93 protein-coding genes and 1 pseudogene (1 of these 94 running past the window's edge) are annotated in these 115,343 nt (G+C 42.4%); 60 read left to right on the forward strand and 34 right to left on the reverse strand.

Annotated features, from left to right (window positions below):
• Positions 1–686: 686 nt before the first annotated feature.
• Positions 687–962 carry an HU family DNA-binding protein gene (locus ACROAE_RS13655; protein ID WP_432402638.1) on the reverse strand — a complete coding sequence of 92 codons (276 nt, stop codon included), beginning with the start codon at positions 960–962 and terminating at the stop codon, positions 687–689.
• Between the two features lie 271 nt (positions 963–1,233).
• On the opposite strand from ACROAE_RS13655, the gene ACROAE_RS13660 reads away from it, so the two are divergent.
• The 3 genes from ACROAE_RS13660 (at position 1,234) to rplY (ending at position 3,898) form a co-directional block, all read left to right on the forward strand.
• On the forward strand, positions 1,234–2,655 hold the full coding sequence (locus ACROAE_RS13660; protein ID WP_432402640.1) for a L,D-transpeptidase family protein: 1,422 nt from the start codon (positions 1,234–1,236) through the stop codon (positions 2,653–2,655).
• A gap of 280 nt (positions 2,656–2,935) precedes the next feature.
• The gene (locus tag ACROAE_RS13665; protein ID WP_432402642.1) at positions 2,936–3,487 is read left to right on the forward strand and encodes a DUF882 domain-containing protein; all 552 of its coding nucleotides are present in this window, start codon (positions 2,936–2,938) and stop codon (positions 3,485–3,487) included.
• A 123-nt stretch (positions 3,488–3,610) separates the two neighbouring features.
• Positions 3,611–3,898 (forward strand): 50S ribosomal protein L25, encoded by a 288-nt coding sequence (gene rplY / locus ACROAE_RS13670; protein ID WP_432402644.1) that lies wholly within the window; start codon positions 3,611–3,613, stop codon positions 3,896–3,898.
• 152 nt (positions 3,899–4,050) lie between these two features.
• Here the strand turns inward: rplY and tamB are convergent, their stop codons facing one another.
• Both tamB and ACROAE_RS13680 read right to left on the reverse strand, forming a co-directional pair.
• Positions 4,051–7,917 carry an autotransporter assembly complex protein TamB gene (gene tamB / locus ACROAE_RS13675; protein WP_432402647.1) on the reverse strand — a complete coding sequence of 1,289 codons (3,867 nt, stop codon included), beginning with the start codon at positions 7,915–7,917 and terminating at the stop codon, positions 4,051–4,053.
• A complete protein-coding gene (locus tag ACROAE_RS13680; RefSeq protein WP_432402831.1) occupies positions 7,914–9,704 on the reverse strand; it encodes an autotransporter assembly complex protein TamA in 1,791 nt (596 codons plus the stop codon). Before ACROAE_RS13680 ends, tamB begins: the two co-directional genes overlap by 4 nt.
• 249 nt (positions 9,705–9,953) lie before the next feature.
• Between ACROAE_RS13680 and ACROAE_RS13685 the strand changes: the two genes are divergently transcribed.
• The 3 genes from ACROAE_RS13685 to hrpA all read left to right on the forward strand — a co-directional run bounded on the left by ACROAE_RS13685 (position 9,954) and on the right by hrpA (position 15,484).
• On the forward strand, positions 9,954–10,949 hold the full coding sequence (locus ACROAE_RS13685) for an isoaspartyl peptidase/L-asparaginase family protein (RefSeq protein WP_432402833.1): 996 nt from the start codon (positions 9,954–9,956) through the stop codon (positions 10,947–10,949).
• A gap of 164 nt (positions 10,950–11,113) precedes the next feature.
• Positions 11,114–11,530 carry a CBS domain-containing protein gene (locus ACROAE_RS13690; RefSeq protein WP_432402649.1) on the forward strand — a complete coding sequence of 139 codons (417 nt, stop codon included), beginning with the start codon at positions 11,114–11,116 and terminating at the stop codon, positions 11,528–11,530.
• 78 nt (positions 11,531–11,608) lie between these two features.
• Positions 11,609–15,484 (forward strand): ATP-dependent RNA helicase HrpA, encoded by a 3,876-nt coding sequence (gene hrpA / locus ACROAE_RS13695; protein WP_432402651.1) that lies wholly within the window; start codon positions 11,609–11,611, stop codon positions 15,482–15,484.
• 697 nt (positions 15,485–16,181) lie between these two features.
• On the opposite strand, the gene ACROAE_RS13700 is transcribed toward hrpA, so the two are convergent.
• From ACROAE_RS13700 to ackA, 3 genes are all read right to left on the reverse strand, one after another.
• Positions 16,182–16,628 (reverse strand): hypothetical protein, encoded by a 447-nt coding sequence (locus tag ACROAE_RS13700; protein ID WP_432402835.1) that lies wholly within the window; start codon positions 16,626–16,628, stop codon positions 16,182–16,184.
• Between the two features lie 805 nt (positions 16,629–17,433).
• Positions 17,434–19,581, reverse strand: coding sequence for a phosphate acetyltransferase (pta, locus tag ACROAE_RS13705; protein WP_432402653.1), 2,148 nt, complete (start codon positions 19,579–19,581; stop codon positions 17,434–17,436).
• A 43-nt stretch (positions 19,582–19,624) separates the two neighbouring features.
• Positions 19,625–20,827: an acetate kinase gene (ackA, locus tag ACROAE_RS13710; RefSeq protein ID WP_432402655.1), complete on the reverse strand. Its 1,203-nt coding sequence runs from the start codon at positions 20,825–20,827 to the stop codon at positions 19,625–19,627.
• A 212-nt stretch (positions 20,828–21,039) separates the two neighbouring features.
• On the opposite strand from ackA, the gene yfbV reads away from it, so the two are divergent.
• Positions 21,040–21,477: a terminus macrodomain insulation protein YfbV gene (yfbV, locus tag ACROAE_RS13715; RefSeq protein WP_432402657.1), complete on the forward strand. Its 438-nt coding sequence runs from the start codon at positions 21,040–21,042 to the stop codon at positions 21,475–21,477.
• 53 nt (positions 21,478–21,530) lie between these two features.
• Here yfbV and pflA read toward each other — a convergent pair whose 3' ends face one another.
• The 6 genes from pflA to cysK form a co-directional block, all read right to left on the reverse strand.
• A complete protein-coding gene (gene pflA, locus ACROAE_RS13720; protein ID WP_432402659.1) occupies positions 21,531–22,268 on the reverse strand; it encodes a pyruvate formate lyase 1-activating protein in 738 nt (245 codons plus the stop codon).
• Positions 22,269–22,346: 78 nt separating this feature from the next.
• Positions 22,347–24,629 (reverse strand): formate C-acetyltransferase, encoded by a 2,283-nt coding sequence (gene pflB / locus ACROAE_RS13725; RefSeq protein WP_432402661.1) that lies wholly within the window; start codon positions 24,627–24,629, stop codon positions 22,347–22,349.
• Between the two features lie 386 nt (positions 24,630–25,015).
• A complete protein-coding gene (locus ACROAE_RS13730; protein WP_432402663.1) occupies positions 25,016–26,548 on the reverse strand; it encodes a DUF3360 family protein in 1,533 nt (510 codons plus the stop codon).
• Between the two features lie 922 nt (positions 26,549–27,470).
• Positions 27,471–28,361 (reverse strand): LysR substrate-binding domain-containing protein, encoded by an 891-nt coding sequence (locus ACROAE_RS13735; RefSeq protein ID WP_432402665.1) that lies wholly within the window; start codon positions 28,359–28,361, stop codon positions 27,471–27,473.
• A 220-nt stretch (positions 28,362–28,581) separates the two neighbouring features.
• Positions 28,582–31,422 carry a TonB-dependent receptor domain-containing protein gene (locus ACROAE_RS13740; protein ID WP_432402667.1) on the reverse strand — a complete coding sequence of 947 codons (2,841 nt, stop codon included), beginning with the start codon at positions 31,420–31,422 and terminating at the stop codon, positions 28,582–28,584.
• A 727-nt stretch (positions 31,423–32,149) separates the two neighbouring features.
• Positions 32,150–33,115: a cysteine synthase A gene (gene cysK, locus ACROAE_RS13745; RefSeq protein WP_432402669.1), complete on the reverse strand. Its 966-nt coding sequence runs from the start codon at positions 33,113–33,115 to the stop codon at positions 32,150–32,152.
• 388 nt (positions 33,116–33,503) lie between these two features.
• Between cysK and ACROAE_RS13750 the strand changes: the two genes are divergently transcribed.
• Both ACROAE_RS13750 and ACROAE_RS13755 read left to right on the forward strand, forming a co-directional pair.
• The gene (locus ACROAE_RS13750; RefSeq protein WP_432402671.1) at positions 33,504–34,625 is read left to right on the forward strand and encodes a beta-ketoacyl-ACP synthase III; all 1,122 of its coding nucleotides are present in this window, start codon (positions 33,504–33,506) and stop codon (positions 34,623–34,625) included.
• Between the two features lie 39 nt (positions 34,626–34,664).
• Entirely contained in the window at positions 34,665–35,894 is a 1,230-nt protein-coding gene (locus ACROAE_RS13755; protein WP_432402673.1) for a response regulator, read from the forward strand.
• Between the two features lie 90 nt (positions 35,895–35,984).
• On the opposite strand, the gene ACROAE_RS13760 is transcribed toward ACROAE_RS13755, so the two are convergent.
• Both ACROAE_RS13760 and cysZ read right to left on the reverse strand, forming a co-directional pair.
• On the reverse strand, positions 35,985–38,291 hold the full coding sequence (locus ACROAE_RS13760; protein WP_432402837.1) for a DUF5916 domain-containing protein: 2,307 nt from the start codon (positions 38,289–38,291) through the stop codon (positions 35,985–35,987).
• Positions 38,292–38,532: 241 nt separating this feature from the next.
• Positions 38,533–39,306 (reverse strand): sulfate transporter CysZ, encoded by a 774-nt coding sequence (gene cysZ, locus ACROAE_RS13765; RefSeq protein ID WP_432402675.1) that lies wholly within the window; start codon positions 39,304–39,306, stop codon positions 38,533–38,535.
• Between the two features lie 160 nt (positions 39,307–39,466).
• Between cysZ and smc the strand changes: the two genes are divergently transcribed.
• The 8 genes from smc (at position 39,467) to ACROAE_RS13805 (ending at position 49,598) form a co-directional block, all read left to right on the forward strand.
• Entirely contained in the window at positions 39,467–42,889 is a 3,423-nt protein-coding gene (gene smc, locus ACROAE_RS13770; protein ID WP_432402678.1) for a chromosome segregation protein SMC, read from the forward strand.
• 21 nt (positions 42,890–42,910) lie between these two features.
• Positions 42,911–44,017 carry a cell division protein ZipA gene (zipA, locus tag ACROAE_RS13775; RefSeq protein ID WP_432402680.1) on the forward strand — a complete coding sequence of 369 codons (1,107 nt, stop codon included), beginning with the start codon at positions 42,911–42,913 and terminating at the stop codon, positions 44,015–44,017.
• Positions 44,018–44,157: 140 nt separating this feature from the next.
• On the forward strand, positions 44,158–46,170 hold the full coding sequence (gene ligA, locus ACROAE_RS13780; protein ID WP_432402682.1) for an NAD-dependent DNA ligase LigA: 2,013 nt from the start codon (positions 44,158–44,160) through the stop codon (positions 46,168–46,170).
• A gap of 54 nt (positions 46,171–46,224) precedes the next feature.
• On the forward strand, positions 46,225–46,743 hold the full coding sequence (locus tag ACROAE_RS13785) for a DUF2919 domain-containing protein (RefSeq protein ID WP_432402684.1): 519 nt from the start codon (positions 46,225–46,227) through the stop codon (positions 46,741–46,743).
• Positions 46,744–46,887: 144 nt separating this feature from the next.
• Positions 46,888–48,087, forward strand: coding sequence for an HD-GYP domain-containing protein (locus ACROAE_RS13790; RefSeq protein WP_432402686.1), 1,200 nt, complete (start codon positions 46,888–46,890; stop codon positions 48,085–48,087).
• Positions 48,088–48,103: 16 nt separating this feature from the next.
• Positions 48,104–48,910, forward strand: coding sequence for an NAD(P)H-binding protein (locus tag ACROAE_RS13795; RefSeq protein WP_432402688.1), 807 nt, complete (start codon positions 48,104–48,106; stop codon positions 48,908–48,910).
• 50 nt (positions 48,911–48,960) lie between these two features.
• Entirely contained in the window at positions 48,961–49,194 is a 234-nt protein-coding gene (locus tag ACROAE_RS13800; RefSeq protein ID WP_432402690.1) for an RNA-binding S4 domain-containing protein, read from the forward strand.
• Positions 49,195–49,205: 11 nt separating this feature from the next.
• Positions 49,206–49,598, forward strand: coding sequence for a ribonuclease E inhibitor RraB (locus ACROAE_RS13805; protein WP_432402692.1), 393 nt, complete (start codon positions 49,206–49,208; stop codon positions 49,596–49,598).
• Between the two features lie 147 nt (positions 49,599–49,745).
• Here ACROAE_RS13805 and ACROAE_RS13810 read toward each other — a convergent pair whose 3' ends face one another.
• A complete protein-coding gene (locus ACROAE_RS13810; RefSeq protein WP_432385170.1) occupies positions 49,746–49,946 on the reverse strand; it encodes a hypothetical protein in 201 nt (66 codons plus the stop codon).
• Positions 49,947–50,040: 94 nt separating this feature from the next.
• Here ACROAE_RS13810 and ACROAE_RS13815 point away from each other — a divergent pair, with 94 nt between their 5' ends.
• Positions 50,041–50,247 carry a hypothetical protein gene (locus ACROAE_RS13815; RefSeq protein ID WP_432402694.1) on the forward strand — a complete coding sequence of 69 codons (207 nt, stop codon included), beginning with the start codon at positions 50,041–50,043 and terminating at the stop codon, positions 50,245–50,247.
• A 58-nt stretch (positions 50,248–50,305) separates the two neighbouring features.
• On the opposite strand, the gene ACROAE_RS13820 is transcribed toward ACROAE_RS13815, so the two are convergent.
• Positions 50,306–50,983, reverse strand: a complete 678-nt coding sequence (locus ACROAE_RS13820) for an SDR family NAD(P)-dependent oxidoreductase (protein WP_432402696.1) — start codon at positions 50,981–50,983, stop codon at positions 50,306–50,308.
• Between the two features lie 193 nt (positions 50,984–51,176).
• On the opposite strand from ACROAE_RS13820, the gene ACROAE_RS13825 reads away from it, so the two are divergent.
• The 6 genes from ACROAE_RS13825 to ACROAE_RS13850 all read left to right on the forward strand — a co-directional run bounded on the left by ACROAE_RS13825 (position 51,177) and on the right by ACROAE_RS13850 (position 60,829).
• On the forward strand, positions 51,177–51,938 hold the full coding sequence (locus ACROAE_RS13825) for a TSUP family transporter (RefSeq protein ID WP_432402698.1): 762 nt from the start codon (positions 51,177–51,179) through the stop codon (positions 51,936–51,938).
• A 70-nt stretch (positions 51,939–52,008) separates the two neighbouring features.
• Positions 52,009–53,352 (forward strand): exonuclease subunit SbcD, encoded by a 1,344-nt coding sequence (sbcD, locus tag ACROAE_RS13830; protein ID WP_432402700.1) that lies wholly within the window; start codon positions 52,009–52,011, stop codon positions 53,350–53,352.
• A complete protein-coding gene (locus ACROAE_RS13835) occupies positions 53,349–57,041 on the forward strand; it encodes an AAA family ATPase (protein WP_432402702.1) in 3,693 nt (1,230 codons plus the stop codon). The genes sbcD and ACROAE_RS13835 overlap by 4 nt, the downstream gene beginning before the upstream one ends.
• A gap of 327 nt (positions 57,042–57,368) precedes the next feature.
• The gene (locus tag ACROAE_RS13840) at positions 57,369–58,643 is read left to right on the forward strand and encodes a peptidoglycan DD-metalloendopeptidase family protein (RefSeq protein ID WP_432402704.1); all 1,275 of its coding nucleotides are present in this window, start codon (positions 57,369–57,371) and stop codon (positions 58,641–58,643) included.
• 171 nt (positions 58,644–58,814) lie between these two features.
• A complete protein-coding gene (locus ACROAE_RS13845) occupies positions 58,815–60,140 on the forward strand; it encodes an IS4 family transposase (RefSeq protein ID WP_432402706.1) in 1,326 nt (441 codons plus the stop codon).
• Positions 60,141–60,412: 272 nt separating this feature from the next.
• Positions 60,413–60,829, forward strand: a complete 417-nt coding sequence (locus ACROAE_RS13850) for a VOC family protein (RefSeq protein WP_432402708.1) — start codon at positions 60,413–60,415, stop codon at positions 60,827–60,829.
• Positions 60,830–60,935: 106 nt separating this feature from the next.
• Here the strand turns inward: ACROAE_RS13850 and ACROAE_RS13855 are convergent, their stop codons facing one another.
• Positions 60,936–62,201, reverse strand: coding sequence for an MFS transporter (locus ACROAE_RS13855; protein ID WP_432402710.1), 1,266 nt, complete (start codon positions 62,199–62,201; stop codon positions 60,936–60,938).
• A 477-nt stretch (positions 62,202–62,678) separates the two neighbouring features.
• Between ACROAE_RS13855 and ACROAE_RS13860 the strand changes: the two genes are divergently transcribed.
• Both ACROAE_RS13860 and ACROAE_RS13865 read left to right on the forward strand, forming a co-directional pair.
• On the forward strand, positions 62,679–63,473 hold the full coding sequence (locus ACROAE_RS13860; protein WP_432402712.1) for a hypothetical protein: 795 nt from the start codon (positions 62,679–62,681) through the stop codon (positions 63,471–63,473).
• Between the two features lie 121 nt (positions 63,474–63,594).
• On the forward strand, positions 63,595–63,969 hold the full coding sequence (locus ACROAE_RS13865) for a VOC family protein (RefSeq protein WP_432402714.1): 375 nt from the start codon (positions 63,595–63,597) through the stop codon (positions 63,967–63,969).
• A 119-nt stretch (positions 63,970–64,088) separates the two neighbouring features.
• On the opposite strand, the gene ACROAE_RS13870 is transcribed toward ACROAE_RS13865, so the two are convergent.
• From ACROAE_RS13870 to ACROAE_RS13885, 4 genes are all read right to left on the reverse strand, one after another.
• Positions 64,089–64,748 carry a nitroreductase family protein gene (locus tag ACROAE_RS13870; protein ID WP_432402716.1) on the reverse strand — a complete coding sequence of 220 codons (660 nt, stop codon included), beginning with the start codon at positions 64,746–64,748 and terminating at the stop codon, positions 64,089–64,091.
• A 332-nt stretch (positions 64,749–65,080) separates the two neighbouring features.
• Positions 65,081–65,635: a YgjP-like metallopeptidase domain-containing protein gene (locus ACROAE_RS13875; RefSeq protein WP_432402839.1), complete on the reverse strand. Its 555-nt coding sequence runs from the start codon at positions 65,633–65,635 to the stop codon at positions 65,081–65,083.
• Positions 65,636–65,841: 206 nt separating this feature from the next.
• Positions 65,842–66,279, reverse strand: a complete 438-nt coding sequence (locus ACROAE_RS13880) for a DUF3010 family protein (RefSeq protein WP_432402718.1) — start codon at positions 66,277–66,279, stop codon at positions 65,842–65,844.
• A gap of 135 nt (positions 66,280–66,414) precedes the next feature.
• On the reverse strand, positions 66,415–67,770 hold the full coding sequence (locus tag ACROAE_RS13885) for a DEAD/DEAH box helicase (protein WP_432402720.1): 1,356 nt from the start codon (positions 67,768–67,770) through the stop codon (positions 66,415–66,417).
• Positions 67,771–67,959: 189 nt separating this feature from the next.
• On the opposite strand from ACROAE_RS13885, the gene rssA reads away from it, so the two are divergent.
• From rssA to nrdG, 3 genes are all read left to right on the forward strand, one after another.
• Positions 67,960–68,904: a patatin-like phospholipase RssA gene (gene rssA, locus ACROAE_RS13890; RefSeq protein WP_432402722.1), complete on the forward strand. Its 945-nt coding sequence runs from the start codon at positions 67,960–67,962 to the stop codon at positions 68,902–68,904.
• A 217-nt stretch (positions 68,905–69,121) separates the two neighbouring features.
• Positions 69,122–71,239, forward strand: coding sequence for an anaerobic ribonucleoside-triphosphate reductase (nrdD, locus tag ACROAE_RS13895; protein ID WP_432402724.1), 2,118 nt, complete (start codon positions 69,122–69,124; stop codon positions 71,237–71,239).
• Complete coding sequence (nrdG, locus tag ACROAE_RS13900; RefSeq protein WP_432402726.1) at positions 71,239–71,709, forward strand: anaerobic ribonucleoside-triphosphate reductase-activating protein; 471 nt, start codon at positions 71,239–71,241, stop codon at positions 71,707–71,709. Before nrdD ends, nrdG begins: the two co-directional genes overlap by 1 nt.
• Here the strand turns inward: nrdG and ACROAE_RS13905 are convergent.
• Both ACROAE_RS13905 and ACROAE_RS13910 read right to left on the reverse strand, forming a co-directional pair.
• Positions 71,696–72,934: an NADH:flavin oxidoreductase/NADH oxidase family protein gene (locus ACROAE_RS13905; protein WP_432402728.1), complete on the reverse strand. Its 1,239-nt coding sequence runs from the start codon at positions 72,932–72,934 to the stop codon at positions 71,696–71,698. The genes nrdG and ACROAE_RS13905 overlap by 14 nt on opposite strands.
• A gap of 166 nt (positions 72,935–73,100) precedes the next feature.
• Positions 73,101–75,551 (reverse strand): TonB-dependent receptor, encoded by a 2,451-nt coding sequence (locus tag ACROAE_RS13910; RefSeq protein WP_432402730.1) that lies wholly within the window; start codon positions 75,549–75,551, stop codon positions 73,101–73,103.
• Between the two features lie 365 nt (positions 75,552–75,916).
• Between ACROAE_RS13910 and ACROAE_RS13915 the strand changes: the two genes are divergently transcribed.
• Genes ACROAE_RS13915 through ACROAE_RS13925 form a run of 3 tightly spaced genes read left to right on the forward strand, consistent with a single transcriptional unit; the run spans position 75,917 to position 77,845 of the window.
• The gene (locus ACROAE_RS13915) at positions 75,917–76,273 is read left to right on the forward strand and encodes a YibL family ribosome-associated protein (protein ID WP_432402732.1); all 357 of its coding nucleotides are present in this window, start codon (positions 75,917–75,919) and stop codon (positions 76,271–76,273) included.
• A gap of 37 nt (positions 76,274–76,310) precedes the next feature.
• Positions 76,311–76,919, forward strand: a complete 609-nt coding sequence (ribA, locus tag ACROAE_RS13920; RefSeq protein ID WP_432402734.1) for a GTP cyclohydrolase II — start codon at positions 76,311–76,313, stop codon at positions 76,917–76,919.
• 53 nt (positions 76,920–76,972) lie between these two features.
• Positions 76,973–77,845: a hypothetical protein gene (locus ACROAE_RS13925; RefSeq protein WP_432402736.1), complete on the forward strand. Its 873-nt coding sequence runs from the start codon at positions 76,973–76,975 to the stop codon at positions 77,843–77,845.
• A gap of 153 nt (positions 77,846–77,998) precedes the next feature.
• Here ACROAE_RS13925 and ACROAE_RS13930 read toward each other — a convergent pair whose 3' ends face one another.
• The 9 genes and pseudogenes from ACROAE_RS13930 to suhB form a co-directional block, all read right to left on the reverse strand.
• Positions 77,999–78,364 (reverse strand): VF530 family DNA-binding protein, encoded by a 366-nt coding sequence (locus tag ACROAE_RS13930; RefSeq protein WP_432402738.1) that lies wholly within the window; start codon positions 78,362–78,364, stop codon positions 77,999–78,001.
• Positions 78,365–78,472: 108 nt separating this feature from the next.
• Positions 78,473–79,933 carry a carbon starvation CstA family protein gene (locus tag ACROAE_RS13935; RefSeq protein WP_432402740.1) on the reverse strand — a complete coding sequence of 487 codons (1,461 nt, stop codon included), beginning with the start codon at positions 79,931–79,933 and terminating at the stop codon, positions 78,473–78,475.
• 164 nt (positions 79,934–80,097) lie between these two features.
• A complete protein-coding gene (btsR, locus tag ACROAE_RS13940) occupies positions 80,098–80,805 on the reverse strand; it encodes a two-component system response regulator BtsR (protein WP_432402742.1) in 708 nt (235 codons plus the stop codon).
• Positions 80,802–82,429, reverse strand: a pseudogene (locus ACROAE_RS13945) (LytS/YhcK type 5TM receptor domain-containing protein). Before ACROAE_RS13945 ends, btsR begins: the two are co-directional and overlap by 4 nt.
• A gap of 151 nt (positions 82,430–82,580) precedes the next feature.
• Positions 82,581–82,925, reverse strand: coding sequence for a replication protein RepA (locus tag ACROAE_RS13950; RefSeq protein WP_432402744.1), 345 nt, complete (start codon positions 82,923–82,925; stop codon positions 82,581–82,583).
• Positions 82,912–83,580 carry an AAA family ATPase gene (locus tag ACROAE_RS13955; protein WP_432402746.1) on the reverse strand — a complete coding sequence of 223 codons (669 nt, stop codon included), beginning with the start codon at positions 83,578–83,580 and terminating at the stop codon, positions 82,912–82,914. Before ACROAE_RS13955 ends, ACROAE_RS13950 begins: the two co-directional genes overlap by 14 nt.
• A gap of 106 nt (positions 83,581–83,686) precedes the next feature.
• A complete protein-coding gene (locus ACROAE_RS13960) occupies positions 83,687–83,989 on the reverse strand; it encodes a PilZ domain-containing protein (RefSeq protein WP_432402748.1) in 303 nt (100 codons plus the stop codon).
• 142 nt (positions 83,990–84,131) lie between these two features.
• On the reverse strand, positions 84,132–84,542 hold the full coding sequence (locus ACROAE_RS13965) for a phosphate-starvation-inducible protein PsiE (protein ID WP_432402750.1): 411 nt from the start codon (positions 84,540–84,542) through the stop codon (positions 84,132–84,134).
• A gap of 158 nt (positions 84,543–84,700) precedes the next feature.
• Positions 84,701–85,504, reverse strand: coding sequence for an inositol-1-monophosphatase (suhB, locus tag ACROAE_RS13970; RefSeq protein WP_432402752.1), 804 nt, complete (start codon positions 85,502–85,504; stop codon positions 84,701–84,703).
• A gap of 150 nt (positions 85,505–85,654) precedes the next feature.
• Here suhB and trmJ point away from each other — a divergent pair, with 150 nt between their 5' ends.
• The 16 genes from trmJ (at position 85,655) to ACROAE_RS14050 (ending at position 101,459) form a co-directional block, all read left to right on the forward strand.
• Positions 85,655–86,377, forward strand: coding sequence for a tRNA (cytosine(32)/uridine(32)-2'-O)-methyltransferase TrmJ (gene trmJ, locus ACROAE_RS13975; protein WP_432402755.1), 723 nt, complete (start codon positions 85,655–85,657; stop codon positions 86,375–86,377).
• Positions 86,378–86,394: 17 nt separating this feature from the next.
• A complete protein-coding gene (gene cysE / locus ACROAE_RS13980) occupies positions 86,395–87,216 on the forward strand; it encodes a serine O-acetyltransferase (RefSeq protein WP_432402757.1) in 822 nt (273 codons plus the stop codon).
• A 231-nt stretch (positions 87,217–87,447) separates the two neighbouring features.
• Positions 87,448–87,909, forward strand: a complete 462-nt coding sequence (gene iscR / locus ACROAE_RS13985; protein ID WP_432402759.1) for a Fe-S cluster assembly transcriptional regulator IscR — start codon at positions 87,448–87,450, stop codon at positions 87,907–87,909.
• A gap of 81 nt (positions 87,910–87,990) precedes the next feature.
• Positions 87,991–89,205, forward strand: a complete 1,215-nt coding sequence (locus ACROAE_RS13990) for an IscS subfamily cysteine desulfurase (RefSeq protein ID WP_432402761.1) — start codon at positions 87,991–87,993, stop codon at positions 89,203–89,205.
• A gap of 32 nt (positions 89,206–89,237) precedes the next feature.
• Positions 89,238–89,621: a Fe-S cluster assembly scaffold IscU gene (gene iscU / locus ACROAE_RS13995; RefSeq protein ID WP_011637877.1), complete on the forward strand. Its 384-nt coding sequence runs from the start codon at positions 89,238–89,240 to the stop codon at positions 89,619–89,621.
• Positions 89,622–89,635: 14 nt separating this feature from the next.
• Positions 89,636–89,959, forward strand: a complete 324-nt coding sequence (gene iscA, locus ACROAE_RS14000) for an iron-sulfur cluster assembly protein IscA (RefSeq protein WP_432402763.1) — start codon at positions 89,636–89,638, stop codon at positions 89,957–89,959.
• A 49-nt stretch (positions 89,960–90,008) separates the two neighbouring features.
• A complete protein-coding gene (hscB, locus tag ACROAE_RS14005; protein ID WP_432402765.1) occupies positions 90,009–90,533 on the forward strand; it encodes a co-chaperone HscB in 525 nt (174 codons plus the stop codon).
• 65 nt (positions 90,534–90,598) lie between these two features.
• Entirely contained in the window at positions 90,599–92,458 is a 1,860-nt protein-coding gene (gene hscA / locus ACROAE_RS14010) for a Fe-S protein assembly chaperone HscA (protein ID WP_432402767.1), read from the forward strand.
• An 8-nt stretch (positions 92,459–92,466) separates the two neighbouring features.
• Positions 92,467–92,802, forward strand: a complete 336-nt coding sequence (fdx, locus tag ACROAE_RS14015) for an ISC system 2Fe-2S type ferredoxin (protein WP_432402769.1) — start codon at positions 92,467–92,469, stop codon at positions 92,800–92,802.
• Between the two features lie 143 nt (positions 92,803–92,945).
• Entirely contained in the window at positions 92,946–93,575 is a 630-nt protein-coding gene (locus ACROAE_RS14020; RefSeq protein WP_432402771.1) for a TetR/AcrR family transcriptional regulator, read from the forward strand.
• A gap of 216 nt (positions 93,576–93,791) precedes the next feature.
• Positions 93,792–94,217, forward strand: a complete 426-nt coding sequence (locus tag ACROAE_RS14025) for a Rid family hydrolase (protein ID WP_432402773.1) — start codon at positions 93,792–93,794, stop codon at positions 94,215–94,217.
• A 198-nt stretch (positions 94,218–94,415) separates the two neighbouring features.
• Positions 94,416–95,003 (forward strand): amidohydrolase family protein, encoded by a 588-nt coding sequence (locus tag ACROAE_RS14030; protein WP_432402775.1) that lies wholly within the window; start codon positions 94,416–94,418, stop codon positions 95,001–95,003.
• Positions 95,004–95,861: an amidohydrolase family protein gene (locus tag ACROAE_RS14035; protein WP_432402777.1), complete on the forward strand. Its 858-nt coding sequence runs from the start codon at positions 95,004–95,006 to the stop codon at positions 95,859–95,861.
• 266 nt (positions 95,862–96,127) lie between these two features.
• Entirely contained in the window at positions 96,128–97,039 is a 912-nt protein-coding gene (gene rimK, locus ACROAE_RS14040; protein ID WP_432402779.1) for a 30S ribosomal protein S6--L-glutamate ligase, read from the forward strand.
• 123 nt (positions 97,040–97,162) lie between these two features.
• Positions 97,163–97,594, forward strand: coding sequence for a nucleoside-diphosphate kinase (ndk, locus tag ACROAE_RS14045; protein ID WP_432402781.1), 432 nt, complete (start codon positions 97,163–97,165; stop codon positions 97,592–97,594).
• A gap of 1,327 nt (positions 97,595–98,921) precedes the next feature.
• On the forward strand, positions 98,922–101,459 hold the full coding sequence (locus ACROAE_RS14050) for a TonB-dependent receptor plug domain-containing protein (protein WP_432402783.1): 2,538 nt from the start codon (positions 98,922–98,924) through the stop codon (positions 101,457–101,459).
• Positions 101,460–101,569: 110 nt separating this feature from the next.
• On the opposite strand, the gene ACROAE_RS14055 is transcribed toward ACROAE_RS14050, so the two are convergent.
• On the reverse strand, positions 101,570–101,935 hold the full coding sequence (locus ACROAE_RS14055; RefSeq protein WP_432402785.1) for a TraR/DksA family transcriptional regulator: 366 nt from the start codon (positions 101,933–101,935) through the stop codon (positions 101,570–101,572).
• Positions 101,936–102,072: 137 nt separating this feature from the next.
• Complete coding sequence (dusC, locus tag ACROAE_RS14060) at positions 102,073–103,017, reverse strand: tRNA dihydrouridine(16) synthase DusC (protein WP_432402787.1); 945 nt, start codon at positions 103,015–103,017, stop codon at positions 102,073–102,075.
• A gap of 351 nt (positions 103,018–103,368) precedes the next feature.
• Here dusC and ACROAE_RS14065 point away from each other — a divergent pair, with 351 nt between their 5' ends.
• The 12 genes from ACROAE_RS14065 to ACROAE_RS14120 all read left to right on the forward strand — a co-directional run.
• On the forward strand, positions 103,369–103,869 hold the full coding sequence (locus ACROAE_RS14065; protein WP_432402789.1) for an HvfA family oxazolone/thioamide-modified RiPP metallophore: 501 nt from the start codon (positions 103,369–103,371) through the stop codon (positions 103,867–103,869).
• Positions 103,870–104,000: 131 nt separating this feature from the next.
• The gene (locus tag ACROAE_RS14070) at positions 104,001–104,837 is read left to right on the forward strand and encodes an HvfB family MNIO-type RiPP peptide maturase (RefSeq protein ID WP_432402791.1); all 837 of its coding nucleotides are present in this window, start codon (positions 104,001–104,003) and stop codon (positions 104,835–104,837) included.
• A 50-nt stretch (positions 104,838–104,887) separates the two neighbouring features.
• Complete coding sequence (locus ACROAE_RS14075) at positions 104,888–105,643, forward strand: HvfC family RiPP maturation protein (protein WP_432402793.1); 756 nt, start codon at positions 104,888–104,890, stop codon at positions 105,641–105,643.
• 380 nt (positions 105,644–106,023) lie between these two features.
• Positions 106,024–106,389, forward strand: a complete 366-nt coding sequence (locus tag ACROAE_RS14080; RefSeq protein WP_432402795.1) for a YbaN family protein — start codon at positions 106,024–106,026, stop codon at positions 106,387–106,389.
• A gap of 133 nt (positions 106,390–106,522) precedes the next feature.
• Positions 106,523–107,074, forward strand: coding sequence for an adenine phosphoribosyltransferase (gene apt, locus ACROAE_RS14085; RefSeq protein WP_432402841.1), 552 nt, complete (start codon positions 106,523–106,525; stop codon positions 107,072–107,074).
• Positions 107,075–107,223: 149 nt separating this feature from the next.
• The gene (gene dnaX, locus ACROAE_RS14090) at positions 107,224–110,247 is read left to right on the forward strand and encodes a DNA polymerase III subunit gamma/tau (protein ID WP_432402797.1); all 3,024 of its coding nucleotides are present in this window, start codon (positions 107,224–107,226) and stop codon (positions 110,245–110,247) included.
• A gap of 140 nt (positions 110,248–110,387) precedes the next feature.
• Complete coding sequence (locus tag ACROAE_RS14095; RefSeq protein WP_160054287.1) at positions 110,388–110,720, forward strand: YbaB/EbfC family nucleoid-associated protein; 333 nt, start codon at positions 110,388–110,390, stop codon at positions 110,718–110,720.
• 279 nt (positions 110,721–110,999) lie between these two features.
• Positions 111,000–111,497, forward strand: a complete 498-nt coding sequence (locus ACROAE_RS14100; protein ID WP_432402799.1) for a hypothetical protein — start codon at positions 111,000–111,002, stop codon at positions 111,495–111,497.
• Positions 111,490–111,723, forward strand: a complete 234-nt coding sequence (locus ACROAE_RS14105; protein ID WP_432402801.1) for a helix-turn-helix transcriptional regulator — start codon at positions 111,490–111,492, stop codon at positions 111,721–111,723. Before ACROAE_RS14100 ends, ACROAE_RS14105 begins: the two co-directional genes overlap by 8 nt.
• A gap of 151 nt (positions 111,724–111,874) precedes the next feature.
• On the forward strand, positions 111,875–112,474 hold the full coding sequence (gene recR, locus ACROAE_RS14110; RefSeq protein WP_432402803.1) for a recombination mediator RecR: 600 nt from the start codon (positions 111,875–111,877) through the stop codon (positions 112,472–112,474).
• 292 nt (positions 112,475–112,766) lie between these two features.
• Positions 112,767–114,680 (forward strand): molecular chaperone HtpG, encoded by a 1,914-nt coding sequence (htpG, locus tag ACROAE_RS14115; protein WP_432402805.1) that lies wholly within the window; start codon positions 112,767–112,769, stop codon positions 114,678–114,680.
• Between the two features lie 65 nt (positions 114,681–114,745).
• On the forward strand, positions 114,746–115,343 hold the 5' portion of the coding sequence (locus ACROAE_RS14120; protein ID WP_432402807.1) for a co-chaperone YbbN. The gene runs 266 nt beyond the window's last position; the window shows 598 of its 864 coding nt (coding positions 1–598); its start codon is at positions 114,746–114,748; its stop codon lies beyond the right edge, outside the window.

The raw sequence follows: 115,343 nt of genomic DNA on the forward strand, positions 1-115,343 counted from the left end.
AATCTAGCGCGGAACTCATCGTGGAGCGGGTGGTAAAGCACCTAATGAAGACTCCGAATACATTAGCGCAAACCAACCTCGTTATCGAAAATATCATTTGCAATAACGAGGCGGACCATACATTTTTATGTCTGAAATTTGGGTTTTATCGTTAAGATTTAAAGCCCAAAGCAGCTCTGCTTGAACATCAGGCGTGCAAGCGCAAGTCTGGCCTCGGGTACCATTATTGATATTCGAGCGGCTAGCAATAGAGAGTGGTGTAAAAAAGCCTCAACATTAGTTGGGGCTTTTTTATGTCTGAAATTTGGGTTTTATCGTTAAGGTTTAAAGCCCAAAGCAGCTCTGGTTGAATATCAGGCGTGCAAGCGCAATTCTGGCCTCGGGTACCATTATAATCTCTATTTATAGAGAATTGTTTTGCGCTAAAATACGTTGACGCTGTTAATCAAAGGCCAGTTGCTTATGCTGCTGGTCTTTTTTATGTCTGATATTTGGAGTTTTGAACGGTAACGAGCGATGAGAGATAATGAGTCCAGATGCTAGGATGGACGTTTTCCTGCGAGTTCGCTACACGGCTATAAGGGCGAGTTATTTCAGTTATTCGAAGTAAGGCAGGATAGCCGCAGTTATAGTCACTAGCAGCGAAGCGCTCTAGCCGCTAGTGTTTATTACATTTAGTGTCTCGGCTAATCGTTTATCAATGCTTTTAATGCTGGTGAAGCTTTAAAGCTTGGCTGATTAAATCCTGCTATTTCCATCGCTTCACCCGTTTGAGGGTTTCGGCCTGTTTTAGGTAAATAGAAGCGTAATTCAAATGTACCAAATTGTGGGATATAAATTTTCTCGCCTTCCGCTAAACCTTGATGAATAACACGTAATATCTGTTCGAGATGCTGTTTCGTCTCAACTTGAGAGGTGTCCATTTTTTTTGCCATGGATTGGATGAGTTGCTTTTTATTCATAGGGATCTCTACTGCTTGAATGCGTCAAGCGCTCCTTATAACAATTCGAGATCTGTGTTCCTAGTTGTCTGTAGATAATTTAATGTTAACTGGCTATTTTTTATATAAATGATTGAAAATTGAACGTTGAAGTAACGCTTTGGTATTAACTTTTGTTGTTAAAATGTTTCTGTCATCCAAAGTAGGCCATTATTTGCAATAATGATTATATTCGTTTCACTGCAAGGGTAAACGTGACAATATTGAGGTGTCGAAGGCTATGGGGAACAGCATGTTGAGTCAAGCTGCGCGATCTATTCATATCAGTATCATCGGTGTATTACTCTTGTGTATATCGCCATCTTCTTTGGCGAGTGAACCACATCATTACGACAATCTCATCCAGCATCTGCAATTACAATATTTGGCTGAACCTACAGCGCAGCGAGCACAATACTTAGCGATATTACAATCGGGATCAGATGCAGAACAGCTAGAATACATCGACAGTATTCAACAAAGCGTCGCCACATTTTGGCATCAAAAACAGGTTCCATTGGCCTATGATACTTTAGACGATAGCGCGTCTGTTATTGCTAAAAATATTGCCCTCGAACCTGCAGTTGAAGACTACCTTGGCGTGATTAATTATCTACGAAAATTAATGTGGCTAACCCAAACACAAGACTGGGACGCGATTGAGCCCGGAGGATTGTTGCGACCTGGAGATGGCCATCCGAGTATTAAGCAAATTAACCAGCGTTTATGGTTACTTGGTGATGGCAATGAATACCTTGCCGATGAAGTGTTGTATTTACCTGCGCTAGCGCAAAGCGTGAAGCGTTTTCAATCTAGGCATGGGTTAACCTCTGACGCCGTCATTGGGCCTAAAACCTTATTTTGGCTCAATCAAACCCCGCTACAAAGAGCAACATTACTCGCTAAAAGTTTTGTCGAAAAAACCACCTATTTAAGCCAATTACCGCAACCCTATTTATTGATTAATATTCCGGCGTTTCAAATGGTATTAGTCGAGAACAATCAAGTGGTGTTGGCGTCAAAAGTGATTGTCGGTAAATCTTATCGGCAAACGCCGGTTATGACAGGGCAAATCTCTAATATCATTATTAACCCAACATGGACTGTGCCGAGGCAACTGTTACGCCAGGATATTTTGCCGCAAATCCAATCAAATGGTCATTACTTTAATGACAGACATTTTGATGTGTTTGATTTTGAAGGTAATAGAGTCGATAAAACCCCACAACAATGGCAACAGGCGGCTGTAGGGCGTTTTCCTTACCGTGTGGTGCAACGCCCTGGTGGTGATAATGCGTTAGGCCGTTATAAATTCCATTTTAATAATGACCAAAGTATTTATTTACATGACACGCCAAGCAAATCATTGTTTTCAAGATCCGACAGAGATTTGTCGTCAGGTTGTGTACGGATTGAAAAAGTACAACAACTTGCCGATTGGTTTGCTAACCATTTAGTTATTGATAAGCGTACCTGGAGCCGATTGCAGAACAATTACACCAAAACACAATGGTTTGCTTTATCGGACACATTACCAGTGCACATGGTGTATTGGCGCGCTTGGGTGGATGATGAACATGTTGCACAATACCGCGATGATATTTACCAATTAGCTCCGGTTACTCCCGTGAATTTATTAAGTCAAAAAACGCAACCTCAAGCACGAGTTCAATAATGCATCATCATTGTGAAACCACATAAAACCCTAGCTGATGAAGTAAAGTTAATTATTGTCTATTTTACTCATAAGCACTTGAGGCACATCACACTCCTGTATTTTTACTGTGTGTTTATTGCACAGTAAAAAATATCCCCACTTGCATTTATAGTCATTAATGTTTAATTTACTGGTCAGTTGGATAAAAAACCAACAATGGTGCTTATGCCCATTGTGAAGATGAAATCGTGCTTTAAGCCGATAAATTATGTAAATCTATAAATTAAGTGGTGTAAAAATGACAATTGAGTGCCTAACTCGTCGACAAATTTTATTAGGCTTAAGCGGTGTCGCTGTAGCAACAATGCTACCTAACACCGCGCAAGCAAGCCGTTCTACTCATGGTGTTAAAGACCTTCATTTTTTTAATCGCCATACTGGTGAAAGAAGTCAAGGTAGCTTTTGGATTGATGGCCAATATCAAGCTGAAACGTTGACTGATTTTAATCAAGTATTACGCGACCATCGCCAAAATGTGGCGGCACCGATTGATAAACGATTATTTGAGTATTTGTATAAATTACAGCTTACCTTAGATAATCAAGACGAAATCCATGTAATCTCTGCTTATCGTTCACCTAAAACGAATCAAATGCTGGCATCGAAAAGTAACGGTGTCGCTAAAAAAAGTTATCACATGAAAGGCATGGCAATGGACATTGCTATTCCGGGTGTGAGCACTAAAAACCTTCGTGATGCAGCAGCTTCATTAAAATTAGGTGGAGTGGGTTTTTATCCTCGAGATGGTTTTATTCATGTTGATTGTGGTCCCGTAAGGCGTTGGGGTTAATAGTCTTTATATCTTCTTGTGAGATGTAGGTAGCTATGGTATTATTCGCGCGCTTTATTTGAGTCATCGTTGGTCGAAAATGATGACGCCTTTATACTTTATTATTTATTAAGTGAGTGACTAATGTCTTACACAATCAACGCACAAACCCGCACTGAAATCGGGAAAGGTTCGAGCCGCCGCCTACGTCATGCTGGTCAAGTGCCTGCTGTAATCTATGGCCCAAGCAATGAGCCTGTATCAATCAAGTTTGAACACAAAGACATCATTAACATCCAGTTAAACGATGACTTCTACACTACTGATTTAACTATCGCTGTAGAAGGTAAAGAAATCAAAGTACGTGTACAAGCTGTACAGCGTCACGCTTTCAAGCCAATGATTGAACACATTGACTTCAAATTTGCTTAATCGCTAATTTGAAAAAAAGCGCCTAAGGGCGCTTTTTTTGTGTCTTAATTTTATGCTGGCACCTGGCACCTGGCACCTGGCACCTGGCACCTAGCACTTAAAGCAACACCTGGATCCCCAATATAAGCATTTGGGGACGGAGCCTAGCACCTCTAGTCGATTTCGAAGCTGTAATAGATGTCTAACGACTGGCTTAAGGTGCTCGATACACTCTCTAAATACAGCTGCGATAACAAGTAGTAACGCACCGTCATTTCATAACCTGGGTTAAAGACGCCCACACCGTATTTGATCATGAGATCTTCGCCAATATAACCACTAACAGCCACTTTACCGTCATCGTTAGTATCGAGCTGTACATTAGAAAAACCAAACTTTTCAATCAACCCTGTCGCAGTGCTGCCTATGCTATTCATGGCGCCACCGTCAAATTGGGCTCCTAAGCTAAGTGCCGCTCCCATCATTAGTGAGTTACTTTGCTCGCTTGAGGTAGAGGTGAAACCTTTACCTGTGAGAATGTAAGATAACACCTCGGCTTGTTCTTTGGCGGGATTAGAGAACAGCGTGACGACAGGACGCATTGGGGTACCCGTTACCCTAACACCCGCGGTGATGTCTTCATCTTTAATGTCTCGAGTGGCTTCAATATTAAGATTAGGCACACTTGTTGGGCCAACAAACTGCACTTCACCGGTATCAATGGTGAGAGTTTGCCCCATAAATTTATAGGTCCCTTTAGTCACCTTAATATCACCAAATAACATAGGCGGTTTAAAAGCCTGCTGCTTTAGCGCTAAGTTACCTTGCAGCTTACCCTTTAAGCCCATGCCATCGATAGTGAGGTTTTTACCCACATTAACATTGATGTCTGCGGTAATAGCATAAGGACTTGTTTTAACGATTTGTTCAGAAATCGAATCATTAAAGACCACATCATTTGATACCGCAACGCCACCTTCTGCGAGTGGCACAATCTTGATTTGCCCAGAAGGCACATTGACTTGACCTTTAACGGCAAACAATTGTTGATCAAATGTCATATTAATGTCCGGAGAGACATTTAAAATGGCCATCGGTGGCTGAATAACCGCTAAATTACTGCCTTTAATGTTGATGTCGCCGCTAAAGTTTCCTTGCGGCCAGGCGAGGGTGCCTTGTGTTGCCACTTCGCCATCGCCCATATGCCATTGGCCATTTAGTTGGCCTTGCTGGCCCTCAAGGGCTAAAGATAAGTACAACTTATCGATGAGTGTGGGATTGCTCGACAATGCAAAAGCACCGTCACTTAATTTAATATTACCCGAAACACTTGGGTCCATTAACGAACCGGCAAGTGTTAGTCGGCTCGATAATAACCCCTCTAACGTAGCAAGCCGCGGGAAAAACTCACCAAAGGGGGCAAGATTTAACTCATTAATATTAATATCCCCTTGCAAGGTTCTGTCTGGTGTAATGTTCACACTCAGCTGGCTTTGCCAGTTTGCAATACCAGAGGAATCAAAGCTCAACGTACTCGTGACCTGTTTTTCATCCAGTGTGGCTCGCAGTAATAGTTGTTGATAATCGATACTCACGGGCTTGGTTTTTGCTCGAGTTAAGGTAATGTTGCCAGGCATTAAAGTAAATTGTAAATCGGCGGTTGGTTTTTTACCTTTAGCCCAATTGATTTGACTGGTTAACGCTGCTTGCCCATCCCAGGTGATTTTTTTAGACAGAACAGGTGCCAGTAATTGCCCAGGATTGCCACTGAAGTTAATGTTGGCTTGGCCTGTGCTGCCTAAGCTAATGTCGTTTACCAGACAGAGTTTATTGTGTGGGTGCACTAAACAAAAACGGCTAATATTACCGCGTTGTTTTACTTGGTCCCAATCAAAGGTAATCGGTGTGTCTTGTTGCCATGCTCCGAGCACATTTGACAGGTTGAGTTGGGTAAACTTACCATTAAATTGTTGCTTGTCGAGATTGCTGTTAGTCGCTAATTGCGTGTTGATTACCACGTCACCTTGGGTGGTTAAGGTGGTTTGTTGTTGCTGTTGGTCACCTTCGCTCACGAGGGTTAATTGACTCAACTTATTATTGTTCCAAAATAATAAGCTGTTTTTGAGTGCTACTCGATAGCGGTGCTGCTCAAATGGACGGTAGTTTGCTACTAGCGTGGTATTGTCTATTTTACTGCCGTTATAGCTGAATTTATTAACTTGAGCATCAACATCGACAATCGGATTGGCGCTATTGCCACTGACATCAACCTTAGCAAAAATATTACCTCGACCGCCCGGCAGCCATTGGCTTAAATCAGGCACACTCAGTTCAGCGTCAATATCCCAAAGGGTATCGGCAGTACCGTTAATCAGTAAGTTAGCACCAAGTGCGTTGGCTTGAAGATTGTCTGCATTAATGGCAAATGCCTGGTTAATGGCAATATTACCTTGTAAATTTAACGGGTAGCCATTGAGCCTGCCGGTTAAGTTTGCCTGTTCAATGGCGACTTTCCAGTCTTTAGCGCCAATATTGCCCTGGCTGGAAAAGGTACCACTGAATTGACTTTTGAGCGGGTTAAATTGAGTCAGATAGTCAATATGCTGCAATTGAATATTATCAGTGCGCACATTGGCTTGCCACACAACATTATCTTTATAAGAAAGTTGTCCATCTAAGTCGATATTGCCCGCAATAGATTGAATATTAAGCGTCTTAATTGTTAATTGTTGTTGGCGGTTATCAATGTCGGCACGAACAATAAGGTTAGGGTTAAAAGGTGTTGTCAGTTGGCCCTCAAGTTTAGCCACTTGATCGCTTAGGTTGCCGTTACTGGTAAATTGCTTGATTTGCGCAATGTATTCAGGTTTTTGTAAGGGCCATTGCAAATAAGCATCATTTAAGCTGACTTGATAAGCGAGTTGCTTAGACGTTAAGTCGATGGTTGACGCTAATGTAAAAGCGTTGCTGCCTTTTGCTATTGCATTGATATTGAGTTGGCTTAAGTCTTGAGTTAAATCGAGTCTTAATGTTTGCTTGGCCAGCCCAGGGACCTCGGTCACATGGTCAATATTGGCTTGCAGCTTTAACGTCAGCGGGTAATGGTCTAAAAAGGCAATATCGCCAATCACATTCACATCACCATAGTCATGTTGAATATCAAGTTGGGTGATACCTAATTGATATTGACGAAAACTTGCCGCTAACACTATGTGGCTAAAATTATCTTGACGCTCAGCAATATTCAGTTGCGTGTCAACGGCTTCAAATTGTTTCACTTTTATCGGAAAAGGCATAAAGATGGCCGGTAACTTTGCTAAAGGCCAATCATTATTTTTTTCAGCTGTATGTGTATCGGGACTGTCGTTCTTTGTGGAGGGAATATTAACCACCAACCCCTGGCTGGTTAAGGTTTCTATTTGCAAACCACTGTCATTCCAAATGGCTTCTGTGGCAAGTTGGTCTGCGTGATAACTCATGTGGTTAACGGTGACATCAACTCGGCTAAACTGGGCTTTATTAAGGCTAATACTTATCGGCAGCGTCAGTTCTTGCGGGGTATCATCCGCGATTTCTGGTGCGCTTGGCTCACTGGCTGGAATATTGTCCGTGACAATATCTACTTTGAGTTTGCTTGCCGATAGATTCGTCACACAAATTTGCTGGTTGATAAGGCAGGTGGGTACCCAATCAAGCTCAACATCCTTAGCTTCGACTTGAATGCCTTTCATTGCCCATGATAGGCGATGTAATTTGAGGTCATTGTTAAGGGTACCAGATTGATATTCTAAGCCGATATCGCTGACTAATTTATCGACCAACATCACCGTGATTTTACTGCCAAACGGTGTGCCTATCGACACTGCTACGAGCATTAAGATGATTAAAGGCACATAGATTAAAATACGGGTATAGAGCTTAAAATTGCGCCACAGTTTAGCTTGAATACTCAAGGGGGCAGGTGGTATTTTGGTCGAATTAGCTTGTGCTTTAGGCGTTTCGTCTGGGTTTTGTGCGTTTGGTGTATTGTTGTCTATCATAACTCTGTCCCCATGGTGAGATGGAAACGGAATGAGCGCGCTACGGTTTCGGTTTCTTTTAACCCAAAACCTAAATCAAGTTTAATTGGCCCGATTGGCGATATCCAATGGACACCACCGCCCACCGCAACCACTGGCTCGAGTTGTCCGGTGTCAAAGGCATTACCCGCATCAACAAAGCTGGCGACGCGCCACGTTGGGGTTAAGTAATACTGATATTCTAGGCTGCCAATAGCTAAATATCGTCCACCAACAACTTGGCGCGATATGCCACCATCGCTGTTTGTGTAGTCAATATAGGGGCCAAGTTCTTGGTAGCTGTAACCGCGAATACTTTGATCTCCACCGGCAAAGTAGCGCAGTGACGGCGGAATAAAACTAATGTCATCTCTACTGGCAATGTTTGCGCCTAAATCGAGGCGTGCGACAAAACGGTGTTTATCAAAAAAGGTTTCAATCCATTTAAACCGTGCTTGAAAACGTGCTAAGCGAATGGTTGAACCCAGTGATGGGTCTGCATATTCCATGCTGTATGTTTGTCGAAAACCCGATTTTGGATCCAAGGTGTTGTCACCGCGAACCGTTTTAGTGAGGTTATAGCCCATTAATAAAAATCGTGGATCGTACTCGGTATCAAGTTGCTCATAAAACTCCCGAATCGACTCAATTGAGTAACCGTATAACCAATTACTTTCAGAGCGTTGTTGACGAGAAAGCCCAATTAAATATTTTTTAGACTCTAATTCGCCCGTATTGTCGAACGAGCGGCTTTCTTCATCATAGTCTTGGGTCACGCCGTAAGTGTCACGTAATATGCCCAATTTAATTTTCAGTTGGTCATCTAATGGGTGACTCAGTGGAATGGTATAGGTTGTTAATATTTTAGGCCTATCTGGTGACCACTCAGCGCTGGTTTCTTGATAATGGCCATAACGGTTTATTTGTGGCGTGCGCCACGTGACTCGCACTCGAGGCTCAAAGGTGTCTTCGGTGCTATTGCCGATATCAGCACCTAAGCCGACCTCAATTAAGTGGCTTGGCCTTGGGCTTAGCTCCACTTTTATCGGCACCACGCCATCGCTGATTTTATCTATTTGAGGCAATACTTTTATGTTACTAAAGTAGCCTGTATCGAGCAGGTTACGGTTAAATTCGGTAAGTTGTTGTGTGGCATAAGGCGCGTCAGCATCAAACGGGATTAATGCTTCAATAACATCATCATTCAGCGTGCTGCCTGCAAAATCAACGTCACCAAATAAGTAACGCTTGCCTGAGTCAAATTGAATATTGATTTGCGCGGTATTAAAGTCGCGGTTAATGCTAATTTCAGATTTAGTGTAGCGACCATCAAAATAACCACGCGCTAACGCTAACGTGACTAATTGAGATTTTAAAGCATCGTAAACACCGTGATTTAGGATATCGCCGGGTTTAATTTTGAGACTGTTTAACCACAATGCAAACCTGTCATCTTGCAGCATATCGCCGCTAAAATTGATGTCGACCCACTGAATGATAACGGGATCCCCTGTGGTGATATTGAGGTTAAGCTTCCAAGGGCCTGATTCGGTTTCTTGTACGTCAATATCAATAATGCCATGGTAATAACCCATGGATTCTAAAGCGTCTTGAGTATTGTCATCAACGGTAAACAAAAAGGCTCTGCGCTGCACGCCAGATTCAGGCAGGGTACCTAAATGGGCGGTAATATTTTTTTCAAGCTTTTTACTGACACCATCAATACGAACGTTAAGCCAACTATTCTCGGCAAGCACAAAGCCTGACATCAATAGGGTCAACGAGAATAACAATAACTGGCTAAGTTTAAGTCGTTTAGAGGACAAATTAGGCAAATTTTCCAAAAATAGGGCTAATGATGCTTGTCACCATATCAATATGACTATTGTCGCTATAAAGATGAAAAGTCGCAACAATATGATTGTAATAACATGGATAAATGGTTACAAAGATATACGCCTTTCAAGGACTTGCCGATCATGAATAAATTATATTTAACAATAGCGCTGTGTTTAGGGATGACTTCAGCACAGGTCATAGCACAAGACAACAGCCCTTTTTCGATTGCGATACACGGTGGTGCGGGCACCATTAATGCTGCTGATTTAACGGCTGAACAAGAAAAAGCCATCAGAGATAAGTTAACTCAAGCCATTGATAGTGGCTATGATGTGCTGCAAAACGGTGGCGACAGTATCGAGGCCGTTAAAGCGGCGATTAACATTTTAGAAAACAGCCCGTTATTTAATGCTGGTGTTGGTGCGGTATATACCTTTGATGGCGGCCATGAACTTGATGCTTCTATCATGGACGGTAAAACATTAAATGCAGGTGCCGTTGCAGGGGTAAAACACATTAAAAACCCGATTGATTTGGCCATTACCGTCATGCAAAAGTCACCTCATGTCATGCTATACGGTGAGGGCGCGGAAGAGTTCGCCCTGACTCAGCAGTTCAATTTAGTGGCAAACAGTCATTTTGATACACCGCATCGTTATGCCCAACTACTTGATGCTAAAGCCAGTATTATTAATGCCGAGCAAACTAATGGCGGCGATTATCAAGCGTCAGTAAACCAATTACGCGACAATTATAAATACGGAACTGTAGGTGCTGTTGCTCTGGATAAACAAGGCAATTTAGCCGCAGGCACTTCAACCGGCGGCATGACCGCGAAGCGTTTTGGCCGTATTGGTGATTCACCGGTTATCGGCGCAGGAACCTATGCTGAAAATGGTGTTTGTGCAGTATCGGCGACAGGTCATGGTGAATATTTTATTCGTTACCATGTTGCCGGTGATATCTGTGCCAAAGTGAAATACCAGCAAAAAGGGATTATTCAAGCCGCTGACGAGGTGATTAATCAAACCTTGGTGAATGCAGGTGGTACCGGTGGTGTAATTGCTATCGACAAGCAAGGTAATATTGCTACACCATTTAACACCAGTGGTATGTACCGGGCCAGTCGAGTTCATGGTCAAGCCGCAAACGTGATGATTTGGCGAGATAAATAATAGTCAGCAATAACATGACAAATGTGAGCAACATAGCCGACTAACATAATCGTGTAATTTTACTGTCCAGTTAACCAATCTTGACTAAACTTAATGGGTATTGATAACAATCGTACAAATTAAGTTTATTTCGCACGTGAGTCATTTGTGCACTTGGGGGTAATATGGATTCGATAAAAATTAAAGACCACATGGATAGACGTCCAGTTTTATTAACCGCAAATATGTCATTAGCCATTGCTGTAGAGCAGTTACTGGCGAGCAATAAAAGTGGTGCTCCTGTTGTGGATGCAAAAGGGGAGTTAATGGGTTTTCTATCACAGCAAGATTGCTTAGCTGTGATGCTTAAAAGCAGTTACCACTGCGATATGACCAGTACCGTGGCCGATTGCATGAAAAGCCCTGCATTGACGGTTGCACCAGATGACAGCATTTTAGCGTTAGCTGAACAAATGCTTGGTGCTAAACCTAAAATTTATCCTGTAGTGAGCAGTGGTAAAGTGATTGGCACCATTAACCGTACCAATGTACTGAACGCAATGAATACCTATATGCAGCAATGCTACTTATCTCCGGCATAACAATCGTCAAAATCATTATCATTATGCTGTTTTCCTTGCTAGGATCGCTTTTTTTCGATGTAAGCAAGGGAATCAGATTTGAATTCGGACCTTCACCCGCTCTCTAAGGCGTATCTCAATCTTTGTTATCAAACCGATGCGGCTAAAATCCGTCGTCGCTTATTTCGTATTAATAAAGAGGCTGAGTCTGAAAAAAAATCTCAAACCTTAGCCCAGCTTACAGAGGCTGCAAAACAAGCTTACGCTAAAGCGCAGCAACGTTTGCAATCAAGACCTGTCATTAATTACCCAGACGAGCTGCCTGTTTCGCAAAAGCGAGAAGACATTGCCTCTGCTATTGCCAATAACCAGGTGGTGATTGTTGCAGGTGAAACAGGCTCGGGTAAAACCACTCAGTTACCTAAAATTTGCTTAGAATTAGGCTTAGGCACTCGCGGGCTTATAGGCCACACTCAACCGCGCCGTTTAGCGGCCCGAAGTGTTGCAAATCGCGTTGCTGATGAGCTCAACAGCCCACTTGGGGACGTCGTTGGTTTTAAAGTGCGCTTTGCCGATGCCATTAGTGATAACACTTATATCAAGTTAATGACTGATGGTATTTTATTAGCTGAACTCACCTCAGATCGATTTTTAAATCAGTACGATGCCATCATTATCGATGAAGCTCATGAGCGCAGTCTTAACATTGACTTTATCTTAGGCTACTTAAAACAAGTCCTCAAAAAACGCCCTGATTTAAAAGTCATTATCACCTCGGCGACCATCGATGTAGACCGTTTCTCAAAGCATTTTGACAATGCTCCCGTGATTGAAGTGTCAGGGCGTACCTATGAGGTTGAAACTCGATACCGACCGCTGGTGCGTGATAATGATGCCGATTTAGATATCAGTGACGGTATATTTTCCGCAGTTGATGAGCTGATTGCTGAAGGCCCCGGCGATATTTTGATTTTCATGAACGGTGAGCGCGAAATTCGTGACACTGCCGATTTACTGCGTAAACAACAATACCGCGACACAGAGATTTTACCGTTATATGCGCGTTTGTCTTACGGCGAGCAGTCAAAAGTGTTTAAAAGCCATATTGGCAGGCGGATTGTGTTAGCCACTAACGTGGCTGAAACGTCATTAACGGTACCCGGTATTCGCTATGTGATTGATCCTGGTACTGCACGAATTAGTCGTTATAGTTACCGCACTAAAGTGCAGCGTTTGCCGATTGAGCCGATTTCTCAAGCCAGTGCTAATCAGCGCCAAGGCCGTTGTGGCCGTGTAGGGCCTGGTATTTGTATTCGTCTTTATGATGAAATGGACTTTATTCAACGTCCTGAGTTTACCGATCCTGAAATTTTGCGCACTAACTTAGCTTCGGTTATTTTACAAATGCTGGCGATTGGATTGGGTGATATTGCCGGTTTTCCGTTTATTCAGCCGCCAGATCAAAAACACATTCGCGATGGTTTTTTACTGCTCGAAGAATTACAAGCCGTTACAAAGCAGCGCAACGATTTAGTGCTTACCCCACTGGGTAAAGATTTAGCCAAAATACCGCTTGATCCACGCTTAGCCAGAATGGTCATCGAAGCCAATAAATTAGGTTGTTTGCATGAGGCGTTAGTGATTACCTCGGGCTTATCCATTCAAGATCCGCGCGAGCGTCCCATCGATAAAAAGCAAGCTGCAGATGAGTGTCATCGTCGCTATGCCGATAAAGATTCAGACTTTGTCAGTTGGGTTAAACTGTGGGATCACGTTAAAGATCAAAAGCATGAGTTGTCGGCCAGTCAGTTTAGAAAACAATGTCGAGATGAATACTTAGCGTATTTACGCGTACGTGAATGGCAAGACTTATACACACAGGTGAAACAAGCTGTCCACGAACTTAAATGGCGTGTGAGTGACAATGTCGCCAGTTATGAGCAATTACATAAAGCCATATTGTCTGGCTTATTAAGCCAGATTGGCTTTAAAGGCGAAAACAACGAGTATTTAGGTGCCCGTAACCGTAAGTTCTTTGTGTTCCCTGGCTCACCTTTAGCTAAAAAGGGCCCTAAATGGATAATGGCTGCCGAGCTCACAGAAACATCACGTTTATTTGCCCGTTGCTGCGCTAAAATAGAACCTGAATGGGCAGAGTCTCTCGCCGCACATTTAGTGAAGAAGAACTACCTCGAACCTCATTTTGAAGCCAAAGCGGGCAGCGTTGTCGCACTTGAAAATCAAGTGCTATACGGCTTAATTATTGTGAATCGCCGCCGTGTGCAATATGGCCCAATTGATGGCGTTGAAGCTCGCGATATTTTTGTGCGCAGCGCTTTAGCAGAAGGACAGTTGCAAACCAAAGAAGCGTTTTTTGTTAATAACCAAAAACTGCTTAACGACATCGAATCACTCGAGCATAAATCGCGCCGCCGAGATATTTTGGTCGACGAGCAAGTGCTGGTGGATTTTTATGAACCCCTTATTCCAGCAGGTATTTATAACGCGCCATTGTTTTTTGCTTGGTGGAAAAAAGCCCGTCAACACACCCCAGATTTATTAGATTACAGCAAAGCATTATTAATGCAGCGCAGCGCCGATCATATTTCAGCGTTGGACTTTCCAGAAGTATGGCATAAAGCCAATTTAGCTTTAACAGTGAGTTATCACTTTGAACCTGGCAATGTCGACGACGGGGTGTCGGTGCATATTCCTGTTGCGTTGATCAATCAAATCGACGACAGCGATTTTGATTGGTTAGTCCCTGGGCTGCGTGAAGAAAAGCTGGTGGCATTGATTAAGTCTTTGCCCAAAAACTTACGCCGTAATTTTGTGCCAGCGCCTGATTATGCTCGCGCCTGTTATCAAGCAATGAAACCATTTGAACTGCCGATGCTCGACTCGATGTGCAAGCAATTGCTGCGCATGAGTGGTGTGCGGATTTCAGCTGACGATTTTGATTTAACCCAAATCACTGAACATCTTAAAATGAATTTTAAGATTGAAGATGATCAAGGTCGCTTAGTGGCTCAAGGGCGAGATTTAGAAACGTTGAAAGGGCAGTTGCAAGGCGTGGTTGCCAAAGCGATACGTAAAGTGGCTGATAAGGGCATTGAACAGCAAGCTATCACCAGTTGGACATTTGGTGATTTGCCAGTGCAATATCAGCAACGTAAAGGCAACTACGAGGTTAAAGCGTATCCGGCCCTTATCGACAATAAAACCGATGTGTCAATTAAGCTATTTGATGATGAGCATGAAGCGAAACGTCATCATCGAGTAGGGTTACGTCGGTTATTGCTAATCAATATTCCGTCGCCCGTTAAACACTTGCAACAAGCGTTACCCAATAAAGCTAAACTCGCAATGTACTTTAATCCATTTGGCCAAGTGCAAATATTGATTGAAGATATCATTAATGCGGCTGTGCAACAGTTACTCGATCAAAAGCAGTTAGATATTCGTAATGAGGCGCAATTTGAACAAGCCAAAGAGTGGGTGCGCCAAGAACTTAATCCAACGGCTGAACAAATAGCCTTAAACGTTGAACAGGTGTTAACCATTTACCAGCGGATTAAAAAACGCTTAAAGGGCAAAATTAGTTTAGATATTGCCTTTGCAATGAGTGACATTCAAACGCAACTAGATAGCTTAGTGTATAAAGGGTTTGTCGAAGATTGTGGTTGGCAACGCCTAGCTGATGTAGCCAGATACCTTAAAGCGATTGAAAACCGGCTTGAAAAGTTACCCGTAGATCCTACGCGAGACCGTTTGCATATGCATAGTATCAGTAAGGTACAAGAGACACTGACGGCACAACTCGCCAAAGTGCCACGTTCGCAACCAGTGCCTGAGTTGTTAATTGAAGCAAGGTGGATGATAGAAGAGTATCGAGTATCATGTTTTGCTCAAGTATTGGGCACTGCATATCCTATTTCAGAAAAACGTATTCTTAATCATATCAGTCAAGTTTAAACCGTTATTATGCTCAAAAAAAGCCGATGCACTGCATCGGCTTTTTTGTTTATCGATGAAAGACTTTCAGTTTTTCCTCTATAAAACACTGTTTTCTGTGTTTTTAAGCTGTTTTCTCATTCAAAACTGAAAGTTTTTCGTAATTTGTCGGTGGTTAAGGTTTGAAAGTCGCATGAGTATTGATATACTCTCCGGCAAGAAGAAAGTGATTGTGCTTTTCTCTCTGTTAGGTAAATGTCACCCCCCAGAGACAAAGTAATGTTATCGACACTATGCTACTAGCACGATGTCATTAAGATTAAATTGTTGAAAAATAAGACAGGTCTTCCCCCTACAAAACGACCTAAAGAAGATTGGAGTTATTATGGAAGTTCATGAATACGAAAATGCTTACTATCAAGTAAAAGATGACGTGTTAGAGTCTTTACCTTCTGACGAAGAATAAGACATTTGAACGAGCATATTAATGTACTGACCTGTGCGTCATCGCATTAAATACTCCGACACCGAATATAAAAATAGCAGCCTAGGCTGCTATTTTTATTGGCTATTAGCTATCAGCATAGCGATAAAATTTAAGCCGGACTTAGTTGTAAAAGACGACTCCACCAAGACCGGGTTAATTTGACTGTCGATGACAATGTCTATTGCAACATCAATTATAGTGTTGATTGTAAAGGAACTATCCGGCTCTGTATTAACGTTCGATTCTGCCTTTTTCCGGTAGAATTTCGACAATCACCCAAGTGCTGCCTTTTTTGTGCAAACGTATTGTGCGGTCATCTATCCATTGTCTACCGCCTTTTAATCCTTCCATCTTAACGACAACGGTAACGTCGTCAGTAAATTTTCGGAAAAAGTCGATATCAATTTCATCGATCGACATAGTGACATCTTTCATTGATAAACCCAGTACATGACGTTGCACTGCTGAAGCAATATGGTAATGCTCCATCACTTCTTTTATGTCGGGTGCGACAAACTGTTTGGCGCTTTCTACATCGTTATCAATATAAATCGCTTGAAAAAAGCCGAGTGACACTTGCTCTGGACTCATTTTGAGTTGCGGCGCATCTTCTGGTGATTGTTCACATGCACTGACAAAGAAGAGTAATAGTAGGGTAAGGAAAGAAATCGGTTTTATGTTTAACATCGGCGAATGACTACTCAATATTTAGATTTATTATATTAACTTAGTATCTCGGTTTATGGCTGGAGTGACAAGCTTAGTGGTTATTTAATTGTTTAAGTGTGTAAAAGCTAGGCACTGAGTTAATGGGTAAGTGCAGCTCATTGTGATATCTCCTCCTTATATAAATGCTGCCAATAGTGAGTGGCTGGGCAATCCGAGTTATTCACTTACTACCCCACTCGCATACCCATTCATAAGATGATGGTTTTACTCGCTGCACTTTAATCGATTTGCATTTATACCCATCCGCATCAATAGGTGACATGAGGTGAGTCGTGATTTTGGGTGCAAAAAAATATTAGTATCACTTAAATTAAACGCTGGGCAGTTATATTTTGCGCAGTTAGTCACTATTTCTGTGGCTTAGCGGTACATTTACTTGACGATTCAAACAGCGCGTGTCATATATGAATATATTAGTTAATTAGATCATATTTGATCGCTACGTTAATGCAGTAAACGTGGCCTATTGACCGTGATGCTTGTCGTTGTAGTTTTATAACGAATACAGGCGTCAAAAAAGTTAATGTTATCCACAGAATCTGTGGACAAGTTTGTTGATGACTGTGAGTTGTTATTTTAACTCACTGTAAAGTATATTGTTTTTTTTGCGGTTAAAAAGTGCCGCTTCTGTAGTTATGCGTCAATTTCAATCTTAGTTTTAGTTTACTGTCGCAAAGAAAATGACAATAAAAAATTGTAATAAAAAAGCACTGATAATGATCAGTGCTTTTTTTTGCTACATTTTCAGTTACCGCTACTTTTTGCTGTTTTGCGCAGCTTGAATAGCCGTTAATGCGATGGTGTAAACGATATCGTCAACTAATGCGCCACGAGACAAGTCATTTACAGGCTTGGCCATGCCTTGTAGCATTGGGCCAATACTGATCAAGTCAGCACTTCGCTGTACCGCTTTATACGTTGTATTACCGGTATTTAAGTCTGGGAATACAAACACGGTTGCTTTACCAGCCACAGGGCTGTTTGGCGCTTTAGACATTGCCACATTTGGCATTACCGCTGCGTCGTATTGTAATGGGCCGTCGATGATCAAGTCAGGGCGCTTTTCTTTCGCGATTCGAGTCGCTTCACGCACTTTATCCACATCTGAACCAGTACCTGAGGTACCTGTAGAGTAGCTAATCATCGCTACACGAGGCTCAATCCCAAATGCTTTTGCAGATTCTGCTGACTGAATAGCGATATCAGCAAGTTGTTCAGCATCTGGATCAGGGTTAATCGCACAGTCACCATAAACCAACACTTGATCTGGCATCAACATGAAGAAAATTGATGACACTAAGCTTGAGCCTGGAGCGGTTTTAATTAACTGCAATGGTGGGCGGATTGTGTGAGCCGTTGTATGTATAGCCCCAGACACAATACCGTCTACTTCATTTTCAGCTAACATCATGGTACCCAGTACCATGTTATCTTCTAGTTGCTCACGGGCTACCACTTCAGTTAACCCTTTACTGCGACGCAACTCAAGCATCGGTGCTACGTATTTTTCACGAATGCTTTCTGGTTCTATAATCTCAATGCCGTCACCTAAAACAACATCTTGTTGTGACGCTACACGTAAAATTTCTTCACGGTTACCGATTAATACACAACGAGCAATACCGCGTTCTGCACAAATAGAGGCAGCTTTAATGGTTCTCGGCTCTTCACCTTCAGGTAGCACAATGGTTTTACGTGCTGCACGCGCAAGCTCAGTAAGCTTATAACGGAAGGCAGGTGGCGACAAACGATGCTCACGTGGAGAGTCTTGAGTCACACTCTCAATCCAGGTTTGATCAATATGGCTAGCCACGTATTCTTGCACACGCTCAATACGCACAGCATCATCAACAGGCACTTCATGATCAAAGCGTTGAATATTAAGCGATGTTTGCCAGGTGTTAGACTCAATTAAAAATACAGGCAAGCCGGTTTCAAAGGCTTGTTCACAGAGCTTCATCACTTCTGGCTCTGGCTGGTATCCTCCGGTAAGTAAAAGGGCACCAATTTTTACGCCATTCATTGCAGCAAGACAGGCCGATACGATGACATCCGAACGGTCGCCAGAAGTCACCAGTAATGAGTTGGCTTTAAAATGCATCAACATGTTTGGAATGCTGCGGGCACAAAATGTCACGCGGCGCATACGGCGAGTGTGCATTTCACCTGCATTAATGATTTTAGCATTTAAGTGTTTAGCTAAATCAGAAGCGCGAGGCGCAATCAGTTCTAAATTGTATGGCACACTGCCTAAAATACGCAGCGGACTTTTACCCGGCAATTGGAACATGCCTGAGCTGTCAGTCGCATGAATTTGTTTATCATCAAATACTTCAGATAAATCTGGGCGTGTACGACCTTCATCATCTACTGGCGCACCAATTTTGTTGATGACGGCACCGATAAGACGTTTATTTTTTTGCCCACCCCAAGAGTTGTAAGCAATTTCTAGACGGTTCATTAAACCATTTGGGGTGTCAACACCTGGCGTGGCGATAAAAATCACGTCGGCATCAAGTGCTTTAGCGATTTCATAATTGATGTCGTCAGCAAAAGGGTGGCTACGTGTTGGCACTAAACCTTCAATGATGAGGGTTTCAGTATTGCTTGCACATTCCGCCGCGCGAGCAATAATTTGCTCCATTAATACATCTTGCTGCTCAGAGCGGATTAACGCTTCAGCATGTTCCATGCTGTACGGCTCTAAAGGATTTACTGAAGGCGATGTACTTAAAATAGTGGTTGAACGTTCAGGCCCTTTGTCACCAGAGCGAATTTGTGCAATAGGTTTAAAGAACTGCACTTTAACGCCTTTACGTTCTAAGGCGCGAACCATCCCTAAACTCAGCGAGGTTAAACCAACGCCAACACCAATGGGAATAAGCATAATATTACGAGACATGAAGACCTCTTAAATATGGGTTAATCAAAAAACAATATCTTGGTTATTTTACGGCTATTAACTTCATAGCATCTTCAGCGATAACCCATTCTTCATTCGTTGGGATCACCATTGCAATTGTACTACCTGCTTTAGTAATTACACCTTGCTGACCAAAACGGGCAGCTTTGTTGAGTGTGTCGTCAACGTTAAAGTTGAAGATCTCAAGTAAGTTAAGCACTTTTTCGCGAATAAGATTGGAGTTTTCACCGATGCCGCCTGTAAAGATAACGGCGTCTAGGCGGCCTAATGGCACTGTGTATGATGCAATGTACTTGGCTAAACGGTAACAGAAAATATCTAAGGCTAACGTAGCGCCTTTATGGCCGTCCTCATAACCTTCTTCGATGCCACGACAATCATTAGTTAGCTCTGAAATGCCCAATAAACCACTTTGTTTGTTAAGTAAGTTATTCACTTCATCCAGGGTGTAACCCAGTTGCTTCACTAAGTGGAAAATGATTGACGGGTCTAGATCACCACAACGAGTGCCCATGACTAAGCCTTCTAATGGGGTTAAGCCCATTGATGTGTCAACGCTTTTTCCGCCTTTAATCGCCGTCACTGAAGCACCATTGCCCAAATGAGCACAAATGACATTGGTGTCTTTAATGTCTTTACCTAATACTTTTGCAGCTTCGCGGCTCACAAATAAGTGGCTGGTACCATGCATGCCATAACGGCGGATACCGTGCTCGCGATAGAGCTTGTATGGAAGGGCATACACGTAGGCTTTTTCTGGCATTGATTGGTGGAATGCGGTATCGAACACTGCGACTTGCGGTAGCGCTGGGAACGAGGCAATAGCAGCACGAATACCAATTAAGTGAGCAGGGTTGTGCAAAGGAGCAAGTGAAGCACAATCTTCAATGCCTTGAATGACTTCTGGGGTAATGATGACAGAGCGAGTGAATTTTTCGCCGCCGTGAACGATGCGGTGACCAATGGCTTTAATTTGTGCGGCCAATTGTGGCTGTTCGGCTAAAATTTTATCAACGATAAATTCAACTGCTTCACGGTGAGCGGTAAATGCACCGAGTTTCGCTTCGTTTTTGCCGCCATTAAATTTCCATTTAATGCGTGAATCTTCTAAACCAAAACATTCCGCAAGACCAGAAATTTGTTCATCGCCTGATTGGGCATCAATGATGGCAAATTTTAATGAAGAGCTACCGCAGTTGAGCACGAGTACTAATTTGTCTGACATGTTAACGCCTTATAAGTCAATGAAACTAAATGAAATAATAAAATCCATTTTGGCTAAGGTTTATGATCATTCATAAACTTCACACTGAGTGTTCTTACCGAATTGATTGCTGCTGCAAAGCGCGACCAATCCAACAGTGTATTTTTGTCAATACACTGTATTATGTTACTGTTAATTCCATGTACTAGGCTGTTTAGGTACCCATATTGAACATGAATTTGATTACGTTATTTGCTGATGGTCGTCGTTATATGAAGACCTGGCCAATGGTGCGACAACTGGGGCTGTATTTCCCTGAATATCGAGTCGTCAAGGCTACCCAATTAGCCATGATATCGATGCCAGTGCTTGGCATTATTGCTGCTTCGAGCCAGCTGTATGTTTTAGGTTGGAGCTTTTTACCGCAAGCCATCACTGTATTACTTTTTTTTATTAGTTTGCCTATACAAGGTTTGCTGTGGCTTGGATGGCGAGCTCGCCACCCATTACCATTGTCTTTATTCGATTGGGGCAATCAACTCAGTTCAGCATTGACTGAGATGGGGGTTGCTTGCCAACCTCTTGGTGCCAAGGCCTGTTACCTAGACATGGCCACCATTTTAAAACTCGCTTTTGAACGTTTAGACCGACAATATTGGGATGAATTATAAGTCATCTTTTGCTTAAGCGGTCGCTAATTTAGTGCTGTTGACCACAATCTTGTTTAATATGTCGCTTTTATGCCACGGTCTAAAAACACTTGCTGTATTTGTTGCATTGTTTGTGCGCTTGGCGCACTCACATTGGCTAACGTGTAATCGTCACCATATGACTGCCACTTGTGTTCACCTAATGCGTGATAAGGCAGTAATTCTACTTTTTCAACGTTTTGCATTGGCTTAATAAATTCGGCTAATTCAATTGCAGACTCAACATCTTCAGTAAATCCAGCTACCACCACGTAACGTATCCAGGTTTTAATGTTGCGTTTGGCAAGGTATTGAGCAAATTGTAAGGTGCGATGATTACTGACTTTGGTTAAATCGATGTGCTTGGCATCATTCATTTGTTTAATATCGAGCAGGACTAAATCGGTATTGTCGAGCAGTTCGTCTATGACAGGTTCGTATTTACGCACAAACCCATTAGTGTCTAAACAAGTATGAATGCCCTGAGCTTTGCAGGCTTGGAACAGCTCGCTTACAAATTGCGCCTGGAGTATGGCTTCACCACCACTGGCTGTAATACCGCCGCCACTGGCGTCTAAGAAAGGTTGATAATCAACCAGCTGGCTCATTATGTCGTCAACTGAAATGAGTTTGCCGCCATCTAGATCCCATGTATCACGATTATGACAATACTGGCAGCGCATTAGGCAACCTTGCATAAAAGCGATATAGCGGATACCCGGTCCATCAACTGTACCGAAAGATTCCACTGAATGTATGCGACCTAACGTCATGGTTGTTCCTTAAATGTCGATAAAAAAAAGGCTGTATCGAGAGTGTTGATTCTTCGATACAGCCAATTTTAGCAGAGACTACAGACCTTTAGTGAAAGTACGCGTGATAACATCTTGCTGCTGTTCAGGCGTCAGTGCATTAAAGCGCACTGCGTAACCTGACACACGGATGGTCAATTGTGGGTATTTATCTGGGTTCACAATGGCATCTTCAAGCATTTCACGGTTCATCACGTTAACGTTTAAGTGTTGGCCACCTTCACGATTTGGTTTGCTAACAAAATAGCCATCCATTAATGATGCTAAGTTTGTACGGCGACCCATGTCATCTTTACCTAGTGCATTTGGCACGATAGAGAAGGTATAAGAGATACCGTCTTGAGCGTGGGCAAAAGGCAGTTTAGCAACCGATGTTAGTGAAGCAATTGCGCCATTTTCATCACGGCCATGCATTGGGTTAGCACCTGGAGCAAATGGTGCACCAGCGCGACGACCATCAGGGGTGTTACCGGTTTTCTTACCATAAACCACGTTAGAGGTGATGGTTAAGATTGACTGTGTTGGAATTGCATTGCGATACATTTTCTTATCGCGAATTTTAGCCATAAAGCGTTCAACTAAGTCACAGGCAATGTCATCAACTCGTGGGTCATTATTACCAAATTTTGGATAATCACCTTCGATATCAAAGTCAACTGCAATACCGTCTTCGTCACGAATTGGTTTAACTTTTGCGTATTTAATCGCAGACAATGAGTCAGCTGCAATCGATAAACCGGCAATACCACAGGCCATAGTACGGCGAACATCGCGGTCATGCAGGGCCATTAATGCAGATTCATAAGAGTATTTATCGTGCATAAAGTGAATGGCGTTTAGCGCTGTCACATAGTGAGTCGCTAACCAATCCATTAAGCCGTCTAAGCGAGACATGACATCATCAAACTCAAGTATTTCAGAGGTAATAGGTTCTGCTTTTGGTGCAATTTGTTTTTTCAGTTTTTCGTCAACGCCACCGTTGATGGCATAAAGCATCGTTTTAGCTAAGTTGGCACGAGCACCGAAGAACTGCATGTGTTTACCGACAATCATAGGGCTCACACAACAAGCGATAGCGTAATCGTCAGACTCAAAGTCAGGGCGCATTAGGTCATCGTTTTCATATTGAATAGAGCTGGTGTCAATAGACACTTTGGCACAGTAGCTTTTAAAACCTTGTGGTAATTTTGTTGACCATAATACGGTGATGTTTGGCTCTGGACTTGCCCCCATATTGTATAAGGTGTGCAAGAAACGGAAGCTAGACTTAGTCACTAATGTACGACCATCAATGCCCATACCAGCAATTGATTCTGTTGCCCAAATAGGGTCGCCTGAGAACAATTCATCGTATTCAGGAGTACGTAAGAAACGCACCATACGGAGTTTCATCACGAAATGGTCAACCATTTCTTGTGCTTGTTGTTCTGTTAATAAACCACTTTTGAGGTCACGTTCAATAAACACATCGAGGAAAGTCGATGTACGACCTAATGACATTGCCGCACCGTTTTGGCTTTTTACTGCAGCAAGGTAGCCAAAATAAGTCCATTGAATGGCTTCTTTGGCATTTTTAGCGGGTACAGAAATATCACAACCGTACTTAGCGGCCATGGTTTTCATTTGGCCTAGTGCACGATGTTGCTCTGAAATTTCTTCACGAAGCTGGATAACACTTTGTAAATCATCACCCGCTTCCATTTGAGCTTGTAATGACGCAAATTGGTTAAACTTATCTTGCATTAAATAGTCGATACCGTATAACGCGATACGACGGTAATCACCAATAATACGACCGCGGCCATATGCGTCAGGTAAACCGGTTAAGATACCTGATTTACGACATGCCATGATTTCAGGTGTGTATACATCAAACACACCCTGGTTGTGGGTTTTGCGTAATTCTGAATAAGTATATTGCACGTCAGCGTTGAGCTCGCGGCCATAAGCCTGGCAAGAACCTTCAACCATGCGAATACCGCCGTTAGGTAACATTGCGCGTTTTAACGGCGCTTCTGTTTGTAAACCGACGATAGTTTCAAGATCTTTGTTGATGTAACCAGCATCGTGCGACGTAATCGTCGACACCATGTCTGTATCGAAATCGACAGGGGCGTGAGTTTGGTTTTCTAATTTGATGCCTTCCATTACTTTATCCCATAGCGATAAAGTAGCATCAGTAGCACCTTCTAAGAATGACTCGTCACCCTCATAAGGAGTGTAGTTTTTCTGGATAAAGTCACGTACGTTAACTTCAGTTTTCCAATCGCCTGCTACGAAACCTTCCCACGCGTTGGCAAATAGTTCGGTTTTATCTGTCATTTACTTAACCCTCTGGTTGTTTAACTACGGATTCGATTGCAAGTGAAACTGGCGTTGTTATCCGTTGAGTATGTACATTCAATGTCTAGGAACATTCGCTAGACTGAGTCGTTTACCGCTTCTGCGACATTCTTGGCAACTTGTGTGCCTAACTCACTTAATGACGCTTCAGATGTAGTAACCGGCTAATGGTTTAAATTGGTAAGACCATTTATCCATGCATTAATAATAGCACAAGACTTCACTATTTTCGGCAGAATTCGTTAATGGATTGGTAAAAGTGTTAACTGGTTAACAATCCCGTTTATTATTTGGTGTCAGCCGGGCATAAAAAAGCGAAACCAGATCCGTTTCGCCTTTTTGATAGTGCTATGCGCTGGTTAAAATTACAACAACGCAGGGATGCCTTCAATCATACCCACAGCAAGCATGGCGGCTAAACAAATCACAAATGCAAGCCCAGGGATCACGATACGGTCAGCAAATGATAATGTTTTAGGACGCTCTTTATCACCAATTAAGCCATTGTTATCTAATAACATGGTTAATGCCCAGGCTAATACTGGATTGGCAACAAATGCGGCAAAAATACAAATACCTGCAGCTTGGCTGCTAGTGGTATCTTTTACCATTTGTAATCCGGCTTCAAGTAACGGTAAAAATACCCCTACCAGTAACGCAATTGACATCACAGGACGCCACACGGTGATATCCATCGGATAACCCACAATCGCCACAATAATACATAAACTGCCAAGTAAAATTGCACCCGCTGGAATTGGACGTTTAGCGATAGCGGCTGGGATCATGTATGTCCCCCAAGATGAGGTGATATTACCCCCACCCACAGCGGTCCCGACCATCTGCCTGATTGAACATGTGGTCATAGTGTCATCCACATCCATCAAGACTTTTTCAGCGCCTTTAGGGTAGTTCAGTTCTTGGAAAATACGGTGACCGAGAAAGTCTGGTGACCACATGGCAACCGCTAAAATAGCAAACGGTAACGAGGCAATAAAGTGCGCCATATTCGGTAAGCCTAACATCCAACCGTGTTCGGTAGAGCCCCACCAATACACAGGGTTTAGATTAGGAATACCAGGGGCGGTGGTAAATTGCAGGTCAAGCCCGGCGCCAAGACCAAATGCTAATGCAATGGCGGCAATTGAACATAATGGAATGGCTAACCAACGCTTGCCAAATTTGGCTAACGAGGCGTAGATAATCACGTTGATGACCAAAATAATAAAGGCAACATAACCCAATGAATAATCTAAACTGTGTTTAGCTTGCAAGCCGCCAGCCCAGTCGAACAAGGAGCCAATTTGGCTTTTTGCCCCCATAAAACCGAGGAAGACTAACAACCCTCCAGCAACCCCGCTACTGGTAAGATTGACCAGTTTTGAGCCGCCTTTAAAGTAACTGAGTATTAATCCAAATATACCGATTAATATGGCAAGTGCTAGAGGATGCGCACCGGCAAGGGCGATAGTACCAATGAGGGGGATCATGGGGCCGTGGTTACCACCCAGATTGGCGCGTGGATTAATTAATCCCGAACTAATAATGCAAAAGAGTAAGGCAGGAATGAGCATTTCTACGCGCACAATTTGAATAGCAAATTCGGCACCTAGACTCACATGATCCCACTTTTCACTTAAGCCAGAAGCCCATGCTGCCATTACTGCCGAGTACATAACAGTAATGCCAATGGTACCCGCGATGGCAGGGACTAAATCTTCCCATTCAAAGCGAAAATCACGTCCAGGAAGGTTAAGTCCCCAACGCCTTGGTTTCATTATTTTTAATTCGTTTTCTAAGTAGGCATCACGAGTAGCAAATTCACTGGCTGGGCGGTGAAGTTCGCTGTAACTCGCTTCTGTATCGGGTGTGGCTGAATGACTGGCTTTATCTGACATAATTTCTCATTCTCCGAAAAGAACAGGTTATTTCATCAATTGATGAAGTTGAGTGTGTTCCATTGAAGTGATGGCGGGTGTCCATTAGGTCAGCTTGCCAGTGAGCTTAATCAGCTCTAATCACTTTACTCGACTGTGATGCATTGTAATTAAATTGCATCACAGTGATGTCCATATTTACGGCTTAGTTAATGCTTATTTTGTGCTTTCACTTTCTTGGTAAGACCAATTTACCTGTTGATTTTAGCATAGGCTTGCGTAGTCATCACTTGCTATCAATAAAGTTGATGTTTTGTTTACGCTAAGTGGGAGCTGGTTAACAAGTTGATGGCAAAATTAGATCAATAAATACAGCTTAAATCGAGTCAAAAAGTCAAAAAATGTACAGCTTGATACTCAGTATCAATTTTACTGATCGAGTGTGACACTTTTATTTAGCGTAGTTGGGGCCCAAATTTAGATGTTCACGCAGCTTATATTTCGTTTGCAGAGCCAGTAAAGCATCATTAAATAATGCAACATGCTTTTGACTTAGAAACTCAGCGTAGAGGGCTCGCTTGGTCAGATAACGATACGTTTAACTTTGATTGGGTTTATTCATTTGATTGGGTTTATCGCAATCCGCATTAATAAGCGAAGGTTTTACCTAATAAAGGGCGCAAAAGGGGGAGAGTGGTGTTGCTGATTTTTTACGGACAAAGCCATTAATATTAAGTAATGACTTCACGATATTGCAATGTGATTAACCGAGTCGGCTCAAGTGCAACGTGATTCATACAAGGGCTGGATAGCGTAGGTTGCGACAGCAATTTAATCGCCGCAATCTACTTGATTCAACATGCTGAAACTATTGGGTTTAACAGGGGTAATACTTAAGTCTGCAATCAGTATGTCAGAGGAGGGCAGATTAACCCGTGGCGCATTATTCTCGAGTTAATCTTTTCGCTTCAGCAATGAGGCAATTGCGTAATGGGTTATCACCCGTGTCTTGACGCCAAATAAACGATAAATGGCGCTTTAAGTTTAGTTCCGGCGTGGTTAATACCACTAATTCCCCTTTGGCGACGTCTTTTTCAACATCTAAATAGGGCAGGCAACTTAAATATACGCCATTTTTGACTAATGCTTTTAATAAGCCGACATGTTCGTATTCTTTCCAAACATTTAATTGAACGATTAATCCGTGAATAGCGGCATCAAAAATGCGTCTTGTGCCAGCTCCAGGCTCTCTTAATACCCATTTTGCTTGTTCTAATTGCGACACACTGGTTTGTTTGTGTTTGGCAAATGGATGATGCGGTGAGGCTACGACCACAAGGTGATCGTCAATCCAGGGCTCTTGGTGTAATCGGCTGTCATCGATACGACCTTCAATAATCCCTAAATCAAATTGGTAATCAAGTACTTCTTTGGCGACGTGGTCACTATTTTCAACGGCTATTTCAATCCTCAGCTCAGGAAAATCATTATCAATTTTACTGATAAGCTTAGGCAATAAATGTTCTGCTGCTGTCTGGCTTGAACACAGTTTAACCGTGCCGCTAATAATATGTTGGTCATGCAGGCCTAAGGCAATTTGTTGCGCATCTTGCAATAACTTTTGTGCTCTTGGGCGCAGCCATTGCCCCCAGTGGCTCATTATTAGCCGATTTCCCTGGCGAATAAATAGCGGCCGTCCTAATAAATGCTCTAGTTGGCTTAACGACATGCTGACCGCAGATTGACTCATCGATAATTTTTTGGCCGCAGCACTAACACTTTCGAAACTGGCGACAGCATCAAAAACAGCGATTTGTTTCAGTGTATAGTGCATAAGTTACCTATTGATTATTCGAGCTTTAAATTTTTATGTTGGTTAATCGTCGTTTATTTTTGTGGTTTGGTACAGTGCTTAATGTTGGTTTTGTGGCGAGGTTAGCAGTAATTTACGTTCACTCAGGATAAGGACTGGCGTAAATAGATTATAAATAAAGAAACGGCATCCTAAGATGCCGTTCGAATATCGATCAATGATACGGATTAGCTATCCATATTTAGAACTTGTATGTAGCTGTTGTGTGGAAGTAACGGCCTACGTTGTCATAAGCAGAACTTTCTGCACTAGTCCCTGTTGTGCCGTAAGGTAAGTCACGATTAAATAGATTATCAATACCAAATTTTAATGAAATACCAGAATCGAAGCTGTAAGACACAGAGGCATCGCTGATGTAGTAATCACCATATGCCATCGCGCTGCTAGGATTCGCGTTGTTGTCCAGGGTGTAGTTAGTGTATAAATCTACCGCCTGAATGTAACGGGTTCTCCACGAGTAGTCCCAATTATCGATAGCATAGTTAATGCTCCAGTTAGCTTGCCATTTAGCATAACCTGCAGTACCGGCAAATTCTTCGAAGGCATCTGGCTCATCTTGGAACAAGAAGTCTTTACGTTTTAATAGACGAGTTGCAACAATATTTGTGCGAACATCACCATTAAATGCTTCAAAGGTATAACTGATATCAAAGTCGATACCCGCGGCTTCAAGTGCAGAGATGTTTAATGATTGCTGTCTAATTTCGGTAATTTCACTGGTGCTTGAATCGCGAGTAATTAACTTACAATACTCATTATCAATACCATTTTTTGAGTCGACGCAGCGGTTAAGAATATTTTGTGAATCTACAACACTAATGGCATTTTCTATTTCAATGTTCCAATAGTCAGTTGTAATCGATAAACCATCGATAAAGCCTGGCTGATAAACCACGCCTAAGGTGTAACTCTTAGACTCTTCTGCTTCTAATTCTTCATTGCCACTGCTGACACCGTCAAGGGTTTCATCGTCATAATCAGAATCAAAACCCGTTGCCACACCTAAAGCTGTGCAGTTTGCTTGGCGGATTGTTGAATCATTTTGCTCGCCTAAACTGGTTGCACGACAAGGATCTTCTACACTGAAGAAGGTTTGGCTTTCTGCGCCGTAAAGCTCACTGATGTTAGGTGCACGAATGGCTTCAGAGTAAGTGGTACGGACACGAATTTCGTCGTCTACTTCCCAGCTTAAGCCTGTTTTCCACGTTGTTGCATTGCCAATGGTGCTGTAATCAGCAAAACGGATAGCAAGGTCGAGATCTAACTGACGAACCATGGGTAAATCAGCAAGTAACGGTAAGGTCATTTCAGCAAATATTTCGCGAACGTTAAACTCACCTTTATCTTCGCCTAGTACGTTAAAGAATGTACCTTCAGCATTATTAGGTTCAAATACTTCACTTTCTTCTTTGCGGTATTCAACACCCGTAGAGAAACCAACATAACCGGCTGGCAATTCAAACAAACCAGAGTTTGTCATGCTGCCGCCTAACACCGTTTGCTTAATAACAGATGTGCCTGTAGACGTGGTATTAATATAATCGATGGCTTCCTGGCTTGGTGCGCCATAACCAAAAATATCAACCGCAACACAACCTGCCGCTCTTGCCGTTTCGTCACGACACACAGCTTCACCATCCACTAAAATCGAATCAAGTGCGTTGCTATAGTTACTATATACAAGGTTGTTTTTATTAATACGTTCAAGATCAGTCTGACCATAAACGGCATAAAGATCGTAGTCCCAATCTTCAAAAACAATACCGTCTAAGCCTAAAACATAACGTTGAGTTTCACGGGTATCATCTTCAATGCGCGCACCTAAGTCAGTCATAAAGCGACGAACATTGATGGTGTCTGTATTATTGTCTCGCATTAGGCTTGCCAGTTCAGGGCTGACAAAGGCGTTATCAATGCTAACGTTGTTCACTGGGTTGCTAAAGAAGAATGCAGGCTGACTTTCACCGGTTGACTGACTATTAGCGTATTTAGCTTCAAAATACACATTATGGTCATCGTTCAGTTGATAGTTGGTTTTAAAGTTAACGTTGTAACGCTCAAATTCTGGTTGCAATGTAACAAACTGATTTAAGTTAGTGAAATCACACTCAGCACAACGGATACCATCAACATTTTTACCTAAATACACATCTTTCATTGAACCGTCGGCATTAAAGGTTTTCCAACCATCTAAATAAATCGTACCGGCGTTACTAATGCTGTAATGGCCAGCATTAGGTGTCAGGATTTTGTCTGGGTTAGCCGGGTCGTTATTGTCTTCTGTGCGACTTGTATTGGCTAAACTGGCAAAAGCAGTTGAGGTTTGATCACGGTCAAATGCACGTAATTGCTCCTGAGAGCTATATTCCACCGCAAAAGCAACGTTACCATCACCTTGTGCAAAGTCTTTACCGTAAGATAACGAAAAGCGATCTTTTTTAAAGTCGCTATCATCGGCCCAGCCTTTGGTGGCTGATACATCTAAACCGTTAACATTTTTCTTTAAAATAAAGTTAACAACACCGGTTACCGCATCTGCACCATAAATTGCCGATGCGCCACCTGTGATCACTTCTACTTTATCAATCCACACACTTGGGATGGTGTTAACGTCTACAGACGATGAACCCGCAGAGCTTGATACATGGCGTTTACCATTAACAAGCACCAATGTTCTGGCGGTACCCATGCTTCTTAAATCAAGTATGTTAAGCCCTGATGTGCCAATTGAATTACCTGAATTCGCTAATGAGAAAGTATTACCAAGTGCAGGTAATTGGTTTAGCGCTTCACCAATATTGGTTACACCTGTTGATAATAATTCATCACCGGTAATCACTGTCACAGGCGTTGGCGCAATTGCACCTTCACGAATAATACGTGAACCAGTGACTGAAATACGTTCTACATTTGACGCCGCGGTGTCTTCAGCGATGGCATTGATTGATGTGGTGGCAGACAACACGACACCACTCATTAACGCAATGCGAACCGCATTGGCTAATTTTGAATTAACTTGCATTTTATCACTCCCAGAAATGTTTTTTATTATGATGTAATTAATTGCAGCACTTCGCAGAGTAGGCTGACATAACATTACACGAGCATGGGTATAACGATAAATTCAATAAAAAACAACACTATAAAGATTAGGTATTTAAAAATAAGCGTTAACTCATGTCGTCATTTTAATAAACAAATAATCAACAAGTGAGTGACTAAAATACAAATTTGTCAGGACGATAATTTACAAAAGCTGAATTTGTTACGGAATTGTATCGATTGAGGCGTTTTTGATGGGTTATAGGTGAATGACCAATCTAATCTTGTTGATTATATGTAAAGTGAATTATTTCACAATTTAGATGAATTTATTTAACGATGTGATCTTTTAATATAAAAATGACGTTAAACAGTCAGATTGAATATTGGATTCAATATATTTTCACTTCGATTAATTTGCTCAAATCAGTGAGTCATAATCACTAATAGATTCATTTATGCGGTATTTATGCAGAAAATATCACTATTTATTGCTTATCTAGTGAGTTTTGCGTGTAGACAAGAATATCACATTAAGTTGAATCTTGGACATGCAATAAACTTTGTATTTTATTGTTTTGCTCTTGTTGATTTAAAAAGTAGAAACAATAGAAGGTTAGTCAAAATAGAAGCAATAAAAAATGCCAACAAGTTCATTGTTGGCATTTTAGGATTGCTTTAGCCTTATTTCAGGCCCAAGTTTTGTATTACTGTACGTTCTCGCTGTCGCTAAATTCGCCAGCAAATAATACTGATGATAAATAACGCTCTGCTGCAGAAGGTAAAATAACCACAATAGTCTTATCTGCAAATTCAGGTAATGCGGCGATACGGTTGGCAGCCACTACAGCTGCACCAGAAGAAATACCCACTAGGATACCTTCTTCTTTCATTAAACGGCGCGCCATTTCAATTGAATCTTCATTACTTACAGCTTCAACACGGTCAATAATCGACAAATCTAAGTTACCAGGAATAAAGCCAGCACCGATACCTTGAATTTTGTGTGGACCTGGTTGAATCGGTTGTCCTGCTAACGCTTGGGCAATAACCGGTGAATCAACGGGCTCTACGGCAACAGAAGTAATGGTTTTACCTTGCGCTTTCAAGTAGCGGCTCACACCTGTTAACGTACCGCCAGTACCTACACCGGCAACAAACACATCAACTTCACCATCGGTATCGTTCCAGATTTCTGGGCCGGTGGTTTTTTCATGAATTTCTGGGTTAGCAGGGTTACTAAATTGACCCAGCACTAAATATTTTTCTGGCGCTGATTGGCGAATTTCTTCAGCCTTATCGATGGCACCTTTCATGCCTTTGGCGCCTTCTGTTAACACTAGGTTTGCACCTAATGCTTTAAGCAGTTTGCGACGCTCAAGGCTCATGGTGTTTGGCATGGTTAGGGTTAACTTGTAACCACGTGCAGCAGCAACATAAGCAAGTGCAATACCTGTGTTACCCGAAGTCGGTTCAATTAACTCGATATCTTTGGTTAGCAGACCTTTCTTTTCAGCATCCCAAATCATGTTCGCGCCAATACGACACTTAACACTGAAGCTTGGGTTACGGGCTTCTACTTTTGCTAACACTTTGCCATTGCTGACACGGTTTAAACGAACTAACGGGGTATTACCTAAAGTGTATGAATTATCTTCGAAAATTTTGCTCATGGATTATTTGCTCCTATGGTTGCATTGCTCAATCATAATCTGCTTGGCAGGATTTAGAAGTGAAAGTTTGTTCTTCTTTATTCCTTTTAGTTATTAGCGTTAATGCTGTTATACTAAAACGACAGTTTTTGGCGGGTTTTCGGGCTTTTCGGCCAAATAAACACCATTCGATGGTCCGACCATCATGCAAATTTAATTTAGTATGACGAAAACAAAATATAAAATACTAGAATAGCTGCAATAAGTTAATTCAGCTCGGTTGAAATGTAACGAGGCAGATGACGAGCGTGATTATTGCGATAGCATTATCATACTTCACTCGCATCATGGGAATGTCTGGTTGCTGATGAGCATTAACTCACTTACTCACTAATAATGGTAGAGCAAAATGAATAAAGTTGTGATTTCTGGCAGTGGTTTATATACCCCTCCTTATAGCGTGTCTAACGATGAATTGGTGACCTGTTACAACAGTTATGTTGATCAATTTAACCAACAGCATGCTGCAGACATTGAAGCAGGCACTACTGCTGCATTGGCTTACTCTTCGAGTGAGTTTATTGAAAAAGCATCAGGTATTAAAAGTCGTTATGTGATGGTAAAAGACGGTATTTTAGATACAGACATCATGATGCCCTTGATTGCCGACAAACCTTCTGATGCTTTATCAATGCAAGCTGAAATGGGGATTGCAGCGGCAACGCAAGCCTTAGCGCAAGCCAATTTAACCGCAGACGATATTGATTTAGTCATTGTCGCCTGTGCTTATACCCAGCGAGCGTACCCGGCCATTGCGATTGAAATACAACAAGCTATGGGCACTAAAGGCTTTGCGTATGACATGTTAGTGGCGTGTTCGTCTGCGACGTTTGCTATTGTGAATGCGGTTAATGCCATCCGCGGTGGTACGGCTAATCGTGTGTTAGTGATTAATCCTGAGCTGACTTCACCACAAATTAACTTCCGCGATCGCGATAGCCACTTTATCTTTGGTGATGTGGCGACGGCCGTGGTGGTTGAGCGTGCTGAGCTTTCAACCTCAGAGCATGCCTTTAGTGTGTTATCGACGCGATGTGTCACTGACTACTCAAGTAATATTCGCAGCAACTTCGGTTTTGTTAACCGCTGCGATCCTGCGCAGGCCAACAGCGCAGATAAACTATTTCACCAACAAGGGCGCAAAGTGTTTAAAGAGTTGCTGCCGATGATTTATCAGCACCTTGACGCACAATTTTCTGATGAACAAATAAAGCCTGAAGAATTTAAGCGTTTATGGCTCCATCAAGCCAACATAAACATGAATTTATTTGTAGTGAAGAAGCTTCTTGGTGATAATGTTGAGCCATCACAAGCACCTATCGTACTTGATGAATATGCTAATACAGCATCGGCAGGGTCAGTGATTGCATTTCATAAATTCAATCAAGATTTTAAAACGGGCGATTTAGGTTTATTGTGCTCATTTGGCGCTGGCTATTCGATAGGTAGTATAGTGCTCGAAAAGTGCTAACTCATTAGTGCACCGATAATAATTAACAAGGTGAAAGTATTGCGAGTATTGATTGTTGAAGACAGCACTACCATATCTAAAATCTTGAAGCATTTAATTGTACAAGATCTTGGTTATCATGTGGACGTTGCGCCAGATATGTCTAGTGCATTGGCGTTATTAGAGCAACATCAATACTTTGTCGTCGTCGCAGACTTAAACCTGCCAGACGCCTCCAATGGTGACATTGTGCGTCTGGTATTAACGTCTTATAAAACGCCTTGTATTGTGCTCACCAGTAATTTAGATGCTCACCAGCGTCGGGAAATTCTCAAGCTTGGTATTGTTGATTATATTCCTAAAGATAATCGATACAGCTATCAATACGTGGTTAAACTTATCGACAGGTTGTATCGCAATCAACAGGTTAAAGTGTTGGTGGTCGATGACTCAGTGGTTAGCCGTAAATTTGTGCGTATGTTGCTTGAACATCATTTGTTTCAAGTGATTGAAGCAAAGGACGGTGAAGAAGCATTAACGGTACTTGAGCAAGAGCCTGATATTCAGTTGTTGATTACTGACTACAACATGCCAAAAATTGATGGTGTAGAATTAATATTGCGGGTACGCGAGAAATATAATCGCGAAGATATCGCGATTATTGGCTTATCGAATGACAACGACGAAAGCTTATCGGCCAAGTTTATTAAAAACGGTGCCGATGATTTCTTGCAAAAACCGTTTGTCCATGAAGAGTTTCATTGCCGGGTACTTAATACTTTAGATGCGCTCGATATGATGCGCAATTTATGGGCTAAGGCTAATCGTGATTATTTAACTCAATCTTACACTCGTCGGTATTTTTTCAGTCAGCATAATAGCAAAGACTCTGATAACGGATTATTGTCGGTGGCATTGTTAGATTTAGATTTTTTCAAAAAAATTAACGATACCCATGGTCATGATGTTGGCGATCAAGTGTTAATTGAATTTGCTCAGCGATTAGAAAATGCTTTTGCAGCAAACTTTACTGTTGCACGTTTTGGTGGTGAAGAGTTTGTGATTGCCTTTAAAGGCTTGGACAGCACTAAAGCCAGTACGTTAGTGAATAAGTTTAGAGAGCAATGTACCATAAGCCCTATATCTACCACGGCGGGGGATTTACAGGTGTCATTCAGTTGCGGCGTATCGACCCGAGATAACGAAACGCTCGATCATGCATTACAGCGCGCCGATGAGTTACTCTATCAAGCCAAAGCGGCAGGGCGTAACCAGGTGATGAGTCAGTAATACTTATTGTTTAACCCTAAGATACACACACAAACGCCGTTGATCATATTTATCAACGGCGTTTTTGTGTGGCTAATTTATTGGCATGCTTTATAACAACCAGGCATAACTCAGCTTCATGAAGTAGGTTTTCTCATGTTGCGTTAACGAATCTATATCATCGTTTGCCACAAATGCGTCAGAATACCCCACATAAAATACACTTTGCGGATTTAACTTATAGCCGTATAGCAATTCGTTGCCTAAGTCTTGATAGAGCTTATCTGGATTTTGGTACAGATATAAATTAGGGTCGCGTTCAATGCGGGTATATACACTGCTTAAGCGGATAAAGCTATTGAGGGTTAATTGCCAATTTAAGCGTACATCACTGAGGTTGGCGGTAAATAAACGGCCATCGGCAACATCTAAGGTTTGGTAACGGTGTGAAAAATCGAGCACTAACGACTCTGTTATCTTCCATTCAATACCCGGATTATACATGTGTACTGTAGCAGGGCGGTTGTTGGCAAAATCGATATCATCACCCAAGTACATATCCAATTCGAGCTTGAGTGAGCCTACTGGGGTAAAATTGGTATATAACCAGCCTAAGGTTTCTTCAAACAGGGTGGTGTTATCGTTAATATCAATGATGCTCGGGTTATGACGTCTGCCCACTCGTTCGCGCTGAATAATTCCTGTCGCAATATAACTTTGTAAGCCACCTTCAAACTCAATAAACATTTCGGTTTCTTGTTCGAGGCGTTCATTATTTTGGCTATGGGTAATATCCCAGTCTCCGCCCAATTCTATGCGGTTAAAAAAGCTGTTGTCCGGATACCAAATATAACCGCCACCAAACACAAATTTAGCTAAATCAACTTTATCGATAAAGCCTAAATCGGCTCTAAAATCGCTGCCTATTGATTCATAATTAGTAGAGACATACCAGCTCCGACGCTCGTGTTGATAGGCAATGTTGTACATTCTATCATCAAATTTATCGTCTTTATTGGTGCGCAATACTCGTTCGTTAATGGCACAATCACCTATTTCACAGCCATCTAAAGCATCACTACAATCGTCACTACCGCAAAATTGATTGAAAAATTCATCTGGGTATTGTGTTTGCGAGTGGGCATATTGCGCGGTAAACGTGTCTTGCTTCGTGGGTTGATATTTAACGTCAACGCTTGCTAAATAGTTATGGTAATCATCCGCTTGCTTTAAGGTGACTAAACCACCAATCGAAAATTGCTTACTCGGGTCAAATCGGTATCGCGTTGCAACGTTATGGCTTTGCTCATTAATGACAGCAATATCGGAGCTTAGGTTACCAGGCACTAAAAATTGGCTTTGAATGTCATTAGCCGCCAACATTGCAAAGGTATGATCGTCAGTTTTGCTGGTGAGCTTTAAACCATAGTCTGGCGAGCCAATATTACGGGTATGCAGTAAATCTAATTGAGTATCAAAATAGTCTTTATTGTCTAAAAAGAACGCGCGTTTCTCTGGGAAAAATAGCGCAAAGGTATTGTTAACATCTAATTGCCCTGCGTCGGCTTCAACTTGTGAGAAATCGGGGTTAATGGTGGCATTAAGTAACGTCGTTGGGGTGATCCCCCAACGTAGGTCAACACCCGCTTCCACGTTGGTATTATCTTGCCACGGGCCTGTTGATGCAATGTCTCGCTGATGATTTTGGTCAGCCACAAAAGATGGCGTTATTTGGAGGTCTTTACCTTGTGTCGCTCCAGCAAGGCCAGAGGCTGTACCTAATTGGCAAAGCTGGCATGCTACATTACGATCAATTTGATGAGTCGATAATCGATGGGTTTCATTACGAGGATAAAAACGGACTAATTCTATCCCCCACGTTTGCAAAGGGTGGCTGTCATCAAAGTTAAACAAGCGCAGTGGCAGTTGTATTTCAACTTGATAGCCTTGCTCGGTCAATTTACCTTTACTGTACCAAATACCGTCCCAGGCATCACTTTCCTGGCCAGTGAGTTCGTTTTCAATTGAATCACTTTGTACCCCATAAGCATTGATAAAAAATTGGTAGGCTAGACGGGCATTGTTAAACGTGTCGAGCTTAATACCGACCATATCGTCGCCCCAGGATTTATCTCGGTCTCTCAGGTTTACCCTGATATTCTCTGGCGATGGATCGTGAGCGATAAAGGCAAAATACAAGCTAGTTTCAGAGGCAAATACTTTGGCATAGGTATTGACTGGGGCGGCAATATTTTCCCCTGGAGAGGTTTCGTATTTTAACATTACCTGTGCTGCTTGCTGCCAAACAGGCTCATTGAAGTCACCATCGATTTCAACTTCTTGATTGATAGTTGGAATATCTAAATGAAATTGTTGGCTAGAACCGGCAAAGCAGTCTTGCGATATAGCACCGGACATAACCCCAGACACAATACTTGCAATGAATACACCACGAAAAAAGTTAATCACAACCACAGTTTCTCTTTATTGTTATTTTGGCCATTGTCGCAAAAAAGTGGGTTCAGGGTAGGTCTGACATGTAATAAAAATATCAATGAATTGTTACAGAATGTTGGGCAGGCATAAAAAAGCCCGTTCAACAGAACGGGCTCATTGTGGAACATTGCATCATACCGGCTAAAACGCAGCGATTAACACACTAGTCAGGTGCAATCATTGGGTTTTTATAGGCTTCGCGATATTTGTCGACCCACATTGAGGTTGCACCACAAATTGCCACAGGCATCACAATAAAGTTCACAATCGGGATCATTGAAAACAAAGTGACCGATGCGCCAAAACTGTAGCTCGAACCTTTGGTGTTTTTAAGGGCAAACTTCATGTCATCAAAGCTGACTTTATGGTTATCAAATGGGTAATCACAATATTGAATCGCCATCATCCAGGCGGTAAATAAAAACCATAAAATCGGCGCTGCAGTTTGGCCGATGACGGGAACCCAAAATAACACCAAAAATAGCAATGCTCTGGGTAGATAGTACTTAAGCTTTGTCCATTCCCGTCCGAGCACACGCGGTAAATCTTTAACCATGTCGATAGACGTGCCAGTGTTTAAGTTTTTGCCGGTAAGATGTTGTTCCACTTTTTCAGCGAGTAAGCCATTAAAAGGGGCGGCTAACCAGTTCATTACCGAACTGAATATAAACGACATCACCACTAACATAGTCAGCACTGCCAAGGGCCATAAAAAGAAATGCAACCAACTCAGGTAATCGGGTAATTGGCCATCCATCCAGTCAAAAAGTTGTGTCAGTTGGCCAACAGCAAGATACATCGCTCCAGCAAAAAGCACTAAATTGATCATCAGCGGGATAAACACAAATGAGCGTAACCCTGGCTGTTTAATTAATTGAAAGCCTTGCATAAAATAATTTACACCGCTCTTTTTAACGGTCTGAGTGTTGTTTACCATGTAACTCGCCTATTTTGTGACTCATGACATTGATTTTGACTAGGCAAAGACAATAAAACAAGCGATAAACTGTTTCAAAAGGATAAAAATCGTTACAAAATGCGGCTCAATTGCTAAAGTGAGCTGCTTTTTCCTTTTAATGCGTACCTGAACTGGCAACATGAGATTAAAACAAATAAAACTTGCTGGATTTAAGTCGTTTGTAGACCCAACTAAAATCCCTTTTGATAACGCGTTATCAGCAATTATTGGCCCAAATGGCTGCGGCAAATCCAACGTGATTGATGCTGTGCGTTGGGTGCTGGGAGAAAGTAGCGCTAAAAATCTTCGTGGCGATTCGATGACCGATGTTATTTTTAACGGCTCATCTTCACGCAAGCCTATTTCTGTAGCCGGAGTTGAATTAGTTTTTGAAAACACTCAAGGGCGTTTAGCTGGGCAATATGCGAGTTATCAAGAAATATCAATTAAACGTCAAGTCAATCGCGACAGCGAATCAACTTACTTTTTAAACGGTCAAAAGTGCCGCCGTAAAGACATTACTGATTTATTTATGGGCACCGGGCTTGGGCCGCGAAGCTATGCGATTATTGAACAGGGAACGATTTCCCGTTTAATTGAATCTAAACCGCAAGAGCTGCGGGTGTTTATCGAAGAAGCAGCCGGTATCTCACGTTATAAAGAACGCCGCCGAGAAACCGAAAATCGCATTCGTCATACGCGTGAAAACTTAGCGCGTTTAAATGACATTAGGGTTGAATTAGGCGCACAACTCGACAAGTTATCACAACAAGCCAAAGCCGCATTACAATACCGCGAACTTAAAAATAGCGAACGTCAACTGCACAGCCAATTACTGGTTATTCGTTATCAAGAGCAACTTGCTCAAACCGATAAACTTGAAGCGGAATTAAGCGGGTTAGAGAGTCAATCTGAACAGCAGCAAAGCACCGCCCAACAGAGTGACACCAGTGTTACGCAGCTTAAACAGCAATTGGCTGAGTTAAGCGATGCTGAGCATAAATTAGTTGAGCAATACTATTTAACCGGCAATAACATTACTAAGCTCGAGCAACAGCTTAAGCATCAGCAACAGCAAGACTCGCAGCTGCAACAGCAAATCACGGCTTTGCAACAACAATTAGCCGCAGGTGAGTTGGCTATTGCGAGTTTGAACGACAACTACCAACAGTTAGTTGCACAAGCAGATGCCTTAACTCCGCATTGCGAGCAAGCTCAAGTTGCGCTTGAATTAATTGATGAACAATTATCTGTGGTAGAAGAGGCTTGTGATGATCAGCAATTACAGCTCACACAATATGCTGAAACTCTTGCGGCTAATAAAATGCAACTGGCCTTATCGCAATCAAGCTTAGCACACCAGCAACAAAGCTTGCAGCAAGACGAAAGCCAAAAGGTGCAACTAACTCAAGAGTTAGCTGCGCTAGAGCAACAAGAAAGTCACTCGCAATTAAGTGATACCCAAACACAACTAAGTCTTGTTGATACGCAGTTAGCTGAAACATTTGCCCAGCAACAACAAGGTGAGCAGCAACTTAGCACCGCGCAACATGCACTAGAGCTACAAAGAGATACTTACCAAACGCTTAAGCAAACCATGGCTCATCGCCAAGCTCGTTTACAGCTTATTGATGAATTGCTTGCCGGACACACACAATCGTCAGGCCAACAATTGTGGCAAGTAATACAAGTAAAACCAGGCTGGGAAAAAGCCGTTGATATGGTATTGCACGGATTAAGCCAATTACCGGTTTTATCCGCAGATGAAGCGCCTAGCCAAGCATTGATTGGCTTTGCTCAACAAACCAACCTGAACAATGATGCCTTTACGACAAAGGCTAATTTAGCGCCGTGGTTGTCGTCGGTCATTTGGGCACAAAATCTTGATGAAGCAACACAACTACTGCCACAAATTAATGATAATCAGTACATTGCCACTCAAGAAGGTTACCTCGTGGGCCACGGTTTTGTATTAAATCACACCCAAGCAGGGCAATCTGCCATCGTACTTAGCCAAGAGCGTGCAGTGTTAAGCGAACAATTGTTAACGTTAGACTCACAGTTGGCATCAGCGCAGCAAGCGTTAAGTGAACAGACCCAACAAGCCGCTGAGCAGCAAATACAATTAAGCCAGATACAACAACACTGTCATCAATTGCAAATTAGCCAAACAAAGCTGCAATCGACAGTGGCCAGTGTTCAACAGCAACTCAGCGATAAACAACAAAAACAACAAAAGTGCCAGGATACGCTTACCAAGCTTGAACAAGTCTATCGTGATAAACAAATGCAAATAGAAGCTTACGAAGCGCAAGTTTTCACTCAAGAAGATGCGTTGTCGACTGCCATTAATCAACATGAAGTCGCGCAATATGCATGGCAAAACAGCCAGGCAAAGCTGAGAGAAACCAAAAGTAAGCGTGCAGAAGCCCTAAGTCAATTAACACAGCAACAAGCTCAGCGACAACAACATGCCACTCAACAAGCGCTTAGCTTGCAACAATTACAACAACAAACTGAAAAACAGACTGAATTATCAAATCAGTACGCTCAGTTACAACAAATGTTGCAAGACAATCAACATCAGCGTGGTGAGCATCAATTAGCACAATTATCCGCTCAACTGACTGACGCACTTGAGCAACAGCAAGCCCTGCAGCGACAATTGCAACAAAATCGTGCTCAGCAATCCGAGTTGCAAACCAGTGTAGATAGCTCAGTATTGATGCAAAAACAACAGCTTGTAGTGTTACAGGACTTGACTCAAAAGATAAGCGCGTTAAAGTTACGTCGTGAGGGTTTAAAAGGGCAGGCCAATGCACAGCTACAATTGCTGCAAGAGCAACAAATTCAGTTGCAGCAGGTGGTTGCCGATATGCCAGAACATGCGAGTGCAAACGTGTGGGCAGAACAGCTAGAAAAGGTTAAACAAAAAGTTGTTCGCTTAGGCGCTATTAACCTTGCAGCAATTGAAGAATTTGAAACCCAGCGTGAACGTAAAGACTATTTAGACAGTCAAGATGATGATTTAAATAAAGGATTGTCTACGCTGGAAGATGCAATCAGAAAAATCGACAAAGAAACGAAAACCCGCTTTAAAGCAACATTTGAAGCGGTAAATCACGATTTAGGGCAATTATTTCCTAAAGTGTTTGGTGGGGGGAAAGCGTATTTGGCGCTCACCGATGATGACTTACTCGAAACGGGGGTCACTATCATGGCCCAACCACCGGGTAAAAAGAATAGCACCATACATTTACTTAGTGGTGGAGAAAAAGCGTTAACCGCTTTATCATTAGTCTTTGCTATTTTTAGACTAAATCCAGCACCTTTTTGTATGTTAGATGAAGTTGATGCACCTTTGGATGACGCTAACGTCGAACGTTTTTGTCGTTTATTGCAAGAAATGTCACAAAGCGTGCAATTTATTTATATCAGTCACAATAAAATAACGATGGAAATGGCTGATCAACTCATTGGCGTTACTATGCATGAACCGGGCGTTTCAAGGATAGTCGCAGTGGACATTGAAGCCGCAGTTGCCTTAGCCGATGCGGTATAAATTAGAAAGACAGGGATACTAATGAAAGATCTACAACTGGTGTTGTTTGTATTAGGCGCGATCGCAATTATTGCGGTGTTAGTGCATGGTTTTTGGTCAATTAGAAAACAACAACCTAAATCAATGAAGCAAAGTCCGATGGCCGGATTTTATAAAAACCAAGCTCAACGTCGTGACACTGAAGGTTTCGATGCGGATGGTATTGGCAAAGTTCGCGTACGCAATGCTGACGAAGTTGAAGCAACGGTGAATAAGCCTATTCTGAAAACTAATTTAAGCCAAAAACCGCTTAACTCACCCCAGATGACTCAAAGTAACACACCGTTACAGGATTCTTTACGCCAACCAGAACCCGTCACAGTGACACAACCTGTTCAGCCAACGCTAAATGTTGAAAATGATGCACCAACACCTACACCGCCTAGCGTGGCCCAAAGCGTGAGCTCAGCCATGAGTTTACCGAAAAAGATTTTTAATACCTCAACCAGCACGGCAAAATTAGAAAGTTATACCGGTAAACCCTTGCCAGCAAAAACAGAACCAGTGAAATCTGCACCTGTTCACGCAGAGCCTGCTAAGCCACGAGTACAAACGCCAAGCCAACCAGCCGTTAACGCAACAGCTGAACCCGTAACGCAGTCACCTCGCGTTGAGGCTAAGCCTACTGAAGCTGTACAGGTAAACGCTGAGCCCAAAGCCACGGTAACCGATGAGCCTATTGAACCTACCGATGTATTAGTGCTGCACATTGTGGCAAAGCCGGGTGAGCAAATTCATGGCGCAGAATTATTACCTAGTTTGTTGTCACTTAACTTTAAGTTTGGCGATATGGATATCTTCCATCGTCATATTGATAATGCAGGGACTGGCAAGGTGTTATTTTCATTAGCCAACATGTTAAAACCTGGCATATTTGACCCAGACAACATGGAGCAATTTGTCACCCAGGGGGTGGTATTATTTATGACATTACCCGCTTTTGGCGACCCAATGATGAACTTTACCATTATGCTTAACTCGGCCTATCAAATTGCTGATGACCTAGGCGCTGAGTTACTCGATGGCCAACGTCAACCCTGGTCAGATGCCATTAAAAAAGACTATATAAGACGTGTTAACGCCGCGTAAATAAGGCGGAATTTGTTGTGTTAACACCGCTTTAAGGCCGCAGCAGCGGCCTTAATTGTTTTACCCCTTTATTGGCATAACATCTCACGCTATGTGATAAAACGACTTTACGTTCAACTTGTATGACGACGGATACCCAAATGCACGCAATTCAAACCGAAATGGATCAACTGACTCAGACCATCAATCAGCACAATATTCGCTATTATGTTGATGATGCCCCCTCGATCCCTGACGCTGAATACGACAGATTAATGCAACGTTTGATCGCGCTTGAACGTGAATATCCGCAATTGACTTTGCCAGACTCGCCTAGCCAACGAGTGGGCGGTGTAGCATTGCAAAAATTTGCTCAAATCACCCATTTAAAGCCCATGCTGAGTTTAGATAATGCCTTTGAGCAAAGCGATTTTGACGCTTTCAATAAACGCATTACCGATAAAGTCGACCAGGTTGACTATGTTTGCGAACCTAAACTAGATGGCTTAGCGGTATCGATTACCTACCGAAACGGCATGCTTGAACGGGCCGCGACACGTGGCGATGGTTCAGTTGGCGAAGATATTACCGAAAACTTGCGTACTATTCGTTCTATCCCATTAAAACTACGCGGCGAAGGTTTTCCTGAATTAGTCGAGGTGCGCGGCGAAGTGTTTATGCCTAAAGCCGCATTTGAGGCACTCAACCAACGCCAAATGAGCAAAGGTGATAAAGTCTTTGTTAATCCGCGTAATGCCGCAGCAGGCAGTTTGCGCCAATTAGACAGCAAAATCACCGCGTCACGCGCCTTGGGGTTTTACGCCTATGCGCTTGGGGTTGTTGAAGGTGAATCGCAACCAATGCAAATGACCCATTTTGGCCAGTTAACCCAACTCAAGCAGTGGGGGTTACCGATGAGCTCAGAAGTGAAAGTTTGTGACAGTGTTGAAAAAGTCTTTGCTTATTATCAAGATATTATGACTCGTCGCAGTCAGCTTGATTATGAAATCGACGGCGTCGTCATCAAAGTTAATGACATTACTAAGCAGTTGTCTTTAGGTTTTGTTGCTAAAGCACCGCGTTGGGCCATTGCCTATAAATTCCCTGCACAAGAAGAAATGACCTTACTTGAATCCGTTGATTTTCAAGTTGGCAGAACGGGCGCAGTGACACCGGTTGCACGGTTAAAACCGGTGTTTGTTGGTGGCGTAACCGTGTCAAACGCAACATTACATAACGCAGATGAAATTGCCCGTCTTGGGGTCAAAATTGGCGACACAGTCATCATTCGCCGTGCAGGCGACGTTATCCCACAAATTGTCGCGATTGTGTTAGAACAACGTCCTGAAGATGCCAAAGAGATTGTATTTCCGCTGCATTGCCCGGTGTGCCAAAGTATTGTTGAACGATTAGAAGGTGAAGCGGTTGCGCGTTGCAGTGGCGGCTTATTCTGTGAAGCGCAGCGCAAAGAAGCGATTAAACATTTTGCTTCGCGTAAAGCGCTTAATATTGATGGTATGGGCGATAAGATTGTTGAACAACTGATTGATAAAGAGCTCGTTAAAACCCCCGCGGACTTATTTTCACTCACTGCATCGGCTATCACTATGCTTGACCGCATGGCCATGAAGTCGGCCACTAACATAGTTGCCGCCATTAAAGAAGCCAAAGCCACTACGCTGGCGAGATTTTTATACAGTTTGGGCATTCGTGAGGTTGGTGAAGCCACCGCTGCGAACTTAGCTCAACATTTTGCCGATTTTGAACGTATCCGCAGCGCCAATGTTGAACAGCTACTGGAAGTGAGCGATGTCGGTGATATTGTGGCAAAACACATTAGCCAGTTTTTTGCACAACCACACAATATTGAAGTCATTGAACAATTACTTGCCGCGGGCATTACCTGGCCAGCGATAGAGAAAGCAGATGAATCACAATTAAGCCTTAAAGGCCAAACGTGGGTGTTAACGGGCACTTTGACGCAACTTAACCGCAATGATGCTAAAGCACAGCTACAAGCTTTGGGAGCCAAAGTGGCTGGCAGTGTGTCTAAAAATACCGATTGCGTAGTTGCAGGTGAAGCCGCGGGGTCAAAATTGGCTAAAGCGCAAGAGTTAGGTGTTAAAGTGATCGATGAGCAAGGGTTATTAGACTTACTCAATGCAAGCAATTAATTTACTCAAGATGATCACTGTATTGATGTCTTTGGCTGCCGATAAGAGCTTATTGTGAATTTTAGTCATATTACCTGGCTCGATGAGCGCGGCCACATTAAACCGCCATTATTTTTATATTTGATTTTGGTCTTTTTAGCGCGTGGTTGGTGTATCTTTATTGCTTCACTGACTCAATTTAATGACCGTTCAGGTTTAGTGCGTTTGTTTTACCCAGAAAAAAGCGATTTTATTCTGGCATTAATTGCTGGAGTGGGTGCAGTATTACTCTATGGATTAGTGATAGCAGAGCGAAAACGCAGCTGGGTAATGTTAAGGCCCTTATTTAGCCGAAGTATTTGGTTGTTATGGGCTTTACTCATTTTAGATGCGGTGTTTTTAATGCAACGGATAGTACATGACGATTACTTATTTAAAGTGGGTTACTCGCTTGATGCACTTTTTTTATTTTGGTCTGTGATTTATGTACTAAAATCAAAGCGGTTGCATTATTACTTTGCAGATTGGAGCTTAGAAGATAGCGATGTGGCTCATGCATCGAAAACCGACACTGATACAAACACGTCGTTGTAAGCGATTTAGCAGTGAAATGACGGAGTTATATGCAATGTCAGCACCCAAATTATGAGATATAAACGACATAGATAACGACAATGTTAGTGTAATAATGACATTATCACTCAGGCCCGACTTGGCGAATGTGAAAGGAACACGACTTTGGCTAAAGCAGAATTAACACAAATACCTGTTTCTCAAATGGTTATTGGTTTAACCGTGAAGCTGCCTTTGTCGTGGACCAGCCATCCATTTTTCCGCAGTAAAGTGAAATTAGAACAACAAGTACAAATTGAGATGATTAAAGGTCTCGATGTTGATTTTGTTTATGTGATTGCTGGCCATGATTTATTGCCTGTCATTGAAACCCCTATCGAAATAGAACAACCGCAAGAAGAACCCGTTCAAGAAGTGGATTACCGCCCGCTGGTTAAAAAAAGTATGCGAATTAGCCAACAACGTTTTGTTAAATCGGTCAATGACAGTCGTACCGTGTTTGGAAAAGTGGTGAGCGATCCTGAAGGCACTTATCGTGAAGCGGCAACCTTAGTTGAAGACTTAGTTGAACATTTATACGAGAGTGAAACCCCGCACTTAACTCTTGTAGGCAGTGGCGAAGCCGATAAGAGTGTCACACATCATGGCATTTCAGTGGCAGTATTGGCCATGATGATTGCCCATGCTCTGGAGCTGTCAAAAGCCGAAGTGCGCGACATTGCATTAGGCAGTTTATTTCACGACATCGGTAAGCTTAAAGTGCCAGAAGACATTAGGCGTAAGCGCGGTGAATTAACGGATGTTGAAGCTAACTTTCTCAAAAAACACCCGAACTTTGGTTTTGAAATGTTAAAACGAAGCGGGTTGTTTCCAGATGCGATGCTCGATATTGTTTTGCATCATCATGAGTTTATTGATGGCAGCGGCTATCCCGATGGTTTAAATGAAGTCAAATTGTTAATCACTACCCAAGTCGTGTCATTGGCCAACGATTACGAAACGTTATTGTCCAAATACCACACGCCACAAATAGCACTGGGGATTTTATTTAAAAATCACAGTAGTAAGCACAGTGATAAACTCATTTCGGTATTGGTCAAAATATTAGGTATTTATCCGCCAGGTACCATAGTGCGCTTAACCGATGACAGCATCGCTAAAGTCATGATGACCACCGCTGACGTTAAACAACCGCATGTATGGTCTTGTGATATCACTGGCGGCGAGGCCAGTTTTCGGTTTTTAATTAACGAAGATGTGCAGGTTAAAGAAGTCATTAAGTTAGAAGAGTTATCGGAAGGTGCAATTAAAACACTCCAGGCCAATAATTCAATTAGCTTTTATTTTAATCATTTTAATCACTAAAACGGCTCGAGGCTCAATGAATACAATAACCCTTATTGGATGTGGATGGTTTGGGCTTCCTTTGGCAAAGCACCTCATAAACCAAGGTTTTCAGGTTAAAGCCTCAAAACGTCATGTTGATGATTTAGTTTCATTACCGCAAATGGGTATTGAAGGTTATCAGCTAGATTTAGCCAATGTCACCCTTGATGCTAAAGCTTCATCATTGTTTGATGCCGACGCCATTGTGATAAATATTCCTCCTGGGTTACGCCGTGGAGAATCTGACTACATTGCTTATTTAACCGAGCTTAAATCGCTAATGGGTACGAGGCAGTATCAAAAGGTGATATTTATTAGCACTACGGGTGTCTATCCCTCGCTTGACCAAACAGCGAACGAAGATGATGCCAGTGCATTTAATGGCATGAGTGAGACGTTATTACAAGCCGAGTCGATGTTTGCTTCAATGGCTAACAGTTGTATTGTTCGATTCTCTGGCTTGATTGGTCCTAAGCGTCACCCAGGACGTTTCTTTGCTGGTAAATCTGATGTCAGTGGTGCGAATGTCGCGGTTAATTTAGTGCATCTTGAGGATTGTATCGCTGCCGTTAGTTTAATTTTATCAACACAGGATACATTACCCATTTATAATCTAGCGGCGCCAATTCATCCTACTCGTGGTGAGTTTTATGTTGCAGCGGCAAAGCATCTTGGGTTAACTGCGCCAGAATTTAATCAACAATCACAACCGAGTAAAGTGATTGATGGCCAGTTAATTTGTCGTGATTTAGGTTATGTGTATCGTCAACCCAATCCACTCAAAATGCTTGATGCTTGCTAAACAAGCATAGGCTATAATAGCCGGCATATTTTGAATAAAAGGCAATTATTGTGACGACTCAAACTCAAGCGTTTGCATTACTTCCAGGTGATGAATTCGTAGAACTGTACAAAGTATTAAAAGTACAAGGCCTAGTCAATGGCGGCGGCGATGCCAAGCACGTCATTACTGAAGGACAAGTGACCGTTAACGGTGACGTTGATACGCGTAAACGTAAAAAATGCGTTGTTGGCGATATTATTTCGTTTAACGGTGCAAACATTGAAATTGTTGCTGCTCAATAAAGGACAAATACATGCAATTCCCAGATGATGACAACGGCCAAATGCTGGCGGCTATGGCTGAAGCCGGTATTGATTTAACTCAATCACTCGAAGTTGATTTCTTTTTGGTATTTGACGATCAACGTGATGCTGAATCCGCTATCGAAGCGTTAAGTAAAACCGACATGAACGGTGAGCTAGAGCTTAATTTCGACGAAGAAAGTACCAAGTGGGAAGTGATTGTATGCCTTCACATGGTGCCAGAATATAAAGCACTTGTTGCCAAAGAAACCGAATTGAATACGTTTGCACAAGAGTTTGATGGTGTTTCAGACGGTTGGGGTGTTATGCAGCATCAACATGGCGACGACGAGTTTGCTGATGATGAAGATGATCACGAATGCAGTGAGCATTGCCACCACTAGTACAGCCGCGTTTTACCTATTCATTGAGTCATCCCTCATTGAATAAAAAAGCCGTTAATGCCCAGCATTAACGGCTTTTTTATTTTTAACTTGTCAGCTCATCAATCGACTAACCAACTGATGGATTAATGGAAATAGTATAACAAGCTATTCTTTGATTTCTTCAACGACTTCTTTGGTTTCTCGGCCAATGGCTTTCACTGTGTCGCGTGTGCCGTGCCCAATGGCGGTGGTGACTTTTTTTGTCGTGTGACCTATTTCTTTGCCCGTTTGTTTTAATTCTGCGCATGCTGATAAGCACAGCATAATACTCAATGGGACTAATATTAAGATGACTTTTTTATACATTGTAGTAGCCTGTTATAAATGAGTGCTAAACGTATCATTTGCTTACTTTAACGATAATAATCTTGATGATACAGGGAAAAATTAAGGGAATACCATGGATGTTAATGCCACAAAAATTGGCCAAATTATATTTGTTATCACCGTTATCATGGTATTTTTTACCTTGAGATTTGCCAAGGGCAAAACGACAAACTTACCGTTAATTGGCTTTTATGCCATTTTGCTCAATGTTATTTTTGCGCCAGCTGGTTGGATATATTGCTGGTATTGGTCAACAAAGCCAATGTTGCCTAAAGAATAAACCTCGCGCACTCGTGAGTGGCAAATCCGTAAGGATGTTGCGCTAATATTGACGCAAGTTAACCACGGTTAATGGTTAAATCAGATACATAGCCGTGCTGAGTTGCGACTAAAGCATTTTTTAGCATTTGTGCTGCTTCATCGGCCGTCATAAAACTTGATGTGTCGATGTCCTTACCGCTTGTTGACCAAAAGTCGGTTGCCATTCCGCCAGGATAAACCGCAATCAACTTCATTGGGCTTGATTTTAACTCTAATCTCAATGATTCAACTAAACCTTTTACTGCCCATTTTACAGCGCAGTACGTTGACTCATTGGCTTTGCCCGCTTGTGCTGCCGTTGACATTACCACTACCACATTAACCTTATGTTCACGATAACGACTGACGAGCTCGCGTAATACCAAAATGCTTGATGTCAGGTTGTTGTTAATGAGTTGATTAATCGCTTGCGGGCTTTGTTGTTCAATAGGGCCAAAGTAACCACTACCCGCGCAATGAATTACCGTTGTTGGTGGTGCTGACAATTTCGAAAATAAATGATGCACATCTTCTGCTATGCATAAGTCTGCGACTTGGGTTACCACATTAGCTTGCTGAGTAGGGGTAAGCTTAGCGGTTACCGCTGCCAGTTTTTGTTCGCTGCGACCGCTAATGAGCAGTGAGCATTCATCTGCTGCATATTGTTGAGTCAGGGCTGCACCTAGGCCACTGCTGGCGCCAGTAATAACAATCATAATAAACCTTATGGCAAATATTCACTAAGCTGGTCACTATACCAATGCAGTGCTAAACCGCAATCATGGCGTGAGTTAAGCCAACGAGAATAAATTACCGGAACGCTTTGTATTTTGACGTTAAAGATTGTCTAATACTGCCTTGCTTATTGTCATACAGACAGTACATTTGTCGCTAATAACGAGAATTTCCATGTTTGAACTCACGCTCCAACTTGCGCTTATTTTATTTGCTGTTGCTTTAATTGCGGGTTTTATTGATTCAATAGCTGGTGGCGGTGGGTTACTCACTATACCTGCCTTAATGTGGGCCGGGTTACCTCCTGCCGCTGCGTTAGGCACCAATAAACTCCAAGCCTGTGGTGGCAGCTTTTTTGCCAGCTTGTATTTTGTCCGCAAAGGCATGGTTGATTTAAGCAGCATTAAGTTATCGTTAGTATGTGCTTTTGTTGGTGCGGCCATTGGTACTATCTTTGTGCAAATGATTGATGCAAAGCTTCTTGAGTTAGTGCTGCCATTTTTAATTTTAGCGATTGGCTGTTACTTTTTGTTTTCTAAAAAGATCAGTGAAGATGATCGCCAGCAAGTGTTTACGCCTACTATGTTTGCTTTTACTGCTGCGCTAGGTGTTGGCCTTTATGATGGTTTTTTTGGCCCAGGTACCGGTAGCTTTTTTGCCTTAGCCTTTGTATCACTTGCCGGTTTTGGACTTGCTAAAGCAACGGCTCACGCCAAATTACTAAACTTTGCTACCAACATTGCTTCATTAATTTTTTTTTTAATTGGTGGTCAAGTCGTTATCGTTTTAGGGCTAATTATGCTGGTAGGGCAATCTATTGGCGCAACACTGGGCTCACGTTTAGTGGTCACCAAAGGTGTTAAAATTATTAAGCCGCTGGTGGTGATTATGTCATTGGGCATGAGCATCAAATTGTTGTGGTCACAATATATGTAAATGCACTGTTGTAAGCGGTAAAACGTCAATCTATTTAGCATTAAGCAATACTTCAAATTAAAGGGATGTTATGCGCATTATTCACACATCAGATTGGCACCTAGGCCAATATTTTTACGGCAAAAGCCGCGCTGCAGAGCATCAAGCATTTATGCATTGGCTACTGAGCCAAATTGAGCAGCATCAAGTCGATGCGCTGATTATTGCAGGTGATATTTTCGATACTGGCACACCGCCTAGCTATGCCCGTGCGCTCTACAATCAATTTATTGTGCAAATTCAACAAACCGGTTGCCAACTGATTATTTTGGGCGGAAATCATGATTCAGTGTCGACCCTCAATGAGTCAAGACACCTGTTAGCCTGCCTTAACACCACCGTTATCCCCGGGGCATTTGACAGTATAAGTGAGCATGTTATTCCGCTTAAAAACCGTCAAGGTGAAGTGGGTGCTATCTTGTGTGGACTGCCGTTTTTGCGACCGCGCGACATGGTGCTCAGTGAGTCAGGAGAATCGTCTTTAGACAAGCAGCGCAAACTGGGTGACGCCATTAGTGATTTATATCAGCAGTGTTTTGAGCAAGCCTGTGCATTAAATGCAACGTTAGCAACACCGGTGGCAATAGTGGCAACTGGCCACTTAACCACAGTCGGTGCCAGCACATCTGAGTCGGTACGTGATATCTATATCGGCAGTTTAGATGCTTTTAACGCCTCGCATTTTCCGCCAGCTGATTATATTGCCCTGGGCCATATTCATCGCCCTCAAGTGGTGGCTAAGTCTGAACATATTCGTTATAGCGGTTCACCTATTCCATTAAGTTTTGATGAATTATCGAGTCAACATCAAGGCAATAAATCTGTTTTTCTCGTTGAGTTTACTGATGCAAAACTCAGCACCGTTACGCCATTAATGGTGCCAATGTTTCAAGCTATGCAAGTGCTAAAAGGTGATTTGGCCAGTATTGAACAGCAGTTATCTGCGTTTGATGACAAGCTTACAGGCGAGCAAACGATATGGTTAAGTATTGAGATATCGCAGCAAGACTACTTATCTGATCTGCAATCGCGCATTGCCGAACTCACTCAAGATAAAGCCGTTGAGGTATTGCAGTTAAAACGTGCCCGCAGTCAACGTCAGCAGCATATTAAACAACTTGATAATGAAACCTTATCAGAGCTTAGTGTCAGCCAGGTGTTTGCTCGCAGATTAGCTCAAGAGCAATTTGATAGTGAAGCTCAACAAGTGCAGCTTAGCCGGATTCACAATTGCTTTAATCAAGTGGTCGCCGAGATTGAGTCAGAGCGTAATCGTCCTGAAACCTCAGCAAGCCATGTAATGCAAGAATCTACTCACAAACTACACATGACCGCGAACACAATAGATGATGCGCAAGAAGGTGAGCAAGCATGAAGATTTTAAGCCTTCGCTTTAAAAACATTAATTCACTGAAAAATGAGTGGAAAATTGATTTTACTCAATCACCTTTTGCCGAAAATGGCTTGTTTGCGATTACTGGCCCAACTGGCTCGGGTAAAACCACCATTTTAGATGCCATTTGTTTAGCGCTTTATCATCGTACACCAAGATTAAATAATATCTCTAAAACCACTAATGAGTTGATGACACGCGGCACAGCAGAATGTTTAGCTGAAGTCGAGTTTGAAGTCAAAGGCGTGGCATATCGCGCTTTTTGGAGCCAACGTCGCTCGCGTGATAAAGCCGACGGTAATTTGCAAGATGCACAAGTTGAGTTGGCATTATTAAGCGATGGTAAAATCCTCGCCAGCCAAATTAAACGTAAAACCGAATTAGTCGAAGAAATCACTGGCCTTGATTTTGCGCGTTTTACTAAATCGATGATGTTGTCTCAAGGGCAATTTGCGGCGTTTTTAAATGCCGATGCCAATGATCGAGCCGAACTATTAGAAGAGCTGACTGGCACCGAAATTTATGGCTTAATTTCGGCGCGAGTGCACCAACACTTTAGTGAGGCTAAAACCAACTTAAAAGTGTTAGAGGCCAAATTAGGCAGCGTTGAGCTATTAGATGACTCTCAGCGCGCCACTCAGGAACTGCAAATACAACAACTTAACCAGGCATTAGACGCGCAGCAACAGCAGCTAGCGCAATTAAGTGCATTTTTAAGCTGGGCTGATAACAGTGCGCAAGCAAAAAACGCGTTCACACAGGCGAGTGAGCAACATCAGCAAGCACTGTTGCTACAACAACGTCATCTTGCTGAGCTTATTCAATTAGAGCACAGCGAACCTGCCCAGCAGATATCACCTTTGTTTGAACAACAACAAACGGCCCAAGCCAAAGTGGTGAGTTTAACCGCGCAAATGACTTCGCTGACACAACAAACGCAACAAGCTGAGACGGTGTTAACCCGCCACAAACAACAGCAAAGTGCGAGTCAGCAACAGCTTGACGAGGTGACTCAGGCGCACCAAGCCTTACTCACGTTAATTGATCAACAAGTGCAGCCGTTAGACCAACAAATCGCACAGTTGAGTTATCAATTGTCGCAGGTGGTTTCTACCCATCAACATACTGAGCAACAGCAACAAAACGCGGTTCAACAGCAGCAACAATTACAGGTGCAGCAAGAGTCTCTGACCTTAACTAAACAACAGATTCAACAACAGCTCGATAGCCTGCCACAAGGTGGGGAAGTGGCTAAAAAGTTCGCTGCTTGGCAGAGTCAATATGAGCAGGTACTGCAATTAAACCAGCAACGTGAACACATTAATCAACATGTTGCCAAACAACGGCTCACGATAAACCAAACAGACGCAACCTTAGGCGAGCTTACTCCGCAAATAAGTCAGGCTCAGGCATCGCTAACCCAAGCAACTGCGCAACAAGCAACCAGTCAAGATGCGTTAACCACCTTGCTAGCGGGTCAAGATGAGGCGCAGATTAATGCTGAGTATCAGCTATTACTGGAGCAGCAAACTGGCCGCTATCAATTAAGTCAGTTGTTTAACCAGTTTGAGCAGCAACAACAGCAATGCCTAGCGCTAACCCAACAATCCACGCAATGTGAGACAGAATTACAGGCATTAGCACAAGCGCTAACAAGGGTAAGGGCGCAGTGGAGTGAGAAAAGTCAGCAGGTCAAAGACGTGCAAATGCTGTTGCAGCAAGAACAACAAATTGCCAATTTGACCTTGGAGCGAGCCAAGTTAATCGCCGGCGAGCCTTGTGCTTTGTGTGGCTCAACGGAGCATCCGTTAGTTGAGCGTTATGAAACGCTTAATGTATCAGCAACCGAGCAGCGAGCGCTGCAATTGCAAACGGAATTAGAGGCAATTAAACAGCAGGGTGAGCAGCTTAAAAACCAGCAAACGGCTTTACACGTTAGACTTGAGCATGCGCAGCAACAACTAAGCCAGACTCAAACCCAATTACAAGCAACCCATGAGCAATGGCTGCAACAAACACAAGTGTTATCCATCTCGCTGCAATTAGATTTACAATACAAAGACGCATTAACCACTTATATCGCTGAGATTGAACATAAGCAACAGCAACTCGCGTTAACCTTGAGTCAGCTAAATCAAAGCCAAAAAACCTTACATCAACATCAACAAGTTTGTGTGCAAGCAGAGCAAGCGTTAAGCAAATGGGTTAACCAACAAGGTTTGTTGCAGCAACAACGCAATAATGTGCAGCAAACATTGCAAGAGCAGGAGCTACAACTTGATACGCTTAACCAGCAACAAGCAGACACGCTTGAATCCGTTGCCTTGCAAATTAACGCCAGCGGGCTGACAGCGCCGGATATTACGGATGCCACTAAGTGGTTAACGCAATTACAACAACAACTTGATGCATGGACACAAGCGCAACAGCAAGCGGTTGATAATCAACAGCAGTTAACCATCACCGGTGAAAAACTCACCGCAAGCCAACAGCATATGACAGAAGTTACAACGCAGTTGGCGTCGATAACAGAGCAGGTGTCTCACGCGCAAACTCAGCTGGATAATGTTAAAACACAGCGCCAATCCGTTTTTGCTGACAAAGTGATAGAAGATGAAAAGTCACGCAGCCAGCATCAGTTAGCACAGCGCCAACAGGCTTTATTGGCGGTGGAACAGCAATTACAACTTGCCGATAAACAACTTGCCAGTTTACAAGCACAGCAGCAAAGCATTACGGCGCAGGCCAATGAAGCCACTGCAGATTACCAACACCTGCTGCAACAGTGGCAGTCAGCACTGCAAGACAGTCCTTTTGCCGATGAAGCGGCGTTTAAACAAGCACGACTCACTCCACAAGAGCGCCAAAGGTTACAACAACTTAAGCAACAACTCGACAATGACATTGTTAAAGCAAGCACAATTGTTGAGCAAGCCAGTCTGCGTCAAACCGAGCTCATGGAACTTGGTGAGCAGCAACAATATAATGCCCAACGTTATAGTGACACAGAGCAACAACATCAAACATTAACCGCACAGCAGCAACAAGATAAACAAACGCTGTGGCGCTTAACTCACGAGCTCGAACAAGATGCAAGTAAACGAGCAGGGCAGCAGCAACTGCTGATTGAACAAGCTCAAATGCAACAAGATTACGATGACTTAGCCTACTTACATTCGTTAATTGGATCACAAAAAGGCGATAAGTTCCGCAAATTTGCTCAAGGCCTCACTTTGGATCATTTGGTTGCTTTAGCCAATCGTCAACTAGATAGGCTGCAAGGTCGATATTTATTAGAGCGTAAAGAATCCGATGCATTGGAGCTACAAGTGCTCGACACCTGGCAGGGCGACGCTGTGCGTGACACCAGAACCTTGTCTGGCGGCGAAAGCTTTTTAGTCAGCTTAGCCCTTGCGTTAGCACTTTCTGACCTTGTTAGTCATAAAACGAGCATTGACTCACTGTTTTTAGATGAAGGCTTTGGTACGTTGGACAGCCAAACCTTAGATACCGCATTAGATGCACTCGATAACTTAAATGCATCAGGCAAAATGATTGGTGTAATTAGCCATATCGAAGCGATGAAAGAGCGGATCAGCGTACAGATAAAAGTGAATAAAATGAACGGGCTTGGAATTAGCAAATTACCGAATGAATATGCCGTTAATTGAGTTTGATCTGCTTCAAGCTCCCGTGATAACTGCAATCGAGTTCAAACAAATTATTAAATAAATATCATTTTATATTTGTAATATGATTTTTTTTTGATATAAAAGAGCGTTGATATGCAATTTGAGTGCAAAAGTCCGTGTTTTAAACAGTTTTACCGGACGCCGTAGTATCAAATATTGGGTCATATTGATAACAAAAACGACGTGTAGGCACAGTATTAATCCGTTTAATCTCTGCCTCGCAATAACAATTTGCAGTAAAAGAAAAACAAAAAATATAAAGCGTCATCTTTTAGGGTGGATTAGACATTGCTAACGAGTAAAATTATGGGCTTTCAAAGGCCCGACGTAAGTTCGTTGAACTTACCTAACTTGCACAAGAAGCTATTGCTTGCAAGTGTGTTTGTTGTTGGAGCCGCATTGTTATGGCCCACCCAACAAGAGTTTTCATCACAACGTATTCCAGTGGCAATTGATATCGATTCGTTATTGCCACACATCGCTCTACAGGATCAATCCCCAGTTGCTGTTCATCAAGTTACCCCTATTCTAGACCGTGTTATCGAAACGGGTGACACCTTAAGTCATTTGTTTCAGCTTGCCGGTATCGACCAGCGCACCATGTATAAAGTGCTAGAAGCCGACTTAGAAGTGTTAGCGTTAGATACATTATTGCCAGGTAACCGCATCCAGTTTTGGGATAACGCTAACGGCGAGTTAGAAAAATTAGAATTATATTTTAATCCAGCACATCAAGTGGTGTTCACCCGTTTTGAAGACGGTAGCTTTGAAGTAAAAGACATCAACATTGATGGTATTTGGCAAAATCGTATTGTCGGTGGTGAAATCAACGGCTCTTTTTATGTTTCTGCAAAAAATGCAGGCTTAAGTGCCGGCGAAATTCAAAAAGTTGAATCACTCTTAAAAGCCAAGTTAAACTTTTCTCGTGAGCTTCGTGCTGGCGATACGTTTTCTGTATTGGTTAATGATCAATTTGTAGAAGGCGAGCCAACAGGCATGACCTCTATTGAAGGCATTCGCATCAATACGGGCCGTCGAGACATTACTGCGTTTCAAAATGTTGATGGTAATTTTTACGATATTAATGGTCAAAGCTTAGCCCCTGCATTCCAACGTATTCCTTTAGATCGCAAAGTACGCTTAAGTTCGCGCTTTAATCCAACACGTAAGCATCCCATTACCGGTCGTATTCGTCCTCATAATGGTACTGACTTCGCGACACCTATCGGAACTAAAGTTGTGGCTCCTGGTGAGGGAGTTGTCACTATGGTCACCAAACATGCGTTCGCCGGTAACTACATTGTGATTGAGCATGACAACAAGGTGCGTACTCGCTACCTGCATTTGTCGAAGTTTTTAGTCAAAAAAGGTCAACGAGTCACTCGCGGACAGGTTATTGCATTATCGGGTAATACCGGCGCATCTACTGGCCCACATTTACATTATGAGTTCATTGTAAATGGTCGCCCAGTTGATGCTATGAAAGCCAATATTGCAGAAGCAAAAGTGTTGCCGAAAAAGCAATTACAAGAGTTTCAGGCGCTAGTGCGTAGCCGCACTATGATGATGGACCTGGGTTAATGAATCCTCAATAACTCTGCTGTTTATTATCATGATGAAAACAATATAAAAATGCAGCCTAAGTGCTTAATGCCGATCAGTTAAGAACTGAAGTTATAAAAAATATACCGATCTATTGACCGATCTTTTTAGTCTGCCAAAATCCGATAATCTTCATTATCGGATTTTTTTATGGAACTTTCAGAAGCATTAGCCCGCACTTCAATTAACCGCCTAACAGAGTTCTCATGCCTTGCTGATGTCCTTGAGCCCGATATTATTCAATCTTGCCTAGACTCTAACGGTGTTGCCACATTAAGACGACGAAAACTCCCTATGGACGCTATGGTTTGGGCTGTTATTGGTATGTCTTTATTTCGCAATGAATCCGTTCGTCAATTGATTAATAAGCTTGATATTGTCCTGCCACAAGAGGTTGATTATGTCGCAAGAAGTGCAGTCACACAGGCCAGAAAAAAACTGGGAAGTGATGTCGTTCGCGATATATTCCATCGTTCTGCCGCCACTTGGCATCAACGTGCTGAACATCCTCATTGGTGTGGTTTGAACCTATATGGCGTTGACGGTGTAGTCTGGAGGACTCCTGAAACGAAAGAGAATAGTGCGGCTTTTGCACGTACGGCAAACAAAGCGAGTGAATCAGGTTACCCTCAAGTTCGCATGGTTTGTATGATGGAACTGAGTAGTCACTTGCTTGTTGATAGTGTATTTGACAGTGTGGCTGAAAATGAAATGAATTTAGCCGCTAAGCTTATCAAAAGCGTGCCCGACAACAGCTTAACCTTGTTTGATAAAGGCTTTTACTCGCTGGGTTTATTACACGATTGGCGCGCTAAAGGCGTCAACTGCCATTGGTTATTACCGTTAAAAAAAGGCACTCAATACGAAGAAATCCGCAGTCTAGGTAAACACGATAAGCTTGTCAGGCTAAGTACAACACCCCAATCGAGAAAGAAGCGTCCTGATTTACCATTCACAATCGAAGCCAGATTAACGACTCGTCAGATAAAAGGTAAACAGGTCAGTATCCTGAGTTCAATGCTTGACCCGATGGCTTATCCTAGTGCTGAAATTGTTGATTTATATGCTCACCGCTGGGAAATAGAGCTAGGATATCGAGAGATGAAGCAGTATATGCTTGAAAGTCGATTTACGCTGAGAAGCAACCTTCCAGAGCTGATACACCAGGAGTTATGGGGGTTATTATTAGCTTATAATTTAATACGTTATAAAATGATTTTAATGGCCAAGTCGCTTAAAAGCGTATTTCCAAATCAACTGAGCTTTCGAGATGCCTCATCTCATATTATCAATCAGCTCACCAATATGCCGTTATATGCCCCAGGAAATGTCCCGAGATTTATTTTAGACATAGAGAGAAATGCTAAACAGTTTAAGCTAGAAGGTAGACGAGAAAGAAGTTATCCGAGGTGCCTAAAAGTCAGTAAAAATGGCTACCCGGTGGCAAAAAGAAAAAATGCCGCTCACCTTAAGTGAACGGCATTAGCCTAAGTGCTGCATTTTTTATGTCGGTTTTTCACACTGCCGCCATCGGCTCGGTATTAGTATCGACAAAAGCCAGAGTGCGATTTATGTTAGTGCACAAAGAACAAAGAACAAAGAACAAAGAACAAAGAACAAAGAACAAAGAACAAAGCAGACCCCAAATATAGCGGTAACTCTTGTGGGCTAACATTGTCGCAATAGCAGAACGGTTCTAGTGTGAATATTTCAATACTCGTCCCTAAAGGGCAACGTTAGGTAACACAATGAAACAGAATATTGTTCATATTGCCCTCGTGGTAAAAGATTACGATGACGCAATCGATTTTTATGTAAACAAATTAAACTTTGAGCTTATCGAAGATACTTATCAGCCGGAACAAGATAAACGCTGGGTTGTTGTCGCGCCGCCAAACTCACATGGCACTGCGATATTATTGGCTAAGGCTTCAAAGCCTGAACAACAGGATTTTATTGGTAATCAAACTGGCGGCCGTGTGTTCATCTTTTTGAATACCGATGACTTTTGGCGCGATTACAAGCGGATGAAATCGATTGGTATTCACTTTGTGCGTGAGCCGCAAGAACAAGACTACGGTACCGTTGCGGTGTTTGAAGATTTATACGGCAATTTATGGGATTTACTTCAGCTAAATCCTGATCATCCAATGGCAAAAAGGTAGGTATCAACTGATTGCTGCCTGTAACCTGTAATGCTATTTATCCATTGTTCTTGCTACAATATTATTCATACATTGTCATTTCAGATTACGGGTTTATCCGCTGCATTTATGGCCTAACATTCTCTGCATCTGCTTCTGTTCTTGGATCCATTTCATAAGCCGTTGGGCTGGCCATATCTGTCACAGCGCGAAAGCTTTCTTTGGTTTCGAGCGTTGAAGAGAGTGTGTGGCTACGGCGTCTCAATAACACGATGATAAAAAAGGTGGCGAGGCATATGCTGGTAAAGGCGTATAACCCTTGAGCACCTATTAGCCCCATAGCAAGTGATGCGATTGGTGCCCCGATGGCAGACGATAAGCCAAGTGTGATGAGCATGGCACTGCTTATTTCAACAAAGTCTTCTGAGGTCGCGTTGTCGTTAGCGTGAGCTAAGCATATCGCGTACAACGTCATACAGGTTCCTCCCCAAAAAAAGGCCGAAATAGCTGCCGGCCAGCCGCCAAAGGTACTGACAACATAGGGAAGACCGATAAATAATAATGACACAAAAGCACCGGCTAGCGCGGTAAACATCAATACACTTCGTCGATCAAAACGGTCAGATAATTTACCTAATGGCACTTGAAAGCAGGCCCCACCAAGCACGGTAGCGGATAAAAATGCGCCTAATTGAATACTGTCAAAACCATTATCTTTAGCGTAAATAGGGGCCAAAGCCCAAAATGCACCAGTAACAAACCCCGCTACTACGGCGCCAATCAGCGCGACATGAGAGTGTTTCCACACTTTGGCCATATTTAAGGTCACTTGTTTTACGACCGCGGGCGCAGATGAACGAGTCAATGATACTGGGATTATCGCAATGGATATGAATATAGCCGCTAAACCGAACAGCATGGATTCCCTTGCACTGCCCAAGTTAAACAACTGCTGACCACACATCACCATGACTAAATTTAATGTGGTGTAAATAGACAGTATTGAACCTCGATTACTTGCTGTAGATGTACCGTTTAACCAACTTTCGATAATCATATACAAGCCAGAAATCACCACTCCAATCAGGAATCGTAACAACATCCAACTATAAAACTCTGGTAATAAAGGGAATACTAATATGACCACGGAGTAGCATGTTGCGAGCACTGCAAAGCTACGTATATGGCCCACTCGCTTCAGCATGTACGGTGTTGCTAAGCAACCTGAGACAAAACCTAGAAAGTAAGCAGAACCGGTTAATGCCACTTGCGTATCGCTGAATCCTAATTCACTCGCTGCAATGGGCAGTAAAGTAAGTAATAAACCATGGCCCAGTAATAGGAAGGCATTCGATATCAGTAACGCTGAAATTGGGATTAACGCGTTTAACATGTTACTCCAAAGGCTGCTATGGCATATACACTGGTATACGGTGAGCCAATATTTGTAGTATTAAATTCAGGTTTTTCTAAGCGGATTTTAATCCTGTGTGTTGCTATGTTGATGCTATTGTTGTGCAACTCGACTATGACTAGCGAGCTAATAAGCGACTGCTACTGTTAGATGAGCTTATCAGCTTCATTAAGGTTGGAAGATTTATGCCAACTATTGGGATTGCTTTTTATTTAATATTATCAGACGATTAGTTTTTGACTATCACGATGAGATTAACTTCATAGCACCAACTCGGTAGGGATTTTATTTATATTGCACTTATATTGAGCAATATAGTCACACGCATAATGAATCATTTAAGCCAGGGAATATGAACATTGGTTATTGAAATTGAAGCTTATAGCGGCGATATTAACCAGTAGGATGGTTTATCAAAAACCTTTTATGAGTCGTTTTATGTACAGGGAAGTGAAAGTGAGAAAATCATTAATTTTATGGGTATTTTGGATATTGACTGGACCGGCTTTAGCGGGAGATAACTATAAACCACAATCAAATATTTCGTTGTTAAGGTCATTAGATGCTGGGTATATGATTATTGGTACAACGCATACAAACAATATCAATGATCTTCAATTAGTTGATATCGAAAACTTATTTTATGAACTTAATCCTTCGTTAATCCTTTTAGAGGGCGGATTTTGGCCAGATAAAGCGAGCCAGTCAGCCGCAGTTGAGTGCTGTGGTGAAATGGGTTTTATACAGTTTTTAGCGAAAAATAATAATGTCAAAGTATCAACTTGGGAAGGTGATAGTCTAAGTGAAGCTCGGTTTATCTTGGATAAATTTGATAGTGAAAGCGTGAAGATTTTTTATCTGTTAAGACAGGCTCCTCAATTATTTAACCATGCTAACCTTGCTGAGGCGACTGAGAAAATGACGTCATTATTGGGAGAGTCTGGTTTTCCTGCTCAAGAGTATCAAATCCTTTCGAAGCCACATTCAATTGAACAGCTAAACAGTATGTTATCGTCAATGGTTGGTAAAACGATTTCATGGAATGAGTTTACTACGGCTGATATTTTCGATGCTCAACTTAACACTATTGAGTTCTCGAAGTTCCAAGCAATTAAAGACCGTATAAATGAGTTTAGAGATCTTAACGCTGTGACAAAGCTTAAAACGGCACTTGCGAATAAAGAGAGAGTGATTTTCATTGGTGGACAACTGCATTTTGTTCCGGTTATGAATGCGATTATCAAACCATAATGGCATTTAGAACTACTGCTTATTAAGGTGCGATAGTCATGAAGTAACCATTATGAAGTTGTTGGTTTACAGATGTCTACCTAACCTTCATCTTACAAAAAACAATTAATTTGAGGAAGCTATGAATCTCAATCAAGTGACATTACCTGTGTCAAATATGGATAAGGCGGTGGCGTTTTATCAATTATTGGGGTTTACCTTAATCGTTGATACGCCACATTATGCGCGCTTTGAATGCCCGATGGGGCAGAGTTCGTTTTCGTTATCATTAGCGCCTGAATCGACGATGAATGGCGCGGTGATTTACTTCGAACATGCTGAGTTAGATAGCTGGGTAGATGACTTGCTAGCAAAAGGCATTGAGTTTGCTCAGTTACCCAAAGATGAAGCCTATTTATGGCGTGAGGCGATATTGTTTGACCCGAGTGGCAATAAGCTAAAGCTTTATTGGGCGGGTGAAAATCGTTTAAATCCGCCTTGGCGAGTTAATTCATAAACCGGAGCGAGCCACTACCAGAGTTTACTATAATGCGTTGTGGTTAGGTGTAATGACGTTATCGTGATGTTAATAAGGGGCTAAGCGATGTGTTGTCGCATTAACCCCATCATAATCAGTTATAACTCGATGAAGATATCTTCAAGTGCTAAACGTGCTTTAGGTAGACCGTGATTATAGTCTTCGCCATCCATGTGGTAACCCATTGCTAAGGCCACGTCACATACATAACCCTCTAATTCCTGTTCAAACTCTTTACCAATTAAGGTGGCATCGACACCTTCCATCGGGGTTGAATCAATCCCTAAACGTGCCAGTACATGCAAAGTATTACCTAAGGCTATGTAGGTTTGTGCTTTAGTCCAGTAGCCGTTATAACCACTTTCATCAGTATTTACCTCTGCAAAGGTAAACCCACCATTGAGCATATTATCAAACATCTCTGCCGGTAAATGGCCTGAGCTGACTTCGATATCCACTACTTTTTTGTACTGTTCTTTAGTAAAACGAGGATTGTAAGCAAATAAAATAATATGTGATGCCGCTTTTGCATGGTGTTGGTTAAATTGATACATGTTGGCATATGTGTCATGAAAACGCTGTTTGGCTTCATCACTTTCAATAATGATAAATTTCCATGGTTGTGCATTAATTGAAGAGGCAGATAAACGCATTGCTTCTTTTAGCACGTCCATATCTTCAACAGATATACGTTTGCTTGGGTCATATTTTTTTGCAGTATAGCGGTTGTTAAGATCTTGAATGATTTGATGAGACATGTTTTTCTCCACATTAATATTTAAGCACACACTTTGATGTTTTATAAACGAATAGTGATAGCGAACTAAAGCCTGTTGCTTTCTAAGTTGTGTGGATAATAAAGGTCATCACGCCGAATAGACATATTCATATCGTCCAATCATTATGGATAAATAGCTCCACAATAAGCTGTCTAACGACACAGCAACAAGGGTATTTATAACCAAATGTTAAGCGAAGATGTCACTCATTAGAGTTAAGTGTGCAAATAAGAGATAGGTGTTAGTGAGAGGATTATTGTTAGCAGGCAGTTGGCCTTACAAGGTGTGAAGGGGTGCTTAATACGCGAGGCTTACGCGTAAGGAGATTGCCCCGCTTCTTCGGCGACCAGCCATACCCGCATATCAAACTCATACTGGTGATAGTCTGGCAGCATAAAAGTACATAATTGATAGAAGGCCTTATTGTGGTCTTTTTCACGCAGGTGAGCGAGTTCATGCACCACCACCATTTGCAGCAGTTCAAAAGGGATGTGCTTTAAACGTGAAGATATGCGGATTTCATTTTTAGCTTTAACTTTGTTGCCCTGGCGGCGATTGACATAAGAATGCAACCCAAGTGCGTGATGGCTGACATTAATTTTTTCATCAAAAATTACTTTTGCTAATGGATCTGATTGACGCATATAAGTGTTTTTCAACTCGATGGTCATATCATACAAGGCTTTGTCAGTACGGATATCGTGCACGCGCGGGTAGCGACTTAAAAAGTGTGCGCCTAATGCATTGGTATCAACCAATTGTCGTATTTGCTCGACGATGTCAGCGCGATAACCACTCAAAAAGCGTAATGCACTAAGTTCACTTTGACGCTGTTTAATGTCGGCGCTGGTGATGAGCTTGCTCATATCTGTTTTGGGCTTTAATGCTTGACTAGCAGCGTTAAGTGGCATTTTTGGCGGAGCTTGGCGGCTTTTGGGTTTGCTGTCTGACATGAGGGCAACTTGGGTGCTAATTAAATGGTGCGAGTCATTAAATGAAATGAGCAGCGAATGATAAAGGCATGATAGTGGCGTTACTGATCAATTTGCAGTAACGCCATAATGTGACAGGCTTACGCTTTACCAAAAATAATGCGGTTATGTTGTACATAAGCCACATCGAATGCGTTTTGTTGTACACGCTTTAAGTCTAACGATTCAAAATCAACCTGCGGTGGATTACGCTTTAACTGTTCTTTAATGGCAACAGGTGAAATAAGGTGTACTGGAAGGTCAGTGATTTGAATTGACGCTTCAAGTTTAAAGCTGGTCGCACTGCCAGCAAACTTTCCTTTTTGTTCACGCTCAATAATCACAATTTGATCGACTCGGTAATCTTCCATCAACTTATGAAAAGCAAAGTGAAATTCACGGATAGATTCTGTTTCGCTAGAGTTTGATACGCTAAATGAGATTTTACGGCATGCTGGCACGTTATAGGTTTCACCTTCATAGGTCAGCATACTGATAATGGCTTCGCCGCCTTTTAATTCTACACCACAAATTTTCATGTTAATCCTTACTGTTTTGTACTGCACGTAGGCGTATAGCGAACGTGTCGTTATGCATTGAGTTGCACAAATGGTGATGCGCAACCCTTAATGTTGTTTACTTAAAAGACGTTTATTATCCCAAGTTTAAGATAGTTAGTCTTCTGAGCTGTTGTCTTCTTCAATAATTTGAATGGGTTTGGCTTTACGGCGCATTGGCGCATCACCTACGTCAACACCGGTAATAAAGCGTTTATCACGCTTAGGTGCTGCTTTGGCCTTTTTCGCCACTTTTGCTTTACCGCTCACCGCATCACGAGGTTGTACGCTGTCCGCTTTGCCTGTGGTAGGTTTGTCTTTTAGGCCACTGAACTTAGCTTTCATGCCTTCAATGACAGTCAGATCAAAGTTTTTACGTAAAAATAGCTGCACTTTTTTAAAGCTGTCCCAATCTTTAGGGCCAACAAATGATATCGCATCACCTTTAGCACCAGCACGGCCAGTACGACCGATACGGTGTACGTATTCTTCAGCAAATTTTGGCATGTCAAAGTTAATCACTAATGACACGTTGACTAAATCAAGACCGCGAGACGCGACGTCAGTAGTAACCAATATTTGTGACTGTCCCCGAGCAAACTTGTCCATAATCTGATTACGTGCAGATTGCTTTAAGTCACCGCTCAATGCAGAGGTGGCAAAACCTTCTGCAGCTAATAATGTTGCTAAACGGTCGGTATCAGAGCGTGTTGCAGTAAACACAATCACTTGCTTGTGTTGTTCTTGCTTCAGAATATGCTGCAGCAATGCTTGTTTATGGTCTAAATGGTCTACCAAAATAATGCGCTGTTCAATGTCTTTATGCTCAGAATAAGACTCACCAATGGCCACATGGCTCGGTGATTTAAGCAACGTAGCAGCAATTTCGTTAATGCTGTCGTGATCTAGCGTGGCAGAGAACATCAACGTTTGTCGACGCTTATGATCGGCAGCATCGTTAATGGCTTTTAACTGCGGCGCAAAACCTAAGTCGAGCATACGGTCTGCTTCATCAAGTACCAGCAGCTCAAGCCCATTTAAAAAGAGGTGACGTTGCTGTAAGTGATCGGCAATACGACCTGGCGTAGCGACAATAAAATGCGGATCGCGAGCCAATGCTTTAGCCTGGTCGTTAAAGTTTTCGCCGCCTAATACACTGATTGCTTTGTATTGGGTGTTGGCCACCAATAAACGCAGTTGACCATATACTTGTTGAGCTAATTCGCGAGTGGGTAACAATACCAATACGCGTGGGTCTTTTTTAGACAAGGCGCGAGTCGAGATAACGCGTTGCATAGCGGGTAATAAAAACGCTAAGGTTTTACCTGAACCCGTTTTAGACGAGGCCATTAAATCTTTACCAGATAAGGCAATGGGCAGTGCTTGCGCTTGAACATCGGTAGGCGTGGTAATGCCAAGGTGCTTTAAACTGTCAAGCAGACGCTTGTCCAATTGAAAATCGGTAAATTGCAAAGGTAAATCCCCTAAAAAATGATAGCCACGGATTATAGCGGTTTCACTGTGCTATAGCCAACAAGAGTCGCTTTGGTTATGCTATTTTTTGACATCACTCATTTAGGTTGAAATTTTGATTTTGAACATCAACAAGTGATTCAATGAGTAATGACGTGTGAATAAATTCCTCGCTTGAAAGGATTAACGATGACAAAGCTGACTGTAGGATTAGCATTAGGCAGCGGCGCCGCAAAAGGGTGGGCGCATATTGGGGTCTTAAAAGGCTTAGCCGCATTAGATATTTATCCAGATAAAATAGCCGGTTGCTCTGTGGGCGCATTAGTGGGCGCGGCATACGCAAATGATCATTTAGCCGAACTTGAAACCTGGGTGAGCGGTTTCTCTAGTTGGGATGTGCTCGGATTAATGGATTTAGGTTGGCGTAAAGGCGGCTTAATCAGTGGTGAAAAAGTGTTTGATGTTTTAGCGGGCCGTATTGGCGATCTTAACATTGAACAGCTCAAGCGGCCCTTTGCCGCAGTGGCGACTGATTTATATTCTGGTCAGGAAATTTGGTTTAGAGAAGGAGATTTACGCCATGCCGTGCGAGCATCGTGCTCGATGCCGGGTTTTTTACCACCAGTACAACAAGACCACCGCTGGTTAGTCGACGGTGCGGTGGTTAATCCTGTGCCGGTGTCTTTGTGCCGTGCCATGGGCGTCGATATTGTTATTGCAGTTGACTTAAATGGTCATCGCCGCGGCCATATGCACATGTTGCCTGAACAAGTCAAAAGCCGCGTGCCTAAACCTTCTGAACCGATAGAAGAGAAAAAGCAGTTAGAATCAGGCTTTATGGATTTGTGGGGCAAAGGCAAAGATTATATGAGCGGCTTGACCGATAAATTTTCGCTCGGAGGAGGCAAGTCTCATCCAGGAATGATCGCGGTGATGTCACAGTCGATGGACATTTTAGAGCAGCGCCATAAACGGTCTCGTTTAATGGGTGAGCCACCAGATATTTGCATCGTGCCTGAAGTGTTTGATATTGGCACAATGGAGTTTCATCGTGCTAAAGAAGCCATTAAAGCGGGTGAGGCCGCGGTACACGATATTGCCCATTTACTTAAAGCAACGTTAGCAGGACATTAATTTCTTACAGCAGGCCACAGGTAGTGAGGTGGCCTGCCTCTCGCCAATTTAGTGTTTGACTACCTCGCTTAATGTTATACCCATCAGTCTGCTTTCTTATGATCTGGATCAAAGAAGCTTCGCCCAATATAGCGCCTAATACACAGCATATAGTGTTTATTGATACTGCTGCGCCGATATATGGTGTTTGTTGCGGCATTCTGAAAAGGTGGATTGTATGCTTGTTGTGGTGAAAAGGGACGGATGCCGTACTGCGTTTGACGCAAGTCGTATTAAAGATGCGGTAGTGGCTGCAATGGATTCTGCGGGGCAAGCAGATCACAAATATGCACTTGAATTGGCTGAAACGGTACAAGCGCAAATGGCTGATAAAGCCCAGGTAGATATTCATGACTTACAAGATGCCGTTGAAGTCTTGTTAATGTCGGGTCCATTCAAATCTGTTGCGCGCCATTACATTGAATATCGCCATGATCGCGATAAACACCGTGAAGCACAAAGTAAATTAAATTGCGCTATTCGTGGCTTAGTTGAACAGTCTGACAGTGCCATTTTAAACGAAAATGCCAATAAAGACGCCAAGGTGATTCCCACTCAACGTGACTTGTTAGCCGGAATTGTGGCTAAGCATTACGCCAAAACGCATTTGCTCCCAAAAGATGTGGTCGCCGCCCATGAAAAAGGCGAAATCCATTATCACGATTTAGACTACGCGCCATTTTTCCCGATGTTTAACTGTATGTTGATTGATTTAGCAGGCATGTTAACTCATGGCTTTAAAATGGGTAATGCTGAAATTGACACGCCTAAATCCATTTCGACTGCGACAGCGGTCACGGCGCAAATTATTGCCCAGGTGGCGAGCCATATTTATGGTGGCACAACCATTAATCGCATCGATGAAGTGTTAGCTGAGTTTGTGCAAAAAAGTTATCAAAAACACCTTGCAGTGGCGAAAAAGTGGCAAGTAGCCGATGAAGAAGGTTTTGCGATGACGCAAACCGAGAAAGAATGTCACGATGCCTTCCAGTCTTTAGAGTATGAGGTCAACACCTTACATACCGCTAACGGACAAACACCCTTTGTGACCTTTGGCTTTGGATTAGGGACCTCATGGGAATCGCGGTTAATCCAACAATCGATGCTCACAGTGCGCATGGCTGGCCTTGGAAAAAACCGCAAAACAGCAGTGTTCCCTAAATTGGTATTTGCGATTAAAGATGGCGTTAACCATAAAGCAACTGACATTAATTACGGCATTAAAAAAATGGCGCTCACATGTTCAAGTATGCGCATGTACCCCGATATTTTAAATTATGAGCAAGTGGTCAAAGTCACCGGTTCGTTTAAAACTCCAATGGGTTGTCGCTCCTTTTTAGGCGCCTATGAAGAAAACGGGCAACTGGTGCATGAAGGGCGTAACAACCTCGGCGTGGTGAGCTTAAACTTACCGCGTATTGCCTTAGAGGCAGATAACGATGAGCAACGTTTTTATCAGTTACTTGAAAAACGTTTATTAATCGCTCGTAAAGCGCTCGATACCCGTATTGCCCGTTTAGAAGGCGTTAAAGCCCGTGTTGCACCGATTTTATATATGGAAGGTGCGTGTGGCGTTCGCTTAAAAGCGGATGATGATGTCAGTGAAATTTTTAAAAATGGCCGCGCGTCTATTTCATTAGGCTTTATTGGTTTGCACGAAACCATCAATGCCATTTATGGTGCTGATAAACATGTGTTTGATGATGCTGCACTTCGCGATAAAGCGGTGGCGATTATCAGTAAGCTCAAGCAAGCTACCGAATCCTGGAAACAAGAAACCGGTTATGGTTTTAGCCTATACAGCACCCCAAGCGAAAATCTATGCAGCCGTTTTTGTCAGCTTGATACCGCACAATTTGGCGTCGTTGCGGGCGTGACCGATAAAGGCTATTACACTAATAGCTTCCATTTAGATGTTGAGAAAAAAGTTAACCCGTTCGATAAAATTGATTTTGAACAGCCTTATCCGGCAATCGCTAATGGTGGGTTTATTTGCTACGGCGAATACCCCAATATGCAACATAACATTGAAGCATTAGAAAACGTGTGGGATTACAGTTACAACCGAGTGCCTTATTACGGCACCAATACTCCCATTGATGAATGTTATGATTGCGGCTTTATTGGTGAGTTTAATTGTACCAGCAAAGGTTTTGTTTGCCCCAAGTGTGGCAACCATGAGCCGAGCCGTGTGTCGGTGACTCGCCGGGTATGTGGCTATTTAGGCAGCCCAGATGCAAGACCATTTAATTTTGGTAAACAAGAAGAAGTTAAACGCAGAGTGAAACATTTGTAATGCATTACAGTGCTTATCACAGTGTTGATGTAGTCAATGGCGAGGGCACCCGCTGTACGTTATTTGTCAGTGGGTGTGAACATGCGTGTAAAGGGTGTTATAACCAAAACACCTGGCGACCTGATGCTGGCCACCTATATATTCAAGCGCTTGAAGATCAAATTATTGCAGATTTAAATGATAACCGCATAAAGCGTCGAGGCTTAACGTTGAGCGGTGGCGATCCACTGCATCCTGTTAATGTTGAAACCATACTCCAATTAGTTAAACGGGTTAGGCAAGAATGTCCAGACAAAGACATTTGGCTGTGGAGCGGTTATCAGCTTGATGAGTTAAGCGAGGCGCAACAAGCTGTGGTTGCACTTGTTGATGTATTGATTGACGGTAAGTTTGAGCAAGAAAATGCTGATCCCGCGCTATTGTGGCGCGGAAGCAGTAATCAGATTGTGCATCGATTTACCCGTGAGTGATCCCGAGCATCTTGCGATAACGTTTTGTCCGTTGTTTGGTTTTAAATTGATCGACCAATAAACTCCACACTGGTGAATCATCGGTTTGTGGTGTGTGTCCCTGGCTCATACGTCTTAATTGACGTTTAATGATGGCCATCGTCGCTAATCCCGCCAACGGCTTACTTTGCCAGTCGACTCTCGGTAACTCTGGCGTAAAGTCGGGCTGAGTTTGCCAGGTGTTTACTAAGCTAGGGTAAAATGCCAGTGCACTGGCAATGCCACATAATGCAAAGCCTGCATCGAGCACTTGTTCGGCAACGGCTTTACGCCGAATGCCTCCGGTTAACATTAATGGAATGGGCGAACTTGCCACTAATTGGCTGGTTAAACTGAGAAAATAAGCTTCGCGGGCGAGGGTTCGTTCGTCTGCACTTCTGCCTTGCATGGCCGGTGCTTCATAACTGCCGCCAGATAATTCCACCATATCAACCTGATATTGCGCCAGCATAGCAATGACTTTTTCGGCATCGTCAATATCAAAACCGCCTCGTTGAAAGTCAGCTGAATTAAGCTTAACTGCGATATCAAATTTATCTCCGCAGCGCAGCCTGACTTGCTTAACCACTTCAAGCAGTAACTTTGATCTATTTTCAAGACTGCCGCCCCATTCATCGCTGCGCTTGTTAGTGAGCGGTGACAAAAATTGTGCGAGTAAATAACCGTGGGCAGCATGGATTTGCACACCATCAAAGCCTGCTTGTTGGGCCAAACTCGCTGTGGTCACAAAGCGGTTAATCACATCATAAATATCATCATGAGTCATGGCTTTAGGCTGTGAAAACATCGATGAATGCTTGCCTAAATCTAATGCGATAGCCGACGGCGCTAGGTTTTTACCGCCCATGGCTTTAAACACTTGTCTGCCAGGGTGGTTTATTTGCATCCACACTCGGGCCTGTTTTTGCTTAGCAATGCTGGCCCACTGTGTAAATGGCGCTATATCACTATCGGCCTCTAACGCGACGCCACCAGGACCTGTCATGGCATAACGGTCAACCATGACATTACCGGTAATCATTAAACCCACGCCACCTTTTGCCCACGCATCGTAAAGTGCAAGCAGCGCGCTATCAGGTTGTTGTTTTGCATTGGCAAGATTTTCTTCCATGGCGGCTTTGGCAACACGGTTAGGGATGATGCCACCGTTAGGCAAGGTATATGAGTTAACTAAACTGTCGGCCATTAAATATTGTCCTTAATGAAGGGGAGTAGATTATCCCTCTTTATTGATTAACCTGAGTTCAGGTTGATTAATGCCCGTCATCATAAAGTAATACCCCCATAAACAAAAACACTGCCAAGCACGGTCACGTGCTGGCAGTGTGTTGTGTTGTGTTGAGTGGTGTTGATTAGATACGGTAGGTTACCGTTAACTTAGCGTTACGTTCTTCGCCAGGTAAACCGCCTAGGAACATGGCTTTGTCGTAATATGACTTGTTAAGTAAGTTATTAATATTGAGCTGAATTTTATACCGTTCAACATCATAGCTGATGGCCGTGTCAAATACGGTGTAACTTGGCACATAACCGTCTGGAATACCAAATGAGCTTGAGTTGGTGCTGCGTTCACCGACATATTCAGCCCCTAAGCTTACCGATACTGGCGCGGGTAAACTCAGTTCTGCTGCATAAGTCACCCAGGCACTTGCTGTAAGGTATGGCACGCCTTTCTGGTGTTGACCATAATCACTGCTATTAGGATCTTGATTGTCGCGAGCATCTTGGTAAACGCCATTAACGTTCACTTTCCACTGTTCATTTAAATTGGCATTTAAATCGAGCTCGACGCCTTTAGTATCTTCACTGCCGTCGTAAAAATAAGGGTCTATTGTAGAGGTTACCGCACTGCTGTCGTAGTCAGGGTTACTGTAGGCAATATTAGTCCGTGATGATTTAAAAAAGACTAATGAGGCTAATAGTTGATCATCAAACGCTTTGAAACGCACGCCTAAGTCATTACTGACCGATTCTGAGTCTTCGCGGTCGGCTTCATTGCCGGTAACATCGCCCAACACACTGTAGGCTGTACGACCTTTAGAGTGATTAACGAAAATTGAAACATCATCCGTTGGCATATACGTTAAGCCAAGATTGAAGGTAATTCCGTTATCTGTTGTGTCCGCTTCTGGTTGTGGCTCAGCTAAGCTTGAGCTGTAACGGGAATCAACACCGAGATGTTCATAGGTTTGCTTAATTTCATTAAATGCCACCCCAATACGGCTGGTAAAGCCAGCACCAAGGTATCCGACATGTTGTACGCCTAACCCCCATGCGGTGACGGTTTTATTGTAATTACTGGTCAGTAATGGATCGTAATCTTCAAATTCGCCTTCGGCCCAGTTGGGGTTACGAATATCGTAAATGTATGGCAGGGTACCTTGGTAAGATACATCGCCATTGCTGTCTTTTAATACGTAATCGGCATCCCAAATTGAGTATTGTTTGAAGCGAATTGTGCGGTCTTCAAAGTTAGCATTAATCAGTAGTTCGTTTTCGATATTGCCAATGTCAAAGTCGTAACGTAAGTCAGCAAAGTATTGCCAAGATTGTTCATCGGCAGAAACTTTACGATACTCCTGACGGCGAGCGGCGTAAGGATATAACACTTCATCTTCAACTAACGGCGCGCGTGGGTCTTGGTTAATGATGCCATTTCGTTCCCAATACACGTAGTTATACGCGCCAGTTTGGCGAGCAAAACTGGTTTCATAATTTCGGTATTGCAATTGTTGGTTTAAAAACAGGTTATCGGTTAAGTAAATGTTGTGAGTCAGTTTGAAACGTAACTCTTCACCTTCGTTATCTTTTGCCATTGGTGAAATTAAGCCATTGTGACCAAAATCGTAAGGTGTTTCACCATCTGATGCACTCAGTGAATTAGCCAGTTGTTGACGCTGCTCATCGGTAAGCTGCACGCCACTGCTGGTAGGGTCATTAACCAAATCTTGCCAACTTACCTTGTCTGCCGTTTTACCATCAACAGAAGCCGCATTATAAATCCGGATTGGGTGGCCAATGGAATCTACGGGAATAGAATCGTTTATGTAAGCGGTAGACAGCATGAGGTTTTGATTGTCGTTCAACACAAACTTTAGCGAGCCGTAGACTTCGTCGCGGTCGGTTCCTAAATCGCGGTATCCGTCACTGCGAGCACTTTTGGCTACCACACGATAGGCGACATCGTCAGTGACAGCACCTGTGCTATCAGCCATAAATGAATATGTGTCCCATTGACCCACTTCAGCTTCCATAACATGCTTACTGACAAACTCTGGCTTCTTTTCTATTAAATTCATTACGCCGCCAGCGCTTCCCATTCCGTACAATCCGGTTGCAGGGCCTTTTAACACTTCAACTGAACTGACATTAGTGAGCGAACGGGTAGGGTTAAAGGTGTTGCCAAGTCCTGCGCCACCATACATGCCGTCATAGGTGTAGTTTGCTCCTAGGCCTCGAATGACGAGGTTGTCACCAATACCGTAGTTATTACCCGCTTGGGTCACACCACTGATATTACGAATTAAATCTTGCATGTTACTGACGCCTTGGGCATCGATTAATGCTTCGTCAACAATCACTACCGCAGCGGGGGTTTCCATCAGCGACATATCTGATTTCGTTGCAAGGCCAGAATTCATTACCACTTGGTTTTGGCGACCATATACGGTAATGCGTTCATAATCCTCAGATGATGCTTGAGTTGGAGTATTTGATTCTGTTGGCGTTGAGTCTTGAGCATAAACAGGAAATAAAACACTTTGGCAGGCAATAGCCAGTAGCGAGAGTCTTAGCGATGTCATAACGGATACCTTTGATGGAATTGCTGCGAATGATAATGATTATCATAAAGATTGCAATGAGGTTTACACATAAATGTGATAAAAACGTTTGCGAGAACGCGAGACTGCACAATGTTTATCCGGTTTGGTTGTAGAATAAGCACTGGATAAATAAAAAGGGTGTTTTAGGGCGTTGCCTTTTTTTTAAAATCATTGTTTAACATGACACTTGAGAGGCATAAAGTTGTTGGCTGATTCATATATGCAGTGTTTGGTTGTCGCATATTAGGTGGGTTTGGGTATATAATCTGCATCCGAAAAGGTGTTGTGAGGTATACAACTAAGTAGCCTATTCAATAACACACCAAAGTATTTAAGGTAACCAAATGAATTTAAAGCAAGAACTGCAAACATTAAATGATAAGTTAGACAAGTTTCGTCGTAAATTAGCAGCGGCTGAACAACGTGGTGATGCCACGGTTATCATGCAGTTTAAGAAAGAGATCGCCACTGTAACTAAGCGTATTGCCAGCACTAAAGGCCAGCAAACTCGTGAGTTAAGTAAAGAAGGCACAGCGTTAAAAACACTTGGCTTCAAGCGTTCATTAACGAAAGCTGAACAAGCTGATATGGGCAAATTGAATAAGTCTGTAAAAGGTCTGATTGTGGTGCATCCAATGACGGCATTAGGCCGCGAAATGGGCATTAAAGAAGTGACTGGTTTTGCCCCTGCTAAGTTTTAATATTTTCTTTTACAGTTAGTTGTCGTAAGGTTAATTCATGTCGATAAAATATATCGCAACATCTAAATTACCCACTCCTTGGGGTGTTTTTGACATGCACGGTTTTGAAGAAACCGCGACAGGTAAAGAACACGTTGCATTGACATTTGGTCAACTTGATCCCACTCAAGCTATGTTAGGTCGTATTCATTCTGAGTGCTTAACAGGGGATGCATTATTCAGCTTGCGCTGTGATTGTGGTTTTCAATTACAGGCTGCGATGCAGAACATTGCAGAAAAAGGTCAAGGCTTTTTGCTGTACCTTCGCCAAGAAGGTCGTGGTATTGGTTTGTTGAATAAAATCCGTGCTTACGAATTACAAGATGCCGGTGCCAATACCGTTGAAGCCAATGAGCGTTTAGGCTTTGAAGCCGATATGCGTAAGTACGACATGATTTTACCTATGCTAAAAAAAATTGGCGTAGAAAAAGTCAGCCTAATGACCAATAATCCGCGTAAAGTCATGGCGATGCAAAATGCAGGTATTGAAGTCTCTGAACGTATTCCACTGCAAGTGGGTAAAAATCGGTACAACGAGTCATATTTGAAGACCAAATCAACTGAACTTGGTCATATGATGTCTGAATACCATTTCAACGACGAATAAGCAGATCGAACAATAACGATATGGTGATAAATCAAAGGCGACATCATAGTCTTGTGGGTTTATCATCGTGTCGTTTTTTACGTTCAGCTTGGCTTGTTTCTGCACTCGTTTTACCTTCCATCTTGACGACTCATCATGCTGCTGCCGCAGAAGAGATAACCTCCGAACCCGATGCTTCACACTACGCTTTCGCCAATTATTTAGGCAGCGGTATTTATCGCACCTCTGGGCAAAGTGCGGCTGTGGTGAATATTCCTTTAGGCTTTGATCTTGAAGAGTCTGACGATCATCTGTTGAAATTACGCTTAACGGCATCATTTGGTTTTTTTGATTATTCTTTTAATGACTTGCCTGGTGGTAGTTTTCCTAAAAGCGTCGGTACGCTAACTCTGACTCCTGGTATTGAATATCATTGGCTGGTGGACGACCAATTGACGTTAGAGTCTTACGTGGATTTGGGATACGGTCATAACTTTTCGACCCATAGTCATGTGGGTATTTACTCTACTGGCTTGTCGAGCCTGTATCGTTTCGGCTCCGCTGAATACAGCCCTGTGTGGGTTAATCGTCTTTACTATGCAGGTTATAAGAGCAATCAAAACGACAGCACTGAAGGTTATTCGGTGCTAAAAACAGGTATTGATTTTGCCTTGAATTACGATTGGCAATGGGATGATATTCGGGTTGAACCGAGAGTGTTTGTTGCAGGGCACTGGTACTTTAACCAACTTAAGTTTGTCACGCCAGTCGGTGAAAATGTCCTAACGTCATACACTTATGAAATCGGCTCGACTTTGGCTTTCTCTAAACCGATTAATTTTTCGGCTATTGGCTTAGACAGTGTTGAAATTGATCATATCGGGTTAAGTTATCAAGTCGGCGGCGGTTTAAAAGTATGGCGCTTGATTTTTGAATTCCCGTTATAGACTATTTAAACGGGTGATGGGCGTTACATTATTTAAAGTGTAATTAATTACACTTTAAATATTTACACTGTAAGAGTGTGCATTTAAAAGACATCAATAGCCGAAACGTAAACAAAAAAAGTGCTGAATATTCAGCACTTTTTTGTTTATCTATTATCCGTTGCCCCAAATGTTGGCATTGACAGGCTTACCCGGTGTATCGGTTGATTTGCTGGTTGGCGATTTAACCGTTTGAGGCTTTTTAGCCGCAGCATGTTGAGGCTTAGACGCGGACCTGCGAGAGTCATCTTTAGGTGGCGGTAAAGGTAACTTGTTTACTCTAAGGTACAAGTATTCAACTTTGTCACGTGCCCACTGTGTTTTGCGTAAAAACTTTAAACTCGATTTTACACTCGGATTGTCTTTAAAACACTGGATGTTGATCCTCGAGCCGAGTTCTTCCCAACCGTATTTTTCAACCAGTTCGGTAACAATAGTTTCCAGCTTTATGCCGTGAAGTGGGTTGTTTGCTTGTGTCATGGGCCGTGAGAGCTAATTAAATTTGCCAATATTATACCCACATTGCTGCCAAAGTGATATCAATGCAAAACGGCAGTCGAGGCTGCCGTTTTGCTGATGATGTAAGTATTACTGTTCGTTGGCTAAATTGATGCTGTCTTCATCGTCTGAATCAATATCACCTTTACCTTTGGTTTTAATAATAATCAGTGCCGCAATAATCGCTGTGGTTACCATGCCAGCAACCGTTGATACTGTCATGGGTAAGCCTGCTCCTAACGTTGATGAGTTAAGCATAAAACTTATTACCACACAGGTCATAAACATTGCCGGAACCGTACATATCCAGTGGAATTTATTATGGCGCAGCAAGTATGCTGCAGCGGTCCACAGCATTAACACTGCCGTGGTTTGGTTAGCGACACCAAAGTAGCGCCAGATAATACCGAAGTCGACTTGGGTTAATATTGCACCGATGGCAAACAATGGTAGCGCTAGCACTAGGCGTTTAGGCAGTGCAACTTGTTTGATGTTAAAGAACTCAGCCAAGATTAAGCGAGCAGAGCGGAACGCGGTATCACCAGAAGTGATAGGCAGTACAATGACACCGAGGATAGCTAAGAAACCACCAAATGCGCCAAGTAACCCATTTGATGCTTCGTATACTACGTTTGCAGGGTTGCCTGCCATACCCGCATTAAGGCCTTCAACACCACCAAAGAATGACAATGCAATAGCACACCAAATCAGTGCGATAACACCCTCACCAATCATGGCACCAAAAAACACAAAGCGACCGTTTGATTCGTTTTCAACACAACGCGCCATTAATGGAGATTGCGTAGCATGGAATCCTGATACTGCACCACACGCGATGGTGATGAACAGCGCAGGCCATAATGGCATATCGTTAGGATTAAGGTTAGTGAAGAAGTCACCCATTTCAAAACCAGGTAGCATGGTGTGTTCAGTTGACAGCATTAATGCGATGGTTAAGCCAAGAGACATAAACACTAACAGTGCGCCAAAGAAAGGGTAAAAACGGCCAATGATTTTGTCGATGGGTACGATGGTAGCAATAAGGTAGTAGCAGAAAATAATGCCGACAAATATGGTTACATCAAACCCGGTTAATTTACTGAGTAAGCCTGCTGGCGCAGAGATAAATACCACACCGACGAGTAATAATAAGATAATCGCAAACAGGTTCATAAAGTGTTTTGCGTTTTTACCTAAATATTTACCGGCTAGGTTAGGCACTGATTGGCCGTTATTACGAACCGACAACATACCTGAAAAGTAATCGTGTACAGCACCTGCAAATATACAACCCAACACAATCCATAACATGGCGGCTGGACCATATAACGCCCCTAAAATGGGGCCAAAAATAGGGCCCACGCCAGCAATGTTCAATAATTGAATTAAATAGACTTTACCTTTAGACATAGGCACAAAATCGACACCATCAGTCTGAGTAAAAGCAGGTGTTTGTCGTTGAGTGTTAATGCCGAATACTTTTTCGACAAAAGCCCCGTAAATAAAATACCCACCAATGAGTAAACCAACACAGAGTAGAAACCAAGTCATTTTATATCTCCCCATAAATATAGTAAGACAAGGTTAATGCATCTTAGTGTCTAATAGGGGTCAAACTCGGTAACAGGTTTAATTGACGGGTTAAGCGGTAAATAATGCGCTTCAAGCGTTTTACCCTTGGGAAAGCGTGTTACCTGTCTCGCATCAACATACTATTAAAAGCCTAATAATTGCTTTAATTCTTTAAGATAGCGGCGTGAAACAGGCACTTTAGCGCCACTGTGAGTGGTGACATCTGCTCCTGTGTCGGTTATTTCAATTTCAGAGATAGCATCAGGTGAGAGTAGGTATTGTTTATGGCAGCGAAATAACGCGGTTTTTTCTTCGAGCACTTTAAGTGTTAATTGCGTATGACTAAAACCGTGACGACAATGTACGTGAATACCGCCTACATCACTGACGATAAACTCCACATCAGCTGTGGTAACCACTTTAAGTTTACTGCCGCTGTAACAGGGTAAATGCACTAATCGCTTAGGTAAGATGGGATCTAAGAGTTGAGGTGCCATATTGGCTCTGACTTTCTCTAATGTTTGATTGAAGCGCTTTTCATCTATGGGTTTTAATAAATAATCAAAAGCATTGTTATCAAATGCCTTTATTGCGTATTCGTCAAAGGCGGTGATAAATACCGCCCGAGGCATTTGCTCAGGATTGAGCATGGCAATTAATTCCATTCCATTTATCCGTGGCATTTGGATATCAACAAAAATCAGGTCGGGTTTTAATCGATTAATGTGCTGTAACGCTTCTATCGCATTACCACATTGCGCTAGGACTTCAATATCAGAGTGTTTCTCCAGAAGATCGGCTACTTCTTGGCGGGCAAAGGGCTCATCGTCAATAATTAAACAGCGGATCATAATGTGGCCTCTTCAAGGGGAATACGCACTTGCACACAAGTGAATTCATCTGTTTTGCAGTGAACCTCGATACCGTATTGTTCACCAAAAAGATTTTGTAATCGTTTATGGACTAAGTTCATGCCTAGTCCCTCAGTATTGGTTGAAGGTTGGTATAACCCGGCATTGTCAGTAACACTGAGGAGTAGGTCATTGCCGTCGGTGCTGGCTTCAACATTTATCACGCCTTCGTCTAACAACAATGATGTGCCATGTTTTACTGCATTTTCAATTAATGGTTGTAAGGTAAATGCAGGCATTTTGTGATGATGATAAATGGCGGGAATGTTGATGCTGACATTAAGCTTGTCGATAAACCGCGCATGCTCAATGGCGAGATAAGCATCGATATGTTCTAGCTCATCAGCTAGGGTGACCAAACCTGTGGTGCGAGTGAGGTTGATGCGCAAAAATTGCGATAATTGTTTAATCAGCTTTTTGGCCATGGGTGGGTCACGACTAATAATCGCGCCAATGGTATTTAAGGCATTAAATAAAAAATGTGGATTAACCTGGGCGTGGAGTAATTTAATTTCGGCTTGCATGAGTAAGTTTTTTTGTTGTTCAAAGCGGCCATATAGAATTTGGTTAGACAGCAGACGTGCAATTCCTTCACCTAGGGTGCGATTGATATTTAAAAACAACTTATTTTTAGGCTCATACAATTTAATGGTACCGACGACTTCGTCGTTGCTACGCAGTGGGATCACTAAACTTGAGCCAAGATTACAATGATTCGAGATTGAGCAAGTATAGGTAGTGTCTACGCCGTCAGCAAACATGACTTCATTTTGAGCTATGGCATCTAAGGTTATTTGAGACGAAATCGGCGTATTAGGTAAATGATGGTCGGCGCCAATACCGATAAAGGCCAATAATTTATGACGGTCAGTAATGGCAACCGCACCAACACGGGTTTCTTCAATGATGATTTGCGCGACTTTTTGGCTAGACTCTTCGTTAAACCCTTTCGATAAAATACCGACACTGCGTTCGGCGATTTTCAGCGCATTAGTTGAAAAGCTCGATGACAATTTATCGAACATGGCTTTTTGATCGCGAACGATACTCATAAACATGGCTGCACCAAGCGAGTTAATGAGTAACATTGGCGGTGCAATAACATAAACCAAAGCCCAGGCTTGATCGAAAGGTTTAGCAATTAATAAAATTAGGCTCATTTGCATCAGTTCAGCACAAAATGTCACCATAAAGACTTTAGACGGTGAATACACCGACTCTGATTTGCCTGCTTTGTTTAAGTAGTAGCTGACTAACCCCGCTGATAGACCTTCAAGGGTTGTGGATATTGCGCAGGCTATATCGGTAAATCCGCCCATAGAATAGCGGTGTAATCCACCGGTGAGACCCACGAAAAAACCGGTCACTGGTCCACCTAATAATCCGCCGAGCACAGCGCCCATGGTTCGAGTATTGGCAATTGCACCGGTAGTTTGCTCACCAAAATAGGTCGCCATAATACAAAAAGTGAAAACACCACATAAATAAAAACTTTGTGCGATAGGCGCTTTGAACCCTCAGCAAAAAATTTAAATAGCGGTGTTTTACTGACTAAGTAGACGATAACGAGTTACACGCACATTTGTTGCGTGAGTAATAAAATCAACGACATGGTTTCTCACAAAATAATGGTATTAGAGGGCAGTTGCATACCCGACTAAGGTCGCGGAGCTAAATTAGAATGCGTGAATAATATTACGGAAAATCAAGTGCGGTTAACGAGACGACTTACTTAATATGGTTAATTGGTCGTTGTCATGTTGCTGATAAAATTCATCTATCAGGACTCTGAGAATTTTAGATTTAGCCACTTTGGTGGTTTTGGCAATTTCATCAAGTTGTGAAATGCTTTTTTCGGTGAGAGTAAATGTCGCATGGCGATAGATTTTAGTGCTCTTTTTATCGAGACCTTTAAGAAACTGTGCCGTAGTTTGACTCGGTGCTATTTGCCCCGCTGTTTTACCTAATGCATAGTTATTTGCATCTTCAATAAAGTCATCCACAGACACCTTTTGGAGGGTGTCTTTGGGCTTTTTACGCTTGAGATCAGTTAAACTCATAACGATTTTCTGGCGGTATGGCAAAAAGCTCATCGGCAATGGCGCGAATTTCGTCGGCCGCTTTACCTTCGGGTTCGATTTCGAGGACCGACGAGCCGCTTTCTTCGCTGTCATCGTAGATATTACGACTAAAGGTGACCGAGTCTAGCGCACGTAATCCAAATGATTGCACAACCTCTTTGGCTTCTAAAATACGCTTACCTTGTGACGGTAGTGCAGGGCATTGAGTAATCACAATCGACGCCACCATTTTAGGGTTAACCATTTTACAGGTGCTAAGCATGTCTTCCATGTGCGGCAATGTTTTTAGGTCGCGGCGCTTTGGTCTTAATGGAATTACCACATAAGTTGCCACTGACATCGCTGCACGCATCGCGAGGTTATCTTGGCCGCCACAATCGACAATAACATAGTCAAATCGCTCATCGAGGCTCAACAGATCATTACGAATTTTGCCATAGAGTTGAATACAATTAATGGCTTTTAAGCTGGGGTCATTGTTTCGGGCTTGGATCCAATCTGATGTGGTACGCTGAGGATCGCAATCTACCATCAACACATTGGCATCGAATTTTTGGGTTATGTATACCGCAAGGTTTTGCGCTAAACAGCTTTTTCCGCTGCCACCTTTTTCTCCACCAACGAGCAATATCATGTTTCGGTCCTCTATGCTTAACGTCGTATAACGTCGCAAATGGGTGATGCTGGTTATCTATTGAGTATAGAGCAGCCCACTCAGACTGCATGGAATATTCAATGCGTTAAATTAATTGCAGCGCAATATGGTAGCTTTGTGGAGTGCATTCGATACAGCGACACACTTGGCCTTTAATGGTATTTTGCTTAGGCGTGTTTTCGTTGAAGGTAATTGCGATGAGATCACCAAGTTTAAAAGCCGCTTTAAAGTCTAGCAATACGCCTTTTCGGGCTAAATCAATGCAAACCCCATAGTCCAGGCAAGACTCACCTTGGGCGTTTATCCAATCTAAACGTACCCGTTCTGCTTCCATATCAACTCTAAGTGAACCGCGTTTTTCGTCAAATCCTGTTGGCTCTTGGCCCATACTGTCGCTCCTTGAAAATCAAAACACTGAATTAATGGGTGTTGTCTTGCTACGATTAATCTTATTGTTAGCATAATTACTTTGTTAAGCAAGCGCTAAGGCAGAGTTAATGTTCAATAACCTTGGTTTTAATGACGCTATTCTAATTGTCGTAATCTTGGTTTTTAGGGTAAGGCATTTTTAACTGACCCCAACGGATCACAATGACAGTACACGCCAATACGATGGTCGATAGCGATATCGCTAAAATGCGCCAGTCTTCCATGGCCTTCATGTCTAAAATGAGATAACGCGCTAACGCGACGATGGCAATGTATAACGGCATGCGAATTGGGAGCTTACCCGACTCGATGTAGTTAACCACCATGGCAAGTACTTCAAGGTAAATGAACAGCAAGAGTAAGTCGGCTAATTCAACGGTGCGAATAGCGATCATGTGGAGAATTTCTTCACCGATAGCAAATAAGGTGGCTAGGGCAATAATGAACAGGACTAGATGTTCAAAGCTCTTTAAGGATTTGATGCTTAAATCTTTCGCTTTATGTAATGGCATAATGGTTATTCTGGACGCAAATGAATATCCATTATCGGTGAGTTTCGATAATTTGCCCAGTGATCTGGCTCAACTTTAGCAAATTCAAAGACAAAAAAACCGCTAATAGCCATAAATGCTACTAGCGGTGTTTAATCATGTCTTGTCGAGGGGAAAGCTTAGCGCTTTAATCCTTCGTTTAGTAACGGACGTATGGTTTTAACCAATTGCGTGGTTACTTTTGGACTACCAGCCACAATATTGCCAGATGTCATGTAGTTGTGAGCACCCATAAAGTCAGTGACGGTGCCGCCAGCTTCACGACAAATTAAGTCGCCAGCTGCGATGTCCCATGGCTTTAGACCAATTTCGAAGAAACCATCTAAACGGCCAGCTGCAACGTAAGCTAGGTCTAATGCTGCAGAACCGGTACGGCGTAAATCGGCACACTGCGGGAATACTTCAGCTAAAATAGCCATGTAGGTGTCAGTGTGTTGACGAGCCTTGAATGGGAAGCCAGTACCAATCATGGTATTGCTAAGGTCGTTAACATTGGTTACACGTAAACGGAAATCGTTTAGCTTAGCGCCTTTACCGCGTACGGCAGAGAACAGTTCTTCGCGAACAGGATCGTAAATAACGGCAACTTCAATTTTGCCTTTATATTGAACTGCGATAGAAACTGCGAAATGAGGAATACCACGAACGAAGTTGTTAGTGCCATCCAAAGGATCAACTATCCAAACGTAATCTTTGTCAGTACCACGGTTTTCACCGTCTTCTTCGCCCACGATAGTGTGATCTGGGTAAGATTTACGAATTTGATAAGTAATAGTTGCTTCTGCTTCCTTGTCTACACTAGTCACAAAATCATTAATACCTTTACTGCTAACCTCAACACGGTCAAGTTCAGTATAGGCGCGCATAATAGTTTGGCCCGCAGCGCGTGCAGCGCGTGTGGCAATAGTCAACATTGGATGCATTGCAATCCCCTGGATGTTAAAGAACGAGTAAAATAGCGCCCGCATTATACTTAATTTAGAGATTATATCAAATGCAGATTTTCATATAACGTAATAAACAACGACTGTGTTAATATATGGGCAATATTTTTTGTCAAAAGAAAGTCGTTCATGCTCAGTAATATTCGTGTTGTTTTAGTTGGAACATCTCACCCAGGTAACATTGGCTCTACCGCCAGAGCAATGAAAACCATGGGTTTATCTAATTTATATCTTGCAGAACCGCGTACCGAGCCTGATGGTCAATCTATCGCGCTTGCTGCAGGTGCATCTGATATATTAAAAAATCTCACTACGGTCGACTCTTTACAAGAAGCGATTGCCGATTGCAGTTTAGTGATTGCAACCAGTGCGCGTAGTCGTACATTAGATTGGCCTATGCTAGATCCACGTGAAGCGGGTCTAAAATTGACTCAAGAAAGTCTTACGGGTCCAGTGGCAATTGTATTTGGCCGTGAGAATCACGGGTTAAGTAATGAAGAATTACAACAATGTACTTATCATGTGGCTATTCCTGCCAACCCTGAATACAGCTCACTAAACTTAGCTCAAGCTGTGCAAATCATTTGTTATGAAACTCGAGTTGCTCATTTAGCGCAAACCGAAGCAGCGCCTGAAACTGAAGCGTATCCGTTAACGGTTGAGTTAGAACGATTCTTTGTTCATTTAGAGTCAACCTTGTCCAAAACGGGTTTTGTGATCAAAAACCACCCTGGTCAAGTCATGACAAAGTTACGTCGTTTATACACTCGTGCGCGTATTGAAGCCCCTGAGATGAATATTCTTCGTGGCATTTTGACTTCCGTTGACAAGAAAATGGATAAACAAGATTAATCCGTAAGGAACACACCATGGGCGTCATTGCTAGAATTAAAGAAGACATCGAGTCGATTTATCACCGCGATCCTGCGGCAAACAGTACTCTCGAGATTATATTTAACTATCCCGGTATGCACGCAATTTGGATCCATCGTATCAGTCATAAACTTTGGCGAGCTAATTGGCGCTTTACTTCACGATGTTTATCGACCTTTTCTCGGTGGTTAACTGGGGTTGAAATTCATCCCGGCGCTACAATAGGTCGACGTTTCTTTATCGACCATGGTATGGGCGTTGTTATTGGTGAAACGGCCGAAATTGGCGACGATTGCACGCTTTATCATAGCGTGACGTTGGGCGGGACGACTTGGCAGCCAGGCAAACGCCATCCGACCTTGGGGAACAACGTAGTTATTGGTGCAGGCGCTAAAATATTAGGGCCTATTACCATGCATGACGGTGCCCGCGTGGGGTCGAATTCTGTGGTTGTAAAAGATGTGGCTGTTGATAATACCGTCGTGGGTATACCTGGTCGTGTGGTGGCTACACCCACTAATCAGTCAAAAGAGAAAACCGAACGTCGCACAGAAATGGCTAAAAAGTATGGTTTTGATGCCTATGCGGTATCACCAGATAATCCCGACCCGGTGGCGAATGCAATAGGCCAAATGCTTGATCACATGCATTTAATGGATTCAAAAGTCCAAGAGTTGTGTCAAGCGATCCAGCAAATGGGCGGTGATGTGTGTACCAAAAAGTTGCCAGAATTAACCGTAGATGCGTTTGATGAAGCTGAACGAAATGCGGCAAGTAATCGTAAACAAGATATAGACAAGTTTGATCCAAGTATTTAACGATAGCTAAGTCATTGTAGATTCAGGTCAAATAAATAGCCGATAATGCGATTAATTGCCTTGTCGGCATTGAATCTTACAAGATAAAAAGGTTAAATACCCCAGCGAAAAATTAAACCTTTTTGTTATAAGACATGTCTTAATACCCGACTAGTTTAGTAGGATTAATACTTGACTAAATTAGTCGGGTATGGTGAAATTACTGCATACTTTTTGGGAGCAGTACAAGTTATGAAACTTACATCAAAAGGTCGCTATGCAGTGACAGCTATGCTGGATGTTGCTATTCACTCAGCTACTGGTCCAGTGCCCTTAGCCGATATTTCTGAAAGACAAGGTATCTCTTTGTCTTATCTTGAACAACTCTTCGCTAAGTTACGTAAACATGGTCTAGTGTCGAGTGTTCGCGGACCCGGTGGTGGTTACCGTTTAGGTTTAGAAGCCGTTGATATATCAGTTGGTATGGTCGTGCATGCTGTTGATGAATCTGTAGACGCCACTCGTTGTCAAGGAAAAGGTAACTGCCAAAGCGGTACTCGTTGCCTAACCCATTCGTTATGGGGTGACTTAAGTAAACAAATTTCTGAGTTTTTAGATGGTATTTCGCTTGCGGGCTTAATGCAAAAGCGAGACGTTCAGTTTATCTCGTTAAAGCAAGATGAAATACAAAAGGAACATAGAGTGAGTTTGTAACTCAACTATGTTGATTGAATATAATTATTATTTGTACGTTGTATGTAGCCTCATCTGAGACTGCTAAGTACGGAGTGTGTTATGAAGCTTCCTATCTATTTAGATTATGCCGCAACAACCCCTGTAGATCCGCGTGTCGCAGAAAAAATGATGCAACACATGACAATGGACGGCGTGTTTGGTAATCCAGCATCGCGTTCACATCGTTATGGTTGGCAAGCAGAAGAGGCGGTTGATGTCGCCCGTAATCAAGTTGCTGATTTGATTAATGCTGATCACCGTGAAATCGTATTCACATCAGGTGCGACAGAATCAAGTAACCTTGCGATTAAAGGTATTGCTCATTTTTATCATAAAAAGGGCAAGCACATCATCACCAGCAAAACTGAACATAAGGCAACGTTAGACACTTGCCGTCAGTTAGAGCGTGAAGGTTATGAAGTCACTTACCTTGAGCCAGAAGCCAACGGCATCATCCCAATGGAACGCTTAGAAGCGGCCATGCGTGATGACACTATTTTGGTTAGCATCATGCATGTTAACAACGAAATTGGTGTAGTTCATGATATCAATGCGATTGGTGAGTTATGTCGTTCAAAAGGTATTTTCTTCCACATGGATGCTGCGCAAAGCGCAGGTAAATTACCGATTGATGTGCAAACTACAAAAGTTGATTTGATTTCGATTTCAGGTCACAAGATGTACGGTCCTAAAGGTATCGGCGCGTTATATGTCCGTCGTAAGCCTCGTATTCGTCTTGAATCACAAATGCATGGCGGTGGGCACGAGCGTGGTATGCGCAGTGGTACACTTGCAACGCATCAAATTGTAGGTTTAGGTGAAGCTGCAGCAGTCGCTAAGCTAGATATGGCTGAAGACAGCGCGCGCATTACTCGTCTTCGTGACAAGTTATGGAACGGCATCAAGCACATCGAAGAAACTTATATCAACGGTGATATGGAACAACGCTACAGCGGTATCTTTAACGTGAGCTTCAACTTTGTTGAAGGTGAATCGTTAATGATGGCACTAAAAGACTTAGCGGTTTCTTCAGGTTCTGCCTGTACATCAGCCAGTTTAGAGCCGAGCTACGTATTACGTGCTTTAGGTCTAAACGATGAAATGGCACACAGCTCAATTCGTTTCTCTCTTGGCCGCTTTACTACCGATGAAGAAATTGAACACGCTATCAAAACGATAACTGAATCAATTGATAAGTTACGTGAAATGTCTCCTTTATGGGAGATGTTCAAAGATGGTATTGACCTGAATCAGGTTCAATGGGCACATCATTAATCGTATAACGACAAAGATTTTGGAGCAGTATCATGGCTTATAGCGAAAAAGTAATCGATCATTATGAAAACCCACGTAACGTAGGTTCATTTGACAAAAACGATCCATCAGTAGTCACCGGTATGGTTGGCGCACCTGCATGTGGTGACGTAATGAAGCTGCAACTTAAAATTAATGCTGATGGCATTATTGAAGATGCAAAATTCAAAACCTACGGATGTGGCAGCGCGATTGCATCAAGCTCGCTTGTCACAGAATGGGTTAAAGGCAAAAGTGTTGACGAAGCAGCAACCATCAAAAATGCTGATATTGCTGAAGAGTTAGCGTTGCCGCCGGTTAAAATTCATTGCTCAATTTTGGCAGAAGATGCCATTAAAGCAGCAATTGAAGAGTATAAAAGCAGACAAGCTAAGTAATACCTGGAGTTAAGATGGCTATTTCAATGACCCCCGCAGCGGCAGACCGAGTTAGATCGTTTCTTGCTAATCGCGGGAAAGGCCTCGGCTTGCGCCTTGGATTGAGAACATCAGGTTGTTCAGGTATGGCATACGTCATTGAGTTCGTTGACGATCTCAATGACGATGATGAGCTTTATACTATCGATGGTGTGAATATCATCATCGATGCTAAGAGCTTTATCTATTTGCAAGGTATTGAACTGGATTTTGTCAAAGAAGGCCTTAATGAAGGTTTCCAGTTCAATAACCCAAATGCAAAAGGCGAGTGTGGTTGCGGTGAGAGTTTTACCGTTTAATTATTCGCCTTTGCCGTTTTATCGAAAACCGTAAGCATGATATCTGCCCATGAATTATTTCGATCTGTTCAATCTAGAACCTGCCTTTGATATCGACACCGCCTTACTTGCAGAGCGCTACCGCGAACTGCAAAGGGCGGTTCATCCCGATAAATTTGCTAACGATACCGAGCAACAAAAATTGCTATCGGTACAGCGTACTTCGCAAGTTAATGATGGCTATCAAACCTTAAAAAATCCCTTACGTCGTGCTGAACATATGTTGAGCTTGCGTGGTATTGAATTAAGCCACGAAACCACCACACTTAAAGATGGTGCATTTTTGATGCAACAGATGGAGTGGCGTGAAGCATTAGAAGACATCCAGCACAGTAATGCACCTCAAGACTTAATTGACGAGTTATACGACTCTTTTGGCGAATTTGAATCGACGCTGTCGACTAAATTAACCTCGTTACTCGCATCGAGTGAAGATGCTGATGCATTATTGGCTGCAGATCAAATTCGTAAGCTAAAGTTTATGGCAAAATTGCAAGATGAATTGGCCCGTATTGAAGATAGCTTACTGGATTAGTTAATCAGTACATTCAAATTTTATGATTAGCATGGCTAATCAATAACACAACAAGTTGGAACACTATGGCACTGTTGCAAATTGCAGAACCTGGCCAAAGCGCCGCACCACACCAACACCGTTTGGCAGTGGGTATCGATCTTGGTACAACAAACTCGTTAGTGGCGACAGTGAGAAGTGGCCTAGCATCGACCTTAGCTGATGATAATGGTCGTCATTCTTTACCGTCGGTCGTGCATTATGGCCAAGACGCGGTACAGGTGGGTTATGAGGCGCAAGCTAAATCGGCTGTTGATCCGCAAAATACCATCGTCTCTGTTAAGCGATTTATGGGACGCAGTCTTGCTGATGTGCAATCTGGAGTACATAAACTGCCCTATGTATTGCATGCTAGCGAAAATGGTTTGCCGGTGTTTAGCACGCCAACAGGACATGTTAACCCTGTACAGGTGTCGGCTGAAATTCTAAAGCCATTAATTGCGCGCGCAGAATCAACATTAGGCGGTGAGCTACAAGGTATCGTGATTACCGTCCCCGCGTATTTTGATGATGCTCAACGTCAAGGCACTAAAGATGCCGCTGAATTATTAGGCGTCAAAGTATTACGTTTATTGAACGAGCCTACCGCAGCGGCTATTGCTTACGGATTAGATTCTAAGCAAGAAGGCGTGATTGCCATTTACGACTTAGGTGGCGGCACGTTTGATATTTCTGTGCTGCGTTTAAATCGCGGTGTTTTTGAAGTACTGGCAACCGGTGGCGATTCTGCACTTGGCGGTGATGACTTTGATCATCTTTTAGTGAGTCACTTACAACAAGTGTGGAATATCACCGAACCCAACAATCAGCTAGCACGTCAATTATTGATTGAAGCTCGCCGAGTGAAAGAAGCACTCACCGATAACGACAGTGTTGAAGCGCAAGTGTTGATTGATAATCAGTCTTTAACCGCTTTAGTTGATAAATCATTATTCAATGAACTGATTGGCGCATTAGTGAAAAAGACGATTGGCAGTTGCCGTCGTACGCTTCGTGACGCGGGTGTAAGCGTTGATGAAGTGATTGAAACGGTTATGGTGGGTGGATCAACGCGTGTACCTTTAGTGCGTGAACAAGTGGAAGCTTTCTTTAAGAAAACACCACTCACCTCTATAGACCCCGATCGTGTTGTGGCGATTGGTGCAGCGATCCAAGCCGATATTTTGGTCGGAAACAAACCTGAATCTGACTTATTATTGTTAGATGTCATTCCATTATCGCTTGGTGTTGAAACCATGGGCGGATTGGTTGAAAAGGTCGTTACACGTAACACGACTATTCCGGTCGCACGCGCACAAGAATTTACCACGTTTAAAGACGGCCAAACGGCGATGGCTTTTCATGTGGTACAGGGTGAGCGTGAATTGGTTGAAGATTGCCGTTCATTAGCGCGTTTTACGCTACATGGTATTCCGGCTATGGCCGCAGGTGCTGCACACATTCGTGTGACTTTCCAAGTGGATGCAGATGGATTACTCAGTGTCACGGCGATGGAGAAATCCACCGAAGTGAAAACCACCATTCAGGTTAAGCCTTCATTTGGTTTGTCTGACACTGAAATAGCAACCATGCTAAAAGATTCAATGAAGTATGCAAAAGATGACATTACTCGTCGTATGCTTGCGGAACAAAAAGTAGAAGCGGCGCGAGTGATAGAGTCATTAAATGCCGCATTAGGCAAAGACGGTGACTTACTTGATGAGCAAGAGCGTAAGCAATTAACAGACGCCATTGCGTTACTTGACGTTACTGCACAGCAAGACGATGTTGATGCCATCGAGAAAGCAATTGCTAGCCTTGATGATAAAACTCAAGATTTTGCGTCTCGACGCATGGATAATTCTATTAGAACGGCGCTAAAAGGGCAGTCGGTCAATAACATATAGGTGAAATAATGCCACAGTTAGTATTTTTACCCCATCAAGAGCTTTGTCCAGACGGCGCAGTACTTGAAGCAGAAGTTGGTGAGACCATTTTAAACGTTGCATTGCGCAATGGTATTCATATAGAACACGCATGTGAAAAATCGTGTGCTTGCACTACATGCCACGTTGTCGTGCGTGAAGGCTTTAATCAACTTGAAGAAAGTGATGAGCTAGAAGACGACATGCTTGATAAAGCTTGGGGTTTAGAACCTGAGAGTCGTTTATCTTGCCAAGCTAAAGTAGTTGATTGTGACATGGTGATTGATATTCCTAAGTACACGGTCAATATGGTTAGCGAAGGCTAAAAATAGTCGTAAATTAACAAGGGTAATGATGATGTCATTACCCTTTTTTGGATCTTATCCAACTGAATATACAGTTTAGTGTTGCTGTTTAGGATGAATTTTCGCATCATCACTTTAATCACGTCACCATCTGTACCTTTATTATGCCTGAGACAACCATTTTCCAGCCGAAACAACGACGCAGCCAAGATACCCAACAAAAATTGATTGCTGCATTACATCATTGCTTACAGGATAAATTTTTCGAACACATCAGTATCAAAGATTTAGCAGAACATGCTGGTGTATCAGTAGGCACTTTTTACCGGCGTTTTAAAGATAAAGAGTCACTGCTGCCATTGCTATATCAAGATTTTGGCCATGATCTTGACTTGTGGGTGAGTGAGTTAGAACAACAACACTGCAACGATTTAACTCAAGCATTACAATATATTTGCCAGCAGACATGTCAGTTTTTATGTAGCCGACAGAGTATATTCCGTACACTGCACCTCAATTCACGCTTGCATTCTGAGATTATAGCGTCAGATAAATTGGTTAATCGTGAGAATATTTACCAACGTATTTCAGCCTTAATATTAAGACACCAATCAGAAATAACGGTGATAGATAAAAGCCAATCTGCTGATTTAGCGGTGTTTATGATGGTGTCGACGTTATTAGATAAAGTATTGTATCCCACCTTAACTCCCGCATTAGCCAGTAAGCTCTCTCTTGATGCGTTTGCTGCCGAACTCCCCAAAGTATTAGTGGCTTATTTAAAGTCTGCTTAAGCGTTAGTTGGCTTTCATTCGGCTCCTTAGCAACAGTTGTTTGCAATATTGATGCGTCTCAAGTACATTATGTGAATTATGATTCGCATAAAAGTGTTTGTGGCGAGGTCGATGTGATTACTGCAACAACAAATAAAATAATAGCAAATAAAGCAATGGCTTAATAAGAAATGTCAGCCATCAATGTTGCGGTTTACTCCTATTAACGAGGCAAAAATGAAACCTTTCCAATTTAGATTGACGGTATTGAATGTTATTGCTGCAGTATCCGTAGCCAGTATTACTCAGGTATCTGCTGCACAACAGGAACATCAATCAGTGCAGTTTATTAACCATAATAAAAGCAATTCATTGCCTTTTTCTGAAGCAGTTAAGGTTAATCACACTTTGTATTTGTCTGGGCAGATTGGGCTTGATAACAACACTAAGCAATTGGTTATGGGTGGAGTAGAGGCTGAAACTCTCGCGACGCTTAGTAATATTAAACACACGTTGATGCAATCAGATTATCAACTCAGTGATGTAGTTAAATGCACTGTGATGTTGGCTGACATCAATGACTTTGGCAAATTCAATCAAGTGTACAGTGCTTTTTTTAAGCCGCCATATCCTGCAGAAGTACTTTTGGTGTCAGCGGTTTAGCGTTAAATGCCAAGGTAGAAATAGAATGTATCGCAGCTAAGTCATCAGTCATCAAATAATGTTTAGCGAGTATCTACTTAATATATTGACTCAGTCTTTTAAGCAGAACCTCGGTTAAGCGCAGTTTGTCTTTTTATGGCCACATGGATAAGTGGCTACTTTTTTTCTTTTTATTGCAGCATTAAACAGGAATGGGTTATGACTCTTTTATCTTTATCTAAAAAGTACATCGTTGCGAGTGTTGTCAGTGGATTAAGTGTGTTTAGCACCGAGGTAATGGCTGAAACTACTGATACTAGTCATCAGCAAAACCCATATGTCGCTTATAATCAACCAGTTATTGCGTTAGTGGGTGTCAAACTTATCGATGGTACTGGCGCTAAAATGAAACCCAACCAAACCATAATAATGACAAATAGTGTGATTACTTATGTTGGCGATGCCAGTAACGCTGATATTGCAGAAGGGACTAAGGTGATTAATGGCGCTGGTAAAAGTGTTATCCCTGGCCTTGTAATGATGCACGAACACATGTTTTACCCAACGGGTAATGCTCATTATACTGAAATGCTCTACAGCTTTCCTAAACTGTATTTAGCTGGCGGGGCGACAACGGTAAGAACGGCCGGTACAACAGCGCCCTATGGCGACTTAAACGTGCGTGATGCGATTCAACAAGGCACCACTTTTGGTCCGGACATTGATGTTACCGCGCCATATTTGAATGGACCCGGTTTACCGATTTTAAAACTTAAATCGTTACGTGATGCTGAAAATGCGAAATAGATGATTGATTATTGGAGTTATGAAGGTGTCACATCATATAAAGCTTACATGCAAATTAGCCCGTCTGAACTTAGCACCGTGATTGATCAAGCGCATCAACGCGATCAAAAAGTCACCGCGCATTTATGTTCTATCACTTATAGAGAGGCCGCTGATTTAGGCATTGATAATTTGGAACACGGCTTTTTTGCGGCAACTGATTTCGTTAAAGATAAAGTCGCAGGAGAGTGCCCAAAAACGGCGCATCAATCTTTAGTCGATTTAGACATAGATTCTCCTGAAGTGGCTAGTCTGATTAAACATTTAGTGGATAAGAAGGTTGCGCTGACTTCAACGCTAACCGTTTATGAAACCTACACAAAAGGTAGGCCTAAAGCTTATCCTCTGGCGTTAGAGGCGTTAATTCCACAACTCAAAACTCATTACGAAAATAACTGGCAAAAAATTTCACAGCAACAAGATGCGACATGGCCAGTCGTGTTTGAGAAAATGCGTAAATTGGAAAAACGGTTTGTTGAAGCCGGCGGTTTATTAATGGCCGGAACCGACCCCACTGGCTTTGGTGGTGTTGTTGCTGGGTTTTCTAACCAGCGCATGGTTGAGTTGTTAGTTGAGTCAGGTTTTAGCATTGAACAAGCGATTAAAATATCGAGCTTAAATGGAGCCAGTTATTTAGGTAGAGATAAATTAATCGGCTCGGTGGAAGTCGGTAAGCGCGCTGACTTAGTGTTAATTAATGGCGACCTTAGCCAAGACACCAGTGCTATTCAGCAAATGCAATATGTGTTTAAGCAAGGTGTAGGGTATGACTCTGTTGCGTTAATTAACGCGACAAAACAGGTCGTTGGAATGCATTAGCTGTATGCTGCTGGCACCAAAAGAGGCTCAATAATCTCTTTTTGTTGTGCCAGCGGTATGATCTATTCTCAATTGCTTGCGACCTTATTGAGACTTATCTACATCAAGTTTCAGCTTCTAACTTCGCCTTTTAGCCTACAATGATTAAGTGCATTTAAGGTTATTTTTTCGCTAAATTTGAGCGGGTTAATTATTTGTGTCACCAGTCATTGATTTTAAATCAACTCAGCGTATGATGCGCGAAAATTCCTATTTTGGAGCACTCTGTGCGCATCGCAATACTGTCTCAAGGCCCGCAATTATATTCTACTCGTCGCTTAGTCGAAGCTGCTGTCGCCCGCGGACATGAAGTTAAAGTAATCAACCCATTAAAGTGTTATATGAACATCAACATGACTAAACCTAGCATTCATATGGCAGGTAAAGACTTAGGTCATTTTGATGCCGTGATCCCACGGATTGGCGCTTCGGTTACTTTTTATGGTTCTGCAGTGCTTCGTCAATTAGAAATGATGGGCGTATATGCGGTTAATAGCTCAATTGGTATTGCGCGTTCACGTGACAAGCTTCGTTCAATGCAGTTGTTGTCAAGACAAGGCATTGGTTTACCGATTACTGGTTTTGCTAACAAGCCAAGTGACATTCCTGACTTAATCGATATGGTTGGCGGCGCGCCATTAGTGGTTAAACTGCTTGAAGGCACACAAGGTATTGGCGTGGTACTTGCTGAAACCCGTAAAGCCGCAGAAAGCGTGCTAGAAGCCTTTATGGGCCTTAAAGCCAACATTATGGTGCAAGAATATATTGCTGAAGCCCAAGGTGCTGATATTCGTTGTTTTGTCTTAGGCGATAAAGTCATTGCTGCAATGAAACGCCAGGCAAAACCGGGTGAGTTCCGTTCAAACCTTCACCGCGGCGGCAGTGCGACCTTAGTTAAGTTGTCACCACAAGAACGCTCAGTTGCACTGCGTGCCGCGCGTACAATGGGATTAAATGTCGCAGGTGTTGATTTATTGCGTTCTAACCACGGTCCTGTGGTAATGGAAGTGAACTCTTCACCAGGGCTTGAAGGTATTGAAGGCGCAACTCAAAAAGATGTTGCGGATGCCATTATCTGTTTTCTTGAAAAAAACGCCGCTAAAGTGAACAAGCAAAGCAAGGAAATTGCCGCTTGTTAATATAAATGACGTAAACAAATGCTCAAATGTTACTGTGATAGATGATAAAACTAGGCTTTTTGAGTTTAATTACGTATAATCCGCGCGAATTTTTTAAACTTGCTCACATTAAGGAAGCTAGTTATGGCGATCGAACGCACATTTTCTATTATCAAGCCAGATGCAGTTGCTAAAAACCACATCGGTGCAATTTATAACCGTTTTGAATCAGCGGGTCTTAAGATCATTGCTTCTAAAATGGTACACCTTTCTAAAGAACAAGCTGAAGGCTTCTACGCTGAACACAGCGCACGTCCTTTCTTTGGTGCTTTAGTGTCTTTCATGACTTCTGGTCCAGTAGTGGTTCAAGTGTTAGAAGGCGAAAACGCTGTTCTTGCTAACCGCGAAATCATGGGTGCAACTAACCCAGCTGAAGCTGCTCGTGGCACTTTACGTGCAGATTACGCGGCAAGCATCGACGAAAACGCAGTTCACGGTTCTGATGCAGTTGAATCAGCAGCACGTGAAATTGCTTACTTCTTCAGCGCTGAAGAAGTGTGCCCACGCACTCGTTAATCTTCGCTTAAAAGATAAATAAAAGGAGCTTAGGCTCCTTTTTTATTGCCTGTGATTTGGCTATTGTAACCAGTCAGTAGTCGACATTTTTTGTACAAATTGACTCGACAACATCAAATCGTCATTGTTAGCCATTGTTAGCCATTGTTAGCCATTGTTAGTGATTAATGAGGATTGGTATTGCGAGCATTGAATCCTTAATCAAGATTATAACGAGTTGTTTTGCATGGTGACATCAGCAAGACAAATATCGTCATGCTTAGCACCCAATCAAACAACGCATCAATTATCACATCAAGGATCTCATCAAGTACAACATTCAACACAACTCAACGCCATACCCACAAATTACCGAGTAGAAAATAGATAGCGAGATATACCGTCAATTATTCTATTTTCCATCAGTACGATTTCTATTTCTCGCAACCCTTTTACAACCCGCAAGAAAGGAATGCCCAGCAGCTTTTGTTGTGCGTTCTCGATATTTAAAGGGAAATAGCCATGACTGCGCCTCAATCAAAAAATGCTGGACGCATTCTGATTGGTCACTTATTAGACGGATGGGTATAACTCATGCTTGTATGCAGACAGCATCATTTGGCTCTGAATATTTAAATGACTCGCGGTTATATATGACTCTAACCGTTTCAGCGTATAGGGTGAAGAAGGCTAATAACAAAATACCATTTACTCATTACATGCCATTAATTGTAAATTTTACGTTAATAAAAAACGCTGTGAAAATGATTAACTTTCGAGGTTTTACACGTTAATTAGTATGTATTTCGAGCTAAAAAAAGGGCTTTTAGTTCTGATTATGGTGAACAGTATTTAACATATATTGAATAAAGAATAGCGTATGAAATAGCTTTTAGTGAATTACTGAATAATTAATCAGTAATTATGAGAGAGCATTCTGATTGTTTTTAGTTCAATAAAAAAATAAATTTAAAAATATTACGATTTAATGATTGATACAATATGTGATCGATTGTTGCAAATATGTTTTTTATGTTTTCTTTCTGTTTTTTTAAATAAATTTATTTGTATTTTATTGGTGTTAAGTTTGTACTGTTTTTGCGCTATAAAAATAACAACAAAATAACAATAAAAGTATTTTTTTGTATTACATTGAATTGTAAGGTTTTTATTAAGTCAAATTAATTATGACTTTTAAGCTGTTTTGCGATGTTGTTCACATGTTGCCCATATTGACTAAAAGTTTTTTATTCATTAATAATGTTTTCAGTAATTGGTTAAACCGATTATTCATAATTAAAAATATAACGACTTGTTTTATTTTATTCCAAGTTATAGGGAGTTATTCATGAGTTCAGTAACATTGACAGCAAAAGCGATCCGTCGCAGTTTATTAGCTGTAGCAGCAACAAGTGTGGCAACGACAGGTTTGTTTTCTTCAGCCGTTATTGCTGCAGACGAACAGAAAGTTGAAAGAATCGAAGTCACCGGTTCACGTATTCAACGCCAGGATATGGAAACCGCTTCACCCGTAACCATCATTTCAGCTGAAGCTATTCGCGCTGAAGGTTTCACATCTGTTGACCAATTACTGCAAGCACAAACTTCAATGGCAGGTGCCGCTGTTGGCTCTAGTACAAACAACGGTGCAGATGGTGTTGCACAAGTTGATTTGCGCGGTATGGGTTCACAGCGTACTTTGGTATTGGTCAATGGACGCCGTATGGTTAACTCAGGTTCAGGTGCAGATAGCTCTGTTGATTTGAACTCTATTCCAGTAGCAATGATTGCACGTGTTGAGATCTTAAAAGACGGCGCCTCAGCGGTTTACGGTTCAGATGCGATTGCCGGTGTAGTTAACATTATTACCAAGAAAGATTTTGAAGGTTTACAGTTGGACGTTACTGGCAGTGGCACCGATAAAGGTGATGGCGAAAACGGTGATTTAAGTATGCTTTACGGTTTCAATACCGATGGCGGCAACTACACAATTGGTGCCGCTTTCTCTGACCGTCGTGAAATTGTGCAGTCAGACCGTGATTGGACCGAATTAGGGACAAGTAGCATTATTCCTACAGGCACGTTGGAAGGCTTATCAAGAGACTCTAATGGTAACTGGGTACCTCGCGCTGATCTTTACGAGCGTTATGATTATACTCAAGATAGTTACTACCAAACACCAAGTGAGCGTCGTAGCTTGTTTGCGAATATGACACAAGAATTAGGTAATGACGTCGTATTAACTGCAGATGCTATTTATACTAACCGTCGCTCAAACCAACAGTTAGCCGGTCAACCAGCTCAGATTTATTTAGATGTGTGCGGACAACCAGGTGTAGACCCTTTAAACTGTATGACTATTGATAGCAGTATGTCTGCAGCAGGGATAGCAGCTGATGAAAACGGTCAAGTGTTCTATGCCAGACGTACCAAGGATGTAGGTCCTCGTATATATTCTCAAGATACGAATACATGGCGCATGTCTGCAGGTTTAGCCGGTTTGTTAGATGTTAATACTGGTATGAATTGGGATGTGTCTTATACCTTCGGTAAGAACGAAGCGTCTACATCAGTTGATAATTCTATCAATGCAAATGACATGATCAATTCTATTTATGCTGATCAAGATTCATGGTTTTCTGGCGCACCATTAACTCAACAGCAAAAAGATGCAGTTGGATATTCAGAGAAAGCTAACGGTGGAAACGAACAGCAAACTCTGTCAGCAGGCTTAAATGGTGAGTTATTTGAATTATCAGCTGGTGCAATCGGTTTTGCTATCGGTGCAGAATACCGTCGTGAAAGTGGTTTCTATAACCCTGATGCAATTGTTGTAGCAGGTGAAAGTACTGCAGCCCAACAAGATCCGACTAAAGGTAATTACAACGTTATCTCTTTTTTCCAAGAGGTTAGCGTACCTTTCACTGATAAGTTAACCGGTGAATTTGCAATGCGTTTAGATGATTATTCTACCTTTGGTAAAGCAAGCACATGGAAAATCGGCTTAACTTACGAAGCGACTGATGAACTTATGGTTCGAGGTGTAGCAGCAACAGGTTTCCGTGCTCCAAGTGTATCTGAATTGTACGCAGGTAATTCAGGATCATTCGATTACCTAACAGATCCTTGGTTATCAGAAGCTGATCAAACAGGTCAAATATTAGTCAATCGTACATCAGATCCCGATCTAAAACCTGAGGAGTCAGAATCATACACAGCAGGTTTGGTTTACTCACCTAGTTACGTTGAAGGTATGTCTGTAACATTAGATTACTGGCGCTTCAAAGTTGATGACGCAATTGCGCGTTTAGACACTCAAGCAGGTTTAGACGACTGTCAAGCTGGAATAACGTCTGCTTGTGAAACTTTTAGTATTACTCAAGATGGTGATTTACGTAACTTAACTAATGCATTGACTAACGTAGGCTATCAAGACACTAGTGGTGTTGACTTCAATTTAGCTTATAACTTTGAAGGTTTAGGTTTAGATTGGAAAATTAATAATGACATGACTTATCTTGTTAATTTCGAGCAAGATGGTCAAGATTACACTGATACTATCGACGGTAACTTTGGTGCTTACGCGAAAGTTCGCAATAACTTTAGTGTTTCAACTGGTCAAGATAGCTGGAGCGTTAGCTACTTCAACCGTTACATTGGCGAAATGGACGATCTAAATACAGGCGATAAAGTGGATGCAATTCTGTACCATAATGTTTCTGGCACTTATTATGTTACTGATATGATTACCCTAACCGCAGGTGTTAAAAACTTAAGCGACGAAGAGCCATCACGTGTTTCTAACGGTCCTTCTGGCGGTACTGTATCTGAAGTATATGACACCATTGGTCGTCAATACTTCGGTGGTGTAACGCTTAAGTTCTAGAACGTCTAATAATAATGAGTGCTCAGTAGTGCTCATTTAACGTGATAAAAAGCCTACAGAAATGTAGGCTTTTTTGTATCTGTATTTTGTATCTGTTGGTTGATAGATGTTTAGTGATTTAACCTAAGCTCTAGTCTATGTTCATTAAGGTATTTCTGTTGGCAATGCCTGCAGCGTTGTTCTGTGGGATCTAGCTGTAACCTACCTGCGTCGATGTCCATTTCACAGTCAGAACATAGACCATAGAGACCGAGATCGAGTTGGCATAATGCGGCATCGAGTTTCATTAATTGAGTGAATAGGTCGGTGTTGGCCAATTTTACTTGCGACAGGAAATCGATAATATCCCCGAGTGTCGCTGCGTGAGCGAGTTGACTCGCGTCTGGTGAAATATCCTTGATAATAAGCAATAACTCGTATCTCAATTTGAGTTCAAGTTGTTGTAATTTTTGCAGTATGTCCTGATAGTTGTGCAACTGAAATAACCTTTGCTGATAATGTCACTAGAAATTCTATTCTAGGCACAAAAAAAACGCAGGTTATGACGAAGATCAATTCTGAAGTAGATTTTTGCACTCAGGCAGTAAAAGTATACAACCTGAGGCGATAAACATTAGCGTAAAGACTGATGTGCCTGTTGCAGCACCTTCACTATCTCTTCGGTAGTTTTATAAATCCGTAACTCACGAAACAAGGCATCTGCTTCAGGATATTGACGATTCAAGTAGCTAAACCATTGTTTAATACGTGAAGGATAATAATCTGATTTCCGGCCACTGAGTTCTTTTTCTGTATAACTCATTAACAGCGTGAGCGTTTGTAACCAGGTATAGGGCGTTGCCCCCGTTTTGATGGTATCGCCTAAATTGGGTAACGAAATTGCACCGCGGCCAATCATGACACTGTCACAGCCTGTGACATCTATGCAACGTTGAGCATCTGCGGCATTCCAAATTTCGCCATTGGCGATAACCGGTATAGGTAATCGTTTGCGCACTTCTGTGATGTATTCCCAGTAAGCAGGTGGTTTATATCCGTCTGTTTTACTGCGTGCATGAATTGCTAATTCTGATGCACCTGCTTCATATACCGCTAAGGCGTTTTCCATAAACAATGATTTATCTTCGTAGCCTAAGCGAATTTTAGCGGTGACGGGTTGCTCGCTTGGCACGGCGTCACGCATCGCCTTAACAATCTTGTAGATGTTTTCTGGGTATTGCAGTAATACAGCGCCACCTTTACTTTTATTAACCGTTTTAGCTGGGCAACCAAAGTTAGCGTCAACGCCATTAGAACCTAATTCAATTGCCCTAATGGCATTTTCGGCCATCCACTCAGGCTCTTGTCCTAACAATTGCACACGTACCGGCGTGCCTGAGGGCGTTAATCCGTGATTAAGTAATTCAGGGCACAATTTGTAAAAGACTTTCTCTGGTAATAGCTGGTTTACCACTCGTACAAACTCAGTGACCACTAAATCAAATGGATTAATGGTAGATAAAATATCACGCATATGGTCATCAACCACGCCTTCCATCGGAGCTAAAATAACGCGCACAATACACCTTACTGAATAAAAAAGTGCGCTATTTTACCGTGTTTATCTGTTGATAACAGCATTAAGCACCACTTTAAGCGCTCCGGTTTATCAGTAAGTCCATTTTTTTACTATTTATCATAAAGATAGTCGACAATCTTGCTGGTGTTAACTCATGTTCCCTCTTCTTGCGGTGTTAATTTTGTGTTAAGTTAACACCGTCCTAGCCTGGTTTTTTATTACTTAATGTCAATTTTTTCACATTTTTTTGTTTATTTTGAAATAAAAATAACAGATGGCAGGTCTCTTTATGCAAGCCGGCAATGATGTTGGTCACCATTACATAATCAAGACACGAGGAAGACAAAAATTATGAACTCAATCAAACAAACTACTGTAGCTGTAGCGTTAGGTGCTGTTGTGATGACTGCTGGTTTTGCTGTTGAAGTACAAGCTAACCCTTTTGGATTTGAACAATTAACTGCTGGCTACCAATTAGATGGTGGTGAAGGTAAGTGCGGCGAAGGCAAGTGCGGCGGCGACATGAAAAAGTCTGCTGAAAAAGCGGCTGAAGGTAAATGTGGCGAAGGCAAGTGCGGCGGCGACATGAAAAAGTCAGCTGAAAAAGCCGTTGAAGGTAAATGTGGCGAAGGCAAATGCGGTGGCGACATGAAAAAATCTGCTGAAAAAGCCGTTGAAGGTAAATGTGGCGAAGGCAAATGCGGTGGCGACATGAAAAAATCTGCTGAAAAAGCCGTTGAAGGTAAATGTGGCGAAGGCAAGTGCGGCGGCGACATGAAAAAATCTGCTGAAAAAGCGGTAGACGGTGCTGTTAGCAAAGAAATGAAAAAAGTAGTTGAAGTGGTTAAGTAATAACCCAAAAGCAGTCAACATCATTGACGGCAATTATTAGATAATCCTTTGGCTTATCTGAGACAATTAAGGCCTGAGATTCAGGCCTTAATTTTATCTGTTTTTTATCGTTAAAGGACACACACTCTATTATGCATAGCAATACTCATCGCCAAGATCGTGTTGGGTTAGGGCTTCGTCGCGAAATGTTAGCGGAGTTTTGTCAGCATGTTCCTTCAGCAATAGATTTTTTCGAAGTCGCGCCTGAAAACTGGATGACATTAGGCGGTAAATTTGGCCGTCAATTTAAACAATTGACCGAACAACATGCCTTTTTCTGCCATGGTTTGTCGCTATCAATTGGCAGTCCTGCGCCATTAGACACTCAATTCGTCCAAAATATAAAACGTTTTTTAGACAGTCACAGCATTAATGTATATTCAGAACATTTAAGTTATTGCTCGGGAACCGGCCACATGTACGACTTGATGCCGATACCGTTTACCGATGAAGCCGTGATCCACACGGCAAAACGTATCAAGCAAGTAGAAGATATTCTTGAACGTCCTTTTATTCTTGAAAATGTGTCGTTTTATGCCGCGCCTGGGGCGCAAATGAGCGAACAAGCCTTTGTGAATGCGGTATTACAAGAAGCTGACTGCAAATTATTACTCGATGTAAACAACATTTATGTTAATGCAATTAATCATCAATATGATGCCAATGAATTTCTTGCCGCGATGCCAACAGAGCGTATCGCCTATTTGCATATTGCTGGCCATTATGACGAAGACGTTGATTTAAAAGTCGATACCCACGGTGCCGATGTGATTGACCCAGTATGGACATTACTACAACAATGTTATCAATTGCACGGTGTTCACCCGACGTTGCTCGAACGAGATTTTAATATTCCTAAAACAGACGTTTTGCTCAACGAGATAAACCAAATTCATCATTATCAACAAGATGCTCTATTACATAAGTAAAGTCGTTGAGTTAAATCGTGGTTATCGCTGTTATTATTGAGGAAACTGAAATGGGATTTATTGACGTACAGCAACAGTTTATGGATTACATTCGTGATCCCAGCTTACCGTTGCCTGACGGCATTGAAGCACGTCGAATGACAATTTACCGAGAGCTGTTTTTTAATAATATTTCAGGCTTTGTCTCCAGTGCCTTTCCGGTATTAAAAAGCTTATATACTGCCGAGCAATGGCAAATGTTAGTGCAACAGTTTTTTGTGAAGCATGATTGTCAAACTCCGATATTCGTAGAAATAGCCGCTGAGTTTCTCGCATTTTTACAACACCAATATACTCCGTCTGAACATGACCCCATCTTTATGCTGCAACTTGCGCATTATGAATGGTTAGAGCTGTGCGCCGCCGTAGCCCCCGACACAGCAGTATCGCAATTATTAGACAGTGATAATGTGCAGCACCCATTTTTAAGCTTAGCTGCCAGTGCTAAGGTTGCTCAATATGGCTTTGATGTTCAACATATCAGTGTCGATTACCAACCTATAGCGCCAACCGCTCAAGCTCACTTTTTTTGCGTTTACCGCGACAGTGAAGATGAAGTGGCGTTCTTACAACTTACGCCGTTAAGTGCGCAAGTGTTAGCTTATATTGAAGAAATGGATCGGGCGCAACAAGCGGTTAATGTTGACCAAATTATCAGTTGGCTCAGTGGGCATTATCCGCAAATGTCGACGGATGCTTTATTATCTGGTTGCTTACCTTTGTTGCAGCAACTCGCACAGAAGGGGATTGTGGTAGCGGCCAATTAGCTAAGTAGACTTAGTAATTTTAAGGTTTTTATTTTGTGAAGATGCGTCTAAAATGAGCCACTTTTGTGATCGACTTCACGTCAACATAGGGTTAATTAACTCACTTGTTAACAACATCATTAAATGATTGATGTAAGCCATTGCAGTATAAATATCACTTTAATCTAGGAATTATCATGAGTCAGCCGTTTAAAGACCCGTTTAACATTGTTTATTTTATTGGTTTTATTTTGGTTTTATTAATTCCAACATTGCCAGCAAGTCTTTCATGGTTAAAAGTGTCTGGATTAATTTAACGCTTATTTCAGAATAATCTGTCATGATATTGCCTTACTAAACCACTCTGATAGAGTGGTTTTTTGTTTATGGCGAGGGTGGTTATGGCGCTAAAACGCGGCTTTTTTTTGATTATTGGTTTATGCAGCCTAGTATTAGGCTTAATGGGCATTTTGTTACCATTACTGCCAACTGTTCCTTTTATTTTATTATCGGCATTTTGCTTTGCTCGTTCAAATGACCGTTTACACCATTGGTTAGTCACACACCCTTGGTTTGCCGAAGGGATCCATCAATGGCAATCAAAAAAGGCTTTGAGTCGACCATTAAAGCGTAAAGCCATGATATTGAGCAGCCTAAGCTTTTGTATTAGCATCGTAATTGTGCCACTCGTGTGGGTTAAAATGATGTTGTTTAGCATGATGCTCGTGTTGTTGTTTTTTTTGTGGCGGATCCCAGAGTTAGAATAATAAATCGTCAGTTAATGCATGACAGTTGCAACTGAGATTAAACGGGCATAAGATCACTTAAGTATTTTTACCAGAGTCCACCAATCACGTGGACTTTTTTATTGCGTAATCACTTTTAAACTAGAGTTAACTAATTATGATGAACCAAGACAGTTTAGCGCTTATCAAGAACAGCATTAAAACCATTCCTGATTATCCAAAGCCAGGCATTATGTTTCGTGATGTCACCAGCTTGTTAGAAAGCGCTGAAGCGTACAAAGCAACGATTGCCATTTTAGTTGCTCACTACCAATCAAAAGGTTTTACTAAAGTGGTTGGCACAGAAGCGCGTGGCTTTTTATTTGGTGCACCTTTAGCACTTGAACTTGGCGTTGGATTTGTGCCTGTGCGTAAGCCTGGTAAATTACCACGCGAAACCATAAGCCAAACTTATGAATTAGAATACGGTAAAGACACTTTAGAAATTCATACCGATGCGATTAACGCAAACGATAAAGTGCTAGTGATTGATGATTTATTAGCCACCGGCGGCACAATCGAAGCAACGGTTAAGCTTATTCGTGAACTGGGTGGTGAAGTTTCCCATGCTGCATTTGTTATTTCATTGCCTGAAATTGGCGGCGAAAAGCGCCTACAAGGTTTAGGGATTGAAGTATTAAGCTTGTGTGAGTTTGACGGCGAATAGTAAGTTTAAAATAACTGCTAATTTATTAAGCAGTTAACTGCATTAACGTCCATCAAATGCCCGCTCAACAATAGCATGCCAGCCCTTGGCATGTTATTGTTATCCCCTTTAATGGGATTGACTCCCGATAGCTCTCTGTGGGGAATTTCATGTCTTATCAAGTGCTCGCCCGCAAATGGCGTCCAGCAAAATTTGAACAAATGGTTGGTCAGTCCCATGTGCTCATGGCACTCACTAATGCATTAAGTCAGCAACGTCTTCATCACGCTTATTTGTTTACCGGAACCCGTGGGGTCGGTAAAACCAGCTTGGCACGACTTTTTGCCAAAGGGCTAAACTGTGAAACCGGCGTAACCGCTAATCCTTGCGGTGAATGTTCAAGTTGTATTGAAATTGCTCAAGGCCGTTTTGTCGATTTAATTGAGGTCGATGCAGCGTCGCGCACCAAAGTGGATGATACCCGCGAATTACTCGACAACGTACAATATCGTCCATCTCGTGGCCGGTTTAAAGTCTACCTCATAGACGAAGTCCACATGCTGTCGCGCAGCAGCTTTAATGCCTTGTTAAAAACCTTAGAAGAACCCCCTGAACATGTAAAATTTTTGCTGGCGACCACTGATCCACATAAATTACCGGTCACGGTATTATCTCGTTGTCTGCAATTTAATTTAAAGAGTCTGTCGCAACAAGAGATCTGCAAGCAACTCGAGTACGTGATTACTCAAGAGCAATTGCCTTTTGAATCCCAAGCATTAAATGTATTGGCTAAGGCGGCTAATGGCAGTATGCGAGATGCGTTGAGTTTAACCGACCAGGCCATTGCGTTTGGTAGCGGGCAGGTGATGCTTGAGCAAGTACAAACCATGCTCGGTAGCATTGATGAACAGCATGTTATTGCGCTATTAAAAACCTTATGTGATGCCGATGTCGCGCCTTTGATGCAAATGGTGGCAAAAGTATTAGCGTTTGGTGCTGATGCTGAAGAAGTGTTGCGAAGTCTACTCGAGTTACTGCATCAAATTACCTTGACTCAGTTTGCTCCTGCAGCCGCTCAACAGTCTCTGTTCAGTGAGCAAATTCTAGCGTTTGCCCAGCAATTATCGCCAGAGCAAGTGCAATTGTATTATCAAATGTTACTGAATGGCCGTAAAGATTTAGCTTTTGCGCCAGATCCAAAATCAGGGCTGGAAATGGCATTGCTTCGTGCGGTAGCTTTCACGCCTGAAAAGCAAGTCAAACGTTGGGTAACAACTACGCCAGCGGTAATTGATTTAGCACAAACGCACGAGGTCACAGATACAAGCCCAAAGCCTAAAGATTCAGTATCCGTAAGCCAAGCAATACCAAGTGAAGCTCCTGCAGCATTAATGCCAAAGGATGAGACACAAGCCAATGTAAGCCAAGTCTTGGCAACCCCACTAGATACTGAATTAACCTCGGCAGAATCGAACGATGCTGCTTCGCCTGACGATGACACGACGCAAAGTGAGTTAAGCGATGATGAACCCGATAATGCGCTTAGCGATGTCGATGAAGCACTCACGGATGCTGCATTAATAGCAGAACAACATGTGCTGTTGAGTCAAGCTGAGAGCTTTGGCTTTAATGATAAATCACCCACTAAAACGATGCCACAACCCCCGGCTCTAGATACGAAAGAGCCTGAGCCCGTTACGACAGATATTGAGCGCAATGCCCTTGCTGTTGATGGTCATCAAGATTCAAATGTTCAATCTACACATCAAGACGGTTTGGATTCCATCAGTGACACCACAGAGTCGAGCGACGGTTTAGGTGTTTCTGTTGATAACGCAGCCAATGATCCACTTGATAGCACTTCAAATATCTCATCAGACGATTCTTTTGACGGCTATTCGTTTAGTGATTACGATCAAGACAGTGATTATCAACCTGCTGATCATGACTATTATATGACATTTTCTGCTCAGTCTGAGTCTTTGTATCAATCTCAGCCCTTGCATGAGTCATTTGAACAAACGAATACACTGAGTGTATCTGCAGAAGCGCCATCTGCAGATACTTCATCGCCTGAAACACCGATAGAACCTGAGGCAAAATCAGAGGCTGAAACAGCTGTAAACCAAGAAGATGCGTTAGATTTTCTTAATGTGGTACTGGCCAGCCGCGATTCGTTAATTGCCGATGTCGGCGCGTTGCAACAAAAAGAAGCGGAAGCTGCCAAAGTACCCGTTGCCGGTAAGTTAGCTAGCATAAGTAAAGTACCTACAGCACCGAAACGCTTTGCGACAACAGCTGAATCATCTCTTGAACCTTCGACTGACTCCTCACTTGAGTCATCACTTGATATGTCGGTAAAGGATGCGCCGATTGAGCCGCATAACGCAAGCCAGGTAGAGGCTAATCCAGAGTCTGCCTCTGAGCCTGTATCTGAGTCTGCCACTATGTCAGTAAAAACGCCTGATGATGTGCCAAGTGGTCAACATGCTATAAATAAAAGTGCAAATGCCGATACTCAATACGATAGGCCGCCGTGGGTAGAGCCCGCCGGTGATGAGTCATTTAATACGTTTGCCGATTTTGCTCAGCAAAAGACAACACAATCTGCCCAAGCAGGCTCTGCAGCAAAAGAGCCAACCTCGAGTGCGTTAACGGCATCAAAGCCGACTATTACCGCTGAGTCATTAGCTAAATCTGACGCACTCCAAGCGTCAACCGCAATGGTGCCTTTTACCCCACACAGTATTGAGGGTAATGAGCTTGATTTACATTGGTATAAAGTGATGACTAATGTGTCTGTGGGCGGTCGAGTAAGGCAGTTGGGCGTAAACTCAGTGTGTCAGGCACAAACTAATCCACTGGTGTTGGTATTAAAACCAGATCAAAAACACCTTTCTGCACCCATTGCGATAGATCAATTGCAAGTAGCGTTAACGGATTATTTGCAGCAACCAACTGAAGTTCAAATTCAAATTGGTATTGTTCCAAAGCGGGAAACACCGTTAGAATTACGTAAACGATTTCATCGCGAATTGATTGCTCAAGCTGAGCAGTCAATTTTGCAAGATGATAATACTCAGTGGATGATCCAACGATTATCTGCGCAGTTAGACAGTGATAGTATTGAGTATCCGCCTGAGCAATTGGCGCAAATTGCCCATGATATTGCTCAAATAACGGCTCAATCATGATCAATAACGGGTAATTTAGGTTGAATGAACATATCTTCATCTCAAAAATGCTCAGCCTAGATTGCCAATCGATTTTATTTCAGTAAGATTAGCGTCATTATGGCGACGTGCTAACAATCCTAATTAGAGAGAGACAAACTATGTTTGGTGGAAAAGGCGGTATGGGCAATTTAATGAAACAAGCCCAAATGATGCAAGACAAAATGGCAAAAGTGCAAGAAGAGATCGCACGCACAGAAATGACGGGTGAAGCGGGTGCTGGCTTGGTTAAAGTAACCATGACAGGTAACCACAGCGTGCGTAAAGTTGAAATCGACCCAAGCTTAATGGAAGATGACAAAGAAATGCTCGAAGACTTGATTGCTGCGGCCTGTAATGATGCAGCGCGTCGTCTAGAAGAAAATCAAAAAACTAAAATGGCCGAAGTGACCGGTGGCATGCAATTACCACCAGGAATGAAAATGCCGTTTTAATCGTTGTTGTTAACAACAAACAAAAAAGCTCAAGCATAATGCTTGAGCTTTTTTGTTTTCGCGTCAGAGTCAGCTTGACCAATGACCAATGACCAATGACCAATCAGCAATGACCAATGCGTATTGCTAACACATTATCACGACGATTAAACCGCATTAGCATGTTTCACCTTTGGTTTATCAAAGTTAACTCCAAGTATAAAATATTTGACATATCGTTGTGATGTATTACGCTATGTTAAGTTAAATATTTTATACATTAAGTTCGTTGAGGTTAACATGGATAATAAGCAGAAGTTGATTCAATGGTTACAAGAGACCAGTTTTAGAGAAGTGACGTTATCGGTCGATTTTTTAGTGACAGCGTACATTAGTTACTTTTACCTAAGTCAGTTGGTTAATGCCACACCAGAGCAACTCGCCTCCATAGAATGGCTCTCTACTGTGCTACTTGAGGTGATTGTTTACTCTATTGTTTTGATGGTCGTCAGTTATATCGTATTGGCGTTCATCAGCGACGATGAATTATCTCGGCCGATGGATGTGAGAGAAAAGCAGATTAATTTGGTGGGCTACAAATACAGCGCCATCATTTTACAAGTCGGGGTGGTTTTAGCCTTATTTCAATATAATATCGCCGCCCAAGATTTCGAGTTTATGCAATCAAGCGTGCCGCATTTACCGTTACACATTTTAGTTGGGGCTTTCTTAGTGGCGGAATTAGCACATTATGGTGTGCAGTTGTACAAGGGCCGTTCTGGAGATATTTATGAGTAAGCCTGATGACAATAAAATCGGGATTTCGAACTCAATTCGCACCCTACGGTTTTTAAATAATGAAATGACTCAAAAGCAATTAGCGGAACACATTGGTGTGACTCGGCAAACAGTGATGGCAATTGAATCGAATAAATACTCGCCGACACTTGAGGTGGCGTTTAAAATCGCAGAAGTGTTCAACTTACCGTTAGATAAAGTATTTAGTTACCGTTCGGAAAAATAACTCGATGATCAAATATGCTCCTTAAAGGATTAACCTTTGCATTCACGCTCAGCTCAGACAATAATCGCACAGCATTGTCGTTCAGTGAATGGGTTTTGGGCAGTGTCGATGGTATTACAATTAGATCAGTCATTAAGGTATTCGCAATTTTATGAAGTTTAGTCCCTTGCTCGATGAGTTAATTCAATCTTTACGTGGTTTGCCAGGCGTAGGCCCTAAATCTGCGCAGCGTATGGCATTTCAGTTGTTAGAACGTGAACGTAAAGTGGGGTTGAAATTAGCCGAGTCATTACAAAAAGCCATGTCTGAAGTAGGGCATTGTCAAAGTTGTCGAACCTTTACTGAGCAAGATCTGTGTCCAATTTGTTCGAGTCACCGCCGTGTTAATGCCGGTATCATTTGCGTGGTTGAAACACCTGCAGATGTGCTCGCCATTGAAGCCGGTGGTCACTTTACAGGGCGTTACTTTGTGTTGCTAGGGCATTTATCGCCACTTGATGGTGTCGGCCCAGAAGAGCTAGGCCTGGCACTGTTAGAGCGTCATTTAGCGTCAGACGATGTCAGCGAACTTATTTTGGCCACCAATCCCACTGTAGAAGGGGATGCGACAGCCCACTTTATTGCTGACATGGCAAGACGTCACAAAGTGATTATTAGCCGTATCGCACACGGTGTACCCGTAGGCGGCGAACTTGAGTATGTCGACAGCACCACGCTAGCCTTGTCATTTAATGGCCGTATTCCGCTTTAATCGCTCATATCTGTGTTAACGGTTCATAAAATCTTATGTTTTCCTGCCAACCACTGATTGGCAGGAATTTCCCGTCAATATTGTCTCTCCAGCGAGCAGACTGTCATCAATTTTTATTCACAAAATGTTTTTAGAGTCGATAAACATGGATTGTTGCGGAAATATTGAGCAATAAAATCCAACAGCCCTTGAAAACAGTTTAAAGCCCCCCATTTCTTGGTTAACGAAGATTTTTACACGAGTGCATCGTTCGACTCGTTTTGTATTAACGTAACACCAAGGGAAATTATTCATGTCTCAACAAGAAACTCATGGCTTTCAAACCGAAGTAAAACAACTATTGCATTTGATGATCCACTCTTTGTATTCCAATAAAGAGATTTTCTTACGTGAATTAGTCTCAAATGCAGCCGATGCAGCAGACAAATTACGCTACCTTGCACTCACCGACGATGCGTTATACGAAGGTGATGGCGAATTACGCGTACGAGTGAGTACGGATAAAGAAAAAGGCACGGTTACTATTTCTGATAATGGTATCGGTATGACCCGCGACGGCGTTATCGAGCATTTAGGTACCATTGCTAAATCAGGCACTAAAGACTTTTTTAACAACTTGTCTGGTGAAGCATCAAAAGACTCACAGTTAATTGGCCAATTTGGTGTCGGTTTCTACTCTGCATTTATCGTGGCGAAAAAAGTCGTTGTGCGCACTCGTGCTGCCGGCCATGCGGTAAACGAAGCAGTATTGTGGGAATCAGAAGGTGAAGGTTCATTTAACGTTGAAACCGTCACTAAAAACACTCGAGGCACCGAAATCACGTTACATCTTCGTGATGAAGAAACTGAGTTTGCAGATGAATTCCGTTTACGCTCAATTATTTCTAAATACTCAGATCATATCTCTATTCCGGTAGAAATGTTTGAAGCGGGCCAACCAGAGTCAGAAGGTGAAGACGGCGAAAAAATTGCTGCCACTGAAGGCACTTGGAAGCCAATGAACAAAGCCACTGCGCTTTGGACACGTAATAAAGCTGATATTACTGACGCAGAATATCAAGAATTTTATAAGCATATTTCACACGATTATGCCGATGCCCTTAAATGGTCTCACAACCGTGTTGAAGGTAAGCAAGAATACACCAGCTTAGTTTACATTCCGGCTAAAGCTCCGTGGGACATGTTCAATCGTGACCATAAACACGGCTTAAAACTGTTTGTGCAACGTGTGTTTGTGATGGATGATGCTGAGCAGTTCATGCCAACGTATTTACGTTTTGTAAAAGGCTTAATTGACTCAAAAGATTTACCGCTAAACGTATCGCGTGAAATCTTGCAAGACAACCAAGTGACCAAAAATTTACGTCAAGCGTTAACCAAACGTGTACTTGGTATGCTTGAAAAGCTAGCTGAAAATGATGCCGAGAAATACCAATCATTTTGGGCTGAATTTGGCCAAGTATTAAAAGAAGGCCCAGCAGAAGATTTTGCTAACAAAGAACGTATTGCTGGCTTACTGCGTTTTGCTTCTACTCACGACAATTCAGCAGCGACTACCGTATCGTTAGACGCCTACATCGAGCGCATGAAAGAAGGCCAAGATAAAATCTATTTTATCGTTGCCGACAGCCATGACGCCGCAGTAAATAGCCCGCACTTAGAATTGTTACGCAAAAAAGGCATTGAAGTACTACTGATGTCAGAGCGTATTGATGAGTGGTTAATTAATCACTTAAATGAGTTTAAAGGTAAAAAACTTCACTCGGTTACCAAAGGCGATCTTGAATTAGGCTCACTAGAAGATGAAGCTGATAAAGAAGCTCAAGATAAAGTGGCAGAAGAAGCTAAAGGGTTAGTTGAACGTATTAAAGCGGCATTAGCAGACAAAGTGTCTGATGTGAAAGTAACCTCACGTTTAACTGACACCCCAGCGTGTGTAGTGACTGGTGACGGTGAGATGTCGACTCAAATGATTAAATTGATGCAAGCTGCAGGGCAACCTGTACCAGAGTCAAAACCGACATTTGAAATTAATCCAAGCCATCCATTGGTTGAGCGTTTAAATAACGAAGCCGACGAACAGTTATTTGCTGATTGGTCTAACTTGTTATTACAACAAGCGTTACTGTCAGAGAAGGGCAGCTTGTCCGATCCGTCTGCGTTTATTAAGCTCACAAACCAGATGTTAATGGCCAGCTTTAAATAAGCAAACCTAAAGCAGTAAAAGCGGACAGTAGTCCGCTTTTGTTTTTGGATGATACCGGGGGCACCATGGACTACCTGATTAATTTAACCAAAGAAAACATTCAGCAAGTTGTCGATACCTCAATGGAAAAAATGGTGGTATTAGCATTTTGGGCGCAACCTCAGCCTGAAAGTGTACAGATGCTGCAAACGTTAGAGCAGATAGCACAAGCTCAGGCTGGTCGATTTATTTTGGCTAAAGTCGATTGTGAAGCTGAAATCGAAATTGCGAATTATTTCCAAATTCAAAACTTACCGACCACATTGGTGCTAGACAAAGGTCGCCCAATCGATGGTTTTGCCGGCGTACAAACTGAACAACAGGTGAATGATTTACTCGACAAACATTTGCCACCGTTATGGGTTCAGGAGTTTGATGCGATTAAGCAACTGTTAGCAGAGGGAGAACTGACGCCAGAAGAGCTGACTCAACTCGCTGTGAAGCTTAAAACCGTGTATGCCAATGCGCAGCAAGCCGCTGAAGTGGGCTTAGTAATGGCAGACGTTGCCTTACAGCAAGGGTTGTTAGCCGATGCAAAAGCGTTATTAGCTCACATTGGTTTAGCGGATCAAGACAGTTATTATCAGAATCTAATGGCCAAATTAGCCTTAGCTGAAGATGCGG

This window comes from Shewanella sp. MF05960 (genome assembly GCF_050849305.1).
GTDB lineage: Bacteria > Pseudomonadota > Gammaproteobacteria > Enterobacterales > Shewanellaceae > Shewanella.

Coding starts and splice junctions, on each gene's coding strand:
- ACROAE_RS13655 (WP_432402638.1), bottom strand. CDS start 962: ATGAATAAAAAGCAACTCATCCAATCCATGGCAAAAAAAATGGACACC.
- ACROAE_RS13660 (WP_432402640.1), top strand. CDS start 1,234: ATGTTGAGTCAAGCTGCGCGATCTATTCATATCAGTATCATCGGTGTA.
- ACROAE_RS13665 (WP_432402642.1), top strand. CDS start 2,936: ATGACAATTGAGTGCCTAACTCGTCGACAAATTTTATTAGGCTTAAGC.
- rplY (WP_432402644.1), top strand. CDS start 3,611: ATGTCTTACACAATCAACGCACAAACCCGCACTGAAATCGGGAAAGGT.
- tamB (WP_432402647.1), bottom strand. CDS start 7,917: ATGATAGACAACAATACACCAAACGCACAAAACCCAGACGAAACGCCT.
- ACROAE_RS13680 (WP_432402831.1), bottom strand. CDS start 9,704: ATGTCAGGCTTTGTGCTTGCCGAGAATAGTTGGCTTAACGTTCGTATT.
- ACROAE_RS13685 (WP_432402833.1), top strand. CDS start 9,954: ATGACTTCAGCACAGGTCATAGCACAAGACAACAGCCCTTTTTCGATT.
- ACROAE_RS13690 (WP_432402649.1), top strand. CDS start 11,114: ATGGATTCGATAAAAATTAAAGACCACATGGATAGACGTCCAGTTTTA.
- pta (WP_432402653.1), bottom strand. CDS start 19,581: ATGTCTCGTAATATTATGCTTATTCCCATTGGTGTTGGCGTTGGTTTA.
- ackA (WP_432402655.1), bottom strand. CDS start 20,827: ATGTCAGACAAATTAGTACTCGTGCTCAACTGCGGTAGCTCTTCATTA.
- yfbV (WP_432402657.1), top strand. CDS start 21,040: ATGAATTTGATTACGTTATTTGCTGATGGTCGTCGTTATATGAAGACC.
- pflA (WP_432402659.1), bottom strand. CDS start 22,268: ATGACGTTAGGTCGCATACATTCAGTGGAATCTTTCGGTACAGTTGAT.
- pflB (WP_432402661.1), bottom strand. CDS start 24,629: ATGACAGATAAAACCGAACTATTTGCCAACGCGTGGGAAGGTTTCGTA.
- ACROAE_RS13730 (WP_432402663.1), bottom strand. CDS start 26,548: ATGTCAGATAAAGCCAGTCATTCAGCCACACCCGATACAGAAGCGAGT.
- ACROAE_RS13735 (WP_432402665.1), bottom strand. CDS start 28,361: ATGCACTATACACTGAAACAAATCGCTGTTTTTGATGCTGTCGCCAGT.
- ACROAE_RS13740 (WP_432402667.1), bottom strand. CDS start 31,422: ATGCAAGTTAATTCAAAATTAGCCAATGCGGTTCGCATTGCGTTAATG.
- cysK (WP_432402669.1), bottom strand. CDS start 33,115: ATGAGCAAAATTTTCGAAGATAATTCATACACTTTAGGTAATACCCCG.
- ACROAE_RS13750 (WP_432402671.1), top strand. CDS start 33,504: ATGAATAAAGTTGTGATTTCTGGCAGTGGTTTATATACCCCTCCTTAT.
- ACROAE_RS13760 (WP_432402837.1), bottom strand. CDS start 38,291: ATGTCCGGTGCTATATCGCAAGACTGCTTTGCCGGTTCTAGCCAACAA.
- cysZ (WP_432402675.1), bottom strand. CDS start 39,306: ATGGTAAACAACACTCAGACCGTTAAAAAGAGCGGTGTAAATTATTTT.
- smc (WP_432402678.1), top strand. CDS start 39,467: ATGAGATTAAAACAAATAAAACTTGCTGGATTTAAGTCGTTTGTAGAC.
- zipA (WP_432402680.1), top strand. CDS start 42,911: ATGAAAGATCTACAACTGGTGTTGTTTGTATTAGGCGCGATCGCAATT.
- ligA (WP_432402682.1), top strand. CDS start 44,158: ATGCACGCAATTCAAACCGAAATGGATCAACTGACTCAGACCATCAAT.
- ACROAE_RS13795 (WP_432402688.1), top strand. CDS start 48,104: ATGAATACAATAACCCTTATTGGATGTGGATGGTTTGGGCTTCCTTTG.
- ACROAE_RS13805 (WP_432402692.1), top strand. CDS start 49,206: ATGCAATTCCCAGATGATGACAACGGCCAAATGCTGGCGGCTATGGCT.
- ACROAE_RS13810 (WP_432385170.1), bottom strand. CDS start 49,946: ATGTATAAAAAAGTCATCTTAATATTAGTCCCATTGAGTATTATGCTG.
- ACROAE_RS13815 (WP_432402694.1), top strand. CDS start 50,041: ATGGATGTTAATGCCACAAAAATTGGCCAAATTATATTTGTTATCACC.
- ACROAE_RS13820 (WP_432402696.1), bottom strand. CDS start 50,983: ATGATTGTTATTACTGGCGCCAGCAGTGGCCTAGGTGCAGCCCTGACT.
- ACROAE_RS13825 (WP_432402698.1), top strand. CDS start 51,177: ATGTTTGAACTCACGCTCCAACTTGCGCTTATTTTATTTGCTGTTGCT.
- sbcD (WP_432402700.1), top strand. CDS start 52,009: ATGCGCATTATTCACACATCAGATTGGCACCTAGGCCAATATTTTTAC.
- ACROAE_RS13835 (WP_432402702.1), top strand. CDS start 53,349: ATGAAGATTTTAAGCCTTCGCTTTAAAAACATTAATTCACTGAAAAAT.
- ACROAE_RS13840 (WP_432402704.1), top strand. CDS start 57,369: ATGGGCTTTCAAAGGCCCGACGTAAGTTCGTTGAACTTACCTAACTTG.
- ACROAE_RS13845 (WP_432402706.1), top strand. CDS start 58,815: ATGGAACTTTCAGAAGCATTAGCCCGCACTTCAATTAACCGCCTAACA.
- ACROAE_RS13850 (WP_432402708.1), top strand. CDS start 60,413: ATGAAACAGAATATTGTTCATATTGCCCTCGTGGTAAAAGATTACGAT.
- ACROAE_RS13855 (WP_432402710.1), bottom strand. CDS start 62,201: ATGTTAAACGCGTTAATCCCAATTTCAGCGTTACTGATATCGAATGCC.
- ACROAE_RS13865 (WP_432402714.1), top strand. CDS start 63,595: ATGAATCTCAATCAAGTGACATTACCTGTGTCAAATATGGATAAGGCG.
- ACROAE_RS13870 (WP_432402716.1), bottom strand. CDS start 64,748: ATGTCTCATCAAATCATTCAAGATCTTAACAACCGCTATACTGCAAAA.
- ACROAE_RS13875 (WP_432402839.1), bottom strand. CDS start 65,635: ATGAGCAAGCTCATCACCAGCGCCGACATTAAACAGCGTCAAAGTGAA.
- ACROAE_RS13880 (WP_432402718.1), bottom strand. CDS start 66,279: ATGAAAATTTGTGGTGTAGAATTAAAAGGCGGCGAAGCCATTATCAGT.
- rssA (WP_432402722.1), top strand. CDS start 67,960: ATGACAAAGCTGACTGTAGGATTAGCATTAGGCAGCGGCGCCGCAAAA.
- nrdD (WP_432402724.1), top strand. CDS start 69,122: ATGCTTGTTGTGGTGAAAAGGGACGGATGCCGTACTGCGTTTGACGCA.
- nrdG (WP_432402726.1), top strand. CDS start 71,239: ATGCATTACAGTGCTTATCACAGTGTTGATGTAGTCAATGGCGAGGGC.
- ACROAE_RS13905 (WP_432402728.1), bottom strand. CDS start 72,934: ATGGCCGACAGTTTAGTTAACTCATATACCTTGCCTAACGGTGGCATC.
- ACROAE_RS13910 (WP_432402730.1), bottom strand. CDS start 75,551: ATGACATCGCTAAGACTCTCGCTACTGGCTATTGCCTGCCAAAGTGTT.
- ACROAE_RS13915 (WP_432402732.1), top strand. CDS start 75,917: ATGAATTTAAAGCAAGAACTGCAAACATTAAATGATAAGTTAGACAAG.
- ribA (WP_432402734.1), top strand. CDS start 76,311: ATGTCGATAAAATATATCGCAACATCTAAATTACCCACTCCTTGGGGT.
- ACROAE_RS13930 (WP_432402738.1), bottom strand. CDS start 78,364: ATGACACAAGCAAACAACCCACTTCACGGCATAAAGCTGGAAACTATT.
- ACROAE_RS13935 (WP_432402740.1), bottom strand. CDS start 79,933: ATGACTTGGTTTCTACTCTGTGTTGGTTTACTCATTGGTGGGTATTTT.
- btsR (WP_432402742.1), bottom strand. CDS start 80,805: ATGATCCGCTGTTTAATTATTGACGATGAGCCCTTTGCCCGCCAAGAA.
- ACROAE_RS13950 (WP_432402744.1), bottom strand. CDS start 82,925: ATGAGTTTAACTGATCTCAAGCGTAAAAAGCCCAAAGACACCCTCCAA.
- ACROAE_RS13955 (WP_432402746.1), bottom strand. CDS start 83,580: ATGATATTGCTCGTTGGTGGAGAAAAAGGTGGCAGCGGAAAAAGCTGT.
- ACROAE_RS13960 (WP_432402748.1), bottom strand. CDS start 83,989: ATGGGCCAAGAGCCAACAGGATTTGACGAAAAACGCGGTTCACTTAGA.
- ACROAE_RS13965 (WP_432402750.1), bottom strand. CDS start 84,542: ATGCCATTACATAAAGCGAAAGATTTAAGCATCAAATCCTTAAAGAGC.
- suhB (WP_432402752.1), bottom strand. CDS start 85,504: ATGCATCCAATGTTGACTATTGCCACACGCGCTGCACGCGCTGCGGGC.
- trmJ (WP_432402755.1), top strand. CDS start 85,655: ATGCTCAGTAATATTCGTGTTGTTTTAGTTGGAACATCTCACCCAGGT.
- cysE (WP_432402757.1), top strand. CDS start 86,395: ATGGGCGTCATTGCTAGAATTAAAGAAGACATCGAGTCGATTTATCAC.
- iscR (WP_432402759.1), top strand. CDS start 87,448: ATGAAACTTACATCAAAAGGTCGCTATGCAGTGACAGCTATGCTGGAT.
- ACROAE_RS13990 (WP_432402761.1), top strand. CDS start 87,991: ATGAAGCTTCCTATCTATTTAGATTATGCCGCAACAACCCCTGTAGAT.
- iscU (WP_011637877.1), top strand. CDS start 89,238: ATGGCTTATAGCGAAAAAGTAATCGATCATTATGAAAACCCACGTAAC.
- iscA (WP_432402763.1), top strand. CDS start 89,636: ATGGCTATTTCAATGACCCCCGCAGCGGCAGACCGAGTTAGATCGTTT.
- hscB (WP_432402765.1), top strand. CDS start 90,009: ATGAATTATTTCGATCTGTTCAATCTAGAACCTGCCTTTGATATCGAC.
- hscA (WP_432402767.1), top strand. CDS start 90,599: ATGGCACTGTTGCAAATTGCAGAACCTGGCCAAAGCGCCGCACCACAC.
- fdx (WP_432402769.1), top strand. CDS start 92,467: ATGCCACAGTTAGTATTTTTACCCCATCAAGAGCTTTGTCCAGACGGC.
- ACROAE_RS14020 (WP_432402771.1), top strand. CDS start 92,946: ATGCCTGAGACAACCATTTTCCAGCCGAAACAACGACGCAGCCAAGAT.
- ACROAE_RS14025 (WP_432402773.1), top strand. CDS start 93,792: ATGAAACCTTTCCAATTTAGATTGACGGTATTGAATGTTATTGCTGCA.
- ACROAE_RS14030 (WP_432402775.1), top strand. CDS start 94,416: ATGACTCTTTTATCTTTATCTAAAAAGTACATCGTTGCGAGTGTTGTC.
- ACROAE_RS14035 (WP_432402777.1), top strand. CDS start 95,004: ATGATTGATTATTGGAGTTATGAAGGTGTCACATCATATAAAGCTTAC.
- ndk (WP_432402781.1), top strand. CDS start 97,163: ATGGCGATCGAACGCACATTTTCTATTATCAAGCCAGATGCAGTTGCT.
- ACROAE_RS14050 (WP_432402783.1), top strand. CDS start 98,922: ATGAGTTCAGTAACATTGACAGCAAAAGCGATCCGTCGCAGTTTATTA.
- ACROAE_RS14065 (WP_432402789.1), top strand. CDS start 103,369: ATGAACTCAATCAAACAAACTACTGTAGCTGTAGCGTTAGGTGCTGTT.
- ACROAE_RS14070 (WP_432402791.1), top strand. CDS start 104,001: ATGCATAGCAATACTCATCGCCAAGATCGTGTTGGGTTAGGGCTTCGT.
- ACROAE_RS14075 (WP_432402793.1), top strand. CDS start 104,888: ATGGGATTTATTGACGTACAGCAACAGTTTATGGATTACATTCGTGAT.
- ACROAE_RS14080 (WP_432402795.1), top strand. CDS start 106,024: ATGGCGCTAAAACGCGGCTTTTTTTTGATTATTGGTTTATGCAGCCTA.
- dnaX (WP_432402797.1), top strand. CDS start 107,224: ATGTCTTATCAAGTGCTCGCCCGCAAATGGCGTCCAGCAAAATTTGAA.
- ACROAE_RS14095 (WP_160054287.1), top strand. CDS start 110,388: ATGTTTGGTGGAAAAGGCGGTATGGGCAATTTAATGAAACAAGCCCAA.
- ACROAE_RS14100 (WP_432402799.1), top strand. CDS start 111,000: ATGGATAATAAGCAGAAGTTGATTCAATGGTTACAAGAGACCAGTTTT.
- ACROAE_RS14105 (WP_432402801.1), top strand. CDS start 111,490: ATGAGTAAGCCTGATGACAATAAAATCGGGATTTCGAACTCAATTCGC.
- recR (WP_432402803.1), top strand. CDS start 111,875: ATGAAGTTTAGTCCCTTGCTCGATGAGTTAATTCAATCTTTACGTGGT.
- htpG (WP_432402805.1), top strand. CDS start 112,767: ATGTCTCAACAAGAAACTCATGGCTTTCAAACCGAAGTAAAACAACTA.